The organism is Sagittula sp. NFXS13, assembly GCF_040148795.1.
Classification (GTDB): Bacteria; Pseudomonadota; Alphaproteobacteria; order Rhodobacterales; family Rhodobacteraceae; genus Sagittula; species Sagittula marina.
The window spans coordinates 113,344-228,686 of record NZ_JAGEMH010000002.1 but is presented as its reverse complement, the minus strand read 5'-3'; the positions used below and the strand labels follow the sequence as shown (position 1 = coordinate 228,686).

General features: G+C 62.9%; 93 protein-coding genes, 1 tRNA gene and 1 pseudogene (2 of these 95 only partly in view). 43 read left to right on the top strand and 52 right to left on the bottom strand.

What is annotated here, in order from left to right:
- Window positions 1-434, bottom strand: partial view of a response regulator gene (locus J4E08_RS05425; RefSeq protein WP_349537614.1) — the 5' portion only. 376 nt of this gene lie to the left of the window's left edge; the window shows 434 of its 810 coding nt (coding positions 1-434); the start codon lies at window positions 432-434; its stop codon lies beyond the left edge, outside the window.
- Between the two features lie 85 nt (window positions 435-519).
- Here J4E08_RS05425 and J4E08_RS05420 point away from each other — a divergent pair, with 85 nt between their 5' ends.
- The 8 genes from J4E08_RS05420 to J4E08_RS05385 all read left to right on the top strand — a co-directional run bounded on the left by J4E08_RS05420 (window position 520) and on the right by J4E08_RS05385 (window position 6,384).
- Window positions 520-828 carry a NepR family anti-sigma factor gene (locus J4E08_RS05420; protein WP_349537613.1) on the top strand — a complete coding sequence of 103 codons (309 nt, stop codon included), beginning with the start codon at window positions 520-522 and terminating at the stop codon, window positions 826-828.
- Window positions 815-1,369, top strand: coding sequence for an RNA polymerase sigma factor (locus J4E08_RS05415; protein ID WP_183962529.1), 555 nt, complete (start codon window positions 815-817; stop codon window positions 1,367-1,369). The genes J4E08_RS05420 and J4E08_RS05415 overlap by 14 nt, the downstream gene beginning before the upstream one ends.
- 24 nt (window positions 1,370-1,393) lie before the next feature.
- Window positions 1,394-3,118 (top strand): histidine kinase dimerization/phosphoacceptor domain -containing protein, encoded by a 1,725-nt coding sequence (locus J4E08_RS05410; RefSeq protein WP_183962528.1) that lies wholly within the window; start codon window positions 1,394-1,396, stop codon window positions 3,116-3,118.
- Window positions 3,108-4,583 carry a phospholipase D family protein gene (locus J4E08_RS05405; RefSeq protein WP_349537612.1) on the top strand — a complete coding sequence of 492 codons (1,476 nt, stop codon included), beginning with the start codon at window positions 3,108-3,110 and terminating at the stop codon, window positions 4,581-4,583. The genes J4E08_RS05410 and J4E08_RS05405 overlap by 11 nt, the downstream gene beginning before the upstream one ends.
- A 40-nt stretch (window positions 4,584-4,623) precedes the next feature.
- Window positions 4,624-5,574 (top strand): YihY/virulence factor BrkB family protein, encoded by a 951-nt coding sequence (locus J4E08_RS05400; protein ID WP_183962526.1) that lies wholly within the window; start codon window positions 4,624-4,626, stop codon window positions 5,572-5,574.
- 45 nt (window positions 5,575-5,619) lie between these two features.
- Window positions 5,620-5,778, top strand: coding sequence for a YqaE/Pmp3 family membrane protein (locus J4E08_RS05395; RefSeq protein ID WP_183962525.1), 159 nt, complete (start codon window positions 5,620-5,622; stop codon window positions 5,776-5,778).
- A gap of 118 nt (window positions 5,779-5,896) precedes the next feature.
- Window positions 5,897-6,130 carry a hypothetical protein gene (locus J4E08_RS05390; protein ID WP_183962524.1) on the top strand — a complete coding sequence of 78 codons (234 nt, stop codon included), beginning with the start codon at window positions 5,897-5,899 and terminating at the stop codon, window positions 6,128-6,130.
- Window positions 6,131-6,180: 50 nt separating this feature from the next.
- Window positions 6,181-6,384 (top strand): CsbD family protein, encoded by a 204-nt coding sequence (locus J4E08_RS05385; RefSeq protein ID WP_183962523.1) that lies wholly within the window; start codon window positions 6,181-6,183, stop codon window positions 6,382-6,384.
- A 415-nt stretch (window positions 6,385-6,799) separates the two neighbouring features.
- Here J4E08_RS05385 and J4E08_RS05380 read toward each other — a convergent pair.
- The 3 genes from J4E08_RS05380 to leuB all read right to left on the bottom strand — a co-directional run bounded on the left by J4E08_RS05380 (window position 6,800) and on the right by leuB (window position 9,249).
- Window positions 6,800-6,876, bottom strand: a tRNA-Pro gene (locus J4E08_RS05380).
- Between the two features lie 72 nt (window positions 6,877-6,948).
- Window positions 6,949-7,935 (bottom strand): DMT family transporter, encoded by a 987-nt coding sequence (locus J4E08_RS05375; protein ID WP_349537611.1) that lies wholly within the window; start codon window positions 7,933-7,935, stop codon window positions 6,949-6,951.
- A gap of 210 nt (window positions 7,936-8,145) precedes the next feature.
- On the bottom strand, window positions 8,146-9,249 hold the full coding sequence (gene leuB, locus J4E08_RS05370; RefSeq protein WP_183962521.1) for a 3-isopropylmalate dehydrogenase: 1,104 nt from the start codon (window positions 9,247-9,249) through the stop codon (window positions 8,146-8,148).
- A gap of 84 nt (window positions 9,250-9,333) precedes the next feature.
- Here leuB and J4E08_RS05365 point away from each other — a divergent pair, with 84 nt between their 5' ends.
- Window positions 9,334-9,918, top strand: coding sequence for a peroxiredoxin-like family protein (locus tag J4E08_RS05365; RefSeq protein ID WP_349537610.1), 585 nt, complete (start codon window positions 9,334-9,336; stop codon window positions 9,916-9,918).
- A 637-nt stretch (window positions 9,919-10,555) separates the two neighbouring features.
- Here J4E08_RS05365 and J4E08_RS05355 read toward each other — a convergent pair.
- From J4E08_RS05355 to J4E08_RS05325, 7 genes are all read right to left on the bottom strand, one after another.
- Window positions 10,556-10,771 (bottom strand): hypothetical protein, encoded by a 216-nt coding sequence (locus tag J4E08_RS05355; RefSeq protein WP_349537609.1) that lies wholly within the window; start codon window positions 10,769-10,771, stop codon window positions 10,556-10,558.
- 127 nt (window positions 10,772-10,898) lie between these two features.
- Entirely contained in the window at window positions 10,899-12,083 is a 1,185-nt protein-coding gene (locus J4E08_RS05350) for an endonuclease/exonuclease/phosphatase family protein (protein ID WP_349537608.1), read from the bottom strand.
- On the bottom strand, window positions 11,966-12,796 hold the full coding sequence (locus J4E08_RS05345) for a hypothetical protein (protein ID WP_349537607.1): 831 nt from the start codon (window positions 12,794-12,796) through the stop codon (window positions 11,966-11,968). Before J4E08_RS05345 ends, J4E08_RS05350 begins: the two co-directional genes overlap by 118 nt.
- A 406-nt stretch (window positions 12,797-13,202) precedes the next feature.
- Window positions 13,203-13,745 (bottom strand): HdeD family acid-resistance protein, encoded by a 543-nt coding sequence (locus J4E08_RS05340; RefSeq protein ID WP_349537606.1) that lies wholly within the window; start codon window positions 13,743-13,745, stop codon window positions 13,203-13,205.
- A 117-nt stretch (window positions 13,746-13,862) separates the two neighbouring features.
- Window positions 13,863-14,468, bottom strand: a complete 606-nt coding sequence (leuD, locus tag J4E08_RS05335) for a 3-isopropylmalate dehydratase small subunit (protein ID WP_183962517.1) — start codon at window positions 14,466-14,468, stop codon at window positions 13,863-13,865.
- 9 nt (window positions 14,469-14,477) lie between these two features.
- The gene (leuC, locus tag J4E08_RS05330; RefSeq protein WP_349537605.1) at window positions 14,478-15,896 is read right to left on the bottom strand and encodes a 3-isopropylmalate dehydratase large subunit; all 1,419 of its coding nucleotides are present in this window, start codon (window positions 15,894-15,896) and stop codon (window positions 14,478-14,480) included.
- Between the two features lie 84 nt (window positions 15,897-15,980).
- Window positions 15,981-16,073 (bottom strand): isopropylmalate isomerase, encoded by a 93-nt coding sequence (locus J4E08_RS05325; RefSeq protein WP_344716582.1) that lies wholly within the window; start codon window positions 16,071-16,073, stop codon window positions 15,981-15,983.
- Window positions 16,074-16,189: 116 nt separating this feature from the next.
- On the opposite strand from J4E08_RS05325, the gene J4E08_RS05320 reads away from it, so the two are divergent.
- Entirely contained in the window at window positions 16,190-17,542 is a 1,353-nt protein-coding gene (locus J4E08_RS05320) for a mechanosensitive ion channel family protein (protein ID WP_349537604.1), read from the top strand.
- 370 nt (window positions 17,543-17,912) lie between these two features.
- On the top strand, window positions 17,913-19,100 hold the full coding sequence (locus J4E08_RS05315; RefSeq protein WP_349537603.1) for an acetyl-CoA C-acyltransferase family protein: 1,188 nt from the start codon (window positions 17,913-17,915) through the stop codon (window positions 19,098-19,100).
- 38 nt (window positions 19,101-19,138) lie between these two features.
- Here J4E08_RS05315 and pbpC read toward each other — a convergent pair whose 3' ends face one another.
- The 3 genes from pbpC to J4E08_RS05300 are packed head-to-tail and all read right to left on the bottom strand — an operon-like array spanning window position 19,139 to window position 27,142.
- Window positions 19,139-21,166, bottom strand: a complete 2,028-nt coding sequence (pbpC, locus tag J4E08_RS05310) for a penicillin-binding protein 1C (RefSeq protein ID WP_349537602.1) — start codon at window positions 21,164-21,166, stop codon at window positions 19,139-19,141.
- Window positions 21,159-21,713, bottom strand: coding sequence for a putative glycolipid-binding domain-containing protein (locus J4E08_RS05305; protein ID WP_349537601.1), 555 nt, complete (start codon window positions 21,711-21,713; stop codon window positions 21,159-21,161). Before J4E08_RS05305 ends, pbpC begins: the two co-directional genes overlap by 8 nt.
- An 11-nt stretch (window positions 21,714-21,724) precedes the next feature.
- Complete coding sequence (locus J4E08_RS05300) at window positions 21,725-27,142, bottom strand: alpha-2-macroglobulin family protein (RefSeq protein ID WP_349537600.1); 5,418 nt, start codon at window positions 27,140-27,142, stop codon at window positions 21,725-21,727.
- Window positions 27,143-27,319: 177 nt separating this feature from the next.
- Between J4E08_RS05300 and J4E08_RS05295 the strand changes: the two genes are divergently transcribed.
- Entirely contained in the window at window positions 27,320-29,854 is a 2,535-nt protein-coding gene (locus J4E08_RS05295) for a response regulator (protein WP_349537599.1), read from the top strand.
- Here J4E08_RS05295 and yaaA read toward each other — a convergent pair whose 3' ends face one another.
- The 4 genes from yaaA to J4E08_RS05275 all read right to left on the bottom strand — a co-directional run bounded on the left by yaaA (window position 29,855) and on the right by J4E08_RS05275 (window position 35,999).
- Window positions 29,855-30,625: a peroxide stress protein YaaA gene (gene yaaA / locus J4E08_RS05290; RefSeq protein ID WP_349537598.1), complete on the bottom strand. Its 771-nt coding sequence runs from the start codon at window positions 30,623-30,625 to the stop codon at window positions 29,855-29,857.
- A 30-nt stretch (window positions 30,626-30,655) separates the two neighbouring features.
- Window positions 30,656-32,710: a DNA helicase RecQ gene (recQ, locus tag J4E08_RS05285; protein ID WP_183962508.1), complete on the bottom strand. Its 2,055-nt coding sequence runs from the start codon at window positions 32,708-32,710 to the stop codon at window positions 30,656-30,658.
- A 204-nt stretch (window positions 32,711-32,914) separates the two neighbouring features.
- Entirely contained in the window at window positions 32,915-35,080 is a 2,166-nt protein-coding gene (locus J4E08_RS05280) for an esterase-like activity of phytase family protein (RefSeq protein WP_502949251.1), read from the bottom strand.
- A gap of 118 nt (window positions 35,081-35,198) precedes the next feature.
- Window positions 35,199-35,999: a hormone-sensitive lipase gene (locus tag J4E08_RS05275; RefSeq protein WP_349537596.1), complete on the bottom strand. Its 801-nt coding sequence runs from the start codon at window positions 35,997-35,999 to the stop codon at window positions 35,199-35,201.
- A 64-nt stretch (window positions 36,000-36,063) separates the two neighbouring features.
- Between J4E08_RS05275 and J4E08_RS05270 the strand changes: the two genes are divergently transcribed.
- From J4E08_RS05270 to J4E08_RS05255, 4 genes are all read left to right on the top strand, one after another.
- Complete coding sequence (locus tag J4E08_RS05270; protein WP_349537595.1) at window positions 36,064-37,536, top strand: NAD-dependent succinate-semialdehyde dehydrogenase; 1,473 nt, start codon at window positions 36,064-36,066, stop codon at window positions 37,534-37,536.
- A complete protein-coding gene (locus tag J4E08_RS05265) occupies window positions 37,521-37,901 on the top strand; it encodes a hypothetical protein (protein ID WP_349537594.1) in 381 nt (126 codons plus the stop codon). Before J4E08_RS05270 ends, J4E08_RS05265 begins: the two co-directional genes overlap by 16 nt.
- Complete coding sequence (locus tag J4E08_RS05260; RefSeq protein ID WP_349537593.1) at window positions 37,894-38,805, top strand: hypothetical protein; 912 nt, start codon at window positions 37,894-37,896, stop codon at window positions 38,803-38,805. The genes J4E08_RS05265 and J4E08_RS05260 overlap by 8 nt, the downstream gene beginning before the upstream one ends.
- 173 nt (window positions 38,806-38,978) lie before the next feature.
- Entirely contained in the window at window positions 38,979-40,184 is a 1,206-nt protein-coding gene (locus J4E08_RS05255; protein WP_349537592.1) for a M24 family metallopeptidase, read from the top strand.
- Window positions 40,185-40,234: 50 nt separating this feature from the next.
- On the opposite strand, the gene J4E08_RS05250 is transcribed toward J4E08_RS05255, so the two are convergent.
- On the bottom strand, window positions 40,235-40,789 hold the full coding sequence (locus J4E08_RS05250) for a hypothetical protein (protein ID WP_349537591.1): 555 nt from the start codon (window positions 40,787-40,789) through the stop codon (window positions 40,235-40,237).
- A gap of 97 nt (window positions 40,790-40,886) precedes the next feature.
- Between J4E08_RS05250 and J4E08_RS05245 the strand changes: the two genes are divergently transcribed.
- From J4E08_RS05245 to J4E08_RS05235, 3 genes are all read left to right on the top strand, one after another.
- Window positions 40,887-41,210 (top strand): hypothetical protein, encoded by a 324-nt coding sequence (locus tag J4E08_RS05245; RefSeq protein WP_349537590.1) that lies wholly within the window; start codon window positions 40,887-40,889, stop codon window positions 41,208-41,210.
- A 111-nt stretch (window positions 41,211-41,321) separates the two neighbouring features.
- Complete coding sequence (locus J4E08_RS05240) at window positions 41,322-41,588, top strand: hypothetical protein (protein ID WP_183962499.1); 267 nt, start codon at window positions 41,322-41,324, stop codon at window positions 41,586-41,588.
- Window positions 41,589-41,605: 17 nt separating this feature from the next.
- A complete protein-coding gene (locus J4E08_RS05235; protein ID WP_183962498.1) occupies window positions 41,606-42,217 on the top strand; it encodes a DUF1523 family protein in 612 nt (203 codons plus the stop codon).
- Window positions 42,218-42,253: 36 nt separating this feature from the next.
- On the opposite strand, the gene J4E08_RS05230 is transcribed toward J4E08_RS05235, so the two are convergent.
- The 8 genes and pseudogenes from J4E08_RS05230 to J4E08_RS05195 form a co-directional block, all read right to left on the bottom strand.
- Window positions 42,254-43,237 carry a nuclear transport factor 2 family protein gene (locus J4E08_RS05230; protein WP_349537589.1) on the bottom strand — a complete coding sequence of 328 codons (984 nt, stop codon included), beginning with the start codon at window positions 43,235-43,237 and terminating at the stop codon, window positions 42,254-42,256.
- 11 nt (window positions 43,238-43,248) lie between these two features.
- A complete protein-coding gene (locus J4E08_RS05225) occupies window positions 43,249-44,106 on the bottom strand; it encodes a dimethyl sulfoxide reductase anchor subunit family protein (protein WP_349537588.1) in 858 nt (285 codons plus the stop codon).
- A gap of 48 nt (window positions 44,107-44,154) precedes the next feature.
- Window positions 44,155-44,904, bottom strand: coding sequence for a 4Fe-4S dicluster domain-containing protein (locus J4E08_RS05220; protein ID WP_349537587.1), 750 nt, complete (start codon window positions 44,902-44,904; stop codon window positions 44,155-44,157).
- Window positions 44,905-44,976: 72 nt separating this feature from the next.
- Complete coding sequence (locus J4E08_RS05215) at window positions 44,977-47,781, bottom strand: molybdopterin oxidoreductase family protein (RefSeq protein ID WP_349537586.1); 2,805 nt, start codon at window positions 47,779-47,781, stop codon at window positions 44,977-44,979.
- Between the two features lie 353 nt (window positions 47,782-48,134).
- Window positions 48,135-48,467: pseudogene (locus tag J4E08_RS05210) on the bottom strand (thiamine pyrophosphate-binding protein); the annotation flags it as partial.
- Window positions 48,468-48,584: 117 nt separating this feature from the next.
- Window positions 48,585-49,301, bottom strand: a complete 717-nt coding sequence (locus tag J4E08_RS05205; RefSeq protein WP_349537585.1) for a hypothetical protein — start codon at window positions 49,299-49,301, stop codon at window positions 48,585-48,587.
- A gap of 17 nt (window positions 49,302-49,318) precedes the next feature.
- Complete coding sequence (locus tag J4E08_RS05200; protein WP_349537584.1) at window positions 49,319-50,266, bottom strand: SHOCT domain-containing protein; 948 nt, start codon at window positions 50,264-50,266, stop codon at window positions 49,319-49,321.
- A 65-nt stretch (window positions 50,267-50,331) separates the two neighbouring features.
- Window positions 50,332-51,486 carry a glycosyltransferase family 4 protein gene (locus tag J4E08_RS05195; RefSeq protein WP_349537583.1) on the bottom strand — a complete coding sequence of 385 codons (1,155 nt, stop codon included), beginning with the start codon at window positions 51,484-51,486 and terminating at the stop codon, window positions 50,332-50,334.
- A 221-nt stretch (window positions 51,487-51,707) separates the two neighbouring features.
- On the opposite strand from J4E08_RS05195, the gene J4E08_RS05190 reads away from it, so the two are divergent.
- Both J4E08_RS05190 and J4E08_RS05185 read left to right on the top strand, forming a co-directional pair.
- Entirely contained in the window at window positions 51,708-53,144 is a 1,437-nt protein-coding gene (locus tag J4E08_RS05190; protein ID WP_349537582.1) for a hypothetical protein, read from the top strand.
- On the top strand, window positions 53,141-54,433 hold the full coding sequence (locus tag J4E08_RS05185; protein WP_349537581.1) for a glycosyltransferase family 4 protein: 1,293 nt from the start codon (window positions 53,141-53,143) through the stop codon (window positions 54,431-54,433). The genes J4E08_RS05190 and J4E08_RS05185 overlap by 4 nt, the downstream gene beginning before the upstream one ends.
- 24 nt (window positions 54,434-54,457) lie before the next feature.
- Here the strand turns inward: J4E08_RS05185 and J4E08_RS05180 are convergent, their stop codons facing one another.
- Genes J4E08_RS05180 through J4E08_RS05170 form a run of 3 tightly spaced genes read right to left on the bottom strand, consistent with a single transcriptional unit; the run spans window position 54,458 to window position 58,784 of the window.
- Window positions 54,458-55,225 carry an SDR family oxidoreductase gene (locus J4E08_RS05180; protein WP_349537580.1) on the bottom strand — a complete coding sequence of 256 codons (768 nt, stop codon included), beginning with the start codon at window positions 55,223-55,225 and terminating at the stop codon, window positions 54,458-54,460.
- A complete protein-coding gene (locus J4E08_RS05175; RefSeq protein ID WP_349537579.1) occupies window positions 55,222-56,736 on the bottom strand; it encodes a GMC oxidoreductase in 1,515 nt (504 codons plus the stop codon). The genes J4E08_RS05180 and J4E08_RS05175 overlap by 4 nt, the downstream gene beginning before the upstream one ends.
- Entirely contained in the window at window positions 56,733-58,784 is a 2,052-nt protein-coding gene (locus J4E08_RS05170) for an acyltransferase family protein (protein ID WP_349537578.1), read from the bottom strand. The genes J4E08_RS05175 and J4E08_RS05170 overlap by 4 nt, the downstream gene beginning before the upstream one ends.
- A 171-nt stretch (window positions 58,785-58,955) precedes the next feature.
- On the opposite strand from J4E08_RS05170, the gene J4E08_RS05165 reads away from it, so the two are divergent.
- The gene (locus tag J4E08_RS05165; RefSeq protein ID WP_349537577.1) at window positions 58,956-59,450 is read left to right on the top strand and encodes a serine O-acetyltransferase; all 495 of its coding nucleotides are present in this window, start codon (window positions 58,956-58,958) and stop codon (window positions 59,448-59,450) included.
- Here the strand turns inward: J4E08_RS05165 and J4E08_RS05160 are convergent.
- Window positions 59,447-60,211, bottom strand: coding sequence for a WecB/TagA/CpsF family glycosyltransferase (locus tag J4E08_RS05160; RefSeq protein ID WP_349537576.1), 765 nt, complete (start codon window positions 60,209-60,211; stop codon window positions 59,447-59,449). The two genes, J4E08_RS05165 and J4E08_RS05160, sit on opposite strands and share 4 nt — an antisense overlap.
- 191 nt (window positions 60,212-60,402) lie before the next feature.
- Here J4E08_RS05160 and J4E08_RS05155 point away from each other — a divergent pair, with 191 nt between their 5' ends.
- The 6 genes from J4E08_RS05155 (at window position 60,403) to J4E08_RS05130 (ending at window position 68,176) form a co-directional block, all read left to right on the top strand.
- On the top strand, window positions 60,403-61,557 hold the full coding sequence (locus J4E08_RS05155) for a Gfo/Idh/MocA family protein (RefSeq protein WP_349537575.1): 1,155 nt from the start codon (window positions 60,403-60,405) through the stop codon (window positions 61,555-61,557).
- Entirely contained in the window at window positions 61,545-62,525 is a 981-nt protein-coding gene (locus J4E08_RS05150) for an NAD-dependent epimerase/dehydratase family protein (RefSeq protein ID WP_349537574.1), read from the top strand. The genes J4E08_RS05155 and J4E08_RS05150 overlap by 13 nt, the downstream gene beginning before the upstream one ends.
- Window positions 62,522-63,757 (top strand): glycosyltransferase, encoded by a 1,236-nt coding sequence (locus J4E08_RS05145; RefSeq protein ID WP_349537573.1) that lies wholly within the window; start codon window positions 62,522-62,524, stop codon window positions 63,755-63,757. Before J4E08_RS05150 ends, J4E08_RS05145 begins: the two co-directional genes overlap by 4 nt.
- Window positions 63,754-64,719, top strand: a complete 966-nt coding sequence (locus J4E08_RS05140; RefSeq protein WP_349537572.1) for a glycosyltransferase family 2 protein — start codon at window positions 63,754-63,756, stop codon at window positions 64,717-64,719. The genes J4E08_RS05145 and J4E08_RS05140 overlap by 4 nt, the downstream gene beginning before the upstream one ends.
- Window positions 64,719-66,827 (top strand): NAD-dependent epimerase/dehydratase family protein, encoded by a 2,109-nt coding sequence (locus tag J4E08_RS05135; protein ID WP_349537571.1) that lies wholly within the window; start codon window positions 64,719-64,721, stop codon window positions 66,825-66,827. The genes J4E08_RS05140 and J4E08_RS05135 overlap by 1 nt, the downstream gene beginning before the upstream one ends.
- A gap of 152 nt (window positions 66,828-66,979) precedes the next feature.
- Entirely contained in the window at window positions 66,980-68,176 is a 1,197-nt protein-coding gene (locus J4E08_RS05130) for a CpsD/CapB family tyrosine-protein kinase (protein WP_349537570.1), read from the top strand.
- A 105-nt stretch (window positions 68,177-68,281) separates the two neighbouring features.
- Here J4E08_RS05130 and J4E08_RS05125 read toward each other — a convergent pair whose 3' ends face one another.
- From J4E08_RS05125 to J4E08_RS05100, 6 genes are all read right to left on the bottom strand, one after another.
- Window positions 68,282-69,598, bottom strand: a complete 1,317-nt coding sequence (locus J4E08_RS05125) for a Wzz/FepE/Etk N-terminal domain-containing protein (protein ID WP_349537569.1) — start codon at window positions 69,596-69,598, stop codon at window positions 68,282-68,284.
- Window positions 69,599-70,065: 467 nt separating this feature from the next.
- Complete coding sequence (locus J4E08_RS05120) at window positions 70,066-74,553, bottom strand: MupA/Atu3671 family FMN-dependent luciferase-like monooxygenase (RefSeq protein WP_349537568.1); 4,488 nt, start codon at window positions 74,551-74,553, stop codon at window positions 70,066-70,068.
- A complete protein-coding gene (locus tag J4E08_RS05115; RefSeq protein ID WP_349537567.1) occupies window positions 74,540-75,529 on the bottom strand; it encodes a glycosyltransferase family 2 protein in 990 nt (329 codons plus the stop codon). The genes J4E08_RS05120 and J4E08_RS05115 overlap by 14 nt, the downstream gene beginning before the upstream one ends.
- A gap of 3 nt (window positions 75,530-75,532) precedes the next feature.
- Window positions 75,533-81,961, bottom strand: a complete 6,429-nt coding sequence (locus J4E08_RS05110) for a type I polyketide synthase (protein WP_349537566.1) — start codon at window positions 81,959-81,961, stop codon at window positions 75,533-75,535.
- Between the two features lie 210 nt (window positions 81,962-82,171).
- The gene (locus tag J4E08_RS05105) at window positions 82,172-83,527 is read right to left on the bottom strand and encodes an oligosaccharide flippase family protein (RefSeq protein WP_183962984.1); all 1,356 of its coding nucleotides are present in this window, start codon (window positions 83,525-83,527) and stop codon (window positions 82,172-82,174) included.
- A gap of 2 nt (window positions 83,528-83,529) precedes the next feature.
- Window positions 83,530-84,357 (bottom strand): glycosyltransferase family 2 protein, encoded by an 828-nt coding sequence (locus J4E08_RS05100; RefSeq protein WP_349537565.1) that lies wholly within the window; start codon window positions 84,355-84,357, stop codon window positions 83,530-83,532.
- Window positions 84,358-84,540: 183 nt separating this feature from the next.
- On the opposite strand from J4E08_RS05100, the gene epsE reads away from it, so the two are divergent.
- Window positions 84,541-85,755, top strand: a complete 1,215-nt coding sequence (epsE, locus tag J4E08_RS05095; RefSeq protein ID WP_349537564.1) for an exopolysaccharide biosynthesis GT4 family glycosyltransferase EpsE — start codon at window positions 84,541-84,543, stop codon at window positions 85,753-85,755.
- Between the two features lie 164 nt (window positions 85,756-85,919).
- Here the strand turns inward: epsE and ggt are convergent, their stop codons facing one another.
- From ggt to J4E08_RS05075, 4 genes are all read right to left on the bottom strand, one after another.
- Window positions 85,920-87,656, bottom strand: coding sequence for a gamma-glutamyltransferase (gene ggt, locus J4E08_RS05090; protein WP_502949244.1), 1,737 nt, complete (start codon window positions 87,654-87,656; stop codon window positions 85,920-85,922).
- A 125-nt stretch (window positions 87,657-87,781) separates the two neighbouring features.
- Window positions 87,782-88,498: an LrgB family protein gene (locus J4E08_RS05085; RefSeq protein ID WP_349537562.1), complete on the bottom strand. Its 717-nt coding sequence runs from the start codon at window positions 88,496-88,498 to the stop codon at window positions 87,782-87,784.
- Entirely contained in the window at window positions 88,491-88,847 is a 357-nt protein-coding gene (locus J4E08_RS05080; RefSeq protein ID WP_349537561.1) for a CidA/LrgA family protein, read from the bottom strand. Before J4E08_RS05080 ends, J4E08_RS05085 begins: the two co-directional genes overlap by 8 nt.
- 6 nt (window positions 88,848-88,853) lie before the next feature.
- Entirely contained in the window at window positions 88,854-89,840 is a 987-nt protein-coding gene (locus J4E08_RS05075; RefSeq protein WP_349537560.1) for a 2-hydroxyacid dehydrogenase, read from the bottom strand.
- 99 nt (window positions 89,841-89,939) lie between these two features.
- Between J4E08_RS05075 and J4E08_RS05070 the strand changes: the two genes are divergently transcribed.
- Window positions 89,940-90,434, top strand: a complete 495-nt coding sequence (locus tag J4E08_RS05070) for an SH3 domain-containing protein (protein ID WP_349537559.1) — start codon at window positions 89,940-89,942, stop codon at window positions 90,432-90,434.
- Between the two features lie 26 nt (window positions 90,435-90,460).
- Here J4E08_RS05070 and J4E08_RS05065 read toward each other — a convergent pair whose 3' ends face one another.
- Window positions 90,461-90,748 carry a YggT family protein gene (locus tag J4E08_RS05065; protein ID WP_183962468.1) on the bottom strand — a complete coding sequence of 96 codons (288 nt, stop codon included), beginning with the start codon at window positions 90,746-90,748 and terminating at the stop codon, window positions 90,461-90,463.
- A 130-nt stretch (window positions 90,749-90,878) separates the two neighbouring features.
- Between J4E08_RS05065 and J4E08_RS05060 the strand changes: the two genes are divergently transcribed.
- From J4E08_RS05060 to arfB, 6 genes are all read left to right on the top strand, one after another.
- A complete protein-coding gene (locus J4E08_RS05060) occupies window positions 90,879-91,421 on the top strand; it encodes an acyl-CoA thioesterase (RefSeq protein WP_183962466.1) in 543 nt (180 codons plus the stop codon).
- Between the two features lie 78 nt (window positions 91,422-91,499).
- Window positions 91,500-92,867 carry an MFS transporter gene (locus tag J4E08_RS05055; RefSeq protein WP_349537558.1) on the top strand — a complete coding sequence of 456 codons (1,368 nt, stop codon included), beginning with the start codon at window positions 91,500-91,502 and terminating at the stop codon, window positions 92,865-92,867.
- On the top strand, window positions 92,864-93,781 hold the full coding sequence (gene mepA / locus J4E08_RS05050) for a penicillin-insensitive murein endopeptidase (RefSeq protein WP_183962462.1): 918 nt from the start codon (window positions 92,864-92,866) through the stop codon (window positions 93,779-93,781). The genes J4E08_RS05055 and mepA overlap by 4 nt, the downstream gene beginning before the upstream one ends.
- A gap of 72 nt (window positions 93,782-93,853) precedes the next feature.
- The gene (locus J4E08_RS05045) at window positions 93,854-94,669 is read left to right on the top strand and encodes an esterase-like activity of phytase family protein (RefSeq protein ID WP_349537557.1); all 816 of its coding nucleotides are present in this window, start codon (window positions 93,854-93,856) and stop codon (window positions 94,667-94,669) included.
- A 100-nt stretch (window positions 94,670-94,769) separates the two neighbouring features.
- Window positions 94,770-95,411 (top strand): queuosine precursor transporter, encoded by a 642-nt coding sequence (locus J4E08_RS05040; RefSeq protein ID WP_349537556.1) that lies wholly within the window; start codon window positions 94,770-94,772, stop codon window positions 95,409-95,411.
- 381 nt (window positions 95,412-95,792) lie between these two features.
- The gene (arfB, locus tag J4E08_RS05035) at window positions 95,793-96,215 is read left to right on the top strand and encodes an alternative ribosome rescue aminoacyl-tRNA hydrolase ArfB (protein ID WP_183962441.1); all 423 of its coding nucleotides are present in this window, start codon (window positions 95,793-95,795) and stop codon (window positions 96,213-96,215) included.
- 105 nt (window positions 96,216-96,320) lie between these two features.
- Here the strand turns inward: arfB and J4E08_RS05030 are convergent, their stop codons facing one another.
- The 5 genes from J4E08_RS05030 to argH all read right to left on the bottom strand — a co-directional run bounded on the left by J4E08_RS05030 (window position 96,321) and on the right by argH (window position 102,141).
- The gene (locus J4E08_RS05030) at window positions 96,321-98,897 is read right to left on the bottom strand and encodes a TIGR02302 family protein (protein WP_349537555.1); all 2,577 of its coding nucleotides are present in this window, start codon (window positions 98,895-98,897) and stop codon (window positions 96,321-96,323) included.
- A 37-nt stretch (window positions 98,898-98,934) separates the two neighbouring features.
- Window positions 98,935-100,200 carry a diaminopimelate decarboxylase gene (lysA, locus tag J4E08_RS05025; RefSeq protein WP_349537554.1) on the bottom strand — a complete coding sequence of 422 codons (1,266 nt, stop codon included), beginning with the start codon at window positions 100,198-100,200 and terminating at the stop codon, window positions 98,935-98,937.
- A 95-nt stretch (window positions 100,201-100,295) separates the two neighbouring features.
- Complete coding sequence (locus J4E08_RS05020) at window positions 100,296-100,607, bottom strand: DUF2834 domain-containing protein (protein WP_349537553.1); 312 nt, start codon at window positions 100,605-100,607, stop codon at window positions 100,296-100,298.
- On the bottom strand, window positions 100,607-100,753 hold the full coding sequence (locus J4E08_RS05015; protein WP_349537552.1) for an argininosuccinate lyase: 147 nt from the start codon (window positions 100,751-100,753) through the stop codon (window positions 100,607-100,609). The genes J4E08_RS05020 and J4E08_RS05015 overlap by 1 nt, the downstream gene beginning before the upstream one ends.
- Complete coding sequence (gene argH, locus J4E08_RS05010) at window positions 100,750-102,141, bottom strand: argininosuccinate lyase (RefSeq protein WP_349537551.1); 1,392 nt, start codon at window positions 102,139-102,141, stop codon at window positions 100,750-100,752. The genes J4E08_RS05015 and argH overlap by 4 nt, the downstream gene beginning before the upstream one ends.
- Before the next feature lie 22 nt (window positions 102,142-102,163).
- On the opposite strand from argH, the gene J4E08_RS05005 reads away from it, so the two are divergent.
- Window positions 102,164-102,727, top strand: coding sequence for a TlpA family protein disulfide reductase (locus tag J4E08_RS05005; RefSeq protein ID WP_349537550.1), 564 nt, complete (start codon window positions 102,164-102,166; stop codon window positions 102,725-102,727).
- Between the two features lie 254 nt (window positions 102,728-102,981).
- On the opposite strand, the gene J4E08_RS05000 is transcribed toward J4E08_RS05005, so the two are convergent.
- On the bottom strand, window positions 102,982-103,113 hold the full coding sequence (locus J4E08_RS05000) for a hypothetical protein (RefSeq protein WP_349537549.1): 132 nt from the start codon (window positions 103,111-103,113) through the stop codon (window positions 102,982-102,984).
- A gap of 477 nt (window positions 103,114-103,590) precedes the next feature.
- On the opposite strand from J4E08_RS05000, the gene J4E08_RS04995 reads away from it, so the two are divergent.
- The gene (locus J4E08_RS04995; RefSeq protein ID WP_183962429.1) at window positions 103,591-104,103 is read left to right on the top strand and encodes a PhnA domain-containing protein; all 513 of its coding nucleotides are present in this window, start codon (window positions 103,591-103,593) and stop codon (window positions 104,101-104,103) included.
- Window positions 104,104-104,179: 76 nt separating this feature from the next.
- Entirely contained in the window at window positions 104,180-104,383 is a 204-nt protein-coding gene (locus tag J4E08_RS04990) for a hypothetical protein (protein WP_183962427.1), read from the top strand.
- Between the two features lie 48 nt (window positions 104,384-104,431).
- On the opposite strand, the gene J4E08_RS04985 is transcribed toward J4E08_RS04990, so the two are convergent.
- A complete protein-coding gene (locus J4E08_RS04985; RefSeq protein ID WP_183962425.1) occupies window positions 104,432-106,006 on the bottom strand; it encodes a 2-isopropylmalate synthase in 1,575 nt (524 codons plus the stop codon).
- A gap of 294 nt (window positions 106,007-106,300) precedes the next feature.
- Here J4E08_RS04985 and J4E08_RS04980 point away from each other — a divergent pair, with 294 nt between their 5' ends.
- On the top strand, window positions 106,301-109,255 hold the full coding sequence (locus tag J4E08_RS04980; RefSeq protein ID WP_349537548.1) for a calcium-binding protein: 2,955 nt from the start codon (window positions 106,301-106,303) through the stop codon (window positions 109,253-109,255).
- A 565-nt stretch (window positions 109,256-109,820) separates the two neighbouring features.
- Here the strand turns inward: J4E08_RS04980 and ahcY are convergent.
- Entirely contained in the window at window positions 109,821-111,209 is a 1,389-nt protein-coding gene (gene ahcY / locus J4E08_RS04975) for an adenosylhomocysteinase (RefSeq protein ID WP_183962420.1), read from the bottom strand.
- A 203-nt stretch (window positions 111,210-111,412) separates the two neighbouring features.
- Here ahcY and J4E08_RS04970 point away from each other — a divergent pair, with 203 nt between their 5' ends.
- On the top strand, window positions 111,413-112,006 hold the full coding sequence (locus J4E08_RS04970; protein ID WP_183962418.1) for an HD domain-containing protein: 594 nt from the start codon (window positions 111,413-111,415) through the stop codon (window positions 112,004-112,006).
- A 132-nt stretch (window positions 112,007-112,138) separates the two neighbouring features.
- Window positions 112,139-112,864 (top strand): hypothetical protein, encoded by a 726-nt coding sequence (locus J4E08_RS04965; RefSeq protein ID WP_349537547.1) that lies wholly within the window; start codon window positions 112,139-112,141, stop codon window positions 112,862-112,864.
- 60 nt (window positions 112,865-112,924) lie between these two features.
- On the opposite strand, the gene J4E08_RS04960 is transcribed toward J4E08_RS04965, so the two are convergent.
- Window positions 112,925-113,479, bottom strand: coding sequence for an ActR/PrrA/RegA family redox response regulator transcription factor (locus J4E08_RS04960; protein WP_183962414.1), 555 nt, complete (start codon window positions 113,477-113,479; stop codon window positions 112,925-112,927).
- A 90-nt stretch (window positions 113,480-113,569) separates the two neighbouring features.
- A complete protein-coding gene (locus tag J4E08_RS04955; protein ID WP_349537546.1) occupies window positions 113,570-114,220 on the bottom strand; it encodes an SCO family protein in 651 nt (216 codons plus the stop codon).
- Window positions 114,221-114,318: 98 nt separating this feature from the next.
- On the opposite strand from J4E08_RS04955, the gene regB reads away from it, so the two are divergent.
- Window positions 114,319-115,343, top strand: the 5' portion of a protein-coding gene (regB, locus tag J4E08_RS04950; RefSeq protein ID WP_349537545.1) for a sensor histidine kinase RegB. 379 nt of this gene lie beyond the right edge of the window; the window shows 1,025 of its 1,404 coding nt (coding positions 1-1,025); it begins with the start codon at window positions 114,319-114,321; the stop codon falls past the right edge of the window.

Sequence of the window (115,343 nt, the reverse complement as noted above, 5' to 3'; positions counted from 1 at the left end):
TTGCCGTTGATCGACTTGGCCATCTCGACATAGGCGATGTCGACGAGCGAGCGCGCTTCATCCTCGGACACGTCCAGAACCGTGCCCACTTCATCGAACGACATTTCTTCGATTGTGTGCAGCAACAACGCCTCGCGGGTGTCACGTGTCAGACGGCCGAGGTGCTTTTGCGCCTTTGCCGCCAAACCGGCTGCATCGTCTGCCAGAGCACCTCCCGTGCTGTTCCAGATCATCTGAAACACCCGGAACAAAGCCACTTTCGCGGGGATGGAACGGTCAAAACTGTCGAAATCGCTCAGGATCGCCTCAAGAGTTGCGGCGGCATAGTTGTCCCCCTTCTCTTGTGACCCGGTTAACGCACGTGCGTAACGACGCAAAAACGGCAGGTTGCTGCCGATCACGCTGGTAAGATCCGAAGACTGAGATGTGCTCATCGTCTGCTTTCCATCAATATATTTTTCATTTGCTTGGGAACCAAACGCCTTGCACCCGGTTATGTTCCCGAGACAATGAAAAAAAGTGCAGGCAGAAGTGTGGGCGCGCGAAACTGCAGGGGACGCAGTGCGGCAGCCTATTTTTTTCGGCTTGCAGGAACAAAACTCACGCATTCGTGTTGAGTTCCGAAACGATGGCAAAAGTGTGCAGCAGATGAACTCAGATCGGAAGACTTCAAAGGTGCAGCAGGAAATCGATGACAATCTGAAACGCGCCTACGGGGACGTTACGAAACAAGATGTGCCAGACCGGTTCACGGACCTTCTGGCTCAACTTCGTGCAGCCGAGGAGTCCGGCGGCCCCGAAGGCGGTGACAGCAATGCAGAATCGTGATCCACGCGACCAGTTGGTCGATCACTTGGGTGCAATGCGTGCGTTCGCCATGTCGCTGACCGGCAACTCGGCTTTGGCAGATGACATGGTTCAGGATTCTCTCGTCAAAGCTTGGACGAAAATCGATTCATTTGAGACTGGAACCAATTTGCGGGCTTGGCTGTTTACCATCCTGCGGAACACCTATTACTCCCACCACCGAAAGGCCCGCCGCGAAGTGGGCGATCCCGACGGGACGTTCTCGGCCAGTTTGGCCCAGAAGCCGGACCACGACGGGCGCCTTCAGATGCGGGATTTCAATACAGCATTCGCGACGCTCTCCGATGAGCAGCGCGAGGCGTTGGTACTGGTGGGTGCAGAGGGGTTCTCCTACGAAGAAGCCGCAGAAACTTGTGGTGTCGCTGTGGGAACCGTGAAAAGCCGGGTTAACCGGGCGCGGGCGCGGTTGGCGGAGCTGATGGGCCTCGACGAGAATGAGCATCTGGAACTTACGGACCGGGTGACCTCAGGCATCGTTGCGGCGCAAAAGCACGCTATGTGATGAAACAATAAATGAGCTTTGAGCGTGTTGAAGGTCCTGTCCAAAAGCCTAGGGGCGCGGATCGCGTTCCTCATGTCCTTGGCAATGCTGCCGCTGGGCCTGATCTCGATCTACCAGACGCAAGTCGTGGTGGACGAGGCTCAGGCTCTGTCGCGCGCCGCATTGCTGTCGGAGACAATGGCAGCCGCCAGCGGCGAGCGTGAGCTAATTCAGCAAGCGCTCGGCTCCGCACGGGGTTTGGCATCGGCCGTCATCAACACAACGGGCGAGCCGTGTGACGAAATTCTGGCCAATTTCGTCAACAACCAACAAACTTACATATATGCCAGCTACGTTCAGGCCGATGGTGCGATGAACTGTAGTTCCGCCGGCGAAAGGCGGGTTTTCTCCGATGCTGGCATGATGGCAGAAGCGATGGCTCAAAATGGCCCCCGGGTAGAGATGCTGCCATCGGGCCCTATGACAGGGCAACCCGTCATCATCGCATCTCATCCCGTGGTCCTCGACGGCGAGACACTCGGCATTTTGTCCATTTCGATCCCGAATTCCCTGGCGGAGTCGTTGATGGATAACCCGATGCCATCCAACGAGTTGAAGCTCGCCTCGGTAAACATCGAAGGCAAAGTGATCTCCGCATCCGAAGGCGTGCGCGCCGCCGCGACGTTCCTGCCACAGAATGTCCCGCTTGATGAACTGGTCACGCGCGTCGGCAAAACGTTCAGTGCCTCTGCCGGCAACGGAGAGGAGCGTTTCTTTGCTGTCGCGCCGATGATCGACGACGTGCTGGTTCTCGTAGGAAGCTGGCCTGTATCCGTCGCCAGCAGCAGTGGCGAAGGTCCACGCGCCAGAATGGCCGTGATCTTCCCGGCACTGATGTGGCTAACCGGAATAGCGGTCGCCTTTCTCGGTTTGCAACAACTGGTCGTGCGGCACGTCAAACAGTTACGGTCTGCCATGCGCCAATTTGCCTTGGGCGAGCGCCATGCCGAGCCACTGAAGCTGCAAAACCCGCCCGAAGAGCTGGAAGAGGCGCAGCGCGCCTTCAATCGCATGGTTCTGATCCTGACAGACGCCGAAGCCCGTCAGGAACAGGACCTGCACGACAAGGAAGTGTTGCTGAAAGAAGTTCACCATCGGGTCAAGAACAACCTGCAGCTCATCGCATCGATCATGAACATGCAGGCGCGTTCTGCACGTTCCGCCGAAGCGCGCCATATGCTTGCCGGGCTTCAGCGCCGGGTGCGCGGCCTCGCGATGCTGCACCGGACGCTCTATACCACCACCGACCTGACCACTGTCGATTCCCAGGATCTGATTCAGGCGGTAGTGGACGACGTTTCGACCATGTCCCGCGACGGCTCCGTCGTCCTGAAATGCGAGATTGCCAGCGTCCCCCTGTTTCCCGATCAGGCGGTTCCGTTGTCCATGCTCGTGACCGAAGCCCTGTCCAACGCCTACAAGTATGTCGGCACCTCGTCCGACGCCGCGCCGCGCATCTCGATCACTGTCGGCGAGGCAGATGGAGACATGGTGAACCTACGGGTGGAAAACAGCGTTGGGAGCGACGATGGCCGATCCGACGATGAGGCGGAGAACACCGATGGACTTGGAAACCGCCTCATGACCGCCTTTGTCCGCCAACTGGACGGACAAGTGACCCATTCCAGAGAGGTTGACTGCTACGCGCTTGAAATCACTTTCCCGCGCCGAGGGTTCACGCCTCAGAAAAAGGTTAATAATGCCGCTTGATTTCGATGTCCTCATCACGGCGGACGAAGCATGGCCCGAGTTTGAACGCGCTGTGCTTGACGCTAAGACGGAGATCCTGGGCGGTTTTCGTATTTTTGACATGACCACGAAGCTGCGCAGCCCCGAAGGCCGCGCAATAGGGGAAGACTGGTTCGACCTGCTGGCCCATGCCTTGAAACGCGGCGTCAAAATCGTATTGGTGGTCAGCGACTTCGACCCCGTCATCGGCACCCCGCTGCATGAACTTGCCTGGCGTACGGTGCGCCAAGGCGTCGCGCTGTCCGAAATGGTCGATGTCTCCCCCGGCCAGCTGGAGGTGCGCGCAACCATGCACCCAGCCAAACCTGGGATATTGCCTTGGCTGGCGTTGTTGCCAGCCGCGATCATCAAACGCTCCCGCCGCCTGCAACGGATGCGCCACGCCCGCTTGAGCCGTGAAGCCGTCGGCCTGGACAGCGGCAGCCTGCCAGAGCTTCACACCGTCACGCACCACCAGAAACTGGCGGTGATCGACGGGGAGGTGCTGTATGTCGGCGGCCTGGACCTGAACGAGCGCCGCTTCGACACACCCAAGCACGAGCTTCCGTCAAATCTGACCTGGTCAGACGTCCAGCTGATCATACGCGGTCCGGAGGCAAAGGACGCGCGCGAGCATCTTCTGACCTTCGAAACGCTCTGTGGGGCAAGGACGCAGCCAAAGGCGCTGCCGCTGATCAAGCGCACCTTGTCCTGCCCACGCAAATTCCAGCTGCCCTTTCTCTCGCCAAATTCCATGTTGCACGAGATCGAAGATGCTTATGTGAGCGCCTTCCGCAGCGCGCAGCACCTCATCTATGCAGAGACGCAATTCCTGCGGTCTGGTTACCTGGCCGATGCGCTGGCCGAAGAGGCTGCAAAAAAACCCGATCTGACAGCCTTCTTCGTGACCCCGGCCCTCCCCGAAGATGTGGCCTTCGAAGGCAACGAAGCAGTGGATGCCAAATTCGGCCTCGGCTTGGAACGTGATGCCATGGCCACTCTGCGCGAGGCCTTTGGGGATCGCGTGACCTTTGCCGCGCCGGTCCGTCCGGTGTTTGCGGCGCGCGAATCCAAGGCTGTGCTTTCCGGGTCGCCAATCATATACGTTCACAACAAGGTGTTGGTAAGCGACGATAATATAGGTATCGTCGGGTCAGCCAACATGAACGGTCGGTCCATGCGGTGGGACACTGAAGTGGCGGTCGAAACGAAACAGCCAGAGCGCGTCGCTTTGCTGAGAAGGAAGCTCTTCGACCATTGGTGGTTCAACCCGCTGCCGGACGAAGCCCGCCATCCCCGCACGTTGCAGGCGTGGTGGGACGCTGAAATAAAACGCAACGGGGTGCGGCTGCCGGAACATCGAAGCGGTTTCCTGGTGCCCTTCGATCAGGACAAAGGGTCTGAACTGGCGCAACCAATGCCGGGTGTGACTGAAAACCTCGTCTGACTCCGTGCATCTGAGGCAGGCCAAAAACCCGGAGCCAGCAATGAGCCGAGGCCGCACTGCAAACAGCCCCTTCCAGATCCCCCGCAAGGGACTGATCGACGTTGTCATGCGCATCTACAATACCATGATCGTTGACAATCTTGGCTTGCTGGCTGCGGGGATCGCGTTCTATGGCCTGCTGTCCCTCTTTCCAGCGATCACCGCCGGCGTGGCGCTGGCCGGAATGGTGACGGACCCGTCTTTCCTGATCGACGTCTCCGATCCGATTTCAAACGTCCTGCCCTCTGCTGCGGCGGAAATCCTCATGGGCCAGCTGACCAGCGTTGTGACCACCTCGAATGACACGCTCGGGTGGGCCGCCGTTTTCGCCATAGCGCTGGCGCTTTATTCCGCATCAAAGGCCATGGCCAACCTGATCATCGGCCTCAACGTCATCAATGGCGAGCGGGAGACGCGCAATATCGTCAAGCTGAAGGCCATAAACGTGGTCATGACTCTGTGCCTGATCATCGGCATCCTCACGGCTGTCGGGATCGTTGCAGCCATGCCGACGATCGCTGCGGTGGTCTCGAAGAACGCGCAATTCACGACCTTTGTGCTGATCCTGCGCTGGCCTTTGCTGTTCATTCTCGGCGTCTTTGGCATCGCCATGCTGTACCGTTTCGGCCCGTCCCGGCGCAAAGCGCGGTGGCGCTGGCTGACCCCCGGCGCGGCCCTGGCCTGTGCGCTCTGGGTTGCCGGCAGCGTTGGGTTCAGCCGCTACGTCCAGTCCTTTGGCAGCTACAATGAGACATTCGGAGCCCTTGGCGGCGTGATCGTTCTGCTCACATGGCTGTGGCTGTCCGCCTACATCGTATTGCTGGGCGCGACGCTCGATGCCGAGATGGAAGCGCAGACCCGTCTGGACACAACGGTTGGCAAAGATCGGCCTCTTGGCCAGCGTGGCGCGGTAAAAGCAGACACGCTAGGCGATCTTTCCGGGGAACCCTGAGCCGTCCCATCCGTTAGCTCCTCGAACAACGAACACGAGGACCTCATGGACCTGATCCGCATTATATTCGCTATCCTGCTGCCGCCCTTGGGCGTATTTCTGCAGGTTGGCCTTGGAAAACACTTCTGGCTGAACATCCTGCTGACGCTCTGTGGCTATATCCCCGGCATTGTACACGCCGTCTGGATCATCGCCCGGCGCTGACAGGGCCGCCCTCTAATTTGGCCTCATGCAAATTATTTTGGCATTACCGGAACCGACGCCGCGTAACCACGTTGAGATGCAGAAGCTAAGACACTGAAATCAGATAAGGAATACTTTCATGCGTATTGGTGCAGTCATCGCAGCCATTATTGCAGTCGTCGTAATCGGCTTCGGCATTTACATGATCGACATTGACCAGACCGAAGAAGGCTCGATGCCCGAGGTCTCTGTCGAAGGCGGTAATCTGCCCGAATTCGACGCTGAAGTTGGTGACGTCGATGTGACCGAAGAAGAGGTCACTGTCACGGTTCCGGAAATCGAAGTTACCCCGCCGGAAGACGATAATAACTGATCTCTCTTCCCGGCTGTCTAACGCAACTTAATCAAGCAATGGAGTAAGTTATGGACAACGATCGTATCGAAGGCAACTGGACTGAACTCAAAGGCAGGCTGCGTGAAGCGTACGGCGACCTCACAGATGACGATCTGGAGCAAGCCAAGGGCAATCGTGAACAGCTTGAAGGCAAGCTTCAGCAAAAGCTGGGCAAGGAAAAAGACGAAGTTCGCAAGATTGTGGATGATGCGATGGCCAACAATCGGGCCTGAGACCTAAAATACAAGGAAGCGGCGAATTACCTCGTGCCGCGGACTTGTCGAAGACGCCGGTCGCTGAAAAGCGGTCGGCGTTTTTGCTGCTGGACAGTCTGCAGACGCAGACAAGATGCAGACATCCGTGCAATCCAGGATATATGTCTTGGGTGTCACTGGGCGAACGGGCCGACTTTGGACAATGACGCGTCAGGACCAGCTGACCGCAAAACAGCCTTTCGTGACTTTCCCAGCGAAAAAGAACGTTCCGCCCCGAGGTCGGTCGATGGGGCAGCTAGGCACATTCCGGTCTTCTGAGACGCAATGACCTTGGCATTGACCCCTATTGAAATGGGACAATAGCAAAAGGTCGCACCATGTATCGGTCCCAGCGGGACCTCAAAGTGCAATCCAACAATACTCTCTGGTAAATTGGTCGGAGCGAGAGGATTCGAACCTCCGGCCCCTGCCTCCCGAAGACAGTGCTCTACCAGGCTGAGCTACGCTCCGACCGTGATGCGCGGGATATAACCACCGCGCGAATTTGGCAAGAGACGTTTTCGCCCCCTGCCAATCAAAATGCTAGCCTGCTTTGACAGCGGCCTGCGCGCTGTCTGCCGCCATTTTCCGACGATCCGACGGGCGCAGGAAGGGAGAGATCCGGAAAGACGATCCATAACCGCGCGATCGCGTTCGCAGAACTGGTGTCTGGCTGTCGCCCTTCGTGCTTTCGCGGGCAACGATGTAGATGCCGGATGCGATGATGATTCCGGCCCCGATGATCGTGTAGGTGTCGATGGTCTCGTCGAACAGGAAAAATCCGTAGGCACTGGCCCAAAGGATCTGGGAGTACTGCATGGGGGCGACGATGGCGGCCTCCCCCGATTTATAGGCCGCGATCAGGAACAGTCCCGCGACAAAGCCCAGCAGCGAAATCATGGAGGTCGCGCCAATATCAATAATCGGCATCGGCTTATAGACGGCGATCATCAGGATCCCGACCACCACGAAATTCGCGGCCATAGGATAAAGCAACAGCGTGACGGACCGTTCTGCGTGACCCACCTTGCGCACAATGATCGATGCGGTCGCGCCAAACACCGCGGACCCCATCGCCGCGAGGTGACCGCTCGACAGTTCCGTGGAACCGGGCCGCAGCACCACCATCACCCCCAAGAGACCGACACCAACAGCCAGGCCACGGCGCCAGCCCACCTGCTCCCCCAGCAACGGGATCGACAGCAGCGTGATCAACAGCGGCGTGGCAAACAGGATCGCATAGGTCTGCGCCAGTGGCAGCACGGAGAATGCATAAAAGGCGCACATCCCGTTCAGCACTGCGGCAGTGGTCCGAATGGCCGTCCACCACGGATGCACGGGACGCAGGGTGCCGGGCATCGGGTCGCGCATCAGCATGAAGCTGACCAGCGGAAACGACATCAAGGAAGAGAAAAAGATCACTTGGAACGGAGAATAGCCCCCGCCCAAATATTTGACGACCACGTCATGCGTGGCAAAAATACCGAAGGCGGTCAGCGCGAAAAACGCGCCTTTTGCGTTTGGTGACATGTGGGGAACCTGCTTTGCGTATGGCTTGACGCTATGCATGGTCTCCGCAAACTTGCAAGGGTGCGCCCGCCATGTTTTGCCGCATCACTTTGATATCGCTTATTATGTGACCTTCTTTGCATTTGGCTCAAAACCATCACACATTCACGTATGACAAAACGGGCAGCGCAAGACTGCACCGCCCGTTAACTTTCTTATGACATCAATGCCTTACAGGGAGGCGTCAAGTGCCGCCACAACGGCATCGCCCATCTCGGACGTGGAAACCGGGGTTACGCCCTCTTCGCCCAGCAGATCGGCGGTGCGTTTGCCGTCGGCCAGCACCTGCTCCACTGCCTTTTCGAGGCGGTCCGCTTCTTCGCCCATGTCGAAGGAGTAGCGCAGCGCCATGGCGAACGACAGGATACAGGCAATCGGGTTCGCCTTGCCCTGACCGGCAATATCCGGCGCAGAGCCATGGACCGGCTCATACAGCGCCTTGGGACGACCGTTCTCCATCGGTTGCCCCAAAGAGGCAGACGGCAGCATTCCCAGCGACCCCGTCAGCATCGCCGCAGCGTCGGACAGCAGGTCGCCGAACAGGTTGTCGGTCACGATCACATCGAACTGCTTGGGCCAGCGGCAGAGCTGCATCGCTCCGGCGTCTGCATACATATGAGACAGCTCGACCTCGGGATACTCCTTGCCAACCTCGGTGACGACTTCGCGCCACAGGATGCCGGATTCCATGACGTTGGCCTTCTCCATGGAACACAGCTTCTTGCCGCGCTTCATCGCCAACTCAAAGGCAGAGCGCGCCACGCGGTCGATCTCGGACTCCGTGTAGCGCTGCGTGTTGATACCCACGCGCTCATTGCCCTCTTCGATGATGCCGCGCGGCTCCCCGAAGTAGATGCCGGACGTCAGTTCCCGCACGATCATGATATCAAGACCGGCCACCACGTCCTTTTTCAGCGAGGAGAAGTCCGCCAGCGCGTCAAAGCACTGCGCCGGACGCAGGTTGGCAAACAGGTCCATTTCCTTGCGCAGACGCAGCAGGCCGCGCTCTGGTTTCACGCTGAAATCAAGGTTGTCGTACTTCGGACCGCCCACGGCCCCCAGCAGGACGGCGTCGACGGTTTGCGCCTTCGCCATGGTGTCATCGTGCAGCGGTGTGCCGTGCTTGTCGTAGGCCGCGCCCCCCACCAGATCCTCGGACACGTCAAAGGCGAGATCGCGCTTTGCACCGTACCAGTCAATGATCTTGCGCACTTCGGCCATGACTTCGGGACCGATCCCGTCACCGGGCAGGATAAGAAGCGAGGGGTTGGACATGGGCTAAACTCCGGTTTTCGTGATGGAACGGGCGTAGACCGCACGGGTTGTAGGGTCAATGCAATCTGACGACAGGAGGCTCTTATGCTGACCCCGACCCAACCCTTTCCCGACCTGACCTTGCCGACCCTTGGCGGGGACGACTTCGACGTGGCCCGCGACATGGGCGAAAACGGCACCGTCGTGGTGTTTTACCGCGGGGCGCATTGCCCGATTTGCAAAGCACAGCTCAAGGAGATCGAAGGTCTGCTTGACGAGGCTGCCGCGCAGAAGGTCAATGTCGTGGCTGTCAGCGGTGACACCAAGTCCCGCGCCGATGCCACCGTCGAAGAAACCGGCGTCCAGAACCTGACCATCGCGCATGACCTCTCCATGACCGAGGCGCGCGATTGGGGTCTGCACATCAGCAAGGCACGTGACGGTTCGGACGAGCCGGAGCTGTTCAGCGAGCCTGGCATTTTCTACCTGCTGCCCGATGGCACGATCTATGCAAGCTGGGTGCAGTCCTTCCCCTTTGCCCGTCCCTCTTTCGAGGACGTGCTGGCCGCCGTAAAGTTCCGCGCCGACAAGGGTTACCCGGCCCGCGGCAGCTACACCGGCCCATTGGCCGAACACGACGGCACTTTGAAAGTGGAGGCCACCGACGGCCCCCATGCAGAAGCGTACTGATCCAGAATCGGTTGCACCCTTGCCTGAGGCGCGTACCGGACGGGCCGCAGGCAGGGCGTTAACCAAATAACCTCAAACGCGGCCGGCCAGACCAACCGACGCGGCTTGGTGCATTTGGTAGCACCGGCTCCAAGTCCGGCTGAGTATCCCCGAAATCGCATCCTACGATGTCTCCGTACCGTCTGGCCAACGAATCTGAGCGCGATACGTCTGGCCCAAGCATACCAATATCAAGGCTGCCGATCTGATAGATGCTCAGTGTCGGCGAAACGGCATCCCGGCAGTTCGACTCGGCGACTGAGCCTTGGGGCGGATATGGGGTGAGACAGCGCCGACCTCATGAAGATGGTAGTGACGTCGCATGGCGGCGCACCGCAGGTCCGCCATTTTCTCCCTCTCATGATATTGATCCACAAGAAACTGCCGCGCAGCAGCCGAGTTATGCTCTGTCCCAACGTCGCCGAAAGAAGATCGAAGCCCCCTTCGGATGGGCCAGAATCTTGGGCGACATAGACACGACCCACAAGGCCGCGTGCATTTAACGCCGACCTGCAATCCGGCTAAACTGCCGAAACTCCTTTTCGCCCGACGAAAGGCCTAAGCGGGTTCCCGCATCCACAGCCGAAACGTACCTCCATCAAACCGTGACGACAGCAATACCGCCCTTCAGGATCGCGCTCATCAGCAATCCGTCAAACGCGCCACGGAACCAGCCAGCGTCATGTCCAAGATTTCCGAACCACCAATCGATATGTGTCAGACAGCCCTGCATCCCCCACCGACCTTTGAGGTTGTGAAAAAGCTTTAGTGGTTGCGCTGCTAACTCTGGCAGAAGTCGTAGAACCTTGGCCATCTCAGGCCGTACCCTGTAAAATTGCCCTGACGCACAGTTGTTACTTCTGTCAATCACGCGGCTGGCTTGGTCGAAGTCTGGCACGCCTGCACATGCCCCAAGCAATTCAGCCGTTCCAACCCACCAGTTAGGTACCCCCTGCCATTTGGCGTAAACCACATTGGGTTCGGTCGGTTGTGTTTACGCGGTTTTGACCAGTTTGCCGCCGAACCGTTGCAGACGGCTGTGGCTTGAGCAATTGCGCCTTCGCAGGCACAGCCACATCCACCCAAACCAGCCGGTGCGCCCCGTGCACCCTTGGCGCTTCACGCGGTACAAGGCCCGCTCCCATCACCTCCAGCACCCGATCCGGCAGCACGTAGCTGACACGCATCGGGCCGGTCTGGTCCCATGTCACAGTGTCAGTGCCCGCCTGCGGATCTTGCAACCGAGGATGCGCAAGCATGGTCCTCACTCCATCATGCAGCCCGTCGCCCCGGTCCGGATCGACATTGAAGTTTCCCAAGACCACCGCCGGAACATCAGGCGGCGCGCCAAGTCGCCCATCTAGATAATGCCCCCAAAGCGTCACCTCATCCAAGTTCCGGCGACCATTCCGATCCTCTGGGCCATCGAATACCGGTGGTGTCGCGGCGAGCGTCAAAAGCAATACGTCACCCTCGGGCGTTGCTACGCAAATGGCCCAATGCGCCACGCTCGACAGCCTCTGAACCTGTCGGGCTGCATCCATCGGAGACATCGCACTGCCCGGCGCTTCCATCCAAAGAAGATCGCTGAAATCCCGCTCCAACGTTGACGGATAGCGGGATAAAAGCGCCATCCCGCCCTGACCCGAAAATTGCCCGTAGCCATGCGCATCTCGCGGCCTGCCAAATCGACCGTCTCCGTCCAGATCAAGACCCGTCGGCCAACCTGAATTCGGCCGTGTCGCATAGAGATACGGCAGGTCCAGACCATCCGCAGCCAGCCGTTCCTGCAACGCCCCCAAAGCCGCATGGCCGGCGTCGAAATCAAAGTTGGTCAGAAGAAGGATGTCAGGAGCAGCTTCCAGTATGGGTGACACGTCACGCTCATCCGCCAATATGTCTTGCAAGAGCAGCCCCGGCCCCTTGTCGCTGAAATTACCGTGCCATGTGGCAATCCGAACATCGGCGCGCGCGGCAAAGGCCACCAGAACGTAACTCAGCAGCAGGATCAGGCCAGCTGCACCTCGGCCTGCGCGTAAGCGCGTCGGCGCTTCTCTTCGATCAGATCCGCGATTCGCATCAGAGCGACGCCGCGCATGATCAAGCTTGTGGGCAAAAAGGACCATGCGATCATCGTCCAAATCAGCGGTTGGTGGTCGATAAGGTTCGGTGCAGCGTCCCAGGTCGATGTCATTTTGAGCACTGCCGGAATCAAGAATGGCAGTAGAAACCCTAAAGCCACGTTAAAATGGCTATCGCGTTTCAGCCGGTACAGCACGTCGCCCCCGGTCGTCGGGTCGAACAGCGGCAAATTCACCCAAAAGTTGAAAGCCCCATTGCGGATCGGCCAGTCCAACAGCCGCACAACGGCGACAAATACCAACATGGTTACCAACGAAATGAGATAGGCCAAACCCGCCATCGTGCGTATCAAATCGCGCGCCGGGCCAGACGCATCCCCGGGCGAGACAAGAACCATCAACCGCACGGGCGAAAACGGAAAATCCATCGCTTCGCCAATGTTGTATCCCACCTCATTCAGCAGGTCTGTGAGGCCGGTGGGATGGATCGAACCACGTGCGATCAGCGTCAGCACCAAGACCGAGGCCAGCAACGTCCCGAAGCGCATCCGGTTGAACGGCGGCGCGTCACGAAATTCAATCAATGAGGGAAATTCAGAAACGTATTCAGAAAATGTCAGAACCGCAGCAACCAGCGCCAGCAGCGCGACGATCTGGGCGGAATCGTTGTTCACGTCTGGAAGCAACATCGCGGGAATCGCGATGAGGAATGCAACAAGGAAAGCGCGCGCCGCAGCCGCCACCATACGTGAGATCACTAATCTGCCCTTCCGTTCCGGACAGCCACGATGCAATGCCGCGACCTTGTTCCATCCCGTTCCCCGCCAATTTATGGCGGGCTGCCTCATTCTCGCCCAAATTCTGCCCTTTTTCACGAGGCACGACAACAACAAGGTCGGGAGTCACACGATTTTCCAGCGCCAAAGCGGTGTGACTGGTGCCGGAATGCATCAATGACGCAGCATCCCCGTGACGTTGATGTGGTGGCTCACAAGATGTTGTGTCGCAAGGGAAATCTGACCCGAATCGAACAAGCAGCCCGTCGTATCTGATCCAAAAGGTCGTCAAAACAGTCACATATGGAGCAGGCTCAGAAGCCTGACCGGTCGCGGAGCAGTCCCGCTGCCTGACGAACGCGCCCGCCGCATGTGGTCATGTCAAAAGTCAGGCGTGGCTGTGATCTTTATCCAAATCTTCACGCAACTGAGCCAGCCTGCGCGGCCGCAGCATCAGGAACGCTACACCGGTGGAGATCAGTTCAATTCCCAGCAGGACACCCGGCACGGTCGCAGAGGCGCTGAGCAAATTGAAGGCGATCAGCAAAGCCAAAGCGACGGAAACAGCTCCGGACAGCGCCAGCATCCATGTGCTGTCAGCGGTCCGACGGGCAAACGCGAGGTACAGCTGCATCGCGCCGGACACAAAGAACAGCACGCCCAGCAGCACAGTCAAGGACACCAGTCCGGTCAAAGGGTTAAGGATGAAGCTCAGGCCCAACGCCACTTCGAGCAGGCCGAATATGCCGCTCCACACGCGACTGTCCCGGTCCCGAAACGCACCAACGATGTGGACTGCCCCGGCAAACACGAACGACCATCCGACAATCAGGGCAACCGTAACCGAGGCCGCGAAGGGCAGCAGCAAGGCCAGTATGCCGCCAACGATCAAAACAATACCTGAGATCACGAAAAATGTTCGGGAGGTCATTTGAGCTTCTCCAAGTAGCGAGGACTTAAATCAACGTTTCGAAATCCGTACAGTTCCTTGGCGGACATAACAAAAGGCCCGCGCGATGGCGGGCCTTTCGGATCATGTGATCGGGCGTCAGACCCAGGGACGCTCTTGCGCCATCTTGGTCTCGTAAGTGTCGATCGCCGGGGCTTTTTCCAGCGACAAGCCGATATCGTCGAGCCCTTCGAGCAGGCAATGCTTCTTGAACGAATCCAGCTCGAAGGAGAAGGTTTCCCCTTCGGACGTCGACACGGTCTGGTTTTCCAGATCGACGATCATGCGCGCGTTGGAACCCTTCTCCGCATCCTTCATCAACACGTCGACGGCCTCTTGCGGCAGCACGATCGGCAGGATGCCGTTCTTGAAGCAGTTGCTGTAAAAGATGTCGGCAAAGCTGGTCGAGATGATCGACTTGATGCCGAAGTCCTTCAACGCCCAAGGTGCGTGTTCGCGCGACGAACCACAGCCAAAGTTGTCGCCCGCAATCAGGATCTCCGCATCGCGATATTGCGGCTGGTTCAGCACGAAACCGGGGATCTCGTTGCCTTGCCGGTCGTAGCGCATCTCGTCAAAGAGGTTCACGCCCAGACCGGACCGCTTGATCGTCTTGAGGAAGATCTTCGGGATAATCATGTCGGTGTCGATATTGACCAACGGCATGGGCGCCGCGATCCCGGTGAGTTTTTGGAATTTTTCCATGGTCAGTCCTTAGACAGCGGTTTCGGTCATCAATTCACGCACATCGGTCAGACGACCGGTCAGTGCAGCCGCCGCGGCCATGCCCGGCGAGACGAGGTGCGTGCGACCCTTGTAGCCCTGACGGCCCTCGAAGTTGCGGTTCGAGGTCGATGCGCAACGCTCGTTCTCGGACAGCTGATCGGGGTTCATGGCAAGGCACATGGAACAGCCCGCCATGCGCCATTCAAAGCCAGCGTCGATGAAGATCTTGTCGAGACCTTCCTCTTCCGCCTGGGCGCGCACAAGACCGGAGCCAGGCACGACCATCGCGCGACCGACCTTGATCTTCTTGCCTTCGACAACCTTTGCGGCGGCACGCAGATCTTCGATCCGGCCGTTGGTGCAGGACCCGATGAACACGGTGTCGATCTCGATGTCGGTCAGCTTCTGACCGGCGGTCAGGCCCATGTATTCAATGGCGCGCTTGGCCGCTTCGACCTTGCCACCCTTGAAGCTTTCCGGTGCAGGCACGACAGAGGAAATCGGCAGCACGTCCTCTGGCGAGGTGCCCCAGGTCACAACCGGCTCGATCTCTTCGCCTTTCAGCGTCACGACCTTGTCGAATTGCGCGCCTTCGTCGGTGAACAGCGTTTTCCACCAGTCCAGAGCCGCCTCGAATTGCGCACCCTTCGGCGCGTGCGGGCGGCCTTTTACGTATTCAAACGTCTTCTCGTCCGGCGCGATCAGGCCCGCGCGTGCGCCGCCTTCGATGGCCATGTTACAGACCGTCATGCGGCCTTCCATGGACAGCTCGCGGATCGCTTCGCCACAGTATTCGATGACGTAGCCGGTGCCGCCACCGGTTCCGGTCTCGCCGATCACGGCCATCGTGATGTCCTTGGCGGTCACACCGGGATTGAGCTTGCCGGTGATCTCGACCTTCATGTTCTTGGACTTCTTCTGGATCAGCGTCTGCGTGGCCAGCACGTGCTCCACCTCGGACGTCCCGATACCATGCGCCAACGCGCCAAAGGCCCCGTGCGTCGCGGTGTGGCTGTCACCACAAACCACGGTCATGCCCGGCAGGGTCCAGCCTTGTTCCGGGCCAACGATGTGCACGATGCCCTGACGGACGTCGCTCACCGGGTAGTAGTGGATGCCGAATTCCTTGGCGTTGGTGTCCAGCGCGGCCACCTGGATGCGGCTCTCCTCCGGCATCTGGTCGGGGTTGTCGCGGCCCAGCGTGGTGGGCACGTTGTGATCCGGCACGGCGATGGTCTTGTCCGGTGCGCGCACGGTGCGGTTCGCCATGCGCAGCCCTTCAAAGGCCTGCGGCGAGGTCACTTCGTGAACCAGGTGGCGGTCGATATAAAGCAGACAAGTGCCATCAGCGTCCTCGGATACGACATGCGCATCAAAGATCTTGTCATAAAGCGTCTTGGGGGACATTGGTCCTCTCCCGATGTTGTGCAGCTGGAATTGGGGTTCGGCGCGGTCAAAAACGCGCCAGGCGTGGGCCTCACCCACGCGGGGTCACGCCGATAGGCAGGCGCGCACCGTAAGGGTGGCACCGAAGAAGCGTTCACGCAGGCGGGCGCGGTCGCCAAGATCGAGCGTCTGTTCCATACGCAGGGAGATAACCGCAGAAAGTGAGTCTCGCAAGAGCGCGCACATATCATACCTTGACAGTTGCACGTGTCAGGCCACCCGCTACAGTCGAGGAAACCCGATGAAAGACCCGCATGGACCCTGACAACACGATCCCGCTTGATCCGACGGTGCTGCAACCGGTCCTCGATTTCCTGCTGGCCGAAGGCGCCAGCCTCTGGGGAGAGCTGACACGCAGGTGGACCCGCTATCAACTGGTTATTGCGCTGGGGGTGTTCCTGCTGGCCTGGGCGATCACGGCAGTGGTGCGCCCGCGCTACACTGAATGGCTCAGAACCCGCGAAAACTGGCCAAAGCTGCGCTTGCGGATCGGCCTGATCATCCAGCGCCGGATGCGGATGATCCTCTTTGTGATCATGATCTGGTGCGCTTACCTGATCATGTCGGAACTGACATGGGGCTCGCGAACCGTCCTGCTCAAGGTTCTGGCCAATCTATCGACCGCATGGCTGTTCATCGCCTTTGCCACCCGCCTGGTCATGAACCCGGCGATGGGCGTTCTGGTGCGCTACGGCGCCTGGACCTGGGCCACCCTGTCGATCCTTGGCTGGAAGGACGAGGCGCAGACGGCACTCGAATCCATCGGCTTTTCCCTGGGCGAGATGCGCCTGTCTCTATGGCTTCTGATCAAGGCGATCGTCGTCATGGCGGCACTTCTGGCGCTGGCGCGGCTGGTGACCGGGGCCTCTGCCGCGTCGATCCAGCGCAACAAGGATATCAGTCCCTCAATGCAGGTGCTGATGGTCAAGATGTTGCAGGTGGCGCTGTTCGGATCGGCCTTCTTCATCGGGCTGAAATCCGTCGGCGTCGATCTAACAGGTCTGGCGGTGCTGTCCGGTGCCATCGGCGTCGGTCTGGGCTTTGGCCTGCAAAAAGTCGTATCGAACCTTGTCTCCGGCATCATCATCCTGCTCGACAAATCGATCAAGCCCGGCGACGTCATCAGCCTTGGCGGCACCTTCGGCTGGATCGAGTCCCTGGGCGCGCGATACGTCAGCGTTGTCACACGCGATGGCAAGGAATACCTGATCCCGAACGAAGACCTCATCACCGGGCAGGTGGTGAACTGGTCGCATTCGAATGACTTTGTGCGGCTCGATATCAACTTTGGCACATCCTACCAAAACGATCCGCACAAGGTTCGCCAAATTGCCATAGAGGCCGCCAAAAGCGTGGACCGGGTTCTGACAAGCAAGCCGCCGGTCTGTCATATCGTGGGCTTTGGGGATTCCTCTGTCGATTTCGTGCTGCGCTTCTGGATCACCGACCCCACCGGCGGGCTGACCAACATTCGCGGAAATGTCTTTCTGGCGCTCTGGGATGCGTTTCAGGCGAATGACATCTCGATTCCGTTTCCACAACGCGAAGTGCGCATGCTTGGCACATCACAAGATTCCGACCATGCTGCGAATACAGCGGAGCGTTAAGGCCCCTTTCGCATCCCTGAGTGCATGTGCTCGCTACGCCTCGATCAGACCCTACCCGGCCCCAAATGCCTCTCTATTCTTCCAAAGAGGACAGCGGCCCGCCCTAAGCAGGTGAAAACAGGCACTTCGGAAGGCGCTCCTTTCATTGAAAAAGCCGCGACACCATATCCGTCCATCATCGGGGCCCAATGTCTCTTTCTGCCGCCACTGAGCCTCGCAGCCCGACAGTCACATCCCATGCCTCTCTTCACCCACGTTCGCGCCCGCAGCATTCCAAGCTGCGGAACAGCCCCGCATCTGACGGGACGTTGCGGCTGACAATCTGTTAGGGGCCACGCATAGTCCCGATCAAACAGTGGGAGTGAGAGATATGACAAACCGAACCGACGAGATCGTCATCCTGAGCGGCGCACGCACCGCCATCGGCACCTTTGGCGGCAGCCTTGCAGGTGTGGCGCCCATCGACACCGCCACCGCCGCCTCCAAGGCCGCGTTGGAGCGCGCAAATGTGGATGGCGCGCAAATCGGCACGGTGGTCTTTGGCCACGTCATCAACACGGAACCCCGCGACATGTACCTGTCGCGTGTCGCCGCCATGCAGGCGGGCATTCCCGACACGGTTCCCGCGATGAATGTGAACCGCCTTTGCGGCTCCGGCGCGCAGGCCATCGTCTCGGGCGTGCAATCTCTGGCACTGGGCGATGCGGAATTTGCCCTGGTCGGCGGGGCGGAGGCCATGTCACGCGCGCCTTACATCAACCCCGACCAGCGCTGGGGCCAGAAGATGGGGGACATCCGCACGCTGGACATGATGCTGGGGGCGCTGAACTGCCCCTTCGGCACCGGCCACATGGGCGTCACCGCTGAAAACGTCTCCGCCGAGCATGATATCAGCCGCGAGGCACAGGACGCCTTTGCTCTGGAAAGCCAAAAACGCGCCGCCGCCGCCATCGAGGCCGGGTATTTCGACAGCCAGATCGTCCCGGTGGAGGTGAAGCAGCGGCGTGACACTGTGGCGTTCAAGACCGACGAACACCCCAAGGCCACAACGCTTGAGGCCCTTGCCGGCCTGCGCCCGGCGTTCAAAAAGGACGGCAGCGTGACGGCGGGCAATGCCTCCGGCATCAACGACGGCGCCGCCGCCCTGGTTCTGGCACGGGCCGACGCAGCCCAGCGCGCAGGCCTGACGCCCAAGGCACGGGTTCTGGGCTATGCCGTCGCGGGCGTACGGCCCGAGGTCATGGGCATCGGCCCCATCCCCGCCGTCGAAGCACTGTGCAAGCGCACCGGCCTGTCCGTGAGTGACTTCGACGTGATCGAAAGTAACGAAGCCTTCGCCGCGCAGGCACTGGCGGTGAACAAGGCGCTCGGCCTCGACCCCGCCAAGGTCAACCCGAACGGCGGCGCCATCGCGCTCGGGCACCCCGTGGGGGCCACCGGGTCCCTCGTCACGGTCAAGGCCCTGTACGAGCTGGAGCGCATCGGCGGCAAGCGTGCGCTGATCACCATGTGCATCGGCGGCGGGCAGGGCATCGCCTTGGCCATCGAACGGCTCTGAGCCTCTGGTAGGTCGGGTTCCCCCCGACCTACCCGCCGTCAGCGCAACTCGATGGTCGTGCGTCCCGATTGCCCAAGCGAGTCGATGACGGAAATCGTGGTGAACCCCGGTCCGGACAGCGGAGCAAGGATTTGCGGGCGTCGCAGCCCCGTCGCCAGCACAGCCCCGTTGGCCAGGATCGTGAAGGGCGGCGTGCCACCGCGCAGCTTGACCGGCACCCCCATCTCGTTCGCCCGCAGCGTCGCGCCGTTGGGGGGAAACGTCACTTGCAACGCAACCGCATCCGCACGGGGACCAAACCGCTGCAAGTTCGCTGGAAGCTTCGCATTGGTGGTGATCAGGGTCTCCGGCGGCGGGGGGCCAAGCGGCGCGGGCCGAGGGCTGGCCCGATGCAGCGCCTCGAACAGAACCGGCGCCGCCAGACCTGCGCCAAAGGCACCGGGCACCGGCGTGCCATCGGGCCGCCCGAACCAGACCCCGGCCACGTGCCGCCCGTCCCAACCCAGCGCCCAGGCGTCGCGATGGCCATAAGACGTCCCGCTTTTCCACGCGACCTGCCCCGCTGTTCCGGCGGTGGGCGGCGGCGGAATATCCGCCAGAATGCGCTGCACCTGCCAGGCTGACGCCGCGGACAACACTTGGCTCAGGGCACCCTCGCCGCTGTCTTCGACCCGCCATCGCAACGGGCGCGCAATGCCCCCATGCGCCAACCCGGCATAAAGCTGCGTCATTTCCTCCAACGTCAGCCCAACACCGCCCAGCGACAAGGCCAGCCCCGGTGCGCCGCCTTGCAGCGCGGGCTTTAACCCGGCCCCCTTCAACGCGGCCAGCAGATGCGCCGGGCCCAAAGCCTCCGTCAGCCGCACCACCGGGATGTTCAAAGACAGCTGCAACGCGCGGCGCACCGACAACTCCCCACGATATTGGCCATCGAAGTTCTGCGGCGCGTAGCTGCCAAACTGGACCGGCGTGTCGAGGATCAGCGTTTCGGGATGCGCCAACCCGCGATCAAAGGCCAAGCCGTAGACCAAGGGCTTCAGCGTCGAACCGGGCGACCGCTGCGCCTGCGTCATGTCCACGAAACCGTCATTTTGCGCACTGGCATAATCGGGCGATCCGACAGAGGCGAGGATCTCGCCCGTCTGGTGGTCTGCCAGCACAATGGCCAGCGACAGACGCGGGTCCAGCCGCGCGGCATGACTGCGGGCCAGCGCCTCAAGACTGCGTTGCAGACCGGCGTCCAGGGTCAGGTCATGCCGCCCGTCGCGTCGCGCCACGGCGCGGTCCGCCATATGCGGAGCCAGTTGCGGCATCGGATGTCGTCCCTTTGGCGAAGGGTCCAGCGCATCCGAATGCGCTGCCGTCAGGGGGATCACTCCGGCATCCGCCATGCGCAACATCACGCGGTTGCGCGCGTCGCGCGCGGCCTCCGGATGGCGATCCGGGCGGCGGCTTTCGGGGGCTTGCGGCAAGGCGACCAGCAGCGCAGCCTCGGCCGGGGTCAGGCGACGCGGCTCCTTTCCCAGCCAGATCAGCGAGGCCGCGCGCACCCCTTCGACGTTGCCGCCATAGGGCGCGAGCAGGGAATACAGCGCGAGGATCTCATCCTTGGACATCCGTCGCTCCAGCGCCAGCGCCACCCGCACCTGCCGCAGCTTGCCCTGCCATTGCCCGGTGGTGCCGTCCTCCAGCAGACGGGCGACCTGCATCGTCAGGGTCGACGCGCCTGACACGATCCGCCCTTCACGCAGCCCTTGAGCGACAGCGCGGAGTGTGGCCAGGAGATCGACACCACCGTGCCGATAAAACCGCTTGTCCTCGTAGGCGATGAGCATCTCGTAGAACAGCGGATCCACCTGATCACGCGCCACCGCCATGCGCCACAGGCCATCCTCGATGGTGTAGGCGCGCAACAATTCCCCATGTCGATCCCGCACTTCTGACGATGTGGCGTGCACCAGAACCGGCAGCTCAGTGGCTTCGACCCACTGGGACAGACGATCATTGCCAAACGCCACGACCCAAAGCGTCAGAGCCAGCGCAAGAAGAAGCCGGACGCTACTCATCCAGCCTTTCCCAAAGGCCCGGATAATCCCGGACGAACCCATGCTCATCCACCGACAGGTGCGTCTCAAAATCGGATTCCACGGCGGCGTAATGCACGTAGTTGCCGCGTTCCCGCGTGTAGCTTTGTGACAAGACCGACACGGTCGGCCCCGGCAGGCGCACCCAGGCGGAGGTTGTGTCCAGCCGCCCCACCTGCGGCAACCGGCGCAGCGGCATCAGGTTGGTGGCCGGGGTAAAGGCCAGATCGATGTCGTCGGCGTCCTGCAGGTCCGGCGCAGGCGCGTCGTTAAAGGTCCAGTCGCCACCAGTCCGTGTGAACTGCCACGCCACAGCCTCCCCCGCGCGATCCCCGGTTATGTCTGCGGACAGCGTGCGCCAATCCGCCCCCAGTCGCACCACGTAATCCAGCGCGGCCCAGCCAGCGCCGTCACGAAAACGGGCATGACCCACCAGCATAAATCCGTTCTCCACGCGGGCGAGGCGACATTTGTCCTCCCCCTCGCGGTCGAGAGCGCGCCAACGGGCGGTTGCGATGGTCTCTGGCATCCTGTCGTTCCTTATTCTTGGACCGTCACAGCGCCGGAGGCCGTGGTGGCCCGGTAGTCGGGACGGTACATATCCTCGACCAATGCGGCAGGATGATGGAACGTTCCCGGCGACACCGCGCGCACCACATACGCCAAGCGGATCGGCGTTGCGTCGGTCTGGTTCACGGCTGCAAGGAAACGGTCGGTGCGGAACTCCGTGAACTCGGTCTCCGATGTCTTCAGCCAATCAAGGCCGGAGAGGTCGCCAGACCGGATCAGCGACGGATTGTCGATCTCCAGCCCCGCGGGCAGCGGATCGTCAATCATCAAACGCGCGCGGGTCTCGTCCGCCGGTTTCACTGTCAGAACGGCCACCATACGGTCGCCGGTACGGATCCGGGTCACTGGCGCGCCGTCGAGGCTGTAGTAGCTCCGCTCCAGCGCATAGCCGTAGCCGCTCGCCTCTGTTGCGCCCTCCGGCACACCCAAGGTGGTGAGCGTGATGTCAGTCGCTGTATCGGATGTGTTGCGCAGCACCATCGGCTCCAGATCCCGCGCAGGGATACGCCGCACAAAGGGACCGCTCAGCGCCGCGCCATCCAACGACAGGCCGGACACGGTCGGATCGGTGACAAGCGCCTTTGCCGCCATCAGGGACCACGCCTGTTCCTGCGTGCTCAGCGGCCGGTCAGCCGAGGTCACGCGGGACACCAGTGCCTCCCGGTCCACCCGTTCAGAGCGCGCCTCGACCGCCAACGACACGACCCCCGCAGCGTCACGCAACTGCGTGCCGTAGTCAGCCCGATACAGCCTGTCCGTGTCGCGCGGCGTTTGCGCCAGCCGCGATGCCGCGCGAAAGAACATGGCGTCGGCGCGCGGTTGGTCGCCGTAGCTGGCCAGCGCGGCCCCGATCTGGGCTTGCGCCAGCGGCGTCGCAAAGGCCTCCGCCCGTTCATCGGCGTAGTAGCGCAAATCGCCCATGGCGGCCTGACCCTCGCGGGCGAGCACCATCAGCGCATAGGCAATATCTTCGCCACCATCGTCGAAATCAGCGGCATAGGCCACCTGATTGCGCAGGTTGTCCAGCGCGCTTTGAAACGCGCGGTCGGGCACGTCATAGCCCTGCGCCCGCGCCCGCGAGAGGAAGTCCGTGACATAGGCATCCAGCCAGTCATCACCGGAATACGCCCCCCACAGGCCAAAGCCGCCGTTCGCCGCCTGCCGCGTCAGAATGCGCGTGATGGACTGTTGCAGGCGCTCGTCGATGCGGTCCTTGTTGCCCAGCCCCAGCGGCTCCGCGATGGAAGACATGTAGAGCAGCGGCAACGCCTTGGACGTGACCTGCTCCGTGCAGCCATAGGGGTACTGATCGAGGGAGGCCAACAGCCCCGGCGCATCGAACCGCGCCAAGGCCCCGGCAGAGACAAGGGCCGAAGCCGTTTCAGGACGCAGCCCGGCAAAGATCTCGTCGTCCAGTGTCAGGCTCTGCCCCGGTGCAAGCGATAGCCGCCGGGTCTGGCCCACCGCCGGATCATTGGCGCGCACGCCCAACGTCAGGCTCTTGGTCAGGCGCGTGCCGTCCGGGGTGGTCAGCGCGACCTCGATGCCGTGATCGCCCACGGTCAAGGCACTCAGCGCCACGCTCAGAGTGGCCTTTCCGCCATCGGTCAGCGCAACGCTCTGTGCCACGGGGCCAAGCTGAAGGCCGCCGTCCACGGTCACCTCCAACGGCATCTCGCCCGCCGCGCCCTTGGTATGGGTGAACTCCAGCGCCAAACGTGTTTCATCACCGGGCGCCAGAAAGCGCGGCATCGCGGCAGACATCACCACAGGATCACGCACGATCACATCGGCCTCGGCGCTGCCGACACCGCTGTCGGACCACGCCACGGCCATCAACCGCACCGTCCCATTGAAATCAGGGATGTCAAAACTGACCTGCGCCTGCCCGTCGCGCACCGTCACAGGGCCCGAGAAGAAGGCGACCAGCTTTTCCGTTGGCGGCGGCCCTTGGGTGTCCATACCCGTAGCCCCGTCCCCACCGGACCGTACAGCCCCCATGGCACCGTCCAACCCGTTGATGACACGTCCATAAATATCGCGGATCTCGACCCCCAGACGGCGCTGGCCAAAGTAGTAGCCAGCAGGGTCCGGTGTCTCGAATCCCGTCAGGTTCTGGATGCCCAGATCAACGGCGGCAACGGTGACATAGGCGGTCTCCCCCTCTGCCACATTGTCGATGGTGACGATCGCCTCAAGGGCGCTGCGCGGCGCGCTGTCCTCCGGCGCGTCAAAGCTGACGTTCAGCTTGCCATTGCCGGGATCGACCGCCGCATGTGTCAAGCCCAGCGCGCGGGCCGGGTTCTGACCCGCCGCAACGTCCATGGGCCGGATCACCTGCGCTGTCACGTAAACACCTGCCCCCCACTCTTCCGTCACCGGAAGCGAGATCACGTTTTCGCCCTCGACGACGTCTATCGCCTGCATGGACACGACGCGGTCGGCCAGCACCGTCACCAAGGCCTTGCCGGCGTAGCGCGGGACCATGCGCAGGCTCGCGGTGTCCCCCTCGCGGTAGGCGTCCTTGTCAAGCGACAGCTCAAGCATGTCCGGCGTCTCTTCGGCGGTGGCCGGGGCGTACCAACCTGCGGACACGGTGGTCGAGGCGGACAGGTATGCGCCGCCCTTGCGTTCCACCACGATCTCGTAGTTGCCCCAATCCAGCGGCGCTTCGACGGTGACAGGATCAGCGCCCAAAGTCGCCTCGCCCCGCGCGACAGAGCTGCGGGTCGTCACCGGCTCCCAATACCAGGAGCCATAGTTTTGATACCATTGATAGCGGGTGCGCACGCGGTTCACCGTCCATGTCACATCCATATCCGTGGCGGCCAGATCGGGCCCCACGGCCAGCAGGTCAAAGCGCGCGGTTTCACCCTCGGCAAAGGTCTCGGCGGCGGGCTTGATGCCGATCATCGCGGTCGGCGGGGCCACGTCACGGGTGATGCTGCGCTCCACCGGACGGCCCGACATCTCCGCCATGCGCAGCGTGATGCGCGCCTGCATGGGACGGCCCTGCGGGTCGATATCCGGCAATGGCAGGTCGAGCGTCGCCTGGCCTGCGGCGTCGGTGGTCAGGTCGGCGGCAAAGCTCTCGGTGCGATAGTCGGCCTCGTCGTCATGGCGACCGAAACGATAGCCGGGAAAGGCGTCGAGCGTGCTCCGCGTGGACAGCCGCAGTTCCCCCTCGATGGACAGGTCCGCCCCTGGCGCGCCAAAAAGATAGCGCGCCGCAACCGTCAGGTCCGGCGGCGCGAGCGGATTGATCGCGGTTTCGGGCAGATCGAGCGTAAAGTCGATGCGCTCCGGCACAAAATCCTCGACCAGAACGCGGGTGGAGGTCAGCGCCTCCCCCTTGGGATCGGCAAAGACCGCCACCTGCCATGTGCCACGCGGCACCGATGGGGCCAGCGGCAGGTCAAACACGTGGCCGCCCGCGCCCGCACCGTCAGAGATATGGCGCGAATATTCCACACCATCGGGGCGCGTCAGCACGGCGGTCAGCGGCACATCGGGCAACGCCTCGGCCTGCGGATCCCGCAGCAAAGCGGTCAGGTGAATGACCTCTCCGGCCCGGTAGGCCCCACGGTCGGTGGCAAGGAACGTGTCGATCGGCCCAGCGGGCGCACGCCCGGTGACGCCCCGGTCGGACAGATCAAACGCCGGATCGGTGAGCGACAGAAACGCAAGGTCTTCCTCCCCCATCTGCGCCATCAGCAGCGCGGCCGCAGAACCATCGGTGCCGCGCAGCAGACCGGGGGCAAAGCGCGCGATGCCCTCTGCATCCGTGGTCGTGACGTCCAGCGGTCGGTTGGCGCGGGCCAGCAGCGTGACCTCCAGCCCGGCGAGCGGCTCTGCCGTGCCCAGATCACGGGCGAAAACGGTCAGCCCGTCGGTGCCTTCCATCGTGGTCAGCCCAATGTCCGAAAGCACGAACCACTGCGTCGCGCGCGCCTCGCCCTCAATATCGTCAGGCGTTTGCGCGGTCAGCGCGTAGACCCCTGCGGGCAGATCGCCCACGGCCTCTCCCATGGGCAGGCGCGTCACCATGTCGGTGTTCAGCTCGTTTTGAACCTCGCCCGTGCCGGTCCAGATCTCTTCGGCCAGTTCGCTGGCGAAATAGTCTTCTTCATATTGCCCCAAAGGCCGTCCGAAATAATCGTTTTGAATGGCACGGATCATATTGCGGTCAGAGACGCGGCGCAGGGTCAGCAGGACCTCGGACGTGTTGACCGTCTGAATGGGCAGCCCCGCATCCGCCGCGCGTGGCAACACATACGCGCGCCCCGGAAAGCTGACGGCAGGAGAGCGGTCGCGCACATAGGCCGTGATCTCCACGTCCTTGACCAGTTCTTCGCCCTCCGCGGAGGGCAGACCCGCGCGGAATGTGATCGTGTGGCGCGAGCCGTGCGTCACACCAGAGATGCACAGCCGCGTGTCGTCCTGCGTCACGGCCAGCCGTGGATCCGCGAGGCGCACATATGGCGCGTAGTCCTGTCCGACGCGCACCAGCGGTTCGTTGAACTCCGCACAGATGCGTGGATCGGCGCTGTCGGCCTCGACCTCCGTATCGACGATGCGAAAGCCGTATTTCCCGATGGCGTCGTCCAGTTTCGCGGAGATCTGCGGCGAGGGCGCAAGCCGCTCCGCCAGCCGCAAGGCCGGGATCATGTCGCGCCCCCGGTCAGTTCGGTCAAAAGCTTCGGCCAGCTGCACCATCGCCTGCGCCTGCTCCGGCGCGGCCTCGGCGCGGAGGTAGGCGTTGATCGGCGCAAGCACCGCGCGGTCGGCGTAACGGCGGCGGTCATCCCCCTCCAGCTCGGACGCATATTCGGCGGACCACGCGCCATATTGCAGCCAAAGCGCGGCACTGTCGCTTTGCGCCAGCGCGCCACCCGTCCAGTGGATCGCGTCGCGCAGGTTGCCCGCCTGGTAGGCCTCCGTCGCGGCGGTTTCCAGCGCGTCAACGGTCCATTGACCATTGGCATGGCGCCGGCCCATCGCCTCCGCCTCGGCCCGCGCGTTTTCCACGTCGCGCTCGGTCAGAAACGTCAGGTCGCCAAACCGCCTCTGCGCGAGATCCAGATCTGCGCGGGAAGCCTCAAACACTTGCGCCGAAATTGCCCCGTCATAAGACGTGCGGTCCGTCACGCCCGACTTGGGAAAACAGCTGTTATTGCGAGAATTAAATGTAAATGCACGGCATTCCGCCTGAGCCAGGCAAGACCGCTCACATGCATCGAGTGACGTGTCGAACAATGGCTGAAGGTCGGAGCCAGCGAAATCCACATCACGGGTCACCACCAATCGACGATCAGGTACAAGCTCCTGGGCCACGGCTCCGGTCACAGTCAGCACGCCCATCAGCAGGGCCACGGCAAAACGACGCATCAAATTCCCCTTCATCTCAATGCCCTCACCGTCGCATGCGCCGCGCCCCTGGGCAAGGATTCGCCGGGTGTGGGAAACCTGACCTCGGACCCACCTCAAACAGGCGCCTCTCTCCAAACCTTAAGCGGATTTTCACCACAGATGGTCAAAAGTGCCCCGGAACCAGGAGGCACCTGCATGGATCTCGCAGATCGTCTGGCCGAGGAACGGCGCGCGCGTCTGGCGGCCGAACGTCTGCTGGAGCTCAAGCAAAAGGAACTGTTCGAGGCAAACAGGCGCCTCGGCGACCATGCGCTCAAGCTGTCGCACGAGATCCGCGAAACCCGGACCGAGGTCGCACAGGTCCGCACCCAGCACCAGCGCGTTGTGCAGGAGCTCGGACAGGCCACCGAAAAGATCGAGGTGGTGACCGAACAGCTTTGGTCTGCGCTGGAAACGATCCGCGACGGCTTTGCCATGTTCAATCGGAACGGACGGCTTGAACTGGCGAACCCCGCCTATCTGTCGGCCTTCGAGGGTTTGGAATGCGTCGCACCGGGGGCCTCCTATGCCAACGTCCTGGCCGCCCTTGTCGATGAGGGCATCGTCGACTTGCAGGGGGAGGACGCGCAAGGCTGGCAATTGCGCATGTTGGGCCGGTGGGAACAGAACCCGATCCCCAATGAGACCCTGCGGATGTGGAACGGACGATTCATCAAGGTCCGCGACAGGCATTTGCCCGACGGCGGCGTCGTGTCCCTGTCCGTGGACATCACCGACCTGATGCGCATGTGGTCCGCGGTAGAGGAACTGCCAGACGGCTTCGTGATCTACGATGCCGAAGACAGGCTGCTCATGTGCAACCGCCCCTACAAGGACTATTACAAGCCATCTGCCCCCGCGATGAAGCGCGGCGCAACCTTCGAGGAGATCCTGCGATACGGCCTGAAGCAGGGGCAATACGCAGATGCGGTCGGGCGCGAGGAAGAGTGGCTCGAAGAGCGCCTGATCAAGCACCGCGCCAATGAAATCGAGCATGAGCAACAACTCGAGGACGGGCGCTGGCTGCGGATCTACGAGCGCGAAACAACAGACGGCGGGCGTGTCGGGCTGCGGGTGGACATCACCCAGATCAAAAGGGACCAGCAGCGCCTGAAGGAGGCGACAATCCGGGCGGAGGCTGCAAACCGCGCCAAATCCGCCTTTCTCGCCAATATGTCCCACGAAATCCGCACGCCGATGAATGGCGTGGTGGGCATGGCCGACCTCATGTTGGACACGGAGCTGTCGGCAGAGCAGAAGCTATATGCCGATACGATCCGCTCCTCGGGTGAGGCATTGCTGGTCATCATCAACGACATCCTCGATTATTCCAAGATCGAGGCGGAAAAGCTGGCGCTGCACCCGGAACCCTTTGATCTGGAGGCGGCCATCCTCGAAGTGGTGATGCTTTTGCAACCCACTGCGCGCGACAAGGATATCGCCTTGCTGGTGGACTACGACATGTTCCTGCCGACGCGGTTCATCGGCGACCCCGGACGCATTCGCCAGATCCTGACGAACTTGCTGGGCAACGCGGTCAAATTCACGGTGCAGGGCCATGTGCTGATCCGTGTTGTGGGCGCGCCGGACATTGACGGCCGATCTTCCGTTCACATCACCATCGAAGACACCGGAATCGGCATCCCGCCCGACAAGGTCAATCACGTTTTCGGCGAATTCAATCAGGTCGAAGACGACCGCAACCGCAATTTCGAAGGCACCGGGCTTGGCCTCGCCATCACACGCCGGCTGGTAGAGCTGATGGAGGGAGAGGTCTGGGTCGATTCCGAGGTTGGCAAAGGAAGCTGTTTCGGCCTGCGCATCTTGCTGGATGCCGAGGACGCGCAAACCTTTGACACCGCGCAATTGCCCCGGCGGCTGCAGCGCGTGCTGGTGGTCGATGACCACAGTCCCCATCGCGCCATCCTGACCAAGCAGTTGTCGCTTTTGGGTCTGGAAATCTCATACTGCGCCACCGGGTCAGAGGCGATCGACCACGTTCAGACCGGCACCGATCTGCTGGTGGTGGAGTATGAGCTGCCCGACATGACGGGTCTCGAACTGGCACAGCAGCTGCGTCAGGCGAACTTTGACGTGCCCGTCATCCTCTTTGCCGACAACCCCGGCCAGGTGAGGCGGCCGTCCGACACCCCCCTGCTCGCGGTCCTGCAAAAGCCGGTTCCCCGCCGGGTTCTGTTCAACGCGCTGGAGCAGGTGCATCAGGTGGTGCCAAGGTCCGGCAGTGCGCCGCCCGATGCCCCGCAGTCGCCTGCGCCATCCGCCTCGAGCTCTGTCAAACTGGACGTTCTGGTGGCCGAGGACAACAAGACCAACCAGCTTGTCCTGTCCAAGATGGCAAAGAACCTGCCGTTGGAATTGCGCTTTGCCAACAACGGGGTAGAGGCGGTGGAGGCCTTCCGCGAACGTCGACCGGATTTGATCCTCATGGACATTTCCATGCCGCGTATGGACGGCAAACAGGCCACGCGCGAAATTCGCAGGCTGGAGGCCGATGGACCTCACGTGCCGATCATCGCGGTTACGGCCCATGCAATGGCCGGCGACCGCGAGAGCATAATGGAGGCCGGGTTGTCCGACTATCTGACCAAACCCCTGCGCAAGGCAGAACTCACTGCCAAGATCCAGCAATTTGCCGGGCACCTCCTGAACAAGGGGCAAGATGACGCCTGATCAGGTGTCCAGCGCGCGCAGGAAAACCGGTTTGTCCGGCTCCGACAGATCCGGCTGATAGCTGTAGCCGCCAAGGTCGAAATCGGTGATCCCCTCGGGATCGGTCAGTCGCCTCTGAATGATGTACCGCGCCATGCTGCCACGGGCGCGCTTGGCATAAAAGGACACGATCTTCGGCCCGCCGGGCTTGTCCTCCATGAATTGCGGCGTGATGATCCGCAGGCCCAGCGCCTTTGGCGGGACCGCACCGAAATATTCCTGTGATGCGCAGTTCACCAGCGTGTCCGTGCCCAGCGCGTCGGCCTCTGCCTTCAAGGCCTCCGCGATGCGGTCGCCCCAGTACTCGTACAGGTTTTTGCCCTGCGCCGTCTTCAGACGAGAGCCCATCTCCAGCCGGTAGGCCTGAATGCCGTCGCGCGGCTTCAACGCCCCGTAAAGACCGGACAAAATCCGCAGGTGGTCTTGGGCAAAACGCATCTCGTCGTCGTCCAGCGACCCGGCCTCAAGCCCTTGGTAGGTGTCCCCGGCAAAGGCCAGCGCGGCGGGGCGCAGATCCTCTGGTCCCGGCGTGTTGCTGAACGCCTTGAACCGATCGTGGTTCAGCTTGGCAAGATCATCGGACAGATGCATCAGCTTCTTGAGATCACCGACACTGAGATCCCGCGCCGTTTCCGCAAGGCTCTGCGCCTGCGTCTCGAACATCGGTTCCGTCATGTCGACGGGCTTTTCATCCCAATCCAGCTTCTTCGCCGGAGAAATCACCACGAGCATCGCATCACCCCATTTGTTCCGAGGCCTGATCTAGCCCGCGTCGCGCAGAACGTCCAGAAATGCGTTCCCAAAACGTTCCACCCTGCGGTCCCCGATCAAGCGCTCGATCTTCTCGAGGCTGTCGGGTTTGATCTCGGCCAGCTTTGCCAGCGAGGATGCGCTGCACGACATCGGCTTTTCCGTGCCATCCGCGCCGCGCAGCAGCTCTGCCTGCGCTTCGAGCAAGGCATCATAAAGCGTCCCTGTCCCGCGCGCCGCCAGCTTGCGCCGCACCGGATGCACCTCCTGGGCCGCGCCATTGATGACCTCCAGGAACGCGCGCCCGTAGCTTTCCAGCTTCTTGGCGCCGACGCCGCCGATGCGTGCCATCTGGTCCAGATCGGCGGGGCGGGTTTCCGCCATCTCGATCAATGTCTTGTCGTTGAAGATCATGTAGGGCGGCACGCGCGCCTCTTGCGCCAGCGCGGTGCGCTTCGCCTTCAGGGCCGAGAACATGGGTCCATGCTCCTCGCTCACCAATGCCTTCACCGCCGGGCGACGCTCCGCGGCCTTCACCACCGCGTCGCGGCGCAGCTGAATCGATTCCTCGCCGCGCAGGATCGGCAGGGCGCGGTCTGTCATCACCAAGGCGCCATGGCGTTCCGCATCCGGGCGCATCAGGTCGCGCCCCATCATCTGGCGAAAGACCGCCTGCCATTGCCCGCGCGACAGATCCTTGCCCACGCCAAAGGTCGGCAGTTGGTCATGATTGCGCTGCTGGACCTTGTCGGTGTCCTTGCCCAGGAGGATGTCGATCAGATGCCCCGCGCCAAAGCTTTCGCCCGTGCGCAGCGCAGCGGACAGCGCCTTGCGGACCGCTTCGGTGCCATCGAACAGCTCTGGCGGGCGGTCGCACAGGTCGCAGTTGCCGCATGGCGCGGCCTCTTCCCCGAAATACGCCAGCAGGGCCTGACGCCGACAGCCCAGTGCCTCGGCCAGTCCGAGCAGCGCGTTCAGACGCCCGTGATCCGCCTGCCGCCGCTCCGGCGGGGCCAGCCCCTCGTCGATCTGCGAGCGGCGCAGGCGCACGTCCTCTGCCCCATACAGGGTCATGGTCTCTGCGGGGGCACCATCGCGCCCGGCGCGACCGATCTCCTGATAATAGCCTTCGATGGACTTGGGCAAGTCCGCATGGGCGACCCAGCGAATGTCCGGCTTGTCCACCCCCATGCCAAAGGCCACCGTGGCGCAAACGATCAGCCCGTCCTCGGTGGCAAAGCGTTCCTCGACGTCGCGACGATCCCCGGCCTCCATGCCGCCGTGATAGTGGCAGGCGGCGTGGCCGTCGTCGCGCAGCGCGCGCGCGATGCCCTCGGTCTTGTTTCGGGTGCCGCAATACACGATGCCCGATTGCCCCCGCCGTGCCGCTGCAAAGCCGAGGATCTGCGCACGAGGGCCGTCCTTGGGCTGGAACGCCAGATGGATGTTGGGCCGGTCAAAGCCGCGCAGGAAGGTGGTCGGCTGCACGCCGTCGAACAGGCGCGTGACCATTTCGACCTGCGTTTCCTCGTCCGCCGTCGCGGTGAAGGCGGCAAGCGGCACATCCAGAGCGCGGCGCAGTTCACCGATCCGCAGGTAATCGGGGCGGAAATCATGGCCCCATTGGCTGACGCAATGCGCCTCGTCCACCGCGATCATGGACACGCCGGCCTGCGACAACATGCGCTGCGTGCCGGCGTTGGCCAGACGCTCCGGCGCGAGGTAGAGCAGTTTCAGCTCCCCCGCGTGCAGCATGTCCCAGACCGCGTCGGTTTCCTCCGGCGTGTTGCCAGAGGTCAGCGCCCCGGCCGCCACGCCCGCCTCCCGCAGCCCGCGCACCTGGTCGCGCATCAACGCAATCAGTGGCGAGATGACAACCGTCACGCCGTGTCGCAACAGCGCAGGAAGCTGAAAGCAAAGCGATTTCCCGCCACCCGTTGGCATGATGGCCAGCACGTTCTGACCATCCGTCACGGCATCGACAATCTCGCCCTGTCCGGGGCGAAAGGCATCGTAGCCAAAGATATCCTTCAGCAACGCCAGGGGTGCGGCGGTATCTCGGGGCATGGGTTCGCCTGTCGAATTTCAGAAAACTGCTCTTATGTCGACAATCTCACACTAAGATTCGGTGAATCAACCCCTCGCACCACAAGATAGCCCCTGTCAGGCCTGTTCTTGACGAAAACAACGCCTGCCCGCTCATCTCCGCCAAACGACGAAGCGCCCCGCAGTTCCCTGCGAGGCGCCCCATGGTTCAGATGATGACCCGGATCAGTAAGCCTGCGTCTCGGTCTCGACCTTCCAGAAAAACGTCTCGCCAGAGCTGTCGTCCACACCGTCGTTGTCGGTCGACGCCCAGATGGATCCGTCCTCGAAGATCGCCAGACCTTCGACCTTGTCGACCACGTAGCCGCCTTGTGCCTGCAACGCGGGGATCAGGTCTGCGACCTTTTCCTTGGTCACCACCGGCAGGTCGCTGCCCAGCGCGGCGGGGACCATCTCGGCGGCGGGGATGCGGTAGATCTTCTTGGTCACCGCCGCTTCGCCGATCTGGTTGTCACGCTCGATGACATAGACATGATCGCCATGCGCGGTGATCTCGGACAAGCCGACCCATCCGGTGTCCGGCGTTGCCTTGGGGTACAGAACCGCGCCCCACTCCCCGGTCTCGGGGGTGTAGGAGACCAGCTTCACATGGTCCTTGGGGTCGTCCGCCCACTCACGCTGCACAGCCATCCAAAGCGTGCCATCCATCAGGGTAACGCCTTCAAACCCAAAGCGTTTTTCGACTGCCATCAGTTCAGCCGGCAGGCCCACTTCATCCTCGATCACGCCGTCGGCGTTCACGTGGTACAGTGCATGCGGGATCACCCGGTCGGTGCGCCCCTCAGAGGCCAGCCAAAAGCCGCCTTCGCCGTCCAGCGTGATGCCTTCGAGGTCGAGCTTCTGCGCTGCGTCGCCATTGGCGCGGGTCACACGGATCACGTCGGTGATGCGGGCCGGTGTCTGCGTCGTGTCGATCTTGAAGATCGACGGCTGGTAGCCGTAGAAGCTGTCGTTCACCGCCCAGACCACGCCGTCCGCATCCGCCACCATGCCAGAGATCGCGCCCCAGCCGATCAGCTCGTCCGCGCCCTCGGAGGTCAGCTGCGGATAGGCCGCAGGCGCCTGCTGGTATTCGTAGATCATGACGTGGCTGCGCACGCCGCCGTCTTCGATCAGGTCGCCTTCGTTGGCGGAGACCAGCAGGTTGCGATCCGGCAGGGCCACGAAGCCTTCGGGCGCGATGCCCGATGGCAGCAGCTGTGTCAGAACCGGGTTCGCCAGATCGGTGACGTCATAAACACCCACCACAGAGCCGCGCTCCGACCCGATGAACGCCATGGGCGTGCCGTTGAAGGTGCCGACCTCGACCGACTCCGGCTCCACGCCCTTCGCGTCAGAGCGTTTGTCCGGGTAGTGGCCGATCTGGATCAGCGCATGTTCAAACGTGTTGCCCGCCTCGTAGACGAGGGTGCCATCCTTGTTGAACACCGACCAGGACCGCGAACCGCCGTCCATGTCGCCCTCGTTCGCGATGGCAAAGTGATCGTCGTCCAGCCACTTCACCGCGTCGGGTTCGCGCTTGCGTCCCTCCTGCGTCTTGTCAAAGTCGAGCGAGCCGCGCTCGTCGATGGTGTCGATCTCCGTCAGGTCCACGGCCCCGGCGGGGAAGTGGTTCAGCACCTCGCCCTCGGCAGAGACGACAACCATGTGGTTGTTCTCCTGCAGCGTGACGACGATCTCGCCCAGGCTGTTTATGTCGACGAATTCCGGCTCGGGATCTTCGGGGGAGATCTCTGCCAGACCGGTCATCTCGATGGTGTTCAGCGTGTCGCAGTCCAGCCCGCCGTCGGACAGGCCAACGGTCACGAGGAACCCTGCGGGCAGCTGGCCTGTGCGACCGTCACCCAGATCCTCGTCGCGCTCGTTCTCGATTGCCACGGCGGCGAAGGTCCCATCCTTGGCTACGGCGACGCTGTCGGGCTGACCGCCAAGATCACACTGGCCGACCATCTCGCCGGTCTCGATGTTCACGGCGCCCAGGTAGCCCGACGGATCGGTGTAGCTTTCCGAGGTGTTCACCCCGACGATGGCAAAGTCACCGGCCACGGCAACCGAGGTCGGCTCGCCGCCAAGGTCGATATTGCCCAGCGGCTGCGGGTTGGCGGGCTCTGTAATGTCGATACGGCCCAGAACGCCCAGCGGGCTGTCGGTGTAGACCAGTGTCATCCCATCCGCAGTGGCGGCGATGATCTCGGACGAGGTTTCGCGCTGCGTGTCTTCGCCCTCGGCCATGTTCTTCCACGTGGGAAAGGCCGCGATGCGGTTGAAGTTCATCTCGGCTTGGTCTTGGGCTGCGACGGAGCCGGCCACCAGCGCGAGGGCGCTGGTCATGTAAAGCGTGCGGATCACTGGGTGTCCCCCTGTTATCATCTATCCGCGACGCTCTGCGCGCGGGGTGTAACAGCCGCATGTCAATTGGATGAAGGTTCTGCAGTATCCCCAGCCCGACCTAGGCCAGCCCCAGCAACGCCTCCACCAAGGCGCTGTAAGGCTCCGAGAGGGGTTCAATCACGTTGAAATGGTGATGCTCGGGCGAAATTGTCAGCTGACAATTCCATGCTGTCGACATCCATTTTGCCTGATCGAGAAAGGCGGGGCGTTCCTCTGCGCCGACCCAGACAGTGACCTTGGCCGACGGGCGCGGCAACAGTACGGGACTTTCGGACGTGGCCTCCGCCGGGTCGATGCGCAGCACCTCGTTCATGGCGGTCAGCATCAAGGGGCGCAGGTCGGAGAGCGGCGAGATCGGCATGACCCCCACCACCCGCGCGGCCACCTCATCGGGCAGCACGCCCGGCACCGCGATGCGCGCCACCAGATGCCCGCCTGCCGAATGGCCCACCAGACGGATCGGTCCTGCGACCTCGGCGCTGGCGGCCACCACGGCGCGGGCCACCTGCCGGGTGATCTCGACGATCCGCACATCCGGGCACAGATCATATGATGGCATCGCCACGGCCCACCCCCGCGCCCGCGCACCTTCGGCGAGGTCGGACCATGTCTTGCGATCAAACGCTTTCCAGTAGCCGCCGTGGACAAAGACGATCAGGCCCTTGGGCGTGCCCGATGGCAGGAACAGGTCAAGCTGCGCGCGCGCGCCATCGCCATAGGGCAGGTCCAGCCGCGCCAGCCCCTGCTCGGTCAGTTGGGCGCGGTACAGCCTGGCTGCGCGTGCCCATTCCTCAGGATAGGCTGCCGCGTTCGCGATATAGGCCCCGTTTTCATAGGCGTCGGAGAGGTCGTCTGTCATGACTTGGTCCTGTACTTTTACCGCCCTAGATGGTCAGGCTAAGGCATAATCGCGGAGTAACACCATGCTGGACCAAGCCACCGATCTCAAGAGCCTGCTGAGCGACCCGTCGCTCGTGGAGCCGCGCGCCTATGTGAACGGCGCATTCGTCGAGAGCGACAAGACATTCGACGTGACCAACCCGGCGCGGGGCGACGTCATCGCGCAGATGACCGACCTCGACCGGGATGACGTGGCGCGCGCTGTCGACGCCGCCTATACCGCGCAGAAGGACTGGGCCAAGTGGACCGGCAAGGAGCGCGCGCAGGTGATGCGCAAGTGGTTCGACCTGATGATGGAAAACCAGGAAGACCTCGCCATCATCATGACCGCCGAGCAGGGCAAACCACTGGCCGAGTCGCGCGGCGAGATCGCCTATGGCGCGGGCTTCATCGAGTTTTTCGGAGAAGAGGCCAAGCGCGTCTACGGCGAGACCATCCCCGGCCACCAGCGCGACAAGCGCATCATGGTGATGAAGCAGCCCATCGGTGTGGCGGCGTCCATCACGCCATGGAACTTCCCCACCGCGATGATCACCCGCAAGGCTGGCCCCGCACTGGCGGCGGGCTGTGCATTTGTCGGCCGTCCCGCGGCGGAAACACCGCTGAGCGCCACGGCGCTGGCCGTCCTGGCAGAGCGCGCAGGCATTCCCGCAGGCGTGTTCAACATCGTGACCTCGTCTTCGTCGTCCGAGGTCGGCAAGGAGTTCTGCGAGAACCCCAAGGTGCGCAAGCTGACCTTTACCGGTTCTACCGAAGTGGGGCGCATCCTGCTGAAACAGGCCGCCGATCAGGTGATGAAATGCTCGATGGAGCTGGGCGGCAACGCGCCGTTCATCGTGTTTGACGACGCCGACATCGACGCCGCCGTCGAAGGCGCGATCCAGTGCAAGTTCCGCAACAACGGTCAGACCTGCGTCTGCGCCAACCGCCTATACGTGCAAAGCGGCGTTTACGATGCCTTTGCCGAAAAGCTGCGCGAGGCGGTGTCCAAGATGAAGGTGGGCGATGGCCTTGAGGACGGCACCGATCTGGGACCGCTCATCAACAAGGGGGCCCTCAACAAGGTGCAGGAACACATTGCCGACGCCAAGGCGAAGGGCGGCACCGTGATCCTTGGCTCCGAGGATCACGAGTTGAACGGCGCGTTCTTTGGCCCGACCATCGTGACCGGCGCGACGCAGGACATGAAGTTCGCCACCGAGGAGACCTTTGGCCCGCTGGCCCCGCTGTTCAAGTTCGACGACGTGGATGACGTGATCGAGATGGCCAATGACACGATCTTTGGTCTGGCGAGCTACTTCTACGCCAAGGACCTGAGCCGCGTGTACAAAGTCGCCGAGGCGCTGGAATACGGCATCGTCGGCGTGAACACCGGCATCATCTCGACCGAGCTGGCGCCCTTTGGCGGCGTGAAGCAATCGGGTCTTGGCCGCGAAGGGTCGCACCACGGGATCGAGGATTACCTGGAGATGAAATACGTGTGCCTCAGCGTATAAGCTCCGAGCGCTTCGACCTTCTGGCGGAGGACGAAGCGCTTTCCCTCGATCTGCCCGCGGCCTTTGCCGCCGCGCATTCCGGCGACGGCGCGCCCTGGCTCATGGCGGCGCAGGCGGACGAACTCGCGCGCTATGCGTTGAAACGCGGTGAGGGGATCTGCCTGATGGAGGCTGCGGCGCGCACACTCAAGGAGCCGCCCAGCGATGTGGGGTGGGAGATCCTGGGGGATGATCCGCAAGGCTACAACTGGGGGGATCACCGCGACCCCATGCTGGCCTACCGTGTCTTTCTGGCCAAGCTGAAGAAGGCGCGGCTGGACGGGGTGCAATTGCTGTACAAACTCTGGTTCGAGACCGGTGCCTGACAGGATCGCGTGGCTGCACCTGTATCCCGACCTGATTGCGCGGGTGCAGACCGGCAAGGCCCGGTTCCTTTGCATCCTGATCGAGGTGCTGCGCGCCCGAGGCTGGCAGGTGGAGCTGCGGCCCGACACGCCCGGTGAACTGGCCGAGGCGGTGACGCGCCCCGGGTATAGCCTTGTGCGCATGATTTCCCCGCCGACCGCGCGCGGGCTGACGTTTCGCCGGGCCTACCTCGCGCCCTTCTGGAACATCGAACGCTGCGCGGAACGTTGGGATTGGCCCGTGGCGCAGGCGACTTTCGACCCGGCGCAGGTCAATCCGCGCAAAGCCGCGCGGCTCATGGGCAACCTGCGGCACAGGCACTTTCCTGACGTGGTGACAGAGCTTGGGGGGTATGTGCTAATGCCACTGCAAGGCCGCCTGCTGGAGCAGCGCAGCTTTCAGACCATGTCGCCCATCGCGATGATCGACACCGTTCTGGAGCATGATTCAAGACCGATCCGCGCGACATTGCATCCCCGCGAAGTGTATTCCGAGGCTGAAATGACAGCTTTGGACGCGCTGACCCGGCGGTTTCCGCGCCTGACGGTCAGCCTTGGCGGGTCAGAGGCGCTGCTGCCAGGTTGCGATTATGTGGCGACGCAGAACTCCGCCGTGGCGGTCAAAGGCTACATGCTGGGCAAACCTGCCGTAATGTTCGGACAAAGCGACGTGGCCCATATCGCCGCGCGGGTGCATGACCTTGGCGCGGCGGAGGCCTTGCGGCAGGTGCAGGACATGGCGCCGGATTTCGCGGCCTACCTGTGGTGGCGGCTGCGCGATCACGCCATCGACGACAGCCGCCCCGATGCGGACGCGCGCATTGCGAAGGCGCTTTGCGCCGGGGGCTGGCCCGTGGAGGCGTAACCTCGCCTTTTTGTGGGCAGAAAAGGCTTGCCAGCGGGGGGCGGAATCACGCAACACTGTGGCGTCGGTGATGGCGTCACCGGCCCTGTCTCAATCCAGTCCTGTACGCCCGGACCTTCGTTTGCCAGTGCGGCAGGGGGAGGCACCCCCGCGCTGCCGACAGGAGAGACCTCATGACAGATCGTCCCCAGTTCTACCGCTTCCATCAAGGCGACCGCACCCTTCCGTTTTCCGCCGACGAGTACGAGGCGCGGCTGACCGGGCTGCGCACCATCATGGCAGAGCACGGGGTGGAGGCCTGCGTTTTCACCTCCATGCACAACATCGCCTATTACTCCGGCTTTTTGTACTGCGCGTTCGGGCGGCCCTATGGGCTGGTTGTGACGCCGACCCAAAGCGTCACCATCAGCGCAGGCATCGACGCGGCCCAGCCCTGGCGGCGCAGCCATGGCGACAGCATCACCTACACCGATTGGGAACGGAACAATTACTGGCGCGCGATCCTGTCGGTGACCGGCGCGGGCCGCGTGATCGGCTATGAAGGCGACCACCTGACGCTGGTGCAAAAGGCGCTGATGGACAGCTTCCTCGAGCCCTCCGAGGTCAAGGACATCGCCCCCACCACCATGCGTCAGCGGATGATGAAATCCCCCGCCGAGATCGACCTGATCCGGGCCGGGGCCGCTGTGGCGGATGTGGGCGGCTATGCCATCCGCGACGCGATCCGCGAAGGCGTGCGTGAAATCGACGTGGCCATGGCGGGCCGTGACGCGATGGAGCTGGAGATTGCCAAGCGCTATCCGGACGCCGAATACCGTGACACATGGGTCTGGTTCCAGTCCGGCATCAACACCGACGGCGCCCACAACCCGGTGACATCGCGCAAGCTGGAGCGCGGCGACATCCTGTCGCTGAACTGCTTTCCGATGATTTCAGGCTATTACACGGCATTGGAGCGCACTTTGTTCGTGGGCGAGGTGGACGACGCCAGCCTGAAGATCTGGGAGGCCAATGTCGCCGCGCATGAGCTGGGGATTTCCCTGCTGAAAACGGGCGCAAGCTGTTCCGGTGTGACCGAGCAGATCAATGCCTTCTTTGCCGAGCGGGACCTGCTGCAATATCGCACCTTTGGCTATGGCCACAGCTTTGGCGTGCTGTCGCATTACTACGGGCGCGAAGCGGGTCTGGAATTGCGAGAGGACATCGACACGGTGCTGGAACCGGGCATGGTGATCTCGATGGAGCCGATGCTGACGATCCCCGAAGGGCAGCCCGGCGCAGGTGGCTATCGCGAGCACGATATTCTGGTCATCACCGAGGACGGCAATGAGAACATCACCGGCTACCCCTATGGACCGGAGGGCAACGTCGTCGGCTAAGGCGACGCGGTGTAGGTCGGGAATCGCCCCGGCCTACGTTTGCCTTTCGATCACTGACCAAAGGACGCCATGGCGCCGAAATCCACCTTGTCCAACAGGGTGCGCGCGACCTCCGTATCGCCTTCGGCCTGAACGAGGATGCGATTGCCCACCAGCGCCATCATCTGCCCGTCCTGCGTGGCAAAGCGCTGGCGGCCGATGCGCTCCGTCTTCATGCCCATGGCCCCGGCGTTGGCAATCATGGCGGACATGCTGGCCACCATCGGATTGTCCGCCATCAGCGTGATCTTGACCGAGCGGTCGTCGCCTCGGTAGGTCGCCTCCGCCCCGACGCCGCCGCCCATCATGGCAAGCCCCTGCCCCATCTCGGTGTTGACCTCGCGCGTCCAGCCCTCCGGGGCCTCCGGCAGATAGGCCCCCAGAGAGGCTGTCTTCTGCTCCAGCAATTTGGCGCGGGCCATGTCCAGATCGTCGAGCGCGAACTGAATGTCACCGGCGGCGTAGGCCTCCTGCGCGGATGTGAGCAGGTCGGATACCTCGTCCGCGGCGGCGGCGCTTGTCAGGGACATCGCCAAAGCGGCGCTCATCATAAGTGTACGGGTCATGAAATTCTCCTCCTGTGAAATGACGACAGCGTGAAGCGGACCGGTCCACCGCGCAAGGTGATTGAAACCTGACCTTTGGGGCGGCACAGTCGTTGCCATGATCACAGGCTTGCTGCTCCCCACGCTTATCCTTGTCGCGCTGACCTTTGCCGTCGCCCGGATGGTGGAGCGGTTCATGCCAGAGACCCTCCCCGGCCTCGCCTTTCAGGCCGTGATTTCGGCGCTGCTGTTGTGGGTGCTGTCGAGCCTGCTGTTCGCCATCCTCTACACGCTGGAGGCGCCGGGCGCCGTGTGGCTGATCCAGACCGGCGGATGGCGACATTTCATGATGCTGGGCGCGCAGGCGGCACTGGTCTGGGGGCCGGTGCTGGCGCTGGTGGTGAGCACTGCGCCGCGTCGTTGGACAACCGCAGTCTGGTAGAGCCTTGCGCGGTCTCGCAACGCCCCATTGCCGAGCCATATGCGCGCCTTGCGGCGCTTTGTCGTTGATTTTCCGGCGCGGGCGTATCAGGCAGGGGACAGGGGGACGGACATGCTGGCCTTTGTGCGGTTTTTCTTCATCGCTTTCCTGTTTGCCACAGTGCTCTATATCGCTTTGTGGTTCAGCTTTCGCATGCGACGTCGGCGGTTGATCCTGATGGACTGGAAAACCGACCATTCCGACCGCAAACTGAAGACCTTTCTCGCCGAGGAAACCGCCCGATATGACCGCATCCGCCACCTTAGCCTGATTGCCGTTCTCTACGTGTTGCCCTTCGTCACGGTGACCGTCATCATCTACCTGACGAATTTCCACTGAAAGGCTCCGCCGCTGCCATGAGATATGTAAAATGGTTCATCATCGCGATCTTCTGGCTGCTGGTGGCCGCGTTCCTGCATTACACGCTGCCCCAGACCGATATCGCGCGGATCACGGACACCTATGAAAAGCGTGTCGACCCCGGCGAAAACAGCTGGTTCTGGGCGCAGGCGGATGTGGGCACGGATGGCACCGTGCCGACGCGGGACGTGTTCTTTATCCAGACCCGCCGCGAGAACGGCGACATCATGGTCTACCGCAACGAGGACACCGGCTGGGGCTGGCCGCCCTACTTCAAGTTCGACACCTCGAACCTGCAGGCCGAAGCCTCTGACATGCGCTCCACGGCCGACAATCCGCGCTGGGTGGCGATCCGGCATTACGGCTGGCGCAACGAATTCCTGACGGTGTTCCCCAACGCGGTGAGCCTGCGCGAGGTCGAGGACCCGAATGAATTCATCGTGCCGTGGGTCTCGATCATCGTGCTGGTGCTGCTGGCGGCGCTGTTCTGGGCAATCTGGGCGCGGTGGAAGCGATTCTGGGCGCGCCGCGTCGATCCGGCCCTGACCGAGGCAGGCGACCGCGTGGCCATCGGCTCCAGCCGCTTGCGCGACAAGTTCCGCAAATGAGGGCGGGCGGGGCCAGGCCCCGCGCCCGCTGAGCGATCAGACCGACCCGGTGGCCAGAAGGATCTGTTTCCACACCGCTGCCGGGTCGAACAACGTCCAGTCGCGGTAGATGCCGCGCGGACCAAAGGCCACCTGCGTGATCCCCATCACCAACAGCGGCGCGCCGGTGGGCGCGCCGAACAGGCCAAAGCCATCGTGGCGCCCCTCCAGCACCCAACGCACACTGGCGCGCGGGCTTTCGGGCTTTTCCTCGACGCCGATCACATGCTGCACGGTGAACTGCGCCGTGGGCAGCGAGGCGCGCAGCGCGGTCCAGAACCGCTCTGCCTCCGTGTGGCCGATCACGGTTTCGCCGCCGGGATAGGCCAGCTCTGCCGCGCGATCATATTGCCGGCCAATGACCGACACCTCTCCGGCCATGATGCGGCGCAGCGTATCGCTGAGAACCTGCCCCCAGCTGTCCTCGTTGCCGGTTGCGCTGTGGCGCGGCGGCAGGTCAGTTTCCGACGTCAGGGGCAGGACGCAATCCTCTGGCCCGCCCTCGGCCTTGATGCTGGCGCGGGCCCAGCCCTCCGGCGTGTGGCCCAGCGCCTTGAGGATCGCGGCCCGGTCGGTCACGCGCCAGACCTCTGCCACCTCATCCCCGCGGCACCAGCTGTCGGTCAGCATCCGGTAGCCCAAGGGCGCACCCGTGGGCGCGCCATAGAGGCCCGGCCCGTCATGGGTCGCGCTGACGTAGTGACGTTCTGCTGCGGTGAAGGATTTGTAGCCCGACTGTGCCCAGATCATATCCTCGGGGAGAACGTCCATATCAGGGAAGGCCGCAAGCCGCGCATGTGCCTCTGCCAGAATCGCATCACGCCCCCGCAGCAGCCCTTCGGGTGTGCGCAGCACCGCGTCCTCGGCATAGAGGCGGCGGATGCGGTCAAGACGTCGGTCCCCCCAGATGTCTTGCGTCACAGCGCTCATGAAATGTGGCGCATCGCGCCAGCCTTCTTCAAATCCCGGCAGGAAGGACATAACGCGGCTCCTCAGATCTTGCCGTAATACAGGCCCATGACGTGTTTTGCCTCAGCAAAGAACAACCAACGGGCTGTCATAGCCCCTGCCACATGCGACACCACTGCAACAAGGGCAAAGAGGTGGTTGACCGGCAGCAGCAGGATCGCCGTTGGCACGATCGCCCCAAGCAGCAGCGCAATGAGGCGTAATTTTTCAGCGTGTTTGCGCGCCACGGTAAAGGCCATTTCCCGCGTCAGATACGTGTCGCCGGTGTGCGGTGCCTCGAAGGCGCGCGGGGCGTGCAGGCCGGTGGCGGTGCTGAGCGTGCTTGTGGTGCCGCGTCTGTCCCCGGCCAGCCAGCAGCCCCCCTGGATCAGACCGGTGACGGGGATCAGCCACACCGCCAGATCGACCTTGCCCGCCATCAGCGCGCCGCCGCTCAGCGCGTAGGACAGAAACAGCACGGGCGTGGACCAGTGGTGCCAGCGCGGGACGGTCTTTAACTGCGTGTAGATCATCGCGGTGGAGCCCACGGTGATCAGCGCAAGTGCCGCGCCCGACCAGCCCAACGGCGCGACCCGTTGATCAAGGAACACCAGCGGCGCGGCATAGAGCGCGTTCACCGTCAGCGCCACGAGGGAGGCCCAGGCTTCGCGCGACAGCCAGCTGCTGCGCCATTGGGTGAAGGCCTTCAGTGCGCGGCTGGGCTGTCCAAGATGCAGGGCCGATGCGCCGAGGCCCGCGAGGCTCAGGGCATAGGCGATGACGTAGAACACGAAAGCGGCCCAGCCCGTGGGCGGCGTCGCATCGACGCCAAGCCAGAACAGCATGCCGAACCCCAGACCGGAGAGCGTGGTGAAAGCGATAAGTGACGGGGCTGGGTGCATCCTTGGTCCTTTGAGCGCAGGCGGGATTCGCGCTGCGGTGTGGCGGGGTCAGAGTTTCGAGAGCGTCCGGTCGATCCAGCCGAGAAAGCCGCGCGCGTCTTCGGCCACCGGGGCGAGGAAAGGCGCGAGCACATCGGTTTCCGCCTCCCATGTGTCCTTGGGACGCGGTGGAAGGTATTTGTTCACCGGCTTTGTGCCCTGTTCCGGCATCAGATCAAAGCCGCCGCGCTGCTCGACCAACGCCGAGATTGCGGAATTCGGGTCGGACAGGTCGCCAAAGTGCCGCGCGCCCGCAGGGCAGGTGCGCACGCAGGCGGGCACGCGGTCCTCCTCTGGCAGGTTTTCGTTGTAGATGCGGTCGACACAAAGGGTGCATTTCTTCATCACGCCTTCGGCGGCGTCCAGCTCACGCGCGCCATAGGGGCAGGCCCAGGCGCACAGGCCGCAACCGATGCAGTCGGATTCGTTGACCAGAACGATGCCGTCTTCGCTGCGTTTGTAGCTGGCTCCGGTGGGGCAGACGGTGACGCAGGGGGCGTCCTCGCAATGCAGGCAGCTTTTGGGGAAATGCACCAGCTGTGCCGGGCCATCGTCGGGCGTGACCTCGTAGCTGTGCACACGGTTGAGAAAGGTGCCGGAGGGGTCCGCGCCATAGGGGTCCTGATCCGACAGCGGCGCGCCGTAGTTCTGCGTGTTCCAGCCTTTGCAGGCCACCACGCAGGCATGACAACCAACGCAGGTGTCGAGGTCGATGACGAGACCGAGCCGCGTGTCGGTGTGGGTGGGAAGCGTGGTCATGGCTGGCAGCCTGTGTGTGGGGGCCGCGACGCGCCGCCGCGAGAGATGGGTTTATGAAACAGGCGCATGTCGTCAGTCCTTTACCTGCCAGCGCAGTACTTTGGGCGCGGGTGGCACGGGGCTGGCCTGCGGCGGGATAGGATCGGCAGGGGCCGCTGTCTTTTCGATCCGGACGCGCAGGTCGAACCACGCCGCCTGCCCGGTGACCGGGTCGGAGTTGGACCAGCGCAGGCCGTCTCCCCTTGGCGGGAGGAGTTCGTGAATGACATGGTTGAGCAGAAAGCCCTTCGTGGCCTCTGGTGCGTTCTTGTCGAGCGCCCAGGCCCCGCCTCGTTTGCCGATGGCGTTCCACGTCCAGATGGTGTGCGGGTTGAGCGCGGCCATCTCCGCCACCGGCACCGTGATCGCCCCATGGGGAGAGGTGACGCACACCCAGTCGCCGTCTTTCAGATCGTGAGCGCGTATGAGGGCCGTGGGCAGATACATCGGGTTGCACCCGTGGATTTGCCGCAGCCAGGCGTTTTGCCCGCCCCAGCTGTGGTACATTGCCATGGGCCGTTGGGTCAGCGCGTGGATCGGATAGTCGGCGCAGTTGGTCTGGTCCGCGGTGTCATACCAGGTTGGGAGTGGCGTGAGGCGGGTTTTTATCTGATCGCGCAGGTGGTCGGGGGGCTGATGCGGGCCATGCCCTTCGGCGGCGCGCTGAAACCGGCGGAGCGGCTCTGCGTAGAGTGTGAAACGATACGGCGTGGCCTTGTCCATCAGGCCGATCTGCACGGCCCAGTCCTGATAGGCGGCATTCCACGGCTTGAAATACCGCGCCTCGGGCGGGACGTGCTGGGCGCAAAATCCGCCGTTGGCGATGTAGCGGTCGATCTGGTCGGGGTTCGGGTCGCCGCGCCCGTGCTGATCTCCGTGCGCGCCGCGCCAGCCTGCCAGAGGTCCGACACCGGGGCGGCGTTCGTGGCGCGTCATGTAGTCGGCGTAGTCGCTGTAGGTGGGCGTGCCGTCCGGCTCTGTCATGCCCGGCAGGCCGAGGCGCGCGCCAAGGTCCAGCAGCACCGACTGAAAGCCGCGTACATCCCGATCCGGGGTGACGACGGGCCAGCGGATTGCATCGGCGGCGGCATCGGGTTCGGACACCGGGCGATCGAGCAGCGAAATACAGTCGTGCCGTTCCAGATAGGTGGTGTCAGGCAGGATCAGGTCGGCATAGGCCACCATCTCGGAGCTGTAGGCGTCAGAATAGATGATGCGCGGGATCACGTAGTCGCCGCTGTCGTCGGTGCGGGTCAGCATCTCCATCACGCCGCGCGTGTTCATGGAGGAATTCCACGCCATGTTGGCCATGTACAGGAACAGCGTGTCGATCTTGTACGGGTCTGCTGCGGCGGCATTGGAGATCACCATATGCATCAGCCCATGCGCCGACAGCGGGTTTTCCCATGTGAACGCCTTGTCGATGCGCAACGGTGTGCCGTCATCGGACAGCGCCAGATCCTCCGGCCCTTGGGGATAGCCAAGGTGCGGGCCGGGCAACGGTTGGCCGGGATTGGACCGCGCGTGGGGGCGCGGATGCGCGGTGGCGGGTTTCGGATAGGGCGGTTTGAAGCGCATCCCGCCGGGGCTTTCCACAGCGCCGATCAGGATTTGCAGCATGTGCAGCGCGCGGCAGGTCTGGAACCCGTTGGAATGGGCCGAGATGCCGCGCATGGCGTGAAAGGCAACCCCGCGCCCGACCATGCGCTGATGTCGTTCGCCGCGCCAATCGGTCCACGGCTGGTCAATCACCACAGGTTCGTCAAAGGCTGCGCGGGCGATCTGGGCCGCCAGCGCGCGGATCTGCGCGGGCGAGACGCCGCAGCGCTCTGACACGGCCTCCGGGGCGTAGTCGGGGATCAGGTAGGTCTCTGCCATGCGGTGCAGAACAGTGACATGGGTGACGCCTGCGTGCCGCCAATGCGCGCCGGGATCGGGTGCAACGCCGGGGGTGTCCGCAGCGGCGGGTTTGCCGGTGGCCCGGTCGATCACTTGGGCGCGCCCCTCGGCATCGCGCAGCAACAGACCGTGGGTGTCGGACTTTGGGTCGCCATCCAGCAGCAGCGGCGCGTCGGTGTAGCGGGTCAGATAATCGAGGTCGATCTGCCCGGCCTTCATCAGGCAATGGATCAGCGACAGGATCAGCAGGCCGTCGGTGCCAGGGGTGATCCCGACCCATTCATCCGCCACCGCGTTGTAGCCAGAGCGCACGGGGTTCACGCCGATCACCTTTGCACCGCGTGCCTTCAGCCGGCCAATCCCCATCTTGATCGGGTTGCTGTCGTGATCCTCGGCGACGCCAAACAGGATAAACAGCTTGGCATGGTCCCAATCCGGGGTGCCGAACTCCCAAAAGGCGCCGCCCATGGTGTAAATGCCCGCCGCCGCCATGTTGACCGAGCAAAAGCCGCCATGCGCCGCGAAATTCGGGGTGCCGAATTGTTGCGCCCACCAGCCGGTGAAGCTTTGCGATTGGTCGCGGCCGGTGAAGAAGGCGAGCTTTTCCGGGGCCTCTGCACGCAGGGGTTTCAGCCAGTCGACCGCCGTTTGCAGGGCCTCGTTCCAACTGATTTCCTCGAACTTGCCGGAGCCACGCGGCCCGACGCGGCGCAGCGGCGCGCGCAGGCGGGCGGGGGAGTTGTGCTGCATGATCCCGGCGGACCCTTTGGCACAGAGCACGCCCTTGTTGATCGGGTGGTCGCGGTTGCCCTCGATATAGGCGACCTTGCCGCCTTTCATGTGCACGTTGATGCCGCAGCGGCAGGCGCACATGTAGCAGGTGGTCTTGCGGACCTCGTCGGACACGGCAGGATTAAGATCCAGGTGAGGGTCAGGCATACCGGGCCTCCAGCCCATATCTTCGGAACCAAGCAGTTTTTTTGGGCGGCACCGCCAAGAAACGCCCCGGTGGCGGTAAGGGCCGGTGTGTCAACGGGCTACGTTCAAACGGATATTCCGTTGGCATCGACGCCCGCCGGAAAAAAGGCAAGTGCAGGAGGCTTTGGACGAAGATCGCGCGGCGCAGCCCGGCGAAGGCCCGGAGGCGCGGTATCTTGTGACCGAGCACCGGCAAAACAGCCGCTATCGCGCGTCGGGGTTTTGCGCGGGTTCGGCAGTTGTGCAGCGGCATTCGGGTGTTCGCTCCTGACATCGGTTTCACCTGAAACCAGCAGGGCTCAACGCGCAAGGAAAAAGCCGCCCTGCCCGATGGTCTTGTGCGCGGCCTGCGGCGTGACCAGCAGCAGCGGGCTGTGGTTCCAGCAGGCGGTTTTCGCGGCGGTGACGGAATTGGTGATGCCGGGGCCATTCTGCGCGAGCATCATCGACATCTTGCCGGACGCGCGGGTGTAGCCGTTTGCCATCATGCCGCCGGACCCTTCCTGCGCGCAGTCCCGAAACTGGATGACAGCCTGCGGGAACAAATCGGAAATCGGCATGAAGGCCGAGCCGATAATGCCAAAGGCATGTTCGATCCCGTGGCGTTGAAGCACTTTGACGAAGGCTTCTTCGGTGGTCATTTTCATGCTGGCATCTCCGCGAAAACCAATCCGGAGGGGTGTCCCAGCGTGCGTTTCCCACAATCTATCCAGCCTGCGGAGCGCCGAATAGGGCCAGATGTCACGCCGGGGAAAGACCAGTCTTCAAGAGGGGGCGGTCGCCTCGGCCTCGCGGTAGGTCATGCTGAGGATCGTGGCGACCATCATGGTGCAAAAGACGCCCAGCGCCGCGCCGATCAGGTGCAGGGTGATGTCCCCGGCCATCGTAATCGTCGGGTTCATCGCCGACTTGCCCATGACAAGCGTGACCAGAAGGAAGACAACGCCCGGCCCTGCAAAGAAGCGGCCGATGGTTTTCCAGAAGCGCACTCGCCCGCGCCGCAGCGCACTGCCGATACGGGCGTCGCCGCCGATGGCCGCAGCGGGCAACAGCGTGCCGACGAATGTCAACAAAAGGAGGCTGAAAGGCAGGCCAACGGCGGTGCCAAGCAGCGTCATGCCGATGACATTCACCTCTGGATTGCTGCTCAGGTAGAACCTGCCGAAATACGTCAACCAAAAGATAGGGAAAAACGCCAGCGCCAGCCCAGCGGCGCTGATCAGGACAAACCGCCAGAGGAAGGCAAAGAGCGGCAGGTCCGTAACGCCCCCTCCCGTGGATGACTGAACGCCACCCCATGTCACACGATCATGCAACAGCACGCAGCGGTGGGTGGAAAAGGCCGCCACACCGTAGACGATCAGCAGCGCAATCTGCGGCGCGAGGCCGTCGATGAAGCGGTCCCCGACTACCAAAAGCGCCACGATCACCCCCATGACGGGCCAGGAGCGGCGCAGCGCGTCGAACGTCAGACCATACATGCCCATCCTGATGCTGGTCAGAGCCGCGCCAGAAGCTCTGCTTTCTTGATGGCAAATTCCTCGTCCGACAGGATGTTGAGGTCGTGCAGGTCGCCCAGCTTTTGCAGTGCGGCAAAGATCTGGTCGGCATCGGTCAGCAATTGCGCCCCGGAGGCGGACGGTGCAGATCCCTTTGAGGACTGCGGCGCGGCCTCCAGTTCGGGCATGTCCGCCTCTGGCTGCATCGGGTCAAAGAAGTTTTCCGGTGCGTCGGCGTCCGCGGTGGTTGGGGCCCAGGTTTCAGCGGGCTGATCCGCCACGGTGGGCGTGGTGGGCGTCGATGTCCTGGCTGTATCCGGCGTGGTCTCTTTGGTCGTGTCCTCGCCAAGAACCACGGGCATCGCCGCCAGATCCACCGCGCCGTATTGGCTGGTGAAGGTCCAGTTGCGCCCATCCCCCTGCTGCTGCGAAATGCCTGTGATCAGGTGGTCGCCGGTGTCATGCACCGTGACCCCGCCCGCCAGATTGACTGCCAGACGCTGCCGGTCCGGGAAGATCGCGTAGGACATATCGTTCTGGGAGCCTTGGGCCGAGGGCTGGCCCAGCGTCTCTGGCCACCAGCCACCGCTGTGCATCGACATGGAGCCAAATCCATTGCCAGATCCCTGCGATTGCGACTGGCCCTGCCAATTTCCCTGCGGCTCCGCGCGTTTGAACAGCGGGCCTTGCCCAGCGGCCTGCGCGATATCCTCGCAGAGGTTCGACACCCGCGCCTTGAGCCCGGTGTTGAACATGTCGCCCACCATGGTCATGCCACCGCGCGACCATTGCCCCATGCCGCCCAGTTCGGGGATGGAGAATTGCGCCTGCGTGCCGCCGCCGTTGACGACCGACACCATCATCGCCTCGACCGTTGTGCCCGAGACCGCGTGCCGTGCCGCCAAGTCGTCGCGCGTTGTCGCGCCGTGTTCCGTCAGATCTGCCATTTTTTCCACCAACCGAGTCGCGTTGTACCGTCTCTCCCTTGGCTACCACATCCCTTGCGCGAGAGTTAGCTGCGCTTTTCAGCCACCGCCTGCCGCATCAGCGCTGTGGAACGGCGCGCCCAGGCGTCCCAGTTCAGGCGCTGTTCGTAAACCTTGCGCGCGGAGCGGCTGAGGTCCGCGTACCGCTCCGGCGCGGCATGGTAGGTCGCGATGATGTCGGCAAAATCCTCTGGCCCTGAGCCCGGCGGCAGGGCATGGCCGTTCTCGCCCTCGCGGACAGGCACGCCGCCGACCCGCAAGCACAGCGCGGGCAGCCCGTAGGCAGATGCCTCGCAAAAGGCGAAGCCGTAGCTTTCAAACGACGGCATGACGAGGAAATGCGCCTCTGACAGTGCGTTTTGAAAGGTCGCCAGTTCGGCTGGCACGGCTTTGTTTAACTGAGGGTGCACGGTCACATGGTCTGAACGATAGCGCTCTGGCGGGATGCAGCCGATCACGGTCAACCGCGCATCCACGCCGCGCGCCCGCAGGATCTGCATGGTGTCAAAAGCCGTCGGGCCTCCCTTGGCGAACCAATCGCGGCCGATGACCAGCAGACGCACCGAGGACGACAGGCTGCGCGGCCCCGGCGCGGGCGGCGGCGGTATGTTGGCACCCCATTCCACCACATGGCTGACGTCGGCGGGCAGGTTGTAGCGTGCCTCCACCGCGTCACGCAGCCACTCGGAGGGCCAAAGCCCGAGGTCCAGACCTTGAAGCGCCTCGCGCTCGCGCCGTTCCACCCAGCCGTTCATGGCCCGTCCAATCAAGCGCTGTTCGTGATGCGTGCCCAGAACGGACTCGCGAAACACCGATTGCAGCGCGTCGGCGGTAAAGGCGGTCACCATGCCTTTGGGCGCTGTCACCCCTGCCATGGCGTGCAGCGCATAGGTGCCGAACAGCACGTCATACGTCCCTGCGTGCAAGGCCCGCTGCACCCGCCGCGCGATGATCCCGCGCAGGGCATAATGCGCACGCCAGCGCAGACGCATGTTCATCCCGGTGGACGTCTTGAGAATCGCTTGTCGAAGAGGTTCGGCGGCGCCCCAGTCCTGCGGCAACACCGTGACGCTGTCCGCATGATCCTTGAGCGCATCGAAAATACGGGCATTGCCGCCGGAATAGATGTTCCGGTCGCTCGGGGGCATATCGCAGAGATAGGCAATGCGCAGAGGAGGCATGACAAGCTCCAGAATATCGAACCAATAGACAGTCCAGCGCCTGCCCCGCTTTTTGGGCAAGAGTGTGACGGCGCTGACGATACCGCCTCCATGGCCTAAACAGTGACTGGAACACCACAGGTAACGTTTCCATTTCCACAGATCGGACGCAAAGCTGACGCGACTTCGCCCGATGCGGATGGTAATCCTTGGCAAACCGATCCAAGGCTGTTCGCGCACAGATGCCCAATCCTCTCGCCTTTCTTGCCCTCGCCTGCTTTCCGCTGGTGGTGATGGCACTGTTCGGGAAGCTGCCCGCCGACCGCGCGTTGATCTGGTCGATCCTGCTGGGCTACCTGTTCTTGCCGGAACCGCCCGCCGTCTTTGACCTGCCCGCTGCGCCGCCCCTGACCAAGCACAACATTCCCGCGCTGTTCGCCTTTGCCACCGTCCTGTGGCGGCGAAAGCTGTCGGCCTCGCTGCTGCCGCAGTCGATGATCGGCAAAGCCTTTGTGTTGACGTTTGTGCTGTCGCCCATCCTGACAGTGCTAACTAACGGGGAGCCGGTGATATGGGGGGAGGTCGGCCTGCCGCCGCTGGGGATAAAGGACATGATCGCGCTGTCCGTGCAGCAATTTCTGGTGTTGCTGCCCTTCTTGATGGCGCGGCAGTTCCTGTCTTCGGGGGGGGCACAACGCGAGCTGCTCAAGGCGCTGATGATTGGGGGGCTGGTGTATTCGGCGCTCATGCTGATCGAAATCCGCATGTCTCCGCAGCTGAACATGTGGATTTACGGCTATTATCAGCATTACTTCGGACAGAGCGTCCGCTTTGGCGGCTACCGACCGGTCGTTTTTCTATATCACGGGCTTTGGGTCGCCTTCTACACCTTCATGGCTGCGACGGCCGCCTGGGGTCTGTGGCGGCTGTCCCCCGGCGAGCAGAAGGTAAAGTTTTTGCTTGCAGCGCTTTGGTTGTCGATGATCCTGGTCATGGCAAAATCCATGGGTGCGGTGATCCTGTTTGCCGTCGCCGCGCCGGCGGTGATTTGTCTGCCCGTCCGTTGGCAGATCCGCCTCGCCATCGTTATCGGCGTGATCGCGCTGATCTATCCCATCCTGAAGGGCTTTGCGCTGGTGCCGGAGGAAACGCTCCTCGCCCGCGCCGCTGCCATTGATCCGGACCGGGCGGCATCCCTGCGGTTCCGCTTCATGAACGAGAACACGCTGCTGGACCGCGCCTACCTCAAGCCGCTGTTCGGGTGGGGCAGTTGGGGCCGCAATCACATTCTGGACCCGGTCACCGGTTTCATCCTGACGGTCACCGATGGCCGCTGGATCATCACCATCGGCGTCTACGGCTGGGTCGGTTTCGCCGCCGAGTTCGGGCTGATCCTGCTCCCTCTGGTGATGATCGCACAGGAAGTCAGGCTGGCGCGCAGGCTGGACGTGGCACAGGTGTCGCCTCTGGTCGGTCCACTGGCGCTGCTGCTGGCGCTGAACCTTGCCGACATGGTGCCCAATGCCACGCTCACACCTTTGACGTGGCTGCTGTGCGGGGCGCTTTTGGGCTATGCCGAGCAGCTGCGCACGGCACGCCTTACCTCTCCTCCCCAACCGGTGGATGATACGCAAAAGCCGGTTTCCAAGCCGCTGAAATGGGAGCCCGTGATCCGATGACCCATCCTCGTCCACGCGTTCTGATCATCGCCGAAGCGGCCAATCCCGAATGGGTGTCCGTGCCTTTGGTGGGGTGGTCGCTGGCCTCTGCGCTGCGCGAGGTCGCGGATGTGCACCTCGTGACGCAGATCCGCAACCGCGACGCCATCCTGCGCGCCGGGCTGATCGAAGGCCGTGACTTCACCGCCATCGATTCAGAACGCTTTGCCAAGCCGATGTGGGCCCTGGCCGAAAAGCTGCGCATGGGAGACGGCAAGGGCTGGACCATCGTACAGGCGGTGAATGCCGTGTCCTATCCGTATTTCGAACGACTTGTCTGGCAAAGATTCGGCCCGGCAATCACGCGCGGCGACTATGACATCGTCCATCGCGTGACGCCGCTGTCGCCGACGTCGCCATCCTCCCTCGCCCGGAAATGTGCGGCGGTGGGCGTGCCCTTTGTGCTGGGGCCGTTGAATGGGGGCGTGCCCTGGCCCGAGGCGTTCGATCACATTCGCCGCGCGGAGAAGGAGTTCCTCGCGCCGATGCGCCGCGCCTACAAGCTGTTGCCGGGGGCAAGCGCCACATTGGATCACGCCAGCGCCATTCTGGCGGGCAGCCGGTACACGGCCTCGGAAATCCCGGAACGCCATCAGCACAAGACGCTGTGGCTTCCAGAAAATGGCATTGATCCCAAGCGGTTCAATCGCCGTGCCACGCCAGCCGATGGCCCCTTGCGTGCGTGTTTCATCGGACGGCTCGTGCCCTACAAAGGACCGGACATGCTGCTGGATGCAGCAGCCGATCTGCTGCGTGAAGGCAGGATGAGGCTCGATCTGGTGGGCGACGGGCCGATGATGCCGGAGCTGCGCGCACAGGCGGAGCGGCTTGGCATCGGTTCGGCTGTGACCTTTCACGGCTGGCAGGCGCATGACCGGGTGCAGGATGTGCTGTGCCAAAGCCATCTGTTCGCCTTTCCGTCGATCCGTGAATTCGGCGGCGGCGTCGTTTTGGAGGCGATGGCCCTCGGCGTGCCGCCCCTGATCGTGGATTACGCAGGCCCCGGCGAATTGGTGGACAACACCACCGGTATCAAGGTGCCGATCGGATCGCGGGATCAGATCGTCGCGGACTTTCGCCGCGAGTTGACGCGGCTGACCGAGGCGCCAGATCGGCTGGCGCCGCTGGCAGAGACGGCTTTTCAGCGCGTTCAGGACGCCTTTCTATGGTCACGCAAAGCGGAACAGATCGCAGAGGTTTACCGCTGGGTCGGCAACGGCCAGCCCGCACCGAAGCCGCGTCTGCTGTAGGCGCGGCCAGACGACCCCGCTGGCTCAGATCTCGGACACCCTGCGGGCGCGCTTGCGTCGCATCAGGATCACATCCTTCAGCCGGGATTTCAGACCGCGCGGTTCCAGAACCTCGCGGTCCATCTCGAAGACGGAGCCGGTCAGGGACCGATCGCATGACAGCGCCAGTTGCACGCCCCAAGCCGCCGTCACCTCGGGGTCGAGCCCGTCGGCAATGCCCATTTTCGTCGCCAGCATCCCCGGCATCCAGTCAGACATGACGATGCCCGGAAAACGGTCCGCCAGATCGGCCACCACCGCGCGGGTAAATATGCGCGCCGCGCCCTTGGATACGGCGTAGGCGGATGCGGTCGGCAGTGGCGCCACGTCGGCAAAGGTCGCCACGTTGAGAATCCGGCCCCGCCCGGTCTGCACCATGCCCTCCAGCGCCGCACGCGTGCAATGCACGGTCCCGCCGAGGTTCGTGTTCACCGTCTGCATGAAGCTGTCGCCGGTTTCGCTCAGAAAATCTTTCCTCGGGTAGACGGCGGCGTTGTTCACCAGCACGGCAACTGGACCAACCCCGTCGCGCAACCGGGAAAATTCCCGCGTGACGGCGCCACCGTCAGAGACATCCAGCACAACCGGATGAAACCGATCCAGCCCCGCGCCGGTTTCGGCCAGGGTCTCCGCCTGCCGCCCCATGCCAACCACGCTGAAGCCCGCCGCGCAGAATTGCCGGGCCATGGCGCGCCCCAGACCAGAGCCTGCGCCGGTCACGACAACGATGCCGTCCTTCGGTGTGATCTTCATCCGTCATGCTCCAGCAGTCCCGCCGCCACCGAAAGCGCATAGGCAGCGATTGTCAGGCTTGGGTTAACACCCATGGAGGTCGGCATGAAAGACGCATCCGCAACCCACAGGTTGTCGACCTCATGCGCGCGCCCGTCAGGCCGCAGCACCGATTGCGCCGGATCATCGCCAAACCGCAAACTGCCGCAGGGGTGGCCCCAGTTCAGCTCCGGCGTGACGCTCAGGAAAAGACCGCCCAGGCCGCGACGGATCGCGCGACGAAACGCGCGGCGCCGGGTCTTCAACTCATCCGACAGGCGGTAAACGACGCGGCCATCGGCCTCCACCCGGTTTTCGGCGTAGGGCAGATCCTCCATCAGTCCGACGAAGATCTGCGCAGACCCCAACATCCGCGCGGCCAGAGCGGCCGGCAGGCGCGTGAACGGGGACAGCCGGGACCAGCCTTTTGCCGCCAGCATCCGGTTGAGATAAAACACGATTTCACCGTAGGAGGCGCGGATGCCCATGGCCTGCACCGTGCCCAGCCGCTGCCCGTCGCTGTGGTAGAGGTCCCGCAGCGACACGGCCTTGGTCGCGGGGCCTTCGACACGCGGCCAGAGCGCGAACATTTCGTTCACGTGAAACATCAGGTTCCGCCCGACAAGGCCGGAGCCGTTCGCCACGCCCGCCTCCCATCCCGCACAGGCGGAGCGCAACAGCACCTGAGGCGACCCGAGTGCGCCCGCCGCCAACACGTAACGCCGTGCGGTAAAGCGGCGGGTTTGCCCATCCACCACGGCCTCCACCGCAGCGACGCGCGGGCCGTCCATCACCAGCCGCGTGACCTCTGCCCCGGTGAGCATCTCAGCCCGCCCGGTGGCCAAGGCGGGCTCCACCCCCGCGGACCGTCCGTCCATCTTGCACGGGTTCGGGCATTTGCGGCCAAGGCACATCTGGCAGCCATCCACCCGTTCCACGGCAGTATGCGCGTGGTAGGGATGCAGGCCACGGGCGCGAAATCTGTTCATCAGCGCCATTTCGACCGCGGTCAGGGCGGGCGGATCGCGCAGCGGCAGCGGGGCCTCATCTGACAGTGGATCAGGCGTGCCGTAGACGCGATACATCTGCGCGGCCTCTGCGTAGAAAGGCGCCAGCGCGTCAAAGCCCAAAGGCCAGCCCCCGGTGGGATGTGGACGCTGCGGGGTGTCCTCCAGATCATGCCGTTCGGGGCGTTCCAGCGTGGCCGCGTAGAACACCGAGCTGCCGCCCGGACCGGACCCCAAAGGCGCGTAAAACGATTGCGCGACGCCGTCGACCTCGACCGACAGGGGCTGAGGCCAAAGCCCGCGTTTCGCGCGCGCCTCCGGCACGAAGATCTCTGACAGGCCATTTTCGGCGCTGCGCGCATCGGCCTGCCCTTTTTCGAGAAACAGCACCCGTTGACCGGCTTCGGCCAGACGTCTGCCCAGCGTGCCGCCACCGATGCCCGTGCCGATGACCAGCACATCCCAGTCGCCGTCCGACAGGGTCATGGCAGAGGGACCGTATTCAGAGCGGAGCCGCGCGAATCGCCGCGAAACACTGGTGCAAAGACATCGCGCAGACGACGGGCCGCGCTGTTGGTCATGTGGTTGTTGTCGAAGTACTGGCCGGTGCCGCTGTGCACGGCGCTGCACGTCGCGTCATCGCAGAGCCAGGGCCAAGGGTCCAGCCAGCCGACGCGGTTCGACGCCACCAGATCGCGCCACGCGGCATCCGCCGAAGTGGCGCGGGCGGCGATATCCTCGCGCGGGACCACCGATTGCGTCACAGGTTCAGCGGCGAAGGGAAGCCCTGCATGAGCGGCCTCCCGCGCGGCACGGCGACTGTCATAGAACGGAATTTCCGGCGGCTGGCGCAACACGTAAACCTCGCCAAACTGGCGGAGGAGCTGGTCGACTGTGGCCTCTGATGCCTCCGAGAGGACATCCACCTGCGGTTCAGCGACGCGCTCTGGCCGCTCCGTGGGAAAGATGGAGATGAGGTTGTTCGCGTCCAACCCGGTGCCCTGCCCCGTGGTGTAATAGCCCCAACGCCCGATCAACAGAACGCGTTGAACGCTGTTCAAACGGCCAAGCGCCTGTTTGATTTGCATATTGGCCTGACGACAGGCTGTGTTCTGCGCCGGTGTTGCGGCGCTTTCGACCTTGCGCTGGCCGATCAGCGGTGGACAACCTGCGCGCCACAGCACCATTGCCGGCACGCCAGCCTCATCAGCAGCAAGCGCCAGCCCCTCGTAAAACGCGCGCGCGTGGCTGTCGCCCCAGATCAGCACCTGCGGCGGCCCCTCCGGGCCGATGGGACAGACCTCAAGACCGTCGAGAGGCAGATCGTCGGCCACGTAGCAGCGGCTGAAATCCTGCAAGAAATCGGCTGAGGCCGCGATGTGCACCCCTGCCTCCGGCCCAAACCTGCCGGGCAGACCGTCCTCAGCCCGCAAAAACAGGCCGAAACCCAACACGGCCGCGCTGGCGAGCACCGTTCCGCCTGCCAGGACCCAGCCCGGCAGCCGAACGGCCCGGCGCACCGGCTGTTCGACAAAGCGCCATGACAGCCATGCCAGACCCACGGAGAGGGCCATCCAGATCAGCGCCTCGAACGGGTTTGCGTAGCCGTCCCGCAGACTGTTGGACAGGGTCACAACCGGCCAATGCCACAGGTACAGCGAATAGGAAATCAGACCGAAAAACCTGAAAGCAGGGAGGCGCAGCAGACGATTGACCGCGCCGTCGTTCCTCCCGTTGGCCAGCACCAACAGTGTGCCGAGCACCGGAACGGTCGCCAGCAGACCGGGAAACAGCGGCCCGGATGGTATCATCACAACGGACAGAAGCACGAGGCCGAGGCCCACCCAGCTCAACGCGCGCCAGCCCTCCCACCGGGTGCCTCGCGTCTGGCCCCAAATGGCCAGCAATACGCCGCTGAGCATCTCCCACGCGCGGAATGGAAACAGGTAGAAGCTGGCCGACGGATACTGCGGCGTCATCAAGACGCAGGCCACAAGCGACGCGGCCCAGCACGCCACCAGCGCCCAGATCATCGCGCGACGGGACCGCGCCAGCAGCAGGAACATCAGCGGCAGGAAGATGTAGAACTGCTCTTCCACCGCCAGCGACCAGGTGTGCAATAGCGGTTTGTCGTGGGCTGCGGCGTCGAAATAGCCCGTCTGCCGCCAGAACAGAAAGTTGGACAAGTAGAAGGAGGCGGCAACAGCGCTTTTGCCGAATTCACGATATTCAAAGGGCAAAAGCAACACCCAGCCCAACGCTGCCGTCCCCAGCACCATGGCAAAGAACGCTGGCGCCAGCCGTCGGAACCGGCGCAGGTAAAACGCGCCGATACGGATCTTGTCATCTGCGCAGTATTCGCGCCACAGCAGGCCGCCGATCAGATAGCCGGAGATGACAAAGAACACGTCGACGCCGGTAAATCCGCCCCGCAGCGGCAAACCGAAGTGATACAGAACCACGGACAGCACTGCGACGGCGCGCAGCCCGTCGATATCGCCGCGATAGGCGGGATGCGGGGACGTCTCGGTCATGTGTTTCCGGGTTCTCCGGCGCGGATGAAGTTCATGCCTGCATCGTTGTGCGCCGGCTTTGCCGACGGGGACAGCGTCGCCCCATGCAAACAGCGTGTTTTGTTGCCATTGTGTGCAAGATACAGCATTTCTGGGCAGGAATATGGCGCATCGCCGTGGAGGCCAATGAGAATGAATCAAGAAAGCGACATTTCGGCGAGCGCGCCCGATTGGTCACGGGAAACGGTGTCGCGCTTTTGGGACCCGGGCCCAAAGCTGATCCGGTCGGTGCGCCGCTATCAGGCCGGTCGCGCGCGCGGACCCCTGGGGCGGGTGCGCGCGAAATACTGGGTGATGGTGCACTGGTTCTGGTCGCTGATGACGCAATCCGAGCTGCATCTCAACACGCAGATCGGGGGCGGTCTGCGGCTGACACATCCGACCGGGATCATCATACACCCCGAGGCCGTGATCGGCCCGAACTGCATGATTTTCCATCAGGTGACCTTCGCCGGGCCGGTGATCCTGGGGGGGCATGTGGATGTGGGCGCTGGGGCCAAGCTGATCGGGCCTTTGACCGTGGGCGATCACGCGGTGATCGGCGCCAACGCTGTCGTGACGCGGGATGTGCCTGCCGGGGCGACCGTGGCCGGTGTGCCCGCGCGGGTCATTTCCAAAGCCCCTTAGACCTTGCGATCCTTCAACCGGATCAGCGCGGCTTTCGCCGCTTCGCCGGGCAGGATCGCCAAGCATTTGGCGTAGCGCGGGCCAAGCCGCCTGGGGCTGGAGGCCGCGCGCCACAACCATTCCAGCGCAAATTTGCGGACCCATTCTGGCGCACGATTCTGTTCGCCGGCATAAAAATCCAACCCGGCGCCGATGGAGGCAAAGCCCACTTCCGGCGCGACTTTGCGGCCATGGGCGGCGAACATTTCCTGCTTGGGCGCGCCCAGGGCTACAAAGCACAGGCGCGCACCGCTGTCGGCAATTTCGCCCAGCATCGCCTCTGCCAGCTCGCTTTCGGGGTCAAAGCCCATGGCGGGTGCGATGCGGCAAATCACACGCAGATCGCGCACTTCGCGTTCCAGGTATTCCTGCGCGGCGGCCAACACCCGGTCGGACGCACCGAACAGCGCGACAGTGACCCCTTGGGCGGCGGCAAGACGCGCAAGAGGCAATATCGCCTCCGATCCGGGGATCAGCGAGACAGGTCGCCCCGCCAGTCGGGACATCCAGACGATGGGGTTGCCATCCGCCACGACGAAATCCTGCGCCGCATAGGCCATGCGGAACCGAGGCGAGGCGCGCAATTTGACGATGTGATCAAGGTTAATGGTCGCCAAGGCAAAGCCACGGCGTTGCGCAAAACGTTCTCGCACGCGCGCTTCGAGCACGGCCCAGTTGGGCACGTTGACCTCTATCTCTTCACCCTCGACACCGAAGAACATTGGCAGCCTCGCTTCCCCGCCTGCGTAGATAGCGCGTCCTATCCACAAGGTCCGTGCCGTTTGTGCAACAACACTGCCAAAAATTCATGCAGTGATGCCGCAGTGCCGCAGTCATGGCCGATTTCTGGGCAGAGCGCCGAAAAATCGCCACGTTCTCCTGTAAGGGGAAGGCGGGTCACGAGGGGTGCGTTGTGAAAAGCACGACGGTTTTGAATAGCGGTCAGAAGGACCGGATCCTGTTGCTCGGCTGCGGTTTCGTGGCCGACCTGTATGCCCGTTCCCTGAAGACCTTCCCGAATATCGAGGTCGCGGGGGTCTTTGACATCGACGCGGCACGGCGGGCGGCGTTCTGCAGCCATTGGGGCTACCCTCAGTGTGACAGTTTCGCGGCGCTTCTGGCGGCTGCGCCCGGTGCCTTGGTGGTGAACCTGACGAACCCGCATGCGCATTTTGACACGTCAAAAGCCTGCCTGGAGGCGGGGCACCCGGTCTATTCCGAAAAGCCACTGGCGACCGCCTTTGACGATGCGCGTGCCCTGCACGATCTGGCAGAGGCGAAGGGCTTGGTGCTGGCCTCCGCGCCCTGTTCGGCCTTGGGCGAAGCGGCGCAGACGCTCGGCCATGCCTTGCGCGCGGGCACTGTCGGCACACCTCGGGCGATTTATGCCGAATTGGACGATGGGTTCATCCCGCAGGCTGCCTATCACAAGTGGGTCTCGGAATCCGGCGCGCCCTGGCCGTTCGAGGACGAGTTCCGCGTCGGATGCACGCTGGAACATGCAGGCTATTACCTCACATGGCTGATGTCGTGGTTCGGATCGGTGCGCACCGTGGTGGCCGCAAGCGCAGAGACCATCCCCGACAAGGAGGGCAACGGCCCCTTTGCCCCTGATCTGTCCGTGGCGATTCTTTACTTCGAGAACGGCCCGGTGACGCGGCTGACCTGCTCGATCACCGCGCCGCATGACCACACCATCCGCGTCGTCGGGGACAAAGGCGTGCTGTCCTGCAACGCCGCATGGGACAACGCGGCCAAGGTGCGCTTTGCCCGCCGTCTGACGGTGCGACGGCGGCTGATGGAGCACCCCTGGCCGAAGCGGATCAAGCTGCCGCAGCCCACCCATCCCAAGGTGGAGCGCTGGGGTGCGGCGGCGATGAACTTTGCCCTCGGTCCGGCGGAGGTGCTGGAGGCCGCGCGGGAACATCGGCCGCCGCGCATGACCAACGCCATGGCTTTGCACCTGACGGAGGTCACATTGGCCATCCAGAACTCGGGAGAGACCACAGGCGCCCAGCGCATGACCACCACCTGCGACCCGATGGAGCCGATGCCATGGGCGAGATGACCGCTTTGACCATCGCGATAACCGGGGCCAATGGCTTTGTCGGGCGCGCCTGCGTGGCTGAGGCGCGGCGGCAGGGATTTCCGGTGCTGGCCGTGACCCGCTCCGCCCCGTTGCCACAGTGGGCCGACGACGCGGGCATAACACATCTCCGGCTTGACCTCACCGACGCGGATGCAGCGCAGCGTCTGGCCGAGGCCTTGCCAGAGAGCGCAGCCCTGATCCACGCGGCGGCGCATCTGGGGGACGATCCCGAACGCCTCGCCCGCGACACCATGACCGCCAGCGCCACGGTCCGCGATACGCTGCGCCTGCGGCCTGCCCGGTTGATTCTGATCTCCTCCCTTGCGGTCTATGACACGGACCGGCTTGCCCCCGGCGAGGCGATGACCGAGGCGACGCCGCTGATCCCCCTGCCCTCGACCCCGGCAAACGCGCGCGACGCCTATGCCGGGGCCAAGCGGATGCAGGAGGCGCTGTTGGCTGAAGCGTTGCGCGACGGCTGGACCTTGCGCCCCGGCGTGATCTGGGGACCGGGACGGTCTTGGCATGCGCTTCAGGGGTTCTGGGCATCGAAGCTGTTTGTCACCATTGGATCGGAGGGGGAGCTGCCGCTCGCCCATGTGGATCACGTCGCCCGCGCGGCTATTGCGGCGGCGCAGACCTCCGGTCCCGGCACGGTGAATGTGTTTGACGACGACCGCCCGACGCGCGCCCGGTTTCTGCGCGCGCACAAACGGTGCTACGGCTGGCCCCGGATCAACACGTCCGTGCCCTATGGCGCGTGGGCTGGCATGGCCGGTGCGCTGGGGCCGTTGTCAGCCAAGCTGCCCGGCCTGTTCCAACCGTCCATTCTACGCGCCCGCATGATGCCACTGACCTACCCGAACACAGCGCTGCGCAATAGATTGGGTGGCGAAGATATCGACAGCTTTGAGGGCATGATGGCCCGCACGAAAGAGTCAGAATGACACTGCCGAAACTCGCCTATCTCACCGGGGAATACCCGCGCGCCTCCGACACGTTCATCCAGCGTGAAGTGGCGGCGCTGCGCGCGCTGGGCCACGAGGTGGAGACCTGTTCCATCCGCACCACCGGGGCCGAGCACCTCGTGGGGCCGGAACAGCGCGCAGAGCACACGCGCACGTTCAAAGTGCTCGACGCCTGCAAAGGTCCCCGACTGATGCGGGCTCATCTGCGCTACCTCAAGCGCCCCAGACGGTACATGCGTGCGCTAAAACTGGCATGGACCACCGCGCCGAAAGGGATCAAGGGGCGGCTCTATAACCTTATCTACTTTGCCGAGGCTGCGGTTCTGGCGGACCACATGCAGCGGCAAGGCATCGACCATCTGCACAATCACATCGCCAAGGCGTCCTGCACCGTGGCGATGCTGGCGTCCGAGCTGTCGGGCATTCCCTACAGCTTTACCATCCACGGGCCGGACATCTTCTTTGAGCCGCATCATTGGCGCATTGACGAAAAGTCCGAACGCGCGGCCTTTGTCGCCTGCATCAGCGATTTTGCCCGTTCGCAACTGATGTGCTTTGCCAACCAGATCCATTGGGACCGGTTTCACGTCATTCATTGCGGCGTGGACCCCTCGCGCTATACGCCCGCCGCGCATGACGCGCAGAACCTGCTGTTCGTCGGTCGGCTCGCCGGGGTCAAAGGCGTGCCGGTGCTGCTGCGCGCGCTTGCACTGCTGCGCCACACCCACCCGGATCTGAGGCTGACCCTGATCGGTGACGGACCGGAACGCGCCGCCATCGACGCCTACGCCCGACAGTTGGACATGCACACTTTCATCACCTTCATGGGCTACCGCAGTCAGGCCGAAGTGGCCGAGGAGCTGTCGCGCACCGATCTGTTCGTGCTGCCCTCCTTTGCCGAGGGCGTCCCGGTGGTTTTGATGGAAGCGATGGCCTCCGGCGTGCCGGTCGTCACCACGCGCATCGCCGGCGTGTCTGAGCTGGTGCGTGACAACGCCGGAACTCTGGTCGCGCCGGGGGACGCCGATGCGCTGGCGCAGGCCATTGCCGACACGCTTGCCCGCGATGACCGCAGGGAAATGGGCGCGCAGGGCCGCGCTATTGTCGAGACCGATTACAACATACATACAGAGGCCGCGCGCCTCTCGACGCTGTTCACCACTTATGCGCGCGGGGAACAGCCCCCCAAACGGCCGGAGCCTGCCGCATGACCCCGATCCACGTTATATTGATTGGCCGCAACGAGGGGGCTCGACTGGTGGCGTCCTTGGCATCGGTGCGCGGCATGGCCAATCGTGTCATCTATGTGGACTCCGGCTCCACCGACGACAGCGTGCTCGAGGCCGAGCGTGCCGGCGCATTGGTGGTGCAACTGGACATGTCCGTGCCGTTCAGCGCCGCGCGCGCGCGCAACGCAGGCTTTGACGCGCTGCGCCTGCCCGACGGCGCCCCCGACTACGTGCAATTCATCGACGGTGACTGCGCGCTGGTGGATGGCTGGCTCGACGCCGGGCGCGACTTTCTCGACGGGCACCCAGAGGTCGGCTTGGTCACCGGTTGGCGGTCCGAGATTCACCCCAAGGCATCCTTGTACAATCGGCTTTGCGATTGGGAATGGCATCGCCCCGCCGGGCCGATCAAAGCGTGTGGCGGCGACATGATGGTGCGCGCTGCTCTGTGGCAGCAGGTGGGGGGCATGAACCCGTCGATCGTCGCAAGTGAGGATGAAGAGGTCTGCGTCCGCTTTCGCAAGGCAGGTTGGTCCCTGCACCGGCTTCCCCTGCCAATGACCCGGCATGATGCAGCCATGCTGCGTTTTGGCCAGTGGTGGCAGCGAGCGGTCCGCACCGGGCATGGCTTTGCCCAGGTCGGTCATCTGCATCCCGAATATTTCGCCAACGAACGCCGTCGCACCTGGATTTACGCCGCGCTTCTGCCGTTTGCGATGATCTTCGGGCTGGTTACGTCGCTCTGGCTGACGTTGTTGGTGATTGGCCTGTATGGATTGAACTACCTGCGCACCATGCAGGGCCTTAAACGTAATGGCCTGTCAGAGCCCGCGCGACAGGCCGGCCTTATCTTTCTTTCCAAATTTCCGAACCTGATCGGCATGCTGCGCTTTTACCGGCGGCGGCTGACCGGGGCGGACATGACACTGATCGAGTACAAGTAATGACCCAAGAGATACGCATCGGACTGATTGGCGCAGGATACATCGCAGACTGGCACGCAGACGCGCTTGGCGCCACGCCCGGAGTTCGAATCGCCGCCATCTGCGACCCACGCGAATCCGCTGCCAAAACCCTCGCGGAGCAACATGGGGCAGAGGTGTTCACATCCGTGGATAACTTGATCGAATCGAAAACCTGTGACGCGGTTCATATTCTCACACCGCCCAACATACACGAGGGTATCGCCACACAATGCCTGTCTGGCGGCCTGAATGTGCTTGTGGAAAAGCCTGTTGCCGAATCAGCCGAAGCCACCCGCCGAATCGCGGACACCGCGCGGACGCATGGGCAGCTGTTTGCCCCCGGTCACAACTTTCTTGGACTGCCGTCATATGTCGCCATGAAGCGCGCGATGCAAGAGGGCGATTACGGTCGGATCCACACCGCAGAGATCCTTTGGGCGCTGCCGCTTGCGCCGCTGCGGTCCGGGCCCTTTAACCTGTGGCTTTTGCAGCAACCACAGAACCTGCTGCTGGAACTGGGGCCGCATCTGGTGGCTTTTGCCCACGACCTGTTTGGCGAGATCGAGATCACCCATGCCGAAGCCGGTCATCCGGTGATGCTGCCCGGCGACGACGCCCGACCGCAGAGCTTTCGCATCCTCGCCCGTGCCGGTCATGTGAACCTCTCGTTCCAGATCACCATGGTCGAAACCGTGGATGACCGCTCTGTCACGTTGCGCGGCTCCTCTGCGCGGGCGTGTCTGGACTATGCTGCCGACACGCTGACGGTGGAACGGGAGAACGCCTCGGATCTGATCGTGAACCCGCTGCGCAAACAGCTCGACGTGTCCGAGCAACGGCTCAAGGTCGGGGCGCAGAACGCCTGGACGCAAGCGCGCTCCCTCAACACCCGCAGCCCCTATGCGCAAAGCTTTCGGGGCATGGGCGCCGCGATCTACGGCGCGATGGCGAAGGGGGCGCAAGATCCGCGTTTCTCTGCCGAGTCTGCGGTGGCCGTGATGGACACCATCGACCGCATCATCGACGCACTTCCGGAAGATGTGAAACAGGTGGCCGCCCCTGCGGTGCAGACCCGACAGCCCAACCCCACAGCGATGGTCATCGGCGGCACCGGCTTTATCGGGCGCGCCTTGACGCGGCGGTTGGTGGAGACAGGCCGCGATGTGCGCGTCGTGTCGCGCGGGCGCTTCGGCCCCTTCCCCGATCTGCCCGATCAGGTGGAAACCGTTCCGGTGGACCTTTACGATCTGGACGCGCTGACCGAGGCGATGCAGGGGATCGAGGTGGTCTACAACCTCGCCCGCGCGATGACCGACACGTGGCAGGACGCGTTGATCCATGATGTGGGCGTGGCCACGCGCATCGGTATGGCTTGTGAAAAGGCAGGGGTGAAACGGCTTGTCTATACCGGCACCATCGCGTCCTACGACATGTCCGACCCGACAAAGACCATCTCCGAGACGACCGGCTTTGCCGACGATATGACAGACCGCAACATGTACGCCCGGTCAAAGGCCGAGTGTGAAAAGCAACTGCTGAAACTGCATCGAGAGCGGGGCCTGCCGCTGACCATCGCGCGGCCCGGCATCGTGGTCGGCCCCGGCGGCCCGCTGCAACACTGGGGGATCGGGCGCTGGCACGGCGCGGGGGCTGTGCGCATCTGGGGGCATGGGCGCAACATCCTGCCCTTTGTGCTCAATGACGACGTGGCAGACGGGCTGATCGCCATGGGCGAGGCGGATGCTGTCCAGGTCGAGGGCCAGAGCTTTAACCTGATCGGGGAGCCGATGTTGTCCGCCCGCGATTACTTTGACGCGATCCACGACCAACTGGGCGCGCGTATTCGCGTGGTGCCGGGCAATCTGAATGTCTTTTACGCCTCTGATGCAGTGAAATATCTGCTGAAAAAGCACGCATTGCGGCGCAAGGCGGTCATCCGCCCGTCACGCGCCGACTGGCAAAGCCGGGCGCACTTTTCCCCCTTCGACAACGGCGCGCCCAAACGTGTTCTGGACTGGCAGCCCGAAGCCGACCGCGCGCGGTTCATCGATCGGGCGATCACGCAGGCGGGCTTGTTCGGGTTTTGATCGGAAGGGCCAGTTTGGTGAACAATCCCTGTCAATCGGTCTCATTCTGGCCCGAATCTTCTGATTTAACCACATTTGACAGGGACGCCATGTGAATTTTGGGCGTCAGTGAAGAGTAGCGCAGCGGCCCGTCAAAGGGTCAAGGGCAAGGCATGAACATGATGGACAGCCGCAAATTTCGGCGCCGGCGCAAGCCGCTAAAGGTAGATGAGCCGATCGAGGACGATCTGGCGCCCATCGAGCCTTTGGAAAGCCGCGAAGAGCGTCTGGCCCGTCGCGAGGCTGAGGCATTCGACGAGGCCGAGCAGGGGGCGGATGAACAGACGCACCTTGACGCAGTTGCCTCCGCCCAACGACAAGTCGAGGAGCAGGACCGCGCCGACCGTCAACGCCTCGCCGAAGAAGAAGCCGAGACCGTAAGGATTGCGGAAGCGCAGGCCCGGGCAGATGCGGCCGAAGAAACCCGGCGCAACCGCCTCGCCGCCGCCCGTGCCAAGCGGTCGGAAGCGCAGCAGCAGGCGGAACTGGCCCAACAGGCCGGGGCGGCGCGCGCCCAGCAGCAAAGCTTCGATGAGCAGACCCGCCGTCAAGCCACGCCGATGCCACGCGCGCCTGCGCAACGACGTGATCCTTGGGCTGACATCCCGATGATGTCGGTCGATCTTAACCACCTGAACCGCAATCGGGTGATCACCGCCGACCGCCTTAATCCGGCGCACACCAGCTTTGACGTGCTGCGCACGCGGCTGATGCACGCGCTTACTGAAAAAGGCTGGAAACGGGTGGCGATCACATCACCCGGAAAGGACTGTGGCAAGACATTCTCTACGGCCAACTTGGCGGTGTCTCTCTCACGGCAGGAAAACACGCGTACCCTGGTGATGGACTTCGACATGCGGCGGCCTTCGCTGCACAGCGTGATGGGCGTCGAATCTCCTGGCTCGCTGGGCGACGTGCTGCGCGGCACGCTTGCCCCGGAAGATCACTTCCTGCGCATGGGCGAGAACCACTTCAACGCCGGGCACAATATCGCGTTTTCCATGAACACGGTGATCGAACCCTACGCCTCGGAACTGCTGCAGGACCCGCGCACGGAACGCGCGCTCAATCATATCGAAGAGAGCTTTCAACCCGATGTGATGCTCTTCGATCTGCCACCTGCGCTGTTTTATGATGACGTGATGGCCTTTCAGCCGCTGCTTGACGGCGTGCTGCTGGTGGTGGGCGGTGGTCTGACCACCGAACGCGAGATCAAGGAAGTGGAACGCCGCCTTGGCAAGGACACGCCCCTGCTCGGCATGGTTCTGAACAAAGCCGAAGGCGCTGACGCGGACCGCTACGCCTACTGATCCCCCACCCGCCCAGACAAAAGAAAACCGCGGCGTGGCCCCACCGGCCCGCCGCGGTTTCTCCCTTCCGGCGCCCCCACAGGCTCGGAAGGACTGCATCCTATATCAGTTGCGGACAGCGTGGCGCGGCGAGAACAGCGCGCCAAGGCCAGAGGTTTTCGCCATCCATCCCGCCAGTCCGGCCAGCAACGCCAGCAGGCCAAGACCCTTGCCTGCCGCTTTCAAACCACCGGCGGTGCGATCACGGCCCGTGGCCACAACCGGGATCACGGCCACTGGCTGAATGCCCAGGATACGCTCCATCTGTTGCTGGGTGCGGATCGCCGGGTTCAGCATTTCCAGCACCAGAGCCACAGCCAGCGCCAGCAACAGCGAAGCAAATCCACCGACCGCCGTGATTTTCTTCGCCGAAGACGACATGGGGTTCTCCGGCACGAGGGCGGTTTCCAGCACCTCAAAGCGTCCGGCGTTCTGGGTATCTTCGAGCGCCTGGCCCATCTCGGCCTCAGCCTTGGCGCGGGTGATGACGCGATATTGCTCTTCCAGTCGGTCCATCTCGCGTTCCATCCGGGACAGCTCGCGCTCCACTTCAGGGGCGGAGACAATCTGCGCCTCGATGGCATCGGCCCGGCTGGCCACCAGCGCCTTTTGATCCTCCAGCAAGGTGACCTGACGTTCGATCTCCTCGGCGCGGCGGCGCGTGGTGTCGGACTGCATGGAGATGATCTCCTGCTCCAGGTCGAGCTGCGTGTCCTTCAACGTGGTCAGCTGGCTGCGCAGCGCCATGATTCCCGCGGGAAGCTGCGCGGCATTGGCCTCCTTGTAGGCGGCAATCTGATCTTCGAGCACGACGATCTCCGCCTCTACGCGCGCCTCTTCGTTCTGGTAGAAGGACAGCGTTTCGCGGGCCTGGTTCACGGCGCGGGTGCGGGACTGTTCGATCATTGAGCCCATCAGGTCATTTGCCACGTCGGCGGCCTTCTCGGCGTCAGCCAGTTGCACGGTGATCATCAGGCCCGAGGGCACGGCGGGCGCGGCACTGAAGGCCGTGCTTGGATTGGTTATTTCGTTGATACGGGCGGACTGGCGCATCATGTACACACGCTCGGACGCGCTCATCATCGGATCGTGCGTGAACAGGTCGTGCTTGTCCATGACGCGGACGAGGTTGTCACGTGACATGAGGCGCTGCTCGATCAGCTTGAGTCGCCGGGACGTGCCGCCAGCGGTCTGAACAGAGGTTGCCGCGCTTGCCACGCTGGCGTCCTCGATCTGGACGACGGCGGTTGCCTCGTAGACCTTGGTTTGGGTCAGCGCAAAATTCAGCGACAAAAGAATGCCCGCGAAGAAAATCCCGGCAATCAGCAAGCCGCGACGTTTCAGTGCAGCAAAGATCTCATCGACAGATTGAAACTGGTTCATAATACGCGATCCCGCAAAGTTGGCCCCCAATGCGGAAGAGGGCGTCCAGTCCAACCTCTCCCGAGGTTGCTACGACCGATGCGCGCCATCTTCGAGACATAATCTAACCGCTGCGCCTCAATCTCGCCACACCCTTGCAACGTTCGGCTAGGAAACACTTCGTGTCCATTTCCGGGATCGCCGCCACAGTTTTGCCTTGGTTCGCTAAAGTTCAATCATATCAGCGCCAAACAAGGCATGGTCCGCCTCATTTGAGCAGGCTCCACCGAGCACGTCCTGACCCTCACGTGTTGAAACGCGTTACACGGGGACAAAAGTAAACAGAACCTTGTCCGAAACGGGCTGAAGTCGGGCCGCATCAGGGCGCATGTTCCGGCGACTCACCTGATCATTCACCTGCTCAGAACAGCGCAAAACGCCCCAGAGTTTCCCCTGAGGCGTTCCGCGTGCTTTTGGTCATGTAAGGATCAGGCGCTGCGATGTGATCTCATGGCACGGCGGCGGGCCATCGCTTCGGCCCGCGCATCGGCGCGTGGGTTCCCCGTCGCCGCGACTGGCATCGCAGGGGCCGAGACCGCGACCGGAGGCGCGACGGACGGGCCTTTCGCGGGCTTTGGGTTGGTTGCGGCAGCCTGCGGCACACCATTGGTCAACTCGGCCACCCGCGCAGACAGATCGGCCAGCCTGGGCAATCGGAAGATGTCGGTGATTGACAGCTTCGCCGCGCCCAGTTCCTCGCGAAGCGCCCGATGCACCTGGACTGCCAACAAGGAATGCCCACCGAGGTCAAAGAAGTTGTCTGACCCCTTCGGCCCTGCCACGCCAAGGAAACGGGTCCAGATCGCGGCCACGCGGGCCTCGACCTCAGCCGGGGCAACCTGAGTGGTGCTGGCCTCCGGTTTGCTTGCGACAGGGATTGGCGCGGCAACCATAGGAGTGGCGACCGAAGTCGGCACTGGCAGCGCCTTGCGATCCACCTTCTTGTTCGGCGTCAGGGGGAAGCGTTGCAATGACACGAACCGCCCCGGCACCATGAAGCTGGGCAGATCCCGTGCTATGGCTGTCTTGAGCGTCGTCTCTTCTTGCGCCGTGCCGGTGTAATACCCCACCAGCCGCACGTCGCCGGGCACGTCCTCCCGCGCGACCACGACCGCTTGGGTGACACCTTCGATCGCCTCAAGACAGGCTTCGATTTCGCCCAATTCGATCCGGTAGCCGCGCAGCTTCACCTGATTGTCGACGCGCCCCACAAAGTCGAGCTTTCCATCGGGACGCCTGCGCACCAGGTCTCCGGTCCGGTACATCCGTCCCGCACCGAATGGGTTGGCGACGAAGCGTTCTGCCGTCAGATCGGGCCGATGCCAATAGCCCCGCGTGACACCCTCGCCACCGATCCAGAGCTCACCTTCCTGACCGATGCCCACGGGCTGCTGGTCATCATCCAGCACATACATCTGCTGGTTTGCCAGCGGCAGGCCCACATTTACCACCGCCTCCCCCGGCGCGGCACGGGTGCAGGAGGACCAGATCGTCGTCTCTGTCGGGCCGTACATGTTGGTCACGGTGGCGCCGGTGATCTCTGCAAACTCCTGAACAAGCGCGCCGGGCAGCGGCTCCCCCCCGAGGAAGAGATGCTGCACCCCCTTCAGGGCAAAGCGCGCCTCGTCGTTCATGGCGATCATCCGCGCCATCGACGGCGTACATTGCAGATGCGTCACCCCATGCCGCACGATCTGCGCCGCGATGGAGAAGTCGTCGTCCGCCAGCGCGCGTTCCTCGTTGGCCTGTGCGACGACTTCGGCCAGCGGGCGCAAACCATCAAGCACAACCTGAGGGTCGATGCCGTAGTCGATCAGACAGGCCACTTCGGTCACGCCGATGTCCTTCACCTGCTCGACCCGTGCCAGCGCATCCTCCACCGTGCCGAACAGGCCGCTGTCATTGAAGTAGCGCTCGAACGCATAATCTAGGATCGCATCCAGCTCCTCCGCCTCCAGCCCGTCGAGCTGCAAGTCGAACGCATTTTGCGCCCCCTCGGGCCGCTTGAACGCCGGAAACGCCCAAGCGTATTGTTTGATCAGGCCAGCGGCGGAATTGAGGTAATCCTTCATCGGACCGCGCGCGATCTCCCGCGCCTGTTCGCGGGTCTCTGCGATGAAGGTGTGCAACATCAACGACACTTTGAAATCCGCCGGGTCGTGGCCCGCCTCGCGCAGCGCCGCATGGTAGAGCTTGATCTTCTCGCCCACCTCGTCGACCGACTGGCCCAGCAGGTGCGTCAGCACGTTGCAGCCTGCCTTACCTGCCTCGATCCACGTGGCGGGGTTGCCCGCCGTGGTAACCCAGACCGGCAGTTCTTTTGACACCGGGCGGGGCTGTGTCACCACCTCGTGCAGGGAGCCGTCCTGGCGAGGAAAGGACACGGCCTCCCCCCGCCATAGCCGCCGCACGATATCCAGATCCCGCATCATCGCGGGCTTGTTTTCCGGCGGCGTGTTTTCGGGCCGCAGCACGAAATCATCAGGCTGCCAGCCAGAGGCGATGGCCATGCCCGCGCGCCCGTTGGTGAGGTTGTCGATCACCGCCCATTCCTCGGCGATGCGGGCGGGATGGTGCAGCGGGGCAACCACGGAGCCGCCACGCACGCCGATGTTGCGCGTCACCCCGGCGACCGCAGCGCCCGTCACGGACGGGTTCGGATAGGGTCCGCCAAAGGCGTGAAAGTGCCGCTCCGGCGTCCAGACCGCGACAAAGCCATTGTCATCAGCGAACTTTGCACCGTCCAGCAGCAGCTTATACTTGTCGCGACCGGCACCGTCGTCATTGCCCCAATAATAGAGGGAAAATTCCATCCCACCGACCGACGGCATCGGCCCGTTGGAAATCAGGCCGCGGTCTTCGTCGCCGGTCAGTACAACTGTCAGACCCCGCGCCGTGGTCCAGAACAGCTCCAGCACCGAGATGTCGAAGGACAGCGAGGTGACAGCCAGCCAGACGCCCGGCGTCGGGATATGCTGATCCATGCCGACATAAAAATTCACCGCGTTGCGGTGTTCGACCATGACGCCCTTCGGCTTGCCGGTGGAGCCGCTGGTGTAAATCATGTAGGCCAGATGCTCCGGCCCGCTGAGCGGCACGGGATCGGTGTCGGCCATCTCGGCCAGACGCGGTTCGGCGTCCAGCACCAGGACCTGCGCCGCGTGGCGGGGCAAGGCCTGCTCCATCGCGGCCTGCGTCACGATCACCTGCGCGCCGCTGTCCTCGACAAAATGTTCCAACCGATCCGCCGGATAGCTTGGGTCCATGGGCAGATAGGCCCCGCCTGCCTTCAGAATGCCCAGCGCACCGACCATCATGTCAACCGACCGCCCCACACACAGGCCGACCACCGAATCCGGACCCACGCCCATGTCGCGCAGCAAATGCGCAACGCGGTTCGCACGGGCGTTCAGCTCCGTGTAAGACAGGTGCACGTCCTCAAAGATCAGCGCCGCCGCGTCCGGCGTGCGCGCCACCTGCGCTTCGAAGGCGGTCTGCATGGTCAACGCGCGGTCATGGTCAAAGTCTGTGGCGTTGGCCGCGTCGATCAGGGCGCGCTCCGTGTCTGGCAGTGCCGTGCCGCTGTCCAGACGTGCCGCGAGGATCTCCGCCATTTGCGGCGCGATCTTCCCACTGTCATAGAGGAACGCGCCAGAGTGCAGGTCCACAGTCACCACGGTTCCGGCGACAAAACCGTCTTGGCTCAGGCCAATGGCGGGCACCTCTGGCCAGTCGAGTTCTGGCGCCCGCACGAACAGGTCGCGGGCAAAGGGCAACACCCGACCATCACGCCAGAGCGCCCAGTCGCCTTGCAGGTCGTTCCCGGCATCGTGCCAGGCCAGATCCACCGCATGGCCCGCCAGTTGCGCAGCCCAAACCGCCACGTCCCGCGCCTCGACACTTCGGGTCAGGGCCCGTGTCTGCACGTCGCCCGAGGCGCCCCCTGCACCCGGCACCGTCGCCGGGGCGTAACTGGCAAACGCCTTGCGGGCCGCGCGTTCCACCGCGACGGCCGCCTTGGCCGACCCTGTCGCCCCCAAGGGCAAGACGTCACCGACAGACGCCACCTCGGCCAATGCAACCGGCGCGCCGCAGATGCGCGTCACCTCCAGCGCCAAGGCCCCGTCACCGCAGGCCACCAACAGTCTCGCGTCGGCCTCCAACACTGTGCCCGCTGCGGCGTGGCCGTCCATCACCGATGCCTCTGCCACACGCCACACCCCCGAAGGCGTGCGCAGTTTCGCAACACACAATGGGTTCCAATACGGTCCGTGATCCAGTGCACGCACCTGCCGCGCCAGCTCTGACGCGGGCCGTGTCAGGTCGAGCAGGCCGTGACCCTCCGGCCGATCCTTCAAGCCGTGATAGCTGCGTTGCGACAGATCCTGCGGCTGGCGTTCCAATCCATGCGCCAGTTGATCCAGCACCGCCGGAAAACTGTCGAGCGCCGCCTCCCAGGCCTTTGTGTTCAGCGTCAGGGCCGTGTCCTGATCCGTGACGTCGAACAGGCGTTGCACCAGCACATCGCCTTCGTCCACGCCGCCCTCGATCATGTGCCAGGAGATGCCGTGCTGTGTCTCGCCTTCCAGCAGCGCCCAGACCGGCGCGTTCAGCCCGGCATGGCGCGGCAAGGGACCGTCGTGAAAATTCACTGCCCCCCGCTTGGCACAAGACAAGACATTGTCCGACACGATTTCCAGATTGGCGATGGACAGCAGCCAGTCGAACTGCCCCAACCGCGTTGCCAGATCCTTGCCGTAGGACTCGACGCGCAGGCCGCGCCCCTCGGCCCAGGTCGTCACCCCAGCGTCATGCGTCACCACTGCGCGGAGCCGGTGGCCACGGGCCAGAGCCATCTCGCCGCATTGCACGGTCAGGGTGTCGTTCCCCATCAAAACGCAGTCAAACTTGGACATGATCGTCCCTCCTTTGTGCCGCAGCGACACCCGGCAAGGGGCGCGTCGCGGCTGACAGGTCGTGTTTCAAAAGATCGCGCAGAAAATGTTTCGGATCGGCGGGCGGCTTACCCTGAAGCCGTCGCCGCACCCGCCAGAGCGCACCGCCCAAGCCATGTGCCAACGTCGCCCCCGCGGCATATAACCGCCCGTGGTTCTTGGAGAAATAATGCCAGCGGCTGTCCAGCCAATAGCCGGGAATACGTTCCCAGCGCCGCATTCCGGTCGAGACAGAGCCGATGTGCATCACCGCGCTGTCATGCACATAGTGCGTCTCAAAGCCGTGCTGCGCCAGTTGCAGACACAGGTCTGTCTCTTCGAAATAGAGGAAATAGACCTCGTCAAAGAGCCCGCTCTGCTCCAGCGCATCCATGCGCAGCATCATCGAGGCGCCCGCCAGCCAGTCGACCTTTTGCGTGGCCTCCGGCACGGCCAAAGGCACACGCCAGCGCGACAACACGCGAGACACCGGGCCAAAGCGGATGGCGCCTTCGAACTCTGACGCGATGGACGGAAAGCGGAAGGCCGTCATATGCGCCTCCCCGTCCTCGCCGTGGATGTACGACCCGGCGCAGCCGGCGCGCGGATGCGCTTCCAGGTGGTCATGCAGCTTTGCGATGGCATCGGTCGTGGGGAAAGCATCCGAATTCAGCAGGTAGACGTAATCGGGGCGGCCACCATCAGACATGCCCGCGCGGATGCCGACGTTGTTGCCCGCGCCAAAACCGCCGTTGTGGCCCGACTGAATGACACGGATCGGCAGCGCCTGCGCCGCGACCTGCGCGCAGAGCCAGTCATATGATCCATCGCCGGAATCGTTGTCCACGATGACCAGCTCCGCCTCAAGCCCTTGCATCGCCGCCAGCGCGGCATGGGCCGATTTCAATGTCATCTCCGGTGTGCGGAAGTTCAGCGATACGACTAAAATGCGTGCCATGATCTACTCCGCCGCGTGGCTGGGAAAGGGCACGACGTCGCCCATTGGTCTCTCGGCGTCCTCGATCACGTCGCGCATCAGGCCGGCCAGCACGCGCACGTTTGGCTCCAGCACCATGGAATCGTGATCCCCCGGCACCTCGTGGACCTCCACCTGCGGCGCCACGGAGCGCCAGTCGTTGTCCTCCAACACGTAAGTGCGCTCCGAATTGACCAATTTGCCGCCCGACACTGTCCACTGGCCGGACAGCGGCGGCCGGAACAGCACCAGACGACCGTCCCATGGCGCAACGGTGTAGGCGTTGATCGCGCGATAGAAGGCTGCTTCGATCTCTGCATTATGGAAGCCATGCGCCGCCTCGGTTTCGCCCGGCGCGCGACGCTTGGCGATCTCCCAGGCGATGCGGTTTCTGGCCCATACGAAGGGATAAAGAAGGCCCTTTTCCCGCGCCTTATGCCCTTGGATGATCACCCGATCCACCAGTTCCAGCGGGCGGCGCTGCGGCAAGGGCGTGTCCAGCATGACCACCAGCGAGACCTGCTCGCCCGCAGCCTCCAACTGGTGCGCGATCTCGTAGGCAGTTATGCCCCCGCCGGAAAACCCGCCCAGCATGTACGGCCCATGTGGCTGCACCTGCCGCATTTCCGCGATGTAATCGCGGGCGGCGTCCTCGATGCTGTCATGCGGGGTTTCGCCGCCATACAGGCCACGCGCCTGCACGCCATAAAACGGGCGATCCGACCCTAGAAGATGCGCAAGGTGACGCAAGTTCAATACGTTGCCGAACATCCCCGCGATCAGGAAGAACGGCTGCCGCGGCCCACCGTCGCCCTCGTGCATGGCCACCAGATGCCGGAACCGCCGTTGTGGCGCTTCGGCCCGGGCCGCGCCGTCCACCGGACCGATCTCTGCTTCGATCAGCGCGGCACAGGCGCGAATGGTGGGTGCCTCGAACAAAACCGAGATCGGGAAATCCACGCGGAAGGCCTTCTTGATCATGGCAAACAGGCGCACCGCGATCAGCGAATGCCCGCCAAGGTCGAAAAAGCTGTCCTCGACACCCACGTTCGACACGCCCAAAAGCTCCTGCCAGAAGCCTGCCAGCCGCTCTTCGATCTCGCCCTCAGGTGCGACGAAATCGCTTTCCAATTGGGGCCGCTCAAAATTCTGCGTGGCCGTTGCCTCCACCGCGCCGGCCTGAGCGACCAGTGCCGGCAAATCCATCGAGGACACCACCACCTGCCGCTCGCCACTGGCCAGAACACGGTGAAACGCCGTGACCCCCTCGGCGGGCAGGATGCCCTGCGACAGATTGTGCGCCAGCCGCTCCTCCGCCGGGGACAGGGCCTGCGCTGTGCTTGGCTCGTCAAAGCGCACCTCCGCCGGGGTCAGTCGCGGCGCATCGCGCAGCACGTCGAGCGAGGCCAGCTTGCGGATGGTGAATCCCTTCACCTCGACACAAACGCGCCCATCTACATCACACAGCGTCACGTCGAACACCGCGGTTTCGCGGTCGGCTCGGTTCTCGGCGGCATTGCGCACCCAGGAGACCACGCGCGCAGGCAGCGCCTCATACACCTTGACCGAGGCGTAGCGCACCGGCACCCACAGATGCGTCGCCTGATAGCCCTCGATCAGCTCCATCGCCCAGCCGGTCGCGATGTCCATCAGCGCCGGATGCAGCAAACAGCCGTCGTCCGCCGCCTCTGATCCCAGTTCCAGTTCCGCGACGCCTTCGCCCTGGCCCAGCGCAGCGCGGCGCAGCACCTTCCAGCGCGGACCAAAGCTCAGATGCACCTCCTGCGCACTGACGAGCGGCGCGCCTGCGGCCTCTCTTGCGGCACCACAACGCGCACGCAGCGCGTCCAGATCCACTGGCTCCGGCGTGCCCATGGGCAGCAGCGACAGCGCGCCCTCGGCCGTCGCGGCAAAGCCATGCCGCCCGTTCAGCGACACATCCGCTGCGACCTCAAACCCATAGCCGCTGTCGGTGCGCGTGAGCGTCACCTCCACCTGTCGCGCGCCCTGATCGGCGACCTTGAGGGGACGCAGAAAACTCAGATCCCGCAGCTCGAACGGCCCGTCCTCGTGATGCGCACGCAAGGCATGTGCCGCCAATGTCAGATAGCCGGTGCCGGGCAACAGCGCATCACCCGCACGAGTCCGGTGTTCGTCGATCCACCAATCATCCGCGCTGTAAGAGGCGGCAAACACGCGATTTCCCTGTGCGTCAAAGCGCGCCACGTCGAGCAGCGGCAGGGCCACCGGCTCTTCCGGCGCATCGGGCAGATCGCCGGTGCGTGCGGCCACGGCCTCCGCCGCCATGCCGACTTCGTTCCAGATGCCCCAGTTCAACGCCACAACCCGCGTCTTGCCAGACCGGGCCTGCGCAAATGCGTTGAGATATTCGTTTGCGGCGACGTAATCCACCTGCCCCGCCGGGGCGGTCACGGTGGAGGACGAGGCAAACAATACCATCCAGTCGAGCGTGCCGTCTGGAAAAACCTCCCCCAGCACGTCGGTGCCGTGGATCTTCGGCGTGAACACACCCTCGACCGAGGCCGGGGATTTTGCCAGCAGCGGGCCATCGTCAATCACACCTGCGCCGTGGATCACACCGCTGATCGGGCCGAACCGCGCCGTCACCGCATCGCGGGCCGTGCGCATCTGACCCGCATTGCAGACGTCAGCGGCCACAACCATAACCTTTGCGCCCGCGTCCTCCAGCGATTGCACGGCACGTATGCGCTGCGCCACGCGGTCCTGCGGTGCATGACGTTTCAGATAATCCGGCCATTCCGCACGCTCCGGCAGAGCCTGCCGTGCCAGCAGCGCCAGCTTTGTCCCCCCCGATGCCAGATCCTGTGCGAGGGTCAGTCCGATGCCGCCAAATCCGCCCGTCAGCAGAACCACATCGGCCTGCACCGGCGCGGCGTCTTCCAGCGGCATTGGTTTCATCACGCGATCAAATCGCCTATCCCCGCGCAACGCCGCCTGCCCATCGCGCGGCTCTGCCAGCAGTTCTTCCAGAAGTCGCAGGTCAAGTGCTTCGCGCGCTGCCTCGGCCTCGGCCATCATTCGACCGTGCGCCCAGAACGGGGCATCGCCCGACACCGGCAACACCACGTCGAGACAGTTCACCGTCACATCCGGCATCTCGCGCGGGATCACCCGCGCCGGACCAGCCACGGTGGCCTTTTCGGGATAGGGCAGGCCCTCGTCACGCAGCCTGACCGCGCCATTGGTCACAACGTCGATATGCAAGGGACGCGCAACGCCTTCGCCTTCCAGGGCCTGCGCAAGGAACAGAAGGCTGTAAAACCCCTGTTCCTGAACGCGATGGAAGAACGACGATCCGGGCCGGTGCCCTTCGCCTTCGGTCAGCAACCAGAAATGACCGATCCGCGTCGGCAACAGCCCCCGCGCACCGAGGTCCGCCAGCAACAGATCGAACCCTTCGCGCCCGCGCTCCGGTGCCAGGACATAGCCCTCGCCCACCCGGGCAAAAGCATCGCCGGGCCGCACCGCGACCACCTGATGCCCCGCCGCGCGCAGACGGGTCGACAGCCGCGCGGCCACACCGCCCTCGTCCTCGAACATCAGCCAGACCTGCGGCGCAGCATCGCCCAGACCATGCGCCACATCGACTTCGACCTCCGCCGCGCGGGGCCGCCAGACAGGCTTCCACCCCCAACCGGACACATCGTCGGTGCGCGTCAGGAAGGTCGGTCGCTGGCTCACGGCCTCCCCGGGCGCGATGAAATACTCTTGTCGTTGAAAGGCATAGGTCGGCAGCACAACGCGATTGCGCCGCGCGCCTCCCCAAATCTGCGCCCAGTCGGTCGACACGCCAAGCGCCGCCAGTCGCCCCAGGATCTCGAACATATGTTTGTCGTCGGCGATCTCTTCGTCGCGGTGCCGCAGAGAGGACAGCACCGCCTGCGCGCCCACCTCCGGATGCGCCCGTGCCAGAGAGGACAGCGCCTTGCCCGGTCCAACCTCCAACAGCACGCGGTCATCCCCAGCCACCGCGCTCAGGCAATCGGCAAACAGAACCGACCCGCGCAGATGCCCAACCCAATAGGCCGGGTCCATCGCCTGCGCATCCGTCATCATCCGCCCCGTGCGGTTCGACGTCAGCGGGATCTTCGGCGGATGCAGTGCAATGCTGCGCAGATAGCGCTCGAACTCAGCAAGGATCGGCTCCAGCATCCGGCTATGCGCCGCTATGTTGATGCCGATGCGTTGGCAATCCACACCACGCGCGGCCAAAACCGCCTCCAGCTGATCCAGCGCCGCCTGCGGGCCGGAGGCAACTGACAGTTCCACCCCGTTCTCCGCCGCAAGGTCCAGATCGGCGCCCAGCAGCGGCCGCAAATCAGCGGCGCTCAGGCTCACTGACAGCATCCCGCCCTCCGGAACGGTGTCGAACAGCCGCCCGCGCAAATGCACCAAACCGATGCAATCCTCGAACGACATCACGCCCGCCAGACAGGCCGCCGTGTTCTCTCCCATGGAATGTCCGGTCAGGGCAGCAGGCATCACGCCCCACCCCATCCACATCTGCGCCAGCGCATATTCGGTGATCATGATCAACGGCAGCTGCAACGAGGGTCGCAAAAGCGCCGCATCCGCAGCCGCCACATCATCCTCCGGCAACCAAAGTGCGCGAACGTTATGTTTCTCTGCTTCTGGAATACTCACCTGAGACGCGTCCATCAGCGTCTCCAGATGTGTCAGGCCGCGATCCATCCACTCGGCAAAGACCGGCTCCGTCTCGTACAAATCCCGCGCCATGCCCGCGTATTGCGCGCCACCGCCGGGGAACATGAACACCACCTCGGGCCGCTCCAACGCACTGTGCAGATGAAGGCGACGCGGGTTTTTGCCCTCCAGCAGATCCGCAGCCTCTGAATGGCTGTCTGCCACCACAATCATGCGCCGCTCGAATGCCCGTCGACCGTCTTTCAGCGTCCAGGCCACATCTGCCAGATCCTGTTCGGGATGTGCGCGCAGATGCGCCGCCAGTCGCGCCGCGTTCGCCTCCAGCGCCGCCTTGGACCGACCCGAGACCGTCAGGATCTGGAACGGCCAGTCGCTCGCGTCGCCTGCCGCGCGTTCCGGCGCCTCTTCCAGCACCACGTGTGCATTCGTGCCGCCAACACCGAGTGCATTCACCCCGGCACGCCGCGGATGATCGCCGCGCGTCCAATCGGTCAACCGGTCATTTACCATAAACGGCGAACCCTCGAACCCGATCGCCGGGTTCGGTGCCTCATAGCCCAGCGATGGCGGTATCTGCGCGTGATGCAGTGCCAAGGACGCCTTGATCAGCGATGCAACACCCGCCGCCGTGTCCAGGTGGCCGATGTTGGTCTTCACCGATCCGATCCGGCAATGCCCCACCGCGCCAGAGGTCTCGCGGAACGCCTCCGTCAGCGCCGCGACCTCGATCGGGTCGCCCAGATAGGTGCCCGTGCCGTGACATTCGACGTAATCCACCGTGTCCGATGTGACGCCCGCAATCGCCTGCGCCTCGGCCACCGCAGCGGCCTGCCCTTCGACCGACGGCGCGAGGTAACCAGCTTTGGCCGCGCCGTCGTTGTTGACGGCCGTGCCCTTGATGACGCCCCAGATGTGGTCGCCATCGGCCACCGCATCCGCCATGCGCCGCAGGACCACGCAGCCTGCGCCAGAGCCGAACACCGTCCCCTTGGCCCGGTGATCAAAGGCGTGGCAGGCCCCGTCTGGCGACAGGATTTCGTTTTCCTTGTACAGATAGCCGCGCCCCTGCGGCAACTCTATCGTCACGCCGCCCGCCAGCACCATGTCGCATTCGCCATTCAGCAACGCCTGCACGCCGTAATGCACCGCCACCAAGGAGGTCGAACACGCCGTCTGCAAGTTGATCGACGGCCCCTTCAGATCCATGATGTGCGACAGGCGCGTGGTCATGAAATCCTTGTCGTTGCCCGTGTGGCGCAGCAGGAACATCCCCGTACTGTCCACGAGGTCCGGATTCGAACAGACGTTGAAATAGAAATAGGATCCCATGCCGCAGCCCGCGAAGACGCCGATCTGGCCGTCGAACCCCTCGGGCACATGACCGGCGGTCTCCATCGCTTCCCACGCGCATTCCAGAAATTGACGGTGCTGCGGGTCCATGATGGCCGCATCCTTGGGCGACAGGCCGTAAAACTCCGCATCGAATTGGGCAAACCCTTCGAGCGGTGCGGCAAACGGCACATAATCGCGGTGCCGCATCAGGCCGGGATCTTCGCCCGCGGCGCGCAGCTCTTCCTCTGACAAACGCCGGATCGAAGAGACCCCGTCGCGCAAATTCTGCCAGTAGGCGTGAATGTCTGCCGCCCCCGGAAGATGCGCAGCCATGCCAACAATCGCAATGTCGTTTTCGCCCCAATGGTGCGTCATGCCCAATCCACCTTAAACAAACATGCTTACATCATGCTTTGACAATGTGCGAAAAATGGGGCGCTTTTTAGGATTTACCTAAGGTAAAGGCCGCAATTCAGGCTTCATTGTCTACTTTCATACAACAATTCATTATTTCAAAGCCGCTGCGGAACAAAATAATGAACAACACATGACCCTCTGCGCGGCCTTACGTCTTTTGGCCAGCGTTCACCCGGCAAGGCCGCTCACAGCGCCCCAGTTCACCCATAGCGCGAGCGACGCCAAAGCCAAAGCCAGCAGCCCGAACCCCAGATCATGCAGTCCGTCCCACGCCCCCATGCGCCGCGCCAGCCAGACCACCACAGGATAGGCCGCGAAATAAGACAGCCCCTGCCCGATCAGCGCCCCCAGCAGACCCGCAAACTCCAACCCGATGAGCAACCCGATCCAGACCAGCACGGCCCGCGACAGGGCAAGCACGAAAAACCGCTTTGAATCTCCCGCCGCAAGCGCCGCCTGATCATACGTCATCACGATCAAAACCGGCATTTGCGCACAGGCCACCACCACAGCCACGGCCCCCGCCTGTTCATAGCGTGAATCGTACAGCAGTTGCACCAGCCAGACCGCGCCCAGTGCAAACACTCCGACACAGCCCAGCAACAGCGCCGTCACCGCCACGCGCATCTTGCGCAGACGGGCAAAGTTCTCGGCGCTCTCTTTCGGGGGCGTGTCCCGGTAGATCGGTATCAGGATCTTCTGCGTCACCATGTAACCCAGCATCAGTGGGAACGATGCCCAGAAGAAGCCGATGTTATAGACCCCGAACACATCCAGCGGCAGCGCCTTGCCCATAAGGATCTTGTCCGCCTGATTGTAAAAGAACCCCGCGATGGTGGCGAGGAGCACCCATTTCCCAAAAGAAAACAGCTCTTTGCGGGCCTCCTCCTCCCAGACGAAGCGGTTGCGCGGGCCGGGCAGAAATTGAGTGTTCAGCCAGACCTGAACCAACGAGCCCACCAGCGCCGACACCACCAGCGCCCAGACTGACCCCCACCACCACGCCAGCACCACAGCAGCGATAACGCCGGACAACTGTACGAACATGTCCAACAGCGTGACCCGTCCCAGCATCAGGTGACGGTTCGCCGTCACCATAGCCGTGGGCCGGAACCCGTCGATCACAGAGGTCAGCGCCGCCACCGGCAGCATCAGCGCCAGTTCTGGTGCGTCGTAGATCCGCGACATGGGCCATGCCAGTGCACAGGCCACAAGCCACAAACCACCCCCGCGCAGAACCTGCATCGTCCAGGCCGTGTCGAGAAAATCCCGGTCGTCGCCGCGCTTGCTTTGGAGAATTGCGGGGATCGCGCCCACGTCGGAAAACTGATGCAGCGCCATCAGGAAAACCATGACCAGCGACATCAGGCCAAAGGCCTCGGGGAAAAGCAGCCGCGTCAGGATAAGGTTCGACGCCAGACGCACAACCTGAGAAAAGCCGAAGCCGCCCACCGTCAGCAACGACGAGCGCATAACCCGCGCGCCAAGCCCGTCTCCGCGCAACATGGCAAAGCGGCCCGCCATGCTCATCGCCCGCGGCTCCACCCTTGCCCGTCTCGCTTCGTCAACCTGACCATCATGGCCACCCCCGAATACACCGCAAAGCCCAGCGGATCCCGCAGAGCCAGCTTGACCTTATCCCGTTTGGACAAGACCTTTTTGTCGTCGTTTTTCAACAAATGCGGGTAGTCTTTTGTAATCTGTTCGACACCGGCATCCTGTCTGCGTCGCACCCGCACCAGCCTGCCAAATCCTTCGGCGATAGGCCAGTCGTAGGGCGCGGGAACACCGATGCGCTCCTCCGGGGTAAAGCTCAAGCGCACAAAGGTGTCGTCAGAGATAATATCGGGAAATTCGCCCCAACGCGCGCGCCCTGCGGCATTCACCGCGAACAGACCGCAGCCGGGCACCCCGTCGCGCATGAAGGGCACCCGCGCCCACATCCGCGCATAGGCCCGACTGATCGCGCCCCGGGCGGTGATCCTAAGGGCCCCGCTGGCATAGCGTGGCGCTGGGACGTCAAGCACATCGACCACCTGTGCCAAAAGCTGCGGCGTCAGGATCACATCTGCGTCGAGGTAGACCCGGATCGGCGCGCAGGCCACGGCGTCGCCCGCGTTCAGCGCGCCCAGCTTGCCGCCCTCGGCCAGTTCCAGCACGTCCAGCGTCCAGCCGCGCGCCGCGAACCGCTCGGCAAATGACCGCGCCAGCGCTGCCGTGTCGTCTCTACAGCCATTTGCCACCACGATGACCTGCACGCCGCCGGTCACCGGATCAGAGGCTGACAGCGCCTGCAGGCACGCACCAATCAGTGCCGCCTCATTGCTCGCTGGCAATATAACAGTAGCCCGCATGCCACCCATGGCCTTTGCTCCGACCCAAACCCGTACCCGCGACGCCACACCCAGGAGAAAACCCGAGCGCTTCAGCGTCTTTATGTGCAGTTAACTATGGCCAAATGATGATACCAGCCCGAATAGTTGCTGCAATCCGCCCATGGGACGGCGGGGCTGCCAAACCACCTCAGGGAATCACTTTTGCCGCAAGGCCTGCGCATCGGTTACATCGTCCCGCAGTTTCCGGGACAAACCCACATCTTCTTCTGGCGCGAAATCAAAGCGCTCGAAGCGATGGGGCACGAAGTGCATGTCTTCTCCACACGCAAACCGCCCGCCAAACTGATCTCTCACGCCTGGGCCGGAGAGGCGATGGCGCGCACCACCTACCTGGGTCGGGTGAACCCCTTGCTGGCATTTGCCGCGCTGGCAAAGTTGACGCCAAAGGGCCTGCCCAAATGGCTACTGCGCGAGCCGACGGCCTTCAGCAAGGACATCCTCATCAGCCTTGCTGCCGCAAACAAGCTGCACAGCATGGCCAAGAAGCTGAACCTCGACCACATCCATGCCCATTCCGCCGCGCGTGCATCTTTCATCGCGGCGCTGCAACATCACATGGGCGGACCGACCTATTCGCTGACCCTGCATGGGCCGCTGTCTGATTACGGCCCGGGTCAGAAATTCAAATGGCGCAGCGCCAGCTTTGCCACGATCATCACGCAGAAGCTGTTGGGTGAGGTGCACGAGGCTCTCGGCACTTCACTGCCCGACCGCCTTTTGGTTCGGCCCATGGGGGTCGACACCAACGAACTGGCCCGCAGCACGCCTTACGTTCCGCCGGAACACGGGAGGCCGGTCCGCATCTTTTCCTGCGCGCGGTTGAACGTGGTCAAAGGCCATCAGGATCTCCTCGGCGCGACCCGCCAATTGATCGACCAAGGCGTCGATGTCCGGGTCGAAATCGCAGGCGAAGACGACGACGGCGGCACCGGCTTCCGCACCCAGCTCGAAGCGCATCTGAAAAAGCTTCATCTGCAGGATCACGTCAAACTGCTCGGTGCGATCTCTGCCGACGAGGTGAAAGCCAAACTGGAGGCGGCGCATCTCTTTGTTCTTGCCTCGTGGCACGAACCTTTGGGCGTCGCATATATGGAAGCGATGGCCATGGGCGTGCCCACCATCGGCACGGACGCCGGTGGTGTCAAAGAGCTGATTGCCGACGGGTCCACCGGCTATCTGGTCGAGCCAAAGAACCCGGGACAGCTCGCCCGCACCGTCCGGTCACTGGTCAACGACCCCGACGCGTTGATGCGCCTATCCGTCGAGGGGCGCGATCACATCGTCGCGCATTTCCGCGCAGAACTCGGGGCCGAAGTGCTGGCCAGGGAAATTCAGACCACACTCAAAGGGGTGTGAACGACACTCAGGTGTTAAGTTGCTCCGAACAGCGATGAAGCGCCCCGGCCGTGACGCCCGGATCGTGCCGGTGTATCCATATGGTGTCAGGTCAATCCGGCTCCCAAGCCCCCCATGCGGCTGAACGCCGGAAGCGATCAACCATCCGCCCCGGTGGTCGCCGCCTATTCCCCGAGCGCTATGCCTTCGCGACGCGGATCGGCCCCACCTTGCAGCCCGGTTTGGGTCAATGCGATGGCGTGCAGGCCGGAATTCAGGTCGCGGATGTTCACCTCGAAGCCCAATTCTTCAAGCTGGGATTTTCGGTCGGCCATGTCGGTTCCAGCCTCCAGATCATATGTGCCGAAGCGGTTGACCGCGTGTGGCATGGCCACGGCCTGCTGAACGTCCATTCCCCAGTCAATATGCGCGACGATGGCCTGCGCCACGTAGCCGATGATCCGCGACCCACCCGGAGAGCCGATCACCAACACTGGCGCGCCATCGCGACAAACGATCGTGGGCGCCATCGAGGAGCGGGGGCGCTTGCCCGGCTCGACCCGGTTGGCGATGGGCACGCCCTCGTCGTGAGAGCGGAAAGAGAAATCCGTCAGCTCGTTGTTCAGCAAGAAGCCCTGCGTCATCAGGCGGGAGCCAAAGCCGTTCTCGATCGTGGTCGTCATGGACAGGGCGTTTCCGTAGCTGTCGACGATCGAGATATGAGAGGTGGAGGGGAATTCGAGGCTCTCGTCATCGGCGAGCAGCATGGCATGGTCCCAGGCGGGCTGGCCGGGTGCGACCTCTGTCAGCGCATCCTCGCGGTCCAGCAGCGCCGCGCGGTCGGACAGGTAGTTCGGGTCGACCAACCCCTTGGTCGGCATCGGGACGTAGTCGCTGTCCGCCATGTAGCGGCCCCGATCCGCGAAGGCCAAGCGCGAGGCATCGCCTATCTTGCGCCACGTCTGCGCCTCCTCAGGCGTGCCGGGTTGTGAGGCATCCAGCATCCCGAGGATCTGCCCCACGGTCAACGCGCCGGAGGACGGGGGGCCCATACCGCAGACCTCGTGCCCCCGGAACGGCGCGCAGACGGCGGGTCGCTCCTTCACCTCGTAGGTTTCCAGATCGGCAAGGCTCAGCACGCCGGGATTGGCTTCGAACCCGGTCACCGTGTCCACGATGCCCTGCGCAATGTCCCCGGTATAGAATGAGGAAGCGCCCTCTGATGCCAATTTTTTCAATACCTTGGCATAGTCGGGGTTGGTCTTCGTCGATCCGGCGGCAAGCGGGGCCATGTCCGGAAAGAAATATGCGGCGGCCTCCGCCTGACGGGAGAGGCGCAACGGATCGTCCGCCACCAATTGCGCAAGGCGAGGCGAAACCTCGAACCCCGCTTCGGCCAATTCAATCGCGGGATCGAAAAGGCCCGACCACTCGGCCTTGCCCCATTTGTCATGCGCAGCCTGCATCAGCGCCGGCGTTCCCGGCACCCCGACGGAGCGCCCGCCGACCACCGCATCCCAAAAGCCCAGCGGTTCGCCCTCGGCGTCCTGGAACAATTGCGGGGTCGCCGCCATCGGCGCGGTTTCGCGGCCATCCAGAGTGGTGATCTCACCGCTTTCGCCGTCATGCCAGACGAGGAACGCCCCGCCGCCAAGGCCTGACGACTGCGGCTCTACCAATCCCAAAACCGTCTGCACCGCGATCATGGCATCCGCCGCCGTGCCACCGTTGCGCAGAACCTCCGCCCCTGCAGCGACGGCATGCGGATTGGCGGCAGCGACCATCCAGTCTTGCGCCTCGACCGGGTGGCCTGCGGCCTTGGCCTCCAGCGCGGCACTGACCTGCGGGGAAATCGCGGCAAATCCCCCAGCGCCGCCACCCGCCTGTTCTGGCGCGACGGTGTCCGCGGCCTGCTGGGCCATGGACGCGCTCGCCATGAGGCTCAAGATCATTGCCAGATGTGCACACCGCATCGCTTCACTCCCTGATTGTCTGAGAGCAGCGTGGCACAGGTTGCACGAGCAGTCACCCCGCAGATACGCAAGGGTCAGAAAAGCAGCCCCACGACCAAAGGCGCCAGGATCGCCGTCAGGATCGCGTTCAGCCCCATGCCGATGCCGGAAAATGCGCCCGCCGTGGGGTTCACTCGAAACGCATGTGCCGTGCCGATGCCATGTGCCGCGACGCCCACGGCAAACCCGCGCGCGCGCCAGTCCCGCACGCCCAGCGCGTTCAACAACGGCGTCGCCATCACCGCACCGATGATACCTGTCAGGATCACCATGGCCGCCGTTAGCGTCGGGATGCCGCCCACGGCCTCCGAGACGCCCAGCGCAACGGGGGCGGTGGCGGACTTTGGCACCAAAGACAGCAGCACCGAATCGCGCAGGCCGAAAACCCACCCCAGCCCGAGCGCGGACAGCATCGCGACCAGCGACCCGGACAACAGGGCCGCCAGCATCGGCAAGGCCGCGCGCCGCACCCGCGACAGATTCTGATAGAGCGGCAGCGCCAAGCCCACCGTCGCAGGGCCCAGCATGAAATGCACAAATTGCGCACCCTCGAAGTAGGTCTGATACCGGGTGCCCGTCACTTGCAGCACCAAAGCGAGCAGGATCACCGCGATCATCACCGGATTGGCCAGCGGATGCCGGCGACACAGGGTCGAAATCCACTCTGCCGTGATATAGGCCGCCAGCGTCAAGCTTAGCCAAAGCAGGGGATCCCGCGCGAGGTAGGACCAGAGCGCCAGCGCGTCATCCATCCTCCAGCCCTCCGGTCGTTTTTGCCAGGAGGAGAAACGCGCCGATACCCGCAAGGATAGCCAGCACTGTCGAGACCACCAACGCCACGATCAGGCCCAACCCGTGCTCCGCAAGGATGTCGACGTTGGCCACCACACCCACGCCAGCAGGGACGAACAATAGCGACAGATGGCCCAAAAGCCCCTGCACCGTGTTCTGCATATACCCCGCCAGCCGAGGGATCAGCAGGAATGCGGCGAACAGTCCGGCCAAGCCCAGAACGGGGCCGGGCACAGCGATGCTCAGGCCGCGCGACAGAGTTTCTCCGGCCAGTTGAAAGCCCAGCAGGATCAGCAGAACGCGGATCACGCGAGGTTACAGCATCGAGGGCACGACCTGATCCGGCGGACGATGGCCGTCGGCGAAGGTCTTGATGTTGATGATGACCTTTTCGCCCATCTCGATCCGGCCTTCGCGCGTGGCAGAGCCCATTTGAGGCGTCATCACCACGTTGGACATGGCGCGCAGTTCCGGGTTTCCGTGGGAGCCTTGCTGATACACGTCCAGCCCCGCACCGCCCAGTTGCTCGGCCTTCAACAGGCGCACAAGGGCGTTCTCGTCGATGACTTCGCCGCGTGACGTATTTACGATCACGGCGTCGGGCTTCATCAATTGCAGACGCCGCGCATTCAGCAGGTGGAAGGTCGAGGGCGTCGAAGGGCAGTTGACGCTCACCACATCCATACGGGCCAGCATCTGATCGAGACTGTCCCAATATGTCGCGTCGATGGCTTCTTCGGCCTCGGGGCGCAGGCGGCGGCGATTGTGGTAATGAATCTGCATGCCAAAGGCCGCCGCGCGCCGCGCAACAGCCTGACCGATCCGGCCCATGCCGAGAATGCCAAGCCGTTTGCCGCCCAGACGCGCGCCCAGAAAGGCCGTCGGCGCCCAGCCCTGCCACGAACCGTCCTGCATGACACCCAGACCATCCTGCACCCGCCGCGTCACCGCCAGCATCAGCGCCATCACCATGTCAGCGGTGTCATCAGTCACGACGCCGGGCGTGTTCGAGACGAGGATACCCTTGGTGCGGGCGGTGGCGACATCGACGTTGTCGAAACCGGCGCCGTAGTTGGCGATCAGTTTCAGCTGCGCACCTGCCTGACCGATCAGCCCCGCGTCGATGCGATCGGTGATCGTCGGCACCAGCACATCGGCAGTCTGGACCGCCTCGACCAGCTCTTCGCGGGTCATGGGGGTGTCGTCCAGCCGCAGCTTGACGTTGAACAATTCAGTCAGCCGGGTCTCGACGACTTCGGGCAAGCGTCGCGTCAGCACAACACTCAGACGTTTTGATGGCATGAAGTCTCTCCCGTACTTCTCGCTAAGGCGCTTAGGGGGTAACCTGCGTCAGGACGAGACGGGGCACAAGAACCCGCCGCATAAAAAGAGCAGGCAGACATGTTCAGACATCTCACGACAGCGTGTATCGCGCTGATCCTGACCGCCGTTTCCGCGTGGGCCGAGGAACGCGGTCCTGTGACCAACCTTCCGCTTCCGCGTTACGTCTCGATGAAGGCCGCAGAGGGCAATGTGCGGCGCGGTCCGTCGCTCAGCCATCGGATCGACTGGGTCTACAAACGTCGCGACATGCCGCTGGAAGTCACCGCCGAATATGGCCACTGGCGCCGCGTGCGCGACCGGGATGGTGCAGGCGGCTGGGTCCATTATTCGCTGCTGTCTGGCGTGCGCACTGCCATCGTCGAAACCGACATGCTGGCGCTGTACCAAAGCCCCGACACCAACAGCAAAGTCAACGCGCGGCTGGAAATGGGTGTCGTGGGACGTTTGGGAGAATGCGGGCTCGACTGGTGCGAGATGACCACCGGTGGCCACAGGGGCTGGGCGCAGAAGTCCGCGCTTTGGGGCGTCGCGCCGGATGAGCTGCGCGACTAGGCCGCGCACCCCCCTGAGTCAGACAATCAGTAAAAAGCGCGCAGGTTGTTCTGCAGCACGATTTCCAAAGCGATCAACGCCACGAAGAACAGCAGCGGCGCAAGGTCCAAGCCGCCCATCTGAGGCAGTACGCGCCGGATGGGGTTGTAGATCGGCTCCAGCAGGCGATTCAGGCCGTCCCAGATGGCTGCGACCAATTGCTGACGCAGGTTCAGAATGTTGAAATTGATGAGCCAGCTCATGATGACATGTGCGATCACGATGAATTTCACGATGCCGATGATCATCAGCAAAATCTGGATTAGCGATACCATCACGGGCCTCTTGCGACTGCGGTTGATGAGCACCTAAGCGCGCAAGCCCTCCGAGACAAGAGTGTCGCGGCGTCTTGGTTGACGCGGCCGCCGCATCGCAGCAAGACGCTACGTCAAAGGAGACCGCCGTATGTACCCCTTCTTCCGCCTCTTCAAAGACATGTGGAAAGCCCGCAGCGCCGCGCCCATGGGCCTGTTCGACACGCACATTTCGCATCACATGTGCATGCCGTGGGATCTGGACATGTGGAACGAGTTGAACAATGGTCGCACGCTGACGCTTTATGATCTTGGCCGTATTCCCATGGGGCAGCGCATGGGGCTGATGGAGGCGCTCAAGCGCGAACGCTGGGGCCTGACCGTCGCCGGATCGGTGGTGCGTTATCGTCGCCGCGTGCGGGGCCTTGATCGGATCGAAGTGCAAAGCCGCGTGATCGGCTGGGACCGCCGCTTTGTCTATATCGAACAAAGCATGTGGAAAACCAACGGCGACTGCTCCAGCCAGATCGTCTTGCGCACGGCGATCACCGACGCAAACGGCATCGTCACCGTGGATCGCCTGGCGAAAGCGCTCGGCGTGGATATGTCCGAGGCGCCGGAGTTGCCGGCATGGGTCAGCAAATGGATCGAAGCCGAAGACCTGCGCCCCTGGCCGCCCCACCGCGAAGTCTGAGGACGGCGCCAGCGCACTCTGCTCTTGCCTCAAACCCCTGCGATGGTTTCTAAGCGCCGCAAGCAACGAGGCAGGCACATGACAGACATTTCGCGCAAGAAACGGATCTGGGGCTGGATGTTCTTCGATTGGGCGCAACAGCCCTATGCGACGCTCGGGCTGACCTTCATCTTTGCGCCCTATTTTGCCGCCGTCGCCGCCGACTATTTCCGCGAGGTCGGCCAGGCGGATCAGATCGCCCGTGCCAGCGCGCAAAGCCTCTGGTCTTCGGCTCAGACCATTGCCGGGCTGGCCATCGCCTTTAGCGCGCCCTTCCTTGGCGCTTGGGCCGACACCAGCGGGCGAAAACTGCCGTGGATCAAGGTGTTCACCGCGCTCGCGATCCTCTGTGCCGCCTTCATCTGGCTGCTGCAGCCGGATGGCACAGGGCTGTTCATGGCGCTCGCCGCCTTTTGGATCGGGTTCGTCTTCTCGGAATCCGCCTTCAACCTGAACAACGGCCTGCTGCCCAGCCTCGGCTCTCCGGCTGAAATCGGGCGCATTTCCGGTGGGTCTACCGCTTTTGGCTATTGGGGCGGCGTGCTGTCGCTCTTTATCATCTTGTTGTTTTTTGCCGAAAACGAGACCGGCAAAACGCTGATCGGCCTCTCGCCCGCCTTTGGCCTCGACCCGGAAACACGCGAAGGCACCCGCTTTGTCGGCCCCTTCATCGCGCTTTGGTTCGCCCTGTTCACAATCCCCTATTTCCTGACGATCCGCGAGCCGCGCGTGACCCGTTCCGGCGTCTCGGTCAGAACCATGTTGCGGGACCTCAAATCCTCGGTCCGCGCCATTTCAAAGCGGCGCTCGGCCAGCGCCTTTCTGCTGGGAAGCATGTTCTACCGCGACGCTCTGAGTGCGCTTTATGCCTACGGCGGCGTTTACGCGACGCTGGTTCTGGACTGGTCCACCCCCCAAGTCGGCGTCTTCGGCATCATCGCCGCCATAGCCGCCGCGCTGTTGTCGTGGCTCGGCGGCATCGCGGACCAGCGGCGCGGCCCAAAGCCCGTCATCACTTTCGCCATCTGGTCGCTGATCGTTGTGTGCACCGTCATTGTGGGCATGTCGCGAGAACATCTTTTCTTTATCGCGCTTCCCCCCGGATCGCTGATCCCTGACATCACCTTCTATATCTGCGGCGCGGTGATCGGCGGCGCTGGCGGAGCGCTTTATGCATCGTCACGCTCGCTGATGGTCCGACATGCCGACCCGGCTCGCCCCGCCGAGGCCTTTGGCCTGTTCGCCCTGACCGGCAAAGCGACGGCCTTTCTGGCGCCCGCCTTGATCACCCTGTTCACTTTGCTGACACAGTCGAACCAATTGGGCTTTCTGCCGGTCATCTTCCTTTTCCTCCTAGGACTTACTCTGCTACGATGGGTCCAACCGGAAGGGGATTTGACCACATGATCCGCAAGACATTCATCGCAGCCCTGATGGCGCTCGCCGCCTGTTCGCCGACCCCGCGCGACATCTCGGGCGAGCCGATGGCCCAAGCCACGCCCATGGACCCAGTGCTGTCGTCAAAGCAGGCCAAGCAGCTCTTCGGCGCAAAGCGTGACGGCTCCTCCCAACGCCCAACGCCCTTTGGCTCCTACGCCAAGGGTTGCCTCGCTGGTGGCGCCCAACTGGCAGAGACAGGCCCGACCTGGCAGGCGATGCGCCTGTCGCGCAACCGCAACTGGGGCCACCCGGAACTGATTGATTTCGTGCAGGATCTGTCACGCAAAGCCGCGCAGCAGCCCGGCTGGAAGGGCATTTACGTCGGTGACATGAGCCAACCGCGCGGCGGTCCGATGCTGACAGGCCACCGCTCTCACCAGATCGGCCTGGATGCTGACATCTGGATGCTGCCGGCCGACGACCTGTCCCTGTCGGAACGCGCCCGCGAAAACATCTCCTCCATTTCGCTGCGCCGCTCCTCCGGGGCGTATACCAACAGCAACTGGACCCCCCAGCACCAAGAGATCATCAAGGCCGCCGCCCAGGATCCCCGCACGGCCCGGATCTTTGTGTTTCCCGGTGCCAAAGTGAAGATGTGCGCCGATGAAACAGGCGATAAATCATGGCTGCGCAAGGTGCGCCCGTGGTGGGGCCACCACTATCACTTCCACGTTCGGTTGAACTGCCCCAAAGGCGCGCGCGGCTGCGTCGATCAGGCCCCGCCCCCCGCAGGCGATGGCTGCGCCGATGCAGAGCAATGGGTGAAGAACATCCTGAACCCGCCGCCCCCGGATCCCAACGCCAAGCCCGCGCCGCCCCGTCGCGAACTGACCATGGGCGACTTGCCCGGCCAATGCGCCGACGTTCTGGCCGCGCAGTAACCACCTGTGACCCGAACCTTTGTTTTGCGAGCCCTCGCACTGCTGGGCCTCGGCCTCTCGGGGTGTACAGCCATGCCTCAAGGTGTCGAGTCCCTCGGCACCTTCACTTGGCCAGCGTCTGAGCGTGGCGCGGGAGGCTTCTCAGGCCTGGAACTGTCAGACGACGGACGCACGTTCATTGCGATCAGCGACCGGACCCGGATCACAGAGGGAAGCATCACCCGCGACACCGCACGCATCACCGCCGTGTCCGCAGCGCCCACCATGCCGCTGCTTGACCGGGACGGCACAGCGATCCCACAGCAACTCGGCGACTCCGAAGGGCTGGCCCGCCTCCCCGATGGCCGCCTGTGCATCTCTTTCGAGGGCGACCACCGCATCCAGTGTTACGCCGCCACCTCTGGCCCGGCCATCGAAGTCCTTGATCTGCCTTTCGCCGACGCTCTCGGTCACAATGCCGGGATCGAGGCGCTCGCCGCTGACGCCAAGGGGCGGCTTTACGCCATACCCGAACAGTCCGGCGGATTGACCAAACCTTTCCCGGTCTGGCGGCTGGATCACACGTGGGAAAGCCCTTTCTCGATCCCCCGCCGTGGCGGCTTCGTCCCCGTGGGTGCGGATTTTGACCCCGATGGCCGGCTCTACGTTCTGGAACGCGCCTTCTCCGGGTTTTCCTTTCGCTCTCGTGTGCGCCGCTTCGACGTCAGTGAGACCACCCTGAGCAACGAAACCACCTTGATCGAGACCACCGGCTTTCAGCATGACAATCTCGAAGGGCTCTCTGTCTGGCGAGACGCCACAGGCGCGATCCGGCTGACCATGATCTCCGACGACAACTTCAACGCGCTGCAATCCACGCAATTTGTCGAATACCGCGTCGCCCCATAACGCTTGCGGGACTCAGATCAGGGCGTTATAGGCCCGCATCCCGCCTGTGGCATTCAGCCCGGCGGCAAGTCCCCGCAACCTTGTCAAAAACGGGTCCGTTATGAAACGCGCTTACCTTCCCGGCATCCTCGCCATGGCCGCCATTGTGCTGGCCTCCAATATCCTGGTGCAATTCCTCCTTGGTGACTGGCTCACCTGGGGGGCCTTTACCTACCCGATCGCCTTCCTCGTCACCGACCTGATGAACCGCATCTACGGCGCTGCAGCTGCCCGCAAGGTCGTCCTGGCGGGGTTCGTCACTGGCGTGATCTGCTCGCTGATTGGCACGCAAATCATGCTGCAAGGCGATGGTTACACCTACCCGGCCGTGACCCTTCGTATCGCTCTCGGCTCCGGGCTTGCCTTCCTCACCGCGCAACTGATGGATGTTGCGATCTTTGACCGCCTGCGCGGCGGCGCATGGTGGCGTGCGCCTCTGGCGTCGACCCTGGTGGGCAGTGCGCTGGATACGTCGCTTTTCTTCTCAATCGCCTTCGCGGCGTCGCTGAGCTGGTTGGAACCCGGGAATGACACCTCCTGGGCAACTGAGGCCCTGCCGCTTTTGGGCGCCGGGCCCACGGCGCCGCTCTGGGTCTCGCTCGCCCTGGCCGACTGGCTGGTCAAACTGGGGCTGGCGCTGGTCGCACTTATCCCATTCCGCATGATCGTGTCAAAAGTCATGGGTTCGGCGCGAATGGTGTGAAAACAGTCCGCGAAGTTGCACTCTCCCAAACACCGTAATCATTTTTTTGCCTTGTGTGAAAAAAAGACTTTGCTGATCGGATCACCCGTGCCACCATCATCCTGCGCGGTGCACATATGGGGTCCAACAACCTCGCACCCGCTAAGCTTTGCGTTGAAAACAGCTGAAAGGAGGTGATCCAGTGTCGAGAGAAGCATTGGAGAGAGGTGTCGGAACAGTTCGAGGAGAAGCGACCTAGGGCAGTCCTTAGGGCGATTTAATCCACGAGTTGGCGCAGCCTAACCGGCGCTCGCCTCCGTAATTCTCGAAGGGTCGCCTTACGCAAGGTGGCCCTTTTAGTTTGCCCTTTACCTTTTGCCCGATACGGCCAAGTTAAGGGACATGCTGCAAGTCAATGACACCATTACCATCGAAGACTGGGAACTGACCGAACAGTTCACCCGCGCCTCCGGGCCGGGCGGGCAGAACGTCAACAAGGTCTCCACCGCTGTCGAGCTCCGGTTCGAGGCGGACCGCTCCCCCAACCTGCCGGGCCCCGTCAAGTCGCGCTTGCGTCGACTGGCCGGACGGCGCTGGACTTCGGACGGGGCGCTCATCCTTCAGGTGCAAGACACCCGCAGCCAGGCCCGCAACCGCGAGATCGCCCGCGACCGCCTGGTCGAGCTGATCCAAAAGGCCTGCGAAAAGCCCAAGCGGCGCATCCCGACAAAACCGACTTATGGCTCAAAGAAACGCCGCCTGAAGGCCAAGAAGGTGCGCGGCGAGGTCAAGGCCCTGCGCGGCAGCGTCGACCCGACAGATTGACCTCATTGCCGAAGCTGACGCTGACCTTGTCGGCGGTGGTCGCCTGAAGAGGACGCCGCAGGCGGACGATGAGACACCATGTGCGCGCTTGCGCGCTCCGCTGGATCAGAACCGATCCAGCAGACGCTCCAGATAATCCCGTTCCACCTGAGGACGATCCGCCTCTCCAGATCTCCTGCGCAACTCGCCAAGCAGCTCTTCGGCGCGGCGATATACATCCTCGCCCTGCAGCAGCCCTTCATCGGTGCCTGTTTGTCCGGAATTGCCAGAATTCCGCCCCAGCGGATCGCGTTGTTCCTGAGGATCGCCGCCCTCGGCAAACCCCTGTTGGCCGGAGCGTTGCTGTCCCTGCTGTTGCTCCGCCAAGGCTTCGCCCAAGTTGCGCATTCCTTCGCGCAATGCCTCCAGCGCCTGAGACTGTTGGTCGATGGCATCACCCAACTCGCCGTCGCGCAGCGCCTGTTCGGCGCCGTCCATCGCATCCTCGGCGCGTCCCAACGCTTCGCCCGCACGCTCCCCGGCTTCGGACCCCTGTCCCGGCAAGTTCTGCCGCTGGCGGTTCAACTCATCGCGTAAGGCGCGCTGCTGTTGCGCAAGTCCCTCTGCCAGAGACTGCTGTCCCTGACCTTCGCCGGACTGCTGCCCTTGCTGGCCCTGCCCGGGTTGGCCCGGCTGGCCTTGGCCCTGACCTTGCTGCTGACCGGGCTGTTGCCCTTGCTGCCCTTGTTGTTGACCCTGTTGACCCTGTTGGCCCTGGTTCAGCTCCCGGAACGCCTCATCCGACAGCTCTTGCTGGTCGCGCAAAGTCTCTGACAAGCCTTCCATGGCTTGCTCGCCCGGAGATTGACCCTGCCCTTGGCCTTGCGTCATCTGCATATTCTCGAGCATTTCCTGAAGCTGGCGCATCGCCTCCTGTGCTTCGGCCATGCGGCCTTCTTCCATCAGCTCCTGAATGCGGTCAATCATGCGTTGGATGTCGTCCTGCGACATCTCCATCATGTTTTGCTGGTCCTGCTGCTGGGCTTTCTGATCGCCCTCGCGCGCCTGCTCCTGCGCCAATTGACGCATGTAATCACGGGTGGCTTCGCGCAGCTCCTGCATCAGTTCAGCGATTTCCTGATCAGAGGCGCCGTTCTTCATCGCTTCGTTCAGACGCTCCTGCGCGCGTTCCATACGTTCGCGGGCATCGTCCAAGTCGCCCTCTTCCAGCTCCAGCGCCAGATCCCACAGCGCCTGCGTAATCTCCTCTCGGGCGGCGTCGCTCATATCGCCGCGACCCTCTTCGATCTGGCCAAGGATGCCGCGCAGCGTGTCCGCCTGCGACTCCTTACGGAACAACTCATCCGACCGGTTCAACACGGCGCGCAGGATCATCGCCGCATCTGCGGCATACTCGCGATTCCACAGCAGGGCCTGCCGCTCCTCGACCAAGGCCGCCGCCACGGGATCAAAGAAGCGACGACCCGGCAACGCCATCTCGTGAACCTGCGACAGGCCGCGCTGACCGCGTGCGTCCTCGACCTCCAGTTCCAACCGTACCGGCAGATTGGCCCATGGGTGCAACGAGAAGTTCGCCACCAATGGCTCCACAAAGTTGCTGCGATCCCCCGCCACCGGCATGGGCAACGGCACCTCGATTACCTCCTGCGGTTCCGGCTCCATCGCGCGGCCATAACGACGATCAACTGCGGCCAAGTCGAGCGAGAACCGCGCCACACCCGTCACGACCCCGAAATCATCCTGCGCACGGAACGGGATCTGCGTCTCACCCTCGTAACTGGTTTCGACCTCGCCCTCCTGGGTGACCATAGGCCCGGAATCCGGCAGCATCGTCACTTGCCATTCACGCCCACCGGGGCCGTCGATGGCCAGCCGTCCAGACTGAGACACCTCGAAATCCTGCGCTGTTTCAGTACGCTGGTCTTCCGTCACGGTGCGTCCAGAAATCTCCTCCTCCACGCGCAAGGCGCCGACTTCACCGTACATGCGCAGCGTGATGGCTGACCCTTCCGGCGCTTCGATCTGCGGGCCGGTGATGTCGTTTAGGTAAACCGACGGCAGGCGGGTATATGCGGGCGGCTGCATCCAGCCCTCCCATGCGGGGCCTTGAGACAGATCCCCGCCGCCAGCGCCCATGTTGGTCACCGATTGCACACGCCCGAACGAGCCGAACACCAGCGCAACGGTCAACGTCAGCAAAGCCACATAGCGCAGCGCAAACGGGTCGGCCCGCCTCTGGCTCAGCTCCGGTTTCACCCGCCGCGCCTCGTACAGGCGGTTCATCATGCGGGCCCGGTGCGCGCGCCAGACATTGGCAGAGGCCGCGTCGTCCGCGCCAATCACCTGGTTGTCCATCAAGGTCTGAAATGGCCGGCCTTTGAGCGTGTTATCAACGCGGAACATCGCCGCCCGCCGCGAAGGCCAGCGAAACCGTCGCACGCCCAGTCCAAGAAAGACCAGCGCCGCGACCCCCGCCACGGCCCCGATGGCCCAGACCACCTCGACCGGCACAAGATCCTGCAGCCCGAGGATCAGCGCCCCGGCCACAAGGCAGAGCACCGTCCAGAGCGGCCAGAAGCCCCGCGCCACTTGTTCGGCCACCATACCCGCGTGGGTCAGTGTCAGAACAATCCGAAGCCGGTTGCGCAGATCGGGGCTAAGCTGCGGTTCCTGTTGAGCCAAAACGCGCCTCCTGAAGTCAGGTTGCGCGCAGGATAGCTCACAACCATTCAGGAACCGTATCTCGATTTATCATCTCGTCAAAGCTCGGACGCGCCCGAATGACAGCGAATTGATCATCTTTTGCCATGACTTCCGGCACCAGCGGACGGGAGTTGTACTCCGACGCCATCACCGCGCCATAGGCCCCGGCAGACCGGAAGGCCACCAGATCGCCGGCCTTCAACGGCGGCATCTCGCGCGCCTTGGCAAAGGTGTCGCCGCTTTCGCAGACCGGGCCTACAATGTCATAAGGCACTGTTTCAACAGCGGCTTCAGGTTCAATCACCGGGACGATGTCGTGATAGGCATCGTACATGGCAGGGCGGATCAGGTCGTTCATCGCCGCGTCCAGGATCAGGAAATCGCGACCTTCGCCGTTCTTCACGTAAACAACCTCGGACACCAAAAGCCCCGCGTTGCCCGCAATCAGGCGCCCAGGCTCGATCTCGATCTCGCAGCCCAGATGACCCACGGTGCGCTGAATCAGCGCGCCGTAATCGGTGGGCAGCGGCGGCGCTTCGTTGGAGCGCGCATAGGGAATGCCCAACCCGCCCCCAAGATCGAGCCGGATGATTTCATGCCCATCGGCACGCAGCGTTTCGGTCAGCTCAGCCACCTTGTTGTACGCCATCTCGAAGGGTTCGAGCTGCGTCAGCTGTGATCCGATGTGCACGTCGATGCCGACGATTTTCAGCCCCGGCAAGGCAGCGGCCTCGGCATAGACCTCGCGCGCGCGGGCGATCGGGATGCCGAACTTGTTCTCCGACTTGCCGGTGGCGATCTTGGCGTGGGTCTTGGCATCCACATCCGGGTTCACGCGGATCGCGATAGGCGCGACCACGCCAAGCGAGGTCGCCACCTGCGAAATTGCCCGCATCTCAGGCTCGGATTCCACGTTGAACTGGCGAATGCCACCTTCAAGTGCGCTGCGGATATCTTCGACCGTTTTGCCGACGCCGGAAAAGACGATGCGGTCGCCCGGCACGCCCGCCGCCTTGGCCCGCGCGTATTCGCCGCCCGACACGACGTCCATGCCTGCGCCCTCGGCGGCCAGGGCGGTCAGAATGGCCTGGTTCGACGCGGCCTTCATAGCGTAGCAGACCAGATGCGGCCCCCAGCTCAGAGCCTCATCGAACAGGCGAAAGTGGCGCAGCAACGTGGAATGGGAATACAGGTAGAACGGCGTGCCAACCTGCGCAGCAATTTCGGCGACGTTAACGTCTTCGGCGTGCAGCACACCGTCGTGATAGATGAAGTGATCCAAGGCGCGCTCTCCCGATACCGAACGACGGGGTGATTAGCGCAAGCGCGACCAAGGCGGAACCCCCGATGAGTGGCTGGTCCGAAGTCAGGCCCGCATTAGACCACGGGCCGCGACCGAAACCACAGATACAGCGGCAGACCGCAGCTGACCCCGATGCAAAAGGTCGCCGGGATCGCCAACAGCGCCAACCAGTTGCGGCGCACCGCGACCTCCGCCAACACCCAAACCGTCAGGGTCACGGCAGAGATGGTCAAATCCCAGGTCAGGCCCGTGGTGGAGGCATTGACATACCACGCATCCACCAAAGCCCCTAAATCCCAGGCATTTTCCGACAGATACGTGACGAACCAATACATCGGATGCACGGCGCCCCAGACGGCAAGCGCCAGCCAAAGGGGCCGCAGCATCAGCCCGTGATCCCGACAGAGACCGTACCGCGGACGGCAAGCCCCGGCTCAGGTCTGCTGTCAGCCACCGGCGGTTGAGGGTCGCCATCGGCGCCACAGCCCGCCAGCAGCGCCAGCGTCATGAGAACCAGTCCAGTTCGGATCATCCCAAAACCTCTTTCCACCGTGCGACTTGCTTACGCACCTGTTCAGGCGCGGTGCCGCCGTAGCTCATGCGCGACGCGACCGAATTGTGCACGCCAAGCACATCGTACACGCTTGCGTCGATGTTGCCATGCACCGATTGCATGTCCTCCAGCGTCAGATCCGGCAGATCGCAGCCTTTCTTTTCCGCCATTGCAACCAGACTGCCCGTGACGTGGTGGGCATCGCGGAACGGCAGGCCGGTTTCGCGCACCAGCCAGTCGGCCAGATCGGTCGCGGTCGAGAAGCCCGAGGAGGCCGCGGCCTCCAGCACCGGCTTGTTGCCGGTCATGTCCTTGACCATGCCTTCCATCGCGGCGAGCGCCAGCATCCAGTTGTCAGCGGCGTCAAAGACCTGTTCTTTGTCTTCCTGCATGTCCTTGGAATAGGCCAGCGGCAGCCCCTTCATCACCATCATCAAGGCGACGTTGGCCCCAAAGATCCGACCGATCTTGGCGCGGATCAGCTCTGCGGCGTCGGGGTTTTTCTTTTGCGGCATGATCGACGACCCGGTGGAAAAGCGGTCCGACAAGGTCACAAACCGGAATTGCGCAGAGGACCAGATCACCAGCTCCTCAGCCATACGGCTCAGGTGCATGGCCGAGATCGACGCCACCGACAGGAATTCCAACGCAAAATCACGCGACGACACCGCGTCCAGCGAGTTCGCCATGGGCGCGTCGAAGCCCAGGGCCTCAGCAGTGTTGTGGCGGTCGATGTCAAAGCCTGTACCGGCCAGAGCCGCCGCACCAAGGGGCGATTCGTTCATCCGCTTGCGCGCATCGCGCACGCGGGACAGATCGCGGCTGAACATCTCCACGTAGGCCATCATGTGATGACCCCATGTGACCGGTTGTGCGGTTTGCAGGTGGGTGAAACCGGGCATGACCCAGTCGGCCCCGGCCTCTGCCTGACCGAGCAGCGCTTTCATCAGGGCGATCAGGCCCGTCTCGGCGGCGTCCAGCTGGTCGCGCACCCAAAGGCGAAAGTCCGTCGCCACCTGATCGTTGCGGGACCGCGCGGTGTGCAGACGGCCCGCCGCCTCGCCGACGATCTCCTTCAGCCGGGCCTCCACATTCATGTGGATGTCTTCCAGCGCGGTGGAAAAGGCGAATTCTCCGCCCTCGATCTCTGACAAGACCGTGAGCAAACCTTCCCGAATGGCCTCGGCATCGTTATCACTTATGATACCCTGCTTCGCCAACATGGCGGCGTGGGCCCTCGACCCGGCGACATCTTGCGCCGCGAGCCGCTGGTCGTATCCGATCGAGGCGTTGATCGCCTCCATGATCGCATCCGGCCCTGCGGCAAAGCGGCCGCCCCACATCTGGTTCGAGGTCTGGTCCGACATGACATGCCTTTCAGGAGGTCTAATGAAACGTTTCTTGCTTGCGGCTCTCTATACCGGCGCGGTCGCGCTGGCAAATCCCGGGATAGCCGATGTGGCCGCCGCTCAGGCCGTTGTGAATGGCGACATGAAGAAAATGGTCTTTCACGCGGATCCGAAAGCCGCTGGAACCGCCGATTTCATGACCTTCGACGAGCAACCGCTGAACCTGTCCGACTGGCAGGGCAAGTGGGTTCTGGTGAACTTCTGGGCCACATGGTGCGCCCCCTGCCGCCATGAAATGCCGATGCTGTCCGAACTGCAGACCGAGTTGGGGGGCGATGATTTCGAGGTTCTGACCATCGCCACGTCGCGCAATCCGCCCGCCAAGATGGAAGACTTCTTTGCCGAGATCGGCGTCGACAACCTGCCGCTTCATCGCGACCCTCAGTCGACCCTCGCCCGGCAAATGGCGGTGCTGGGCCTGCCCGTGACCCTGATCCTGAACCCCGACGGCGAGGAAGTGGCACGGCTGACAGGTGATGCGAACTGGTCCGGCGACGATGCGCGGGCGGTTTTGGACGCACTCATGGCAGAGGCCGACAGCTGACATTCACGGAAAGAGGTTGACCCGGTGGCCGGGATCACGCCGCCGCAGAGGGCGGCTTGGCCGCCGGGCGTCCCGTGCCAATGTGCGCTCGGGACGCCGTGAGCCTTTCGGGACGTTATAGCGTCGCTTTATCATGATCGGTCGGCGCACACACGGCATCGCCGCCCAACGCGACATCACGGTCCTCACCGAGTTATTTGCCCATGTCTCTTCGAAATACTTGCGGTTGGCCGGTAGGATAACCTCGCGGCGTATCAAGTGCCACGACATACGCCACGGGCCTTTTGCACCTTCGCCAAACCAGCGCCAGACATCCGTCTTACAGTTTCAATTCCGGTGTCCCAATCAAGCAATTTATCAAAGCGGATGTCCTCAGTCTTGTTCATGACCTGCCCCCGCAGGCCCCTCGTTCATAACGGGAACCTGCAAGTTTGATTGACGATCAAAGGCCGGCAACCAAAGTCCACGCTGTCGAAACGCGACGATCATTACATCATCAACCTCAGTGGGTTCACGGCTGATCAAGCCTTTCTGAGCCCGGTCTTCTAACCCTCCACCGTCGCGCGCTTGAGCCATTTTGCGATCATTCTAGTGGCATCGTTTTGCGATCCTCATCGCGGCCAGGATCCTTGATCAGTTGCGCGAGCATAGCTTTCGAGTTTCGAAGGATGATACACGCAACGCTGCAAGCAAGTGGTTCGACTCGTATAGCGACGCTCATCGTGCGCCTTGTTTTTGCTTCGCAAGCACCCCGGGGGAAGCTGCAGGCCGGGGCAGTGCGCCCTCTTTCACCTGCGCGTTTAGACGCATGGACAGCGCGGCGCGGCTGAGGTCTGAGGCACGAAACAAATCAGGAGAGCCCGATGACAACTTGCGCGCTGTGCAAAGCCGACAATGCCACCCCTTTTGCCGTCTCCCCAAAAGACGACACCGTTGCGCTATGTGAAACCTGCCGCGCGGGCGTCGAAACCGGGCCGCAGGACGGTCCGCATTGGCAGTGCCTGAACGAGGCAATCTGGTCCACTGAACCGGCAGAGCAAGTGCTTGCATGGCGCTTGTTGAATGGGCTTGACGCGGCATGGGCCAACGACCTGCTCGACATGGCCTACCTGGAGCCGGAGGTTCTGGAATGGGCGCAGGCGGGGCTGCCTTCGGGTGATGCGGTGGTGCACCGCGATTCGAACGGCACAGTGCTACAGAACGGGGATACAGTGACATTGATCAAGGCGCTGCCGGTCAAAGGCGCGGGCTTTACCGCCAAGCAAGGCACCGCCGTGCGCAAGATCAGCCTGGAGGCCGACAATGCAGAGCATATTTCGGGCCGGGTCGAAGGACAGCGGATCGTGATCCTCACAAAGTTCGTGAAAAAGTCCTGATCTATCGCAAAGCGCGCAAACTCTCGCCTTAAACTCTCCTTAACGATTATGTTGAACGAGAGATGGAGAGACCGCCGTGACCAACTCTGACATAGCCTTTTACGGAATCCTTGCGGCCTTTGTCGCGTATTCGGCAGCGCGCGCGACCGGCTGGGAATTTAGCCTGAGCCATTTCTTCAGCTCAAAGCTGGCCCGTGCGCTTCATGCGCTCGTCGGGGCGAAATACTCGGTCCGCAAAGTGCGTGGCAAGCGCAGCACTGCGTGGGATTTTGCCAACTGAAGCGAAAAACCGGGGCGCGATGGCCCCGGTTTTCTGTGGCTCTGGCAGTCAGAGTTCCTTGTAGCTGATTTCCCGCTTGTCAGCGCCCGGTCCAACTTTGGCACGACGCACGACAAGCCGGTTGAGCGCCTGAATATAGGCCAAAGCCGAGGCCACCACGGTGTCCGTGTCCGCAGACTGGCCGGTGGCAATCATGCCGTCTTCTTCAAGGCGCACCGACACCGTCGCCTGCGCATCTGTGCCTTCGGTCACGGCATTCACCTGATACAGTTGCAGCTGTGCCTTGTTGGGATGCAATTCGCGGATCGCCTTGAACGCGGCATCTACAGGGCCATCACCTTCGCAGGTTGCCGTGCTGTCAGTGCCGTCAATCTCCAGCTCGATCTGGGCCTCGGCGGGACCGCCGGTGCCGCACACCACGCGCAGATTCACAAGGCTGATGGCATCGCCGCCCTCGGTCGTGGCTGACACCAGCGCAAGGATGTCATCGTCGTAGACCTCCTTCTTGCGGTCGGCGAGGTCCTTGAAGCGGACAAAGATGTCCTTGAGCTGATTGTCCCCGACCTCTGTACCAAGCTCCTTGAGCTTTGCACGCAGCGCGGCGCGGCCCGAATGTTTCCCAAGCGGCAGAGACGTTCCAGCGAGGCCCACGTCCTCCGGCCGCATGATCTCGAACGTCTCAGCGTTCTTGAGCATCCCATCCTGGTGGATGCCTGATTCGTGGGCGAATGCGTTCTTGCCGACGATGGCCTTGTTCGGCTGCACCTGAAAGCCTGACACGGTCGAAACGCGGCGCGAGATATGCATGATCTTCTTGGTGTCGATCTGCGTCGAGAAGGGCATGATGTCGTTGCGAACCCGCATGGCCATCACGACTTCTTCGAGCGCGGTGTTGCCTGCGCGTTCGCCCAAGCCATTGATCGTACACTCGATTTGACGCGCGCCAGCCTCGACCGCGGCCAGTGAGTTCGCCGTAGCCATGCCAAGATCGTTGTGGCAATGCGTGGCAAAGACGATGTCATCGGCGCCCGGCACGGTCTCGATCAGACGGCGGATCAGGTCCGCTGATTCACGTGGAGCGGTGTAGCCCACGGTGTCGGGGATGTTGATCGTGGTGGCCCCGGCCTTGATGGCGATCTCGATCACGCGGCACAGGTAATCCCATTCCGTGCGTGTTGCGTCCATCGGTGACCATTGCACATTGTCGCAGATGTTGCGCGCGTGGCTGACGGTTTCGTGGATGCGGTCGGCCATCTCGTCCATGGTGAGATTCGGGATGGCGCGGTGCAGCGGCGAGGTGCCGATAAACGTGTGAATGCGCGGTTGTGCGGCGTGCTTCACGGCCTCCATACAGCGATCGATGTCGGGCAGTTGGGCGCGGGCCAGACCGCAAATCACAGACTGCTTGGACCGCTGCGCGATCTCAGAGACGGCGCGAAAGTCGCCCTCTGAGGCAATGGGAAAGCCTGCCTCGATGATGTCGACACCCATGTCGTCGAGCAGCTCTGCAATTTCGAGCTTTTCGTCGTGGGTCATGGTCGCACCGGGCGACTGTTCACCGTCACGAAGCGTGGTGTCAAAGATAAGAACGCGGCTCTGGTCCGCAGGAATATCAGTTGTCATGGTGATCTCTCGTATATCTCTAGGCCTCTTGGCGCGAAGCGGTTCCCCTCTGAGCGGTCGCGCCGGATGGCACGCTCAGAGGCGCTTTAGGACTAGAGCAAGGGCCAGCGCAAGCGGCGCCCGAAGGGACGCGAAAGCAGGGATATGGCGGACCGTTGTCATAAAGGGGATCATAGACCCCTATTCGTGAATGAAAACCCTATAAAAGTGAGATTTCCCGCCAACGCTGCCTTGCGGAACTTTGAGCCGCATCGGAAATGGGGCATACTGCTCAAAAATAGGCAGGGCAGTGTAATGATCAGGACCTGGATTTGGGCGTTGGCTCTTGGGTGTGGTGTGTCGTGCGGGGCGCAGGCCCAGCAAGACGAAGTTTCCGCATATATCTTTGGCAACTCGCTGGTGAACCACCTCAGTGAAGAGAGCGAAAATACCAATGTGCCGCATTGGGTGAACGAATTCGCCAAAGCGGACGGACGTCGCTTTGCGGTGGAGGGGCAGTGGGGCTTTCTGCGCGACTTTGCCGATGGGCTTCCGCCGACCCCGAACTGGTCCTTTGACGGCGTCAGCGGCGCCTGGGGTTCTGGACAGGGCGGATTTGGCGAGGCGGGATTCGATGCGGTTCTGGTGACGCCGGCAAACTTCATCCAGTACCAGCTGCCGGACGTGCCTTATGAAGGTGACAATCCCGACGGAGAAAGCCCGCTGAGCGCGATGCTGGCGCTGTTCGATTGGGTGCAGGAACAAGACCCGGACACGGAGCTTTATGTCTACGAGGGCTGGGCCGATATGGACAGCGTCGTGGGGCGGTTTCCACCGCGTGACCGCGCCTTTGAAAAATATCACGAGCTGAACGCCGGTGAATATCACCAGTGGTATCAGGATCTTATCAACGTTCTCCACGTCACACGACCAGAACAGGACGTGACGCTGATCCCTGTCGCAAAAGTCTTGTCAGAGCTGATGGCGCAGGGTGGACCGCTGGCGGACGTACCCGCGGGCGAGCTGTACGAAGACGGCGCGCCGCATGGAAAGCCAACGATCTATTTCCTGGCAGGGATGGTGGTCTATTCGTGGCTATTCGATGCGCCGCCGCCGACGGACTATGTGCCACCTGCCACACTGCACCCTGAATTGGTGGCGAATTACAAACAAATCGCTGAGCATATCTGGGCGGCTGTGCCCGCGCGCGAGGCGCGCGCCGAGGCGGAGCCCCTGGTGGCGGAGAACGTGACCGAGACCGCAGAGGCCCCGGAGGATACACTGCCAGAGCGCGAGGCGCTGTTGCTTCCTGAGGCGGGAATGCGGCCTGAGGGGCTGCCCTCTCTGGGGTTTGGCCTGAACGGCGTGTCGGATTGGTCGACGCAGCATCCCTTTGTAAACATAATGAAATCTGCGCGCGGTTGGGTCGGACATACGGCAGATCAATGGGGTGCGATCAGCACCGAGGAGTTGCGCGCCGGGGGCTATCTGGATGCGTTCGACTACCCGGTTGGCGTGCCGCCGGAAGCCGTCGCGCTGGAGGCGGTGCTGCTGACGGACCAGAACGAGGATCAGGACTGGCTGCGCGGCGATTATGTGCTGACCTATGAGGGGTCCGGCAAGGTTGAGCTGACCGGGCGCGCCAAGCGGGTGCGTTACGAAGATGGACGGATCACTTTCCGCTACGAGCCTGGCGAGGGGCTGGTTGCCCTGCGGATCGAGGAGGTTCCCAAGGACGATCCCATCCGTAACATCGCCATCGTAAAGGAGGAATTCCTACCGCTGCATGAGGCGGGTGCGCTGTTCAACCCTTTGTTTCTGGATCGGATTCAGGACGTTCGATCGGTTCGGTTCATGGACTGGATGCTGACCAACGGCTCCCCCGTGATGGCATGGGAAGACCGGCCGGTAATGGAGAGCATCAACTGGCTGGACTGGGGCGTTCCGGCGGAGGTGATGGTGCGGCTGGCCAATGTGATCGGCGCGGACCCGTGGTTTAACATGCCGCATGGCGCGGACGACGATTATGTCCGGCGCTTTGCGGAATTGGTCGAACGTGATCTGGACCCCAGTTTGCAGGCCCATGTGGAATATTCCAACGAGGTCTGGAATCAGGCTTTCCCGCAGGCCGCCTATGCGCGGGAGCAAGCCACAAACCTGTGGGGTGAAAGCGATCTGGGCTGGATGCAGTGGTACGGTCTGCGCTCGGCACAAGTCATGGACATCTGGACAGAAGTTTTTGGCGAGGCGGCAGAGGATCGGCTGGTGCGGGTGATCGGCACACACACGGGATGGCCAGGCCTGGAGGAGCATATTCTCGTGGCGCCGCTGGCCTTTCTGGCGCTGGGCAAACAGCCGGTGGAAAGCTTCGACGCCTATGCCGTAACGGGATATTTTGGATACGAAATGGGTTCTGACGAGATGGCGCAGCGGATGAACGGCTGGTTGGACCAGTCGGAAGCGCTGGCGATTGAAGCGGGCGAAGCGGAAGGACTGCGGCGGGTGGCTCTGCGCGAGTTCGTCAAGGATGCGCGCTTTGACGGGGCCATCGCGCCCGTTGCTAAAGCCTTGGAAGAAGGCAGTTTATCGCAACTGATTAACGAAGTGTTCCCGTATCAGGCAGATGCCGCGCGGCGTTATGACTTGCGTCTCGTGATGTACGAAGGCGGCACGCATGTCACGGCGCATGGGCCGCAGGTGAATGACGAACGCATGACCGCGTTCTTTGAGGAGTTCAACTATACCCCTGAAATGGCGAAACTTTATGAGATGCTGCTGGGCGGCTGGGCCAACGCGGGCGGAACGCTGTTCAATGCCTTTGTGGACGTGGCCCCGGCCTCTCAATGGGGGTCTTGGGGCGCGTTAAGACATCTTGAGGATTCCAATCCACGCTGGGACATGTTGATGGCTTACAATGCCTCTGGTCCGCAGTGGGAAGACCGAGAAGCCCTTGTTTTTGCGGACGGACTCCGGACTCCCGGCAGCAACGGCGCGGACAGGATCGAAGGCACCGCAGCGATCGATTACCTCATCGCGCTGGGCGGGGACGACGTTATCATGTCCCGCGGTGGCGCGGATGTGATCCACGGCGGGGCGGGACGCGACACGGTCGTGCTTCCTCTGGCGCGAGAAATCTATTCCTTTCAGAAGGTTGATGGACGTCTGATGGTCACGTCGGGTGATGAAACGATCCAATTGACATCGGTTGAGCTGCTTCGGTTTGGCGGTGAAGAGGGCGACGATGTGCCCTTGGAGACGCTCGGGGGTTAAAACGACGACCGCTGCATTTACCTTGCCCGTTTAATCAGTCCTTAACGTGAGTCCCGACCGGTTTCCCATGACAAACCGGTCGGTTGTTAACCAGTCCATCCCGAATGAACGCATGTCCCTTCGTCGACCAGGGCTCAACGCGGCAGGCGGTATTTGCAGGGATGGGAGTGTGACATGCTGATCACGCTTCAAAGCCAAGCGACGGCGAACCTCAAACCGGCGGTACATCCATATCGAAGAGGTTCTTCAAAGCCACGCGAAGAGCTGGAGACAACGCCGCACCGCGATGTCTCGCTCTATACCCGCAGGTCCGCCAATCAGTCTCGGTCAAAAAGACGCCAATGCGGGCGGTAGAAGACTGATACAAATTCGAACCGCGGATGTTCAACAAACAGCCATACGGCCTTGCGGGATGAGACACTTATTCGAAACATCCACCGGCGAACGCGTGAAGACCCACCGCGACTGGAAAAATGAACAAAACCTGTTGGCTCCATGGAAAAGGCCGGGGGAAAACCCGGCCTTTGGAAACGATGTATAAGTTGGGCGCTGCCCTAACCGGATGTCAGTAGCGATAGTGTTCCGGCTTGAAAGGACCATCAGGTGACACGCCAATGTAGGCCGCCTGCTCATTCGACAGCTGGGTAAGCTTCACCCCGATGCGGCCCAAATGCAGGCGCGCGACCTTTTCATCAAGATGCTTGGGAAGGATATACACGCCCGGTTGGTAATCATCGCCATTCTTCCACAGTTCGATCTGCGCCAGCACCTGGTTGGTGAAGGAGGCCGACATTACGAAAGACGGGTGGCCGGTGGCGTTGCCAAGGTTCAGAAGGCGACCCTCGGACAGCAGGATGATGCGGGAGCCGGAGGGCATCTCGATCATGTCCACCTGGTCCTTGATGTTGGTCCACTTGTGGTTTTTCAACGCCGCCACCTGGATCTCGTTGTCGAAGTGGCCGATGTTGCCAACGATGGCCATGTCCTTCATCTCACGAATGTGCTCGATGCGGATCACGTCCTTGTTTCCGGTGGTGGTGATGAAGATGTCGGCGTCGGCCACAACATCTTCGAGCAGAACCACCTCGAAGCCGTCCATCGCCGCCTGCAGGGCACAGATCGGGTCCGCCTCAGTGACCTTCACGCGCGCACCGGCGCCGGAGAGCGAGGCCGCGGACCCCTTGCCCACATCACCATAGCCGCACACAACAGCGACCTTACCTGCCATCATCACGTCGGTGGCGCGACGGATGCCGTCAACCAGCGATTCCTTGCAGCCGTATTTGTTGTCGAACTTCGACTTGGTTACGGAATCGTTCACGTTGATCGCAGGGAACGGCAGCTGGCCGTTCTTGTGCAAGTCGTACAAGCGGTGGACGCCCGTGGTGGTTTCCTCGGACACGCCCTGGATGGCTTCCTTCACCTTGGTGAACCAGCCCGGCGACGCGGCCATGCGCTTTTGGATCTGCGCCTTGATCACGACCTCTTCGTCGGACTGAGGCACGGGAATGATGTCTTCGCCAGCTTCGGCACGCGCTCCGAGCAACACATAGAGCGTCGCGTCGCCGCCATCGTCGAGGATCATGTTCGCGCCATCCGGGAACATGAAGGATTTGTCGAGGTAGTCCCAATGCTCTTCGAGCGACTGCCCCTTGACCGCGAAGACCGGGGTCCCTCCGGCAGCAATGGCCGCTGCCGCGTGGTCCTGCGTGGAGAAAATGTTGCAGGACGCCCAGCGCACATCCGCCCCCAGCGCCACCAGTGTTTCGATCAGAACGGCCGTCTGAATGGTCATGTGCAGCGAGCCAACGATGCGTGCGCCGGACAGCGGTTTGCTCTCTCCGTATTCCTCACGCAGTGACATCAGCCCCGGCATTTCCGTCTCAGCGATATCCAGTTCCTTGCGACCGAAGTCGGCCAGCGAAATGTCCTTGACGACGTAATCTTGCGACATTGAAGTCCCTTTGCATGAGAATATTCAGCCCGTCGAAACCGACAGGCTTTTCCTTTCGAGCTACCATCGGTGGCCTCAGATCACAATGTCCTATAGCACCGCGGGATTGAGGGTACATTGCCAGCTTCGCCTTAACGGATGATTTACACATTGAGCACATCGGCCTATTCAGGCAGCGTTTTTCCATCCGCCGAGGATCTCTCATGGCCAAACCGCCCCGTGCTTGGCAGCGCATGCTATCGGGCCGCAGGCTCGACCTGCTGGATCCGACGCCTGTCGATATAGAAATTGAGGACATCGCCCACGGTCTGGCCTTTGTGGCGCGCTGGAACGGGCAAACGCAGGGCGACTACGCCTATTCCGTGGCCGAGCATTCGCTTTTGGTCGAAGCCCTTTTTGCTCGTATGCATCCCAAATGCACAGCGGCAGACAGGCTGACGGCGCTTCTGCACGATGCGCCTGAATATGTGATCGGGGACATGATTTCGCCGGTCAAGGCCGCCGTCGGTCCCGATTACAGCGAATTGGACAAACGGTTGACCGCTGCAATCCACATCCGCTTTGGCCTGCCCGCCATGACGCCAACGCGGCTCAAGCAGCGGATCAAGAAGGCGGACAATGTATCTGCCTGGATGGAGGCAACGCAGATCGCAGGCTTTACCGAGGCGGAAGCGAACAAATTGTTCGGGCGCCCCAACCGGGAGCTGATTGCCGATCTGGGTATTCACCTGCGGCCCCCTGTGGTGTGCCGCCATGCTTTCACAGATCGCGTAGCAGTGTTGCTGGAACAGATGTAAAGAACTGTACACTTGCGGCACGGATCCAAACTTTGGAAACAATTTGCCTCAATCTAGCCAGATTCTCCGAGCAATTCACAAGCAAAGGCGGGACAAGCCGCAGTTTGTTAGTGAATTACAGGAGCAGTCAACATGTTGCGTGCCAAGATCATTGTCCTTTCGATTTGCATTATGACCACCGCTGCCTGCGGGCAGAAGAACCATGTCAGTCGAAACAATAGCGGCATCCTTTCCTTTGCCTCACAAGAGGTTGCCGGACCCGAACAGGCCATGCTGGCGCAGGCCAGAGCCCTGGACGACATGACCCGCGAAATGGTCCGCAGTGCGACGCTCAAGGGCGCGGCGACGGGTGCCGCCGCAGGTTGCGGTCTGGCGCTCGTGACCGCCTCCGCAGCGGATGGCAGCAACTGCGTCGTCGGTGCATTGGCCGGCGGTGGTGTTGGCGCCGTCGTGGGCAACGCTTTGGGAAGAAAGCGCGTCGCCGAGCGCGTGGAGATCGTAAAACTGTCGCGCGTCACACCCGCCATTTCCGGCGCGCAACGGGAAATGGCACAGTTCAACGATGGGCTGACCGAATTGCTCTCATTCCAGGACACCGCTTTGACCGAGCTGAAGTTTCAGCGCGACACCGGCCAGATCACGCCAGATGCCTATGCCGCTCAAGAAGCACAGATCCGCGAAGTCCGCGTTGATCTGGCCCATGCGCTCAGCTTGTCGGCCGAGCAGGCCCGCGCCACGAAACTGGCGCTGAAAAATGCAGGCGAACAAGGGCAAACCGGGCTCGACTGGCACATCATGTCAGCCGAGACACTGGAAGACGAAGCATCCTCTGCCCGGTCGCGCATTTCCCTGCTCTGAAACGGAAAAAGGCGGGGTCATCCCCCGCCCTGCATGATGTTCCGATTGATTTGGCCGCACCTACCGGGGCGAGCGCTTTGCCAAGATGCGCTGAAGCGTACGGCGGTGCATGTTCAGACGACGCGCGGTCTCTGACACGTTGCGATCGCACAGCTCATAAACCCGCTGGATATGTTCCCAACGCACCCGGTCGGCACTCATGGGGTTTTCAGGCGGCGGCGGCAGCTCATCGCCTTTGGACAGCAAAGCGTTCGTGATGTCCGTCGCATCGGCGGGTTTTGACAGGTAGTCGGTTGCGCCGATCTTCACCGCAGCGACCGCAGTTGCAATCGCACCGTATCCCGTCAGAACAACAATCCGGCTATCAGGCCGTTTTTCCCTCAGCACTTCGACCACGTCCAGACCATTGCCGTCCTCCAGCCGAAGGTCGATCACTGCGTAAGCCGGGGGGCGTGCCGTGGCCACAGCCGTGCCACCTGCAACAGAGCCAGAGGTCTCCACGTCAAAGCCGCGCTTTTCCATGGCCTTGGCCAGACGTTTCAGGAAAGGCTCATCGTCGTCCACCAAAAGCAGGGACTTGTCCTCACCCAGTTCGTCTATTTCATTTGCTGCCAAGGACTTCCCTCCTGGTGACGTACTGTGGGTTTCACTCTTAACCTTGCCTACTGGTACGGTCAAACCCCACGAATGGATCACTCAATCCGGTCAGGACGCAGCGTCAACGAAGCATCCGACCCGATCCGCCATCTGCTCTGGCGTGACCTCGCGGCGGAAATAGTCGACAAAGCCAGCCTCCGGCAAAACGAGGTAGGTGAATGTCGAATGGTCCACGAGGTAATATTCATCCTCGGCCTCCTGAGCGCGGTAGTAGGTGCGATACGCTTTGGACGCGACATCGACCTGCTCCTTGGATCCGGTAAGTCCGATCATCTTGTCGTGGAACGTGTCCGCAAAATCGCCCACCACCTCTGGGGTGTCCCGCTCCGGATCGATGGAGACAAAGACCGGCGTCGCGCTCATGCCGCGCTCCTCCAGAATATCGATCGCCTGCGCATTGCGCGCCACATCGAAGGGACATACGTCCGGGCAAAACGTGTAGCCGAAATACAGCAGCGTCGGCTCGGTAATCACGTCGGTATCGGTGACCGTCTCTCCCTGCGCATTGACCAGCTCGAACGGGCCGCCGATGTCGCCGGCCACGGCCCCCTGCCGACACTGGGCAAAGGCATCCTCGGCGTTGCCGCCGAACAGACCGTCAAGCCACCCGGCAGAGGCCGCAAATGTGCCGCCGAGCAGCAGTGCAACCGCTGTTGTCGCAACTCTGGTAAAGGTTTTGACCACGATGTCCTCCTTCATGCCGGCATCTCCCGACTGATATATACGATTTTTCGCATGTTTCCAGGCGTCCATTCCGCCCTCTTGCCATACGTTGCAACAGAGGGGAAACAGATCCCATGAACACAACCGAATTTGGCCTTCTGGGCGAAGAGCAACGCAGCAACTGGATCCGCCTCAGGACGATGATCCTGTTGCGCTGGGTTGCGATCATTGGCCAGATCGCTGCGATCACCGCAGCGCAGCGCATGTACAACCTGCAGCTGGAGCTGGGGCTGTGCTATCTTGTCGTCGGCACATCGGTCGTCGGCAACCTTGTGGCCATCTTCATTTTCCCCGAAAACAAGCGGCTCTCGGAAGCAGAAAACTTCATGATGATGATGTTTGACCTGCTGCAACTCTGTGTCCTGTTGTTTCTGACCGGCGGGCTGAACAATCCGTTTTCGCTGCTGGTGTTGGGGCCGGTGACGATCTCTGCCTCGGTGCTGTCTCTGCGGTCCACCGTGACCCTTGGCCTGACCGCTATGGTATTGGTGAGCCTGATGGTCTTTTACCATTTTCCGCTGCGCACCGACGAGGGGTTTGTCCTGCGCATCCCTGACATTTTCGTGTACGGCCAATGGGTCGCAATCCTGATCGCCCTGAGCTTTCTGTCAGCGTATTCGCGGCGTATCGCGCGGGAAATGAACTCCATGTCGGACGCGTTGGCCGCGACGCAGATGGCACTTGCGCGCGCCCAGAAGCTCAATGATCTGGGGGGGGTCGTGGCCGCTGCGGCCCATGAACTGGGCACACCCTTGGCTACGATCAAGCTGACCTCATCGGAGCTGGCCGATGATCTGGATGATCATCCCGAACTGTCAGATCTGAAAGACGACGCCCTTTTGATCCGCGAGCAGGCAGATCGCTGCCGGGACATCTTGCGATCCATGGGCCGCGCCGGGAAAGACGACCTCCACATGCGGCGGGCCCCGCTGATCGAAGTCATCCGGGAGGCGGCAGAACCGCATCAGGACCGTGGCAAGGACATTTTGATTGAGGACGGCCCCGGTCCTGGTGGGGAGTTCAATCCGCCGCAAATCTTGCGCAGACCTGAAGTCATTCACGGCCTGCGCAACCTTGTCCAGAACGCAGTGGATTTCGC

Bases quoted from the DNA above. Each gene is read 5' to 3' on its own strand.
- J4E08_RS05415 (WP_183962529.1), top strand. From the start codon at position 815: ATGCAGAATCGTGATCCACGCGACCAGTTGGTCGATCACTTGGGTGCA.
- J4E08_RS05405 (WP_349537612.1), top strand. From the start codon at position 3,108: ATGCCGCTTGATTTCGATGTCCTCATCACGGCGGACGAAGCATGGCCC.
- J4E08_RS05400 (WP_183962526.1), top strand. From the start codon at position 4,624: ATGAGCCGAGGCCGCACTGCAAACAGCCCCTTCCAGATCCCCCGCAAG.
- J4E08_RS05395 (WP_183962525.1), top strand. From the start codon at position 5,620: ATGGACCTGATCCGCATTATATTCGCTATCCTGCTGCCGCCCTTGGGC.
- J4E08_RS05390 (WP_183962524.1), top strand. From the start codon at position 5,897: ATGCGTATTGGTGCAGTCATCGCAGCCATTATTGCAGTCGTCGTAATC.
- J4E08_RS05385 (WP_183962523.1), top strand. From the start codon at position 6,181: ATGGACAACGATCGTATCGAAGGCAACTGGACTGAACTCAAAGGCAGG.
- J4E08_RS05375 (WP_349537611.1), bottom strand. From the start codon at position 7,935: ATGTCACCAAACGCAAAAGGCGCGTTTTTCGCGCTGACCGCCTTCGGT.
- leuB (WP_183962521.1), bottom strand. From the start codon at position 9,249: ATGTCCAACCCCTCGCTTCTTATCCTGCCCGGTGACGGGATCGGTCCC.
- J4E08_RS05365 (WP_349537610.1), top strand. From the start codon at position 9,334: ATGCTGACCCCGACCCAACCCTTTCCCGACCTGACCTTGCCGACCCTT.
- J4E08_RS05355 (WP_349537609.1), bottom strand. From the start codon at position 10,771: ATGGCCAAGGTTCTACGACTTCTGCCAGAGTTAGCAGCGCAACCACTA.
- J4E08_RS05350 (WP_349537608.1), bottom strand. From the start codon at position 12,083: ATGGTCCTTTTTGCCCACAAGCTTGATCATGCGCGGCGTCGCTCTGAT.
- J4E08_RS05340 (WP_349537606.1), bottom strand. From the start codon at position 13,745: ATGACCTCCCGAACATTTTTCGTGATCTCAGGTATTGTTTTGATCGTT.
- leuD (WP_183962517.1), bottom strand. From the start codon at position 14,468: ATGGAAAAATTCCAAAAACTCACCGGGATCGCGGCGCCCATGCCGTTG.
- leuC (WP_349537605.1), bottom strand. From the start codon at position 15,896: ATGTCCCCCAAGACGCTTTATGACAAGATCTTTGATGCGCATGTCGTA.
- J4E08_RS05325 (WP_344716582.1), bottom strand. From the start codon at position 16,073: ATGGAACAGACGCTCGATCTTGGCGACCGCGCCCGCCTGCGTGAACGC.
- J4E08_RS05320 (WP_349537604.1), top strand. From the start codon at position 16,190: ATGGACCCTGACAACACGATCCCGCTTGATCCGACGGTGCTGCAACCG.
- J4E08_RS05315 (WP_349537603.1), top strand. From the start codon at position 17,913: ATGACAAACCGAACCGACGAGATCGTCATCCTGAGCGGCGCACGCACC.
- pbpC (WP_349537602.1), bottom strand. From the start codon at position 21,166: ATGAGTAGCGTCCGGCTTCTTCTTGCGCTGGCTCTGACGCTTTGGGTC.
- J4E08_RS05305 (WP_349537601.1), bottom strand. From the start codon at position 21,713: ATGCCAGAGACCATCGCAACCGCCCGTTGGCGCGCTCTCGACCGCGAG.
- J4E08_RS05300 (WP_349537600.1), bottom strand. From the start codon at position 27,142: ATGCGTCGTTTTGCCGTGGCCCTGCTGATGGGCGTGCTGACTGTGACC.
- J4E08_RS05295 (WP_349537599.1), top strand. From the start codon at position 27,320: ATGGATCTCGCAGATCGTCTGGCCGAGGAACGGCGCGCGCGTCTGGCG.
- yaaA (WP_349537598.1), bottom strand. From the start codon at position 30,625: ATGCTCGTGGTGATTTCTCCGGCGAAGAAGCTGGATTGGGATGAAAAG.
- recQ (WP_183962508.1), bottom strand. From the start codon at position 32,710: ATGCCCCGAGATACCGCCGCACCCCTGGCGTTGCTGAAGGATATCTTT.
- J4E08_RS05280 (WP_502949251.1), bottom strand. From the start codon at position 35,080: ATGACCAGCGCCCTCGCGCTGGTGGCCGGCTCCGTCGCAGCCCAAGAC.
- J4E08_RS05275 (WP_349537596.1), bottom strand. From the start codon at position 35,999: ATGACAGACGACCTCTCCGACGCCTATGAAAACGGGGCCTATATCGCG.
- J4E08_RS05270 (WP_349537595.1), top strand. From the start codon at position 36,064: ATGCTGGACCAAGCCACCGATCTCAAGAGCCTGCTGAGCGACCCGTCG.
- J4E08_RS05255 (WP_349537592.1), top strand. From the start codon at position 38,979: ATGACAGATCGTCCCCAGTTCTACCGCTTCCATCAAGGCGACCGCACC.
- J4E08_RS05250 (WP_349537591.1), bottom strand. From the start codon at position 40,789: ATGACCCGTACACTTATGATGAGCGCCGCTTTGGCGATGTCCCTGACA.
- J4E08_RS05245 (WP_349537590.1), top strand. From the start codon at position 40,887: ATGATCACAGGCTTGCTGCTCCCCACGCTTATCCTTGTCGCGCTGACC.
- J4E08_RS05240 (WP_183962499.1), top strand. From the start codon at position 41,322: ATGCTGGCCTTTGTGCGGTTTTTCTTCATCGCTTTCCTGTTTGCCACA.
- J4E08_RS05235 (WP_183962498.1), top strand. From the start codon at position 41,606: ATGAGATATGTAAAATGGTTCATCATCGCGATCTTCTGGCTGCTGGTG.
- J4E08_RS05230 (WP_349537589.1), bottom strand. From the start codon at position 43,237: ATGTCCTTCCTGCCGGGATTTGAAGAAGGCTGGCGCGATGCGCCACAT.
- J4E08_RS05225 (WP_349537588.1), bottom strand. From the start codon at position 44,106: ATGCACCCAGCCCCGTCACTTATCGCTTTCACCACGCTCTCCGGTCTG.
- J4E08_RS05220 (WP_349537587.1), bottom strand. From the start codon at position 44,904: ATGACCACGCTTCCCACCCACACCGACACGCGGCTCGGTCTCGTCATC.
- J4E08_RS05215 (WP_349537586.1), bottom strand. From the start codon at position 47,781: ATGCCTGACCCTCACCTGGATCTTAATCCTGCCGTGTCCGACGAGGTC.
- J4E08_RS05205 (WP_349537585.1), bottom strand. From the start codon at position 49,301: ATGTATGGTCTGACGTTCGACGCGCTGCGCCGCTCCTGGCCCGTCATG.
- J4E08_RS05200 (WP_349537584.1), bottom strand. From the start codon at position 50,266: ATGGCAGATCTGACGGAACACGGCGCGACAACGCGCGACGACTTGGCG.
- J4E08_RS05195 (WP_349537583.1), bottom strand. From the start codon at position 51,486: ATGCCTCCTCTGCGCATTGCCTATCTCTGCGATATGCCCCCGAGCGAC.
- J4E08_RS05190 (WP_349537582.1), top strand. From the start codon at position 51,708: ATGCCCAATCCTCTCGCCTTTCTTGCCCTCGCCTGCTTTCCGCTGGTG.
- J4E08_RS05185 (WP_349537581.1), top strand. From the start codon at position 53,141: ATGACCCATCCTCGTCCACGCGTTCTGATCATCGCCGAAGCGGCCAAT.
- J4E08_RS05180 (WP_349537580.1), bottom strand. From the start codon at position 55,225: ATGAAGATCACACCGAAGGACGGCATCGTTGTCGTGACCGGCGCAGGC.
- J4E08_RS05175 (WP_349537579.1), bottom strand. From the start codon at position 56,736: ATGACCCTGTCGGACGGCGACTGGGATGTGCTGGTCATCGGCACGGGC.
- J4E08_RS05170 (WP_349537578.1), bottom strand. From the start codon at position 58,784: ATGACCGAGACGTCCCCGCATCCCGCCTATCGCGGCGATATCGACGGG.
- J4E08_RS05165 (WP_349537577.1), top strand. From the start codon at position 58,956: ATGAATCAAGAAAGCGACATTTCGGCGAGCGCGCCCGATTGGTCACGG.
- J4E08_RS05160 (WP_349537576.1), bottom strand. From the start codon at position 60,211: ATGTTCTTCGGTGTCGAGGGTGAAGAGATAGAGGTCAACGTGCCCAAC.
- J4E08_RS05150 (WP_349537574.1), top strand. From the start codon at position 61,545: ATGGGCGAGATGACCGCTTTGACCATCGCGATAACCGGGGCCAATGGC.
- J4E08_RS05145 (WP_349537573.1), top strand. From the start codon at position 62,522: ATGACACTGCCGAAACTCGCCTATCTCACCGGGGAATACCCGCGCGCC.
- J4E08_RS05140 (WP_349537572.1), top strand. From the start codon at position 63,754: ATGACCCCGATCCACGTTATATTGATTGGCCGCAACGAGGGGGCTCGA.
- J4E08_RS05135 (WP_349537571.1), top strand. From the start codon at position 64,719: ATGACCCAAGAGATACGCATCGGACTGATTGGCGCAGGATACATCGCA.
- J4E08_RS05130 (WP_349537570.1), top strand. From the start codon at position 66,980: ATGAACATGATGGACAGCCGCAAATTTCGGCGCCGGCGCAAGCCGCTA.
- J4E08_RS05125 (WP_349537569.1), bottom strand. From the start codon at position 69,598: ATGAACCAGTTTCAATCTGTCGATGAGATCTTTGCTGCACTGAAACGT.
- J4E08_RS05120 (WP_349537568.1), bottom strand. From the start codon at position 74,553: ATGTCCAAGTTTGACTGCGTTTTGATGGGGAACGACACCCTGACCGTG.
- J4E08_RS05115 (WP_349537567.1), bottom strand. From the start codon at position 75,529: ATGGCACGCATTTTAGTCGTATCGCTGAACTTCCGCACACCGGAGATG.
- J4E08_RS05110 (WP_349537566.1), bottom strand. From the start codon at position 81,961: ATGACGCACCATTGGGGCGAAAACGACATTGCGATTGTTGGCATGGCT.
- J4E08_RS05105 (WP_183962984.1), bottom strand. From the start codon at position 83,527: ATGGCGGGCCGCTTTGCCATGTTGCGCGGAGACGGGCTTGGCGCGCGG.
- J4E08_RS05100 (WP_349537565.1), bottom strand. From the start codon at position 84,357: ATGCGGGCTACTGTTATATTGCCAGCGAGCAATGAGGCGGCACTGATT.
- ggt (WP_502949244.1), bottom strand. From the start codon at position 87,656: ATGGCCCAGCAGGCCGCGGACACCGTCGCGCCAGAACAGGCGGGTGGC.
- J4E08_RS05085 (WP_349537562.1), bottom strand. From the start codon at position 88,498: ATGGATGACGCGCTGGCGCTCTGGTCCTACCTCGCGCGGGATCCCCTG.
- J4E08_RS05075 (WP_349537560.1), bottom strand. From the start codon at position 89,840: ATGCCATCAAAACGTCTGAGTGTTGTGCTGACGCGACGCTTGCCCGAA.
- J4E08_RS05070 (WP_349537559.1), top strand. From the start codon at position 89,940: ATGTTCAGACATCTCACGACAGCGTGTATCGCGCTGATCCTGACCGCC.
- J4E08_RS05065 (WP_183962468.1), bottom strand. From the start codon at position 90,748: ATGGTATCGCTAATCCAGATTTTGCTGATGATCATCGGCATCGTGAAA.
- J4E08_RS05060 (WP_183962466.1), top strand. From the start codon at position 90,879: ATGTACCCCTTCTTCCGCCTCTTCAAAGACATGTGGAAAGCCCGCAGC.
- J4E08_RS05055 (WP_349537558.1), top strand. From the start codon at position 91,500: ATGACAGACATTTCGCGCAAGAAACGGATCTGGGGCTGGATGTTCTTC.
- mepA (WP_183962462.1), top strand. From the start codon at position 92,864: ATGATCCGCAAGACATTCATCGCAGCCCTGATGGCGCTCGCCGCCTGT.
- J4E08_RS05045 (WP_349537557.1), top strand. From the start codon at position 93,854: ATGCCTCAAGGTGTCGAGTCCCTCGGCACCTTCACTTGGCCAGCGTCT.
- J4E08_RS05040 (WP_349537556.1), top strand. From the start codon at position 94,770: ATGAAACGCGCTTACCTTCCCGGCATCCTCGCCATGGCCGCCATTGTG.
- arfB (WP_183962441.1), top strand. From the start codon at position 95,793: ATGCTGCAAGTCAATGACACCATTACCATCGAAGACTGGGAACTGACC.
- J4E08_RS05020 (WP_349537553.1), bottom strand. From the start codon at position 100,607: ATGCTGCGGCCCCTTTGGCTGGCGCTTGCCGTCTGGGGCGCCGTGCAT.
- J4E08_RS05015 (WP_349537552.1), bottom strand. From the start codon at position 100,753: ATGATCCGAACTGGACTGGTTCTCATGACGCTGGCGCTGCTGGCGGGC.
- argH (WP_349537551.1), bottom strand. From the start codon at position 102,141: ATGTCGGACCAGACCTCGAACCAGATGTGGGGCGGCCGCTTTGCCGCA.
- J4E08_RS05005 (WP_349537550.1), top strand. From the start codon at position 102,164: ATGAAACGTTTCTTGCTTGCGGCTCTCTATACCGGCGCGGTCGCGCTG.
- J4E08_RS05000 (WP_349537549.1), bottom strand. From the start codon at position 103,113: ATGAACAAGACTGAGGACATCCGCTTTGATAAATTGCTTGATTGGGAC.
- J4E08_RS04995 (WP_183962429.1), top strand. From the start codon at position 103,591: ATGACAACTTGCGCGCTGTGCAAAGCCGACAATGCCACCCCTTTTGCC.
- J4E08_RS04985 (WP_183962425.1), bottom strand. From the start codon at position 106,006: ATGACAACTGATATTCCTGCGGACCAGAGCCGCGTTCTTATCTTTGAC.
- J4E08_RS04980 (WP_349537548.1), top strand. From the start codon at position 106,301: ATGATCAGGACCTGGATTTGGGCGTTGGCTCTTGGGTGTGGTGTGTCG.
- ahcY (WP_183962420.1), bottom strand. From the start codon at position 111,209: ATGTCGCAAGATTACGTCGTCAAGGACATTTCGCTGGCCGACTTCGGT.
- J4E08_RS04970 (WP_183962418.1), top strand. From the start codon at position 111,413: ATGGCCAAACCGCCCCGTGCTTGGCAGCGCATGCTATCGGGCCGCAGG.
- J4E08_RS04965 (WP_349537547.1), top strand. From the start codon at position 112,139: ATGTTGCGTGCCAAGATCATTGTCCTTTCGATTTGCATTATGACCACC.
- J4E08_RS04955 (WP_349537546.1), bottom strand. From the start codon at position 114,220: ATGAAGGAGGACATCGTGGTCAAAACCTTTACCAGAGTTGCGACAACA.